Source organism: Humibacter antri, assembly GCF_054777235.1.
Map to the genome: position 1 here is coordinate 57,672 of NZ_BAAHAW010000005.1, position 115,343 is coordinate 173,014.

The 115,343-nt window shown below is 67.4% G+C and carries 103 protein-coding genes and 1 tRNA gene (2 of these 104 cut by a window edge); 38 read left to right on the forward strand and 66 right to left on the reverse strand.

Annotated elements, in window-relative coordinates; genetic code table 11:
- Positions 1–1,105: the 5' portion of a hypothetical protein gene (locus ACYVDK_RS03110; protein WP_460517806.1), read on the reverse strand. The gene continues 86 nt to the left of window position 1, outside the view; the window shows 1,105 of its 1,191 coding nt (coding positions 1–1,105); the start codon lies at positions 1,103–1,105; its stop codon lies off the left edge, out of view.
- 385 nt (positions 1,106–1,490) lie between these two features.
- Here ACYVDK_RS03110 and ACYVDK_RS03115 point away from each other — a divergent pair, with 385 nt between their 5' ends.
- Positions 1,491–2,045 carry an HdeD family acid-resistance protein gene (locus tag ACYVDK_RS03115; protein ID WP_460517808.1) on the forward strand — a complete coding sequence of 185 codons (555 nt, stop codon included), beginning with the start codon at positions 1,491–1,493 and terminating at the stop codon, positions 2,043–2,045.
- Between the two features lie 77 nt (positions 2,046–2,122).
- On the opposite strand, the gene ACYVDK_RS03120 is transcribed toward ACYVDK_RS03115, so the two are convergent.
- Both ACYVDK_RS03120 and ACYVDK_RS03125 read right to left on the reverse strand, forming a co-directional pair.
- Positions 2,123–4,180 (reverse strand): S9 family peptidase, encoded by a 2,058-nt coding sequence (locus tag ACYVDK_RS03120; RefSeq protein ID WP_460517811.1) that lies wholly within the window; start codon positions 4,178–4,180, stop codon positions 2,123–2,125.
- A 4-nt stretch (positions 4,181–4,184) separates the two neighbouring features.
- On the reverse strand, positions 4,185–4,952 hold the full coding sequence (locus ACYVDK_RS03125) for an SDR family oxidoreductase (RefSeq protein WP_460517813.1): 768 nt from the start codon (positions 4,950–4,952) through the stop codon (positions 4,185–4,187).
- A 180-nt stretch (positions 4,953–5,132) separates the two neighbouring features.
- On the opposite strand from ACYVDK_RS03125, the gene ACYVDK_RS03130 reads away from it, so the two are divergent.
- From ACYVDK_RS03130 to ACYVDK_RS03145, 4 genes are all read left to right on the forward strand, one after another.
- The gene (locus ACYVDK_RS03130; RefSeq protein ID WP_460517815.1) at positions 5,133–5,615 is read left to right on the forward strand and encodes an NfeD family protein; all 483 of its coding nucleotides are present in this window, start codon (positions 5,133–5,135) and stop codon (positions 5,613–5,615) included.
- Positions 5,612–6,757: an SPFH domain-containing protein gene (locus tag ACYVDK_RS03135; RefSeq protein ID WP_460517817.1), complete on the forward strand. Its 1,146-nt coding sequence runs from the start codon at positions 5,612–5,614 to the stop codon at positions 6,755–6,757. The genes ACYVDK_RS03130 and ACYVDK_RS03135 overlap by 4 nt, the downstream gene beginning before the upstream one ends.
- 42 nt (positions 6,758–6,799) lie before the next feature.
- Positions 6,800–7,594 carry a PI-PLC domain-containing protein gene (locus ACYVDK_RS03140; protein ID WP_460517820.1) on the forward strand — a complete coding sequence of 265 codons (795 nt, stop codon included), beginning with the start codon at positions 6,800–6,802 and terminating at the stop codon, positions 7,592–7,594.
- Positions 7,595–7,718: 124 nt separating this feature from the next.
- Positions 7,719–8,084, forward strand: coding sequence for an RNA polymerase-binding protein RbpA (locus tag ACYVDK_RS03145; RefSeq protein WP_460517823.1), 366 nt, complete (start codon positions 7,719–7,721; stop codon positions 8,082–8,084).
- 113 nt (positions 8,085–8,197) lie between these two features.
- Here ACYVDK_RS03145 and lnt read toward each other — a convergent pair whose 3' ends face one another.
- The 10 genes from lnt to ACYVDK_RS03195 all read right to left on the reverse strand — a co-directional run bounded on the left by lnt (position 8,198) and on the right by ACYVDK_RS03195 (position 18,584).
- Positions 8,198–9,784: an apolipoprotein N-acyltransferase gene (lnt, locus tag ACYVDK_RS03150; protein ID WP_460518133.1), complete on the reverse strand. Its 1,587-nt coding sequence runs from the start codon at positions 9,782–9,784 to the stop codon at positions 8,198–8,200.
- 55 nt (positions 9,785–9,839) lie between these two features.
- Positions 9,840–12,269: a DEAD/DEAH box helicase gene (locus ACYVDK_RS03155; protein WP_460517826.1), complete on the reverse strand. Its 2,430-nt coding sequence runs from the start codon at positions 12,267–12,269 to the stop codon at positions 9,840–9,842.
- 57 nt (positions 12,270–12,326) lie between these two features.
- The gene (tatC, locus tag ACYVDK_RS03160; protein ID WP_460517828.1) at positions 12,327–13,076 is read right to left on the reverse strand and encodes a twin-arginine translocase subunit TatC; all 750 of its coding nucleotides are present in this window, start codon (positions 13,074–13,076) and stop codon (positions 12,327–12,329) included.
- Positions 13,077–13,129: 53 nt separating this feature from the next.
- On the reverse strand, positions 13,130–13,369 hold the full coding sequence (gene tatA / locus ACYVDK_RS03165; protein WP_460517831.1) for a Sec-independent protein translocase family protein: 240 nt from the start codon (positions 13,367–13,369) through the stop codon (positions 13,130–13,132).
- A 1-nt stretch (position 13,370) separates the two neighbouring features.
- On the reverse strand, positions 13,371–13,727 hold the full coding sequence (locus ACYVDK_RS03170; RefSeq protein ID WP_460517834.1) for a hypothetical protein: 357 nt from the start codon (positions 13,725–13,727) through the stop codon (positions 13,371–13,373).
- A gap of 79 nt (positions 13,728–13,806) precedes the next feature.
- The gene (locus ACYVDK_RS03175) at positions 13,807–14,805 is read right to left on the reverse strand and encodes a helix-turn-helix transcriptional regulator (RefSeq protein ID WP_460517837.1); all 999 of its coding nucleotides are present in this window, start codon (positions 14,803–14,805) and stop codon (positions 13,807–13,809) included.
- Entirely contained in the window at positions 14,798–15,817 is a 1,020-nt protein-coding gene (locus ACYVDK_RS03180; protein ID WP_460517840.1) for a helix-turn-helix transcriptional regulator, read from the reverse strand. Before ACYVDK_RS03180 ends, ACYVDK_RS03175 begins: the two co-directional genes overlap by 8 nt.
- A gap of 58 nt (positions 15,818–15,875) precedes the next feature.
- On the reverse strand, positions 15,876–16,814 hold the full coding sequence (locus ACYVDK_RS03185) for a hypothetical protein (RefSeq protein ID WP_460517843.1): 939 nt from the start codon (positions 16,812–16,814) through the stop codon (positions 15,876–15,878).
- A 70-nt stretch (positions 16,815–16,884) separates the two neighbouring features.
- The gene (locus tag ACYVDK_RS03190; protein ID WP_460517846.1) at positions 16,885–17,919 is read right to left on the reverse strand and encodes a tRNA (adenine-N1)-methyltransferase; all 1,035 of its coding nucleotides are present in this window, start codon (positions 17,917–17,919) and stop codon (positions 16,885–16,887) included.
- Positions 17,916–18,584 carry an HAD family hydrolase gene (locus tag ACYVDK_RS03195; RefSeq protein WP_460517849.1) on the reverse strand — a complete coding sequence of 223 codons (669 nt, stop codon included), beginning with the start codon at positions 18,582–18,584 and terminating at the stop codon, positions 17,916–17,918. The genes ACYVDK_RS03190 and ACYVDK_RS03195 overlap by 4 nt, the downstream gene beginning before the upstream one ends.
- Positions 18,585–18,780: 196 nt before the next feature.
- Here ACYVDK_RS03195 and ACYVDK_RS03200 point away from each other — a divergent pair, with 196 nt between their 5' ends.
- Positions 18,781–19,731 (forward strand): PAC2 family protein, encoded by a 951-nt coding sequence (locus tag ACYVDK_RS03200; protein ID WP_460517852.1) that lies wholly within the window; start codon positions 18,781–18,783, stop codon positions 19,729–19,731.
- Positions 19,732–19,864: 133 nt separating this feature from the next.
- Here the strand turns inward: ACYVDK_RS03200 and mshC are convergent, their stop codons facing one another.
- From mshC to ACYVDK_RS03215, 3 genes are read right to left on the reverse strand one after another with little or no spacing between them, the layout of a single operon-like run.
- Positions 19,865–21,133 (reverse strand): cysteine--1-D-myo-inosityl 2-amino-2-deoxy-alpha-D-glucopyranoside ligase, encoded by a 1,269-nt coding sequence (mshC, locus tag ACYVDK_RS03205; protein ID WP_460517855.1) that lies wholly within the window; start codon positions 21,131–21,133, stop codon positions 19,865–19,867.
- Positions 21,126–21,995, reverse strand: coding sequence for an undecaprenyl-diphosphate phosphatase (locus tag ACYVDK_RS03210; RefSeq protein ID WP_460517858.1), 870 nt, complete (start codon positions 21,993–21,995; stop codon positions 21,126–21,128). Before ACYVDK_RS03210 ends, mshC begins: the two co-directional genes overlap by 8 nt.
- Before the next feature lie 38 nt (positions 21,996–22,033).
- A complete protein-coding gene (locus tag ACYVDK_RS03215) occupies positions 22,034–23,377 on the reverse strand; it encodes a M20/M25/M40 family metallo-hydrolase (protein WP_460517860.1) in 1,344 nt (447 codons plus the stop codon).
- Positions 23,378–23,537: 160 nt separating this feature from the next.
- Here ACYVDK_RS03215 and ACYVDK_RS03220 point away from each other — a divergent pair.
- Positions 23,538–23,623 (forward strand) — tRNA-Leu (locus tag ACYVDK_RS03220).
- A gap of 273 nt (positions 23,624–23,896) precedes the next feature.
- Here the strand turns inward: ACYVDK_RS03220 and ACYVDK_RS03225 are convergent.
- Entirely contained in the window at positions 23,897–24,607 is a 711-nt protein-coding gene (locus ACYVDK_RS03225) for a Rossmann-fold NAD(P)-binding domain-containing protein (protein ID WP_460517863.1), read from the reverse strand.
- Between the two features lie 101 nt (positions 24,608–24,708).
- Between ACYVDK_RS03225 and ACYVDK_RS03230 the strand changes: the two genes are divergently transcribed.
- Positions 24,709–25,578, forward strand: coding sequence for a helix-turn-helix transcriptional regulator (locus ACYVDK_RS03230; protein WP_460517867.1), 870 nt, complete (start codon positions 24,709–24,711; stop codon positions 25,576–25,578).
- Between the two features lie 8 nt (positions 25,579–25,586).
- On the opposite strand, the gene ACYVDK_RS03235 is transcribed toward ACYVDK_RS03230, so the two are convergent.
- The 3 genes from ACYVDK_RS03235 to ACYVDK_RS03245 are packed head-to-tail and all read right to left on the reverse strand — an operon-like array spanning position 25,587 to position 28,964.
- Positions 25,587–26,606, reverse strand: a complete 1,020-nt coding sequence (locus tag ACYVDK_RS03235; RefSeq protein ID WP_460517870.1) for an LLM class F420-dependent oxidoreductase — start codon at positions 26,604–26,606, stop codon at positions 25,587–25,589.
- 58 nt (positions 26,607–26,664) lie between these two features.
- Complete coding sequence (gene hydA / locus ACYVDK_RS03240; RefSeq protein WP_460517873.1) at positions 26,665–28,095, reverse strand: dihydropyrimidinase; 1,431 nt, start codon at positions 28,093–28,095, stop codon at positions 26,665–26,667.
- Positions 28,096–28,115: 20 nt separating this feature from the next.
- Positions 28,116–28,964, reverse strand: a complete 849-nt coding sequence (locus ACYVDK_RS03245) for a nitrilase-related carbon-nitrogen hydrolase (RefSeq protein ID WP_460517876.1) — start codon at positions 28,962–28,964, stop codon at positions 28,116–28,118.
- 202 nt (positions 28,965–29,166) lie between these two features.
- On the opposite strand from ACYVDK_RS03245, the gene ACYVDK_RS03250 reads away from it, so the two are divergent.
- From ACYVDK_RS03250 to ACYVDK_RS03280, 7 genes are all read left to right on the forward strand, one after another.
- Entirely contained in the window at positions 29,167–30,003 is an 837-nt protein-coding gene (locus tag ACYVDK_RS03250; RefSeq protein WP_460517878.1) for a mechanosensitive ion channel family protein, read from the forward strand.
- Positions 30,004–30,037: 34 nt separating this feature from the next.
- Positions 30,038–30,676 (forward strand): SOS response-associated peptidase family protein, encoded by a 639-nt coding sequence (locus ACYVDK_RS03255; protein WP_460517880.1) that lies wholly within the window; start codon positions 30,038–30,040, stop codon positions 30,674–30,676.
- A gap of 65 nt (positions 30,677–30,741) precedes the next feature.
- The gene (gene efeU / locus ACYVDK_RS03260; protein WP_460517883.1) at positions 30,742–32,877 is read left to right on the forward strand and encodes an iron uptake transporter permease EfeU; all 2,136 of its coding nucleotides are present in this window, start codon (positions 30,742–30,744) and stop codon (positions 32,875–32,877) included.
- Between the two features lie 45 nt (positions 32,878–32,922).
- The gene (locus ACYVDK_RS03265; protein ID WP_460517886.1) at positions 32,923–34,185 is read left to right on the forward strand and encodes a Dyp-type peroxidase; all 1,263 of its coding nucleotides are present in this window, start codon (positions 32,923–32,925) and stop codon (positions 34,183–34,185) included.
- Between the two features lie 388 nt (positions 34,186–34,573).
- Positions 34,574–36,013 (forward strand): dihydrolipoyl dehydrogenase family protein, encoded by a 1,440-nt coding sequence (locus ACYVDK_RS03270; protein ID WP_460517890.1) that lies wholly within the window; start codon positions 34,574–34,576, stop codon positions 36,011–36,013.
- A complete protein-coding gene (locus ACYVDK_RS03275) occupies positions 36,010–36,783 on the forward strand; it encodes a class I SAM-dependent methyltransferase (RefSeq protein ID WP_460517893.1) in 774 nt (257 codons plus the stop codon). Before ACYVDK_RS03270 ends, ACYVDK_RS03275 begins: the two co-directional genes overlap by 4 nt.
- Positions 36,780–38,237 carry a class I adenylate-forming enzyme family protein gene (locus tag ACYVDK_RS03280; protein ID WP_460517895.1) on the forward strand — a complete coding sequence of 486 codons (1,458 nt, stop codon included), beginning with the start codon at positions 36,780–36,782 and terminating at the stop codon, positions 38,235–38,237. The genes ACYVDK_RS03275 and ACYVDK_RS03280 overlap by 4 nt, the downstream gene beginning before the upstream one ends.
- Here ACYVDK_RS03280 and ACYVDK_RS03285 read toward each other — a convergent pair.
- Positions 38,225–39,670, reverse strand: coding sequence for an APC family permease (locus ACYVDK_RS03285; protein ID WP_460517898.1), 1,446 nt, complete (start codon positions 39,668–39,670; stop codon positions 38,225–38,227). The two genes, ACYVDK_RS03280 and ACYVDK_RS03285, sit on opposite strands and share 13 nt — an antisense overlap.
- 168 nt (positions 39,671–39,838) lie before the next feature.
- On the opposite strand from ACYVDK_RS03285, the gene ACYVDK_RS03290 reads away from it, so the two are divergent.
- Entirely contained in the window at positions 39,839–40,636 is a 798-nt protein-coding gene (locus ACYVDK_RS03290) for a Crp/Fnr family transcriptional regulator (RefSeq protein ID WP_460517900.1), read from the forward strand.
- 170 nt (positions 40,637–40,806) lie between these two features.
- Here ACYVDK_RS03290 and ACYVDK_RS03295 read toward each other — a convergent pair whose 3' ends face one another.
- A complete protein-coding gene (locus ACYVDK_RS03295) occupies positions 40,807–41,559 on the reverse strand; it encodes a phosphatase PAP2 family protein (protein WP_460517903.1) in 753 nt (250 codons plus the stop codon).
- A gap of 53 nt (positions 41,560–41,612) precedes the next feature.
- Positions 41,613–42,110, reverse strand: coding sequence for a DUF2127 domain-containing protein (locus ACYVDK_RS03300; protein ID WP_460518136.1), 498 nt, complete (start codon positions 42,108–42,110; stop codon positions 41,613–41,615).
- Positions 42,111–42,369: 259 nt separating this feature from the next.
- Between ACYVDK_RS03300 and ACYVDK_RS03305 the strand changes: the two genes are divergently transcribed.
- Genes ACYVDK_RS03305 through ACYVDK_RS03315 form a run of 3 tightly spaced genes read left to right on the forward strand, consistent with a single transcriptional unit; the run spans position 42,370 to position 48,374 of the window.
- Positions 42,370–43,161, forward strand: coding sequence for a hypothetical protein (locus ACYVDK_RS03305; RefSeq protein ID WP_460517906.1), 792 nt, complete (start codon positions 42,370–42,372; stop codon positions 43,159–43,161).
- Positions 43,162–44,826 (forward strand): DNA polymerase Y family protein, encoded by a 1,665-nt coding sequence (locus ACYVDK_RS03310; RefSeq protein ID WP_460517909.1) that lies wholly within the window; start codon positions 43,162–43,164, stop codon positions 44,824–44,826. It begins immediately after the preceding gene.
- Positions 44,827–44,840: 14 nt separating this feature from the next.
- Positions 44,841–48,374, forward strand: coding sequence for an error-prone DNA polymerase (locus ACYVDK_RS03315; protein ID WP_460517912.1), 3,534 nt, complete (start codon positions 44,841–44,843; stop codon positions 48,372–48,374).
- A gap of 31 nt (positions 48,375–48,405) precedes the next feature.
- Here the strand turns inward: ACYVDK_RS03315 and ACYVDK_RS03320 are convergent, their stop codons facing one another.
- A complete protein-coding gene (locus tag ACYVDK_RS03320) occupies positions 48,406–48,762 on the reverse strand; it encodes a DUF7882 family protein (RefSeq protein WP_460517915.1) in 357 nt (118 codons plus the stop codon).
- Between the two features lie 54 nt (positions 48,763–48,816).
- A complete protein-coding gene (locus ACYVDK_RS03325) occupies positions 48,817–49,302 on the reverse strand; it encodes an Lrp/AsnC family transcriptional regulator (RefSeq protein WP_460517918.1) in 486 nt (161 codons plus the stop codon).
- A 103-nt stretch (positions 49,303–49,405) separates the two neighbouring features.
- On the opposite strand from ACYVDK_RS03325, the gene ACYVDK_RS03330 reads away from it, so the two are divergent.
- Positions 49,406–50,650, forward strand: a complete 1,245-nt coding sequence (locus ACYVDK_RS03330) for a trans-sulfuration enzyme family protein (RefSeq protein WP_460517921.1) — start codon at positions 49,406–49,408, stop codon at positions 50,648–50,650.
- Here ACYVDK_RS03330 and ACYVDK_RS03335 read toward each other — a convergent pair.
- Positions 50,624–52,375 (reverse strand): DEAD/DEAH box helicase, encoded by a 1,752-nt coding sequence (locus ACYVDK_RS03335; RefSeq protein WP_460518138.1) that lies wholly within the window; start codon positions 52,373–52,375, stop codon positions 50,624–50,626. The two genes, ACYVDK_RS03330 and ACYVDK_RS03335, sit on opposite strands and share 27 nt — an antisense overlap.
- A 237-nt stretch (positions 52,376–52,612) precedes the next feature.
- Here ACYVDK_RS03335 and ACYVDK_RS03340 point away from each other — a divergent pair, with 237 nt between their 5' ends.
- On the forward strand, positions 52,613–53,416 hold the full coding sequence (locus ACYVDK_RS03340) for an SGNH/GDSL hydrolase family protein (RefSeq protein WP_460517924.1): 804 nt from the start codon (positions 52,613–52,615) through the stop codon (positions 53,414–53,416).
- A gap of 129 nt (positions 53,417–53,545) precedes the next feature.
- Here ACYVDK_RS03340 and ACYVDK_RS03345 read toward each other — a convergent pair whose 3' ends face one another.
- Positions 53,546–54,820: a D-alanyl-D-alanine carboxypeptidase family protein gene (locus tag ACYVDK_RS03345; RefSeq protein WP_460517926.1), complete on the reverse strand. Its 1,275-nt coding sequence runs from the start codon at positions 54,818–54,820 to the stop codon at positions 53,546–53,548.
- Positions 54,821–54,844: 24 nt separating this feature from the next.
- Positions 54,845–55,672, reverse strand: a complete 828-nt coding sequence (locus ACYVDK_RS03350; RefSeq protein ID WP_460517928.1) for a TrmH family RNA methyltransferase — start codon at positions 55,670–55,672, stop codon at positions 54,845–54,847.
- 69 nt (positions 55,673–55,741) lie between these two features.
- Between ACYVDK_RS03350 and ACYVDK_RS03355 the strand changes: the two genes are divergently transcribed.
- Both ACYVDK_RS03355 and ACYVDK_RS03360 read left to right on the forward strand, forming a co-directional pair.
- Positions 55,742–56,575, forward strand: coding sequence for an SIR2 family protein (locus ACYVDK_RS03355; RefSeq protein WP_460517931.1), 834 nt, complete (start codon positions 55,742–55,744; stop codon positions 56,573–56,575).
- Positions 56,576–56,586: 11 nt separating this feature from the next.
- Positions 56,587–57,210 carry a histidine phosphatase family protein gene (locus tag ACYVDK_RS03360; protein WP_460517934.1) on the forward strand — a complete coding sequence of 208 codons (624 nt, stop codon included), beginning with the start codon at positions 56,587–56,589 and terminating at the stop codon, positions 57,208–57,210.
- Between the two features lie 6 nt (positions 57,211–57,216).
- Here the strand turns inward: ACYVDK_RS03360 and ACYVDK_RS03365 are convergent, their stop codons facing one another.
- The gene (locus tag ACYVDK_RS03365; protein WP_460517937.1) at positions 57,217–58,302 is read right to left on the reverse strand and encodes a glycosyltransferase family protein; all 1,086 of its coding nucleotides are present in this window, start codon (positions 58,300–58,302) and stop codon (positions 57,217–57,219) included.
- The gene (locus ACYVDK_RS03370) at positions 58,299–59,306 is read right to left on the reverse strand and encodes an alpha/beta fold hydrolase (protein ID WP_460517940.1); all 1,008 of its coding nucleotides are present in this window, start codon (positions 59,304–59,306) and stop codon (positions 58,299–58,301) included. The genes ACYVDK_RS03365 and ACYVDK_RS03370 overlap by 4 nt, the downstream gene beginning before the upstream one ends.
- A 151-nt stretch (positions 59,307–59,457) precedes the next feature.
- Between ACYVDK_RS03370 and treS the strand changes: the two genes are divergently transcribed.
- Positions 59,458–61,164: a maltose alpha-D-glucosyltransferase gene (treS, locus tag ACYVDK_RS03375; protein ID WP_460517943.1), complete on the forward strand. Its 1,707-nt coding sequence runs from the start codon at positions 59,458–59,460 to the stop codon at positions 61,162–61,164.
- A 12-nt stretch (positions 61,165–61,176) separates the two neighbouring features.
- On the opposite strand, the gene ACYVDK_RS03380 is transcribed toward treS, so the two are convergent.
- Positions 61,177–61,518, reverse strand: coding sequence for a YciI family protein (locus ACYVDK_RS03380; RefSeq protein WP_460517946.1), 342 nt, complete (start codon positions 61,516–61,518; stop codon positions 61,177–61,179).
- Between the two features lie 269 nt (positions 61,519–61,787).
- Here ACYVDK_RS03380 and ACYVDK_RS03385 point away from each other — a divergent pair, with 269 nt between their 5' ends.
- On the forward strand, positions 61,788–62,474 hold the full coding sequence (locus ACYVDK_RS03385; protein ID WP_460517949.1) for an exonuclease domain-containing protein: 687 nt from the start codon (positions 61,788–61,790) through the stop codon (positions 62,472–62,474).
- A gap of 60 nt (positions 62,475–62,534) precedes the next feature.
- Here the strand turns inward: ACYVDK_RS03385 and ACYVDK_RS03390 are convergent, their stop codons facing one another.
- From ACYVDK_RS03390 to glgA, 3 genes are all read right to left on the reverse strand, one after another.
- Positions 62,535–62,786, reverse strand: coding sequence for a 50S ribosomal protein L31 (locus ACYVDK_RS03390; protein ID WP_460517952.1), 252 nt, complete (start codon positions 62,784–62,786; stop codon positions 62,535–62,537).
- Between the two features lie 172 nt (positions 62,787–62,958).
- Positions 62,959–63,759, reverse strand: a complete 801-nt coding sequence (locus tag ACYVDK_RS03395; protein ID WP_460517955.1) for an ABC transporter ATP-binding protein — start codon at positions 63,757–63,759, stop codon at positions 62,959–62,961.
- Positions 63,760–63,812: 53 nt separating this feature from the next.
- Positions 63,813–65,000, reverse strand: a complete 1,188-nt coding sequence (glgA, locus tag ACYVDK_RS03400) for an alpha-maltose-1-phosphate synthase (protein ID WP_460517958.1) — start codon at positions 64,998–65,000, stop codon at positions 63,813–63,815.
- Between the two features lie 109 nt (positions 65,001–65,109).
- Here glgA and glgC point away from each other — a divergent pair, with 109 nt between their 5' ends.
- Together glgC and serB are read left to right on the forward strand one after the other, a co-directional pair.
- Positions 65,110–66,351 (forward strand): glucose-1-phosphate adenylyltransferase, encoded by a 1,242-nt coding sequence (glgC, locus tag ACYVDK_RS03405; RefSeq protein ID WP_460517961.1) that lies wholly within the window; start codon positions 65,110–65,112, stop codon positions 66,349–66,351.
- Positions 66,348–67,007, forward strand: coding sequence for an HAD family hydrolase (gene serB / locus ACYVDK_RS03410; protein WP_460517963.1), 660 nt, complete (start codon positions 66,348–66,350; stop codon positions 67,005–67,007). The genes glgC and serB overlap by 4 nt, the downstream gene beginning before the upstream one ends.
- A gap of 103 nt (positions 67,008–67,110) precedes the next feature.
- Here serB and ACYVDK_RS03415 read toward each other — a convergent pair whose 3' ends face one another.
- The gene (locus tag ACYVDK_RS03415; protein ID WP_460517966.1) at positions 67,111–68,505 is read right to left on the reverse strand and encodes an SURF1 family protein; all 1,395 of its coding nucleotides are present in this window, start codon (positions 68,503–68,505) and stop codon (positions 67,111–67,113) included.
- Positions 68,444–69,154, reverse strand: a complete 711-nt coding sequence (fabG, locus tag ACYVDK_RS03420; RefSeq protein WP_460517969.1) for a beta-ketoacyl-ACP reductase — start codon at positions 69,152–69,154, stop codon at positions 68,444–68,446. The genes ACYVDK_RS03415 and fabG overlap by 62 nt, the downstream gene beginning before the upstream one ends.
- 170 nt (positions 69,155–69,324) lie before the next feature.
- Between fabG and ACYVDK_RS03425 the strand changes: the two genes are divergently transcribed.
- Together ACYVDK_RS03425 and ACYVDK_RS03430 are read left to right on the forward strand one after the other, a co-directional pair.
- On the forward strand, positions 69,325–69,792 hold the full coding sequence (locus ACYVDK_RS03425; protein ID WP_460517971.1) for a DUF3099 domain-containing protein: 468 nt from the start codon (positions 69,325–69,327) through the stop codon (positions 69,790–69,792).
- Positions 69,789–70,034, forward strand: coding sequence for a hypothetical protein (locus ACYVDK_RS03430; protein WP_460517974.1), 246 nt, complete (start codon positions 69,789–69,791; stop codon positions 70,032–70,034). The genes ACYVDK_RS03425 and ACYVDK_RS03430 overlap by 4 nt, the downstream gene beginning before the upstream one ends.
- Positions 70,035–70,081: 47 nt before the next feature.
- Here ACYVDK_RS03430 and abc-f read toward each other — a convergent pair whose 3' ends face one another.
- From abc-f to ACYVDK_RS03475, 9 genes are all read right to left on the reverse strand, one after another.
- The gene (gene abc-f, locus ACYVDK_RS03435; RefSeq protein ID WP_460517977.1) at positions 70,082–71,680 is read right to left on the reverse strand and encodes an ABC-F family ATP-binding cassette domain-containing protein; all 1,599 of its coding nucleotides are present in this window, start codon (positions 71,678–71,680) and stop codon (positions 70,082–70,084) included.
- 200 nt (positions 71,681–71,880) lie between these two features.
- A complete protein-coding gene (locus tag ACYVDK_RS03440) occupies positions 71,881–72,210 on the reverse strand; it encodes a metal-sulfur cluster assembly factor (RefSeq protein WP_460517980.1) in 330 nt (109 codons plus the stop codon).
- A 24-nt stretch (positions 72,211–72,234) separates the two neighbouring features.
- The gene (gene sufC, locus ACYVDK_RS03445; protein WP_460517983.1) at positions 72,235–73,050 is read right to left on the reverse strand and encodes an ABC transporter ATP-binding protein; all 816 of its coding nucleotides are present in this window, start codon (positions 73,048–73,050) and stop codon (positions 72,235–72,237) included.
- Positions 73,051–73,053: 3 nt separating this feature from the next.
- Positions 73,054–73,380 carry a non-heme iron oxygenase ferredoxin subunit gene (locus ACYVDK_RS03450; RefSeq protein ID WP_460517986.1) on the reverse strand — a complete coding sequence of 109 codons (327 nt, stop codon included), beginning with the start codon at positions 73,378–73,380 and terminating at the stop codon, positions 73,054–73,056.
- On the reverse strand, positions 73,377–74,534 hold the full coding sequence (gene sufD, locus ACYVDK_RS03455; RefSeq protein ID WP_460517989.1) for a SufB/SufD family protein: 1,158 nt from the start codon (positions 74,532–74,534) through the stop codon (positions 73,377–73,379). The genes ACYVDK_RS03450 and sufD overlap by 4 nt, the downstream gene beginning before the upstream one ends.
- Positions 74,535–74,536: 2 nt before the next feature.
- A complete protein-coding gene (sufB, locus tag ACYVDK_RS03460) occupies positions 74,537–75,955 on the reverse strand; it encodes a Fe-S cluster assembly protein SufB (RefSeq protein ID WP_460517992.1) in 1,419 nt (472 codons plus the stop codon).
- A 226-nt stretch (positions 75,956–76,181) separates the two neighbouring features.
- On the reverse strand, positions 76,182–76,865 hold the full coding sequence (locus tag ACYVDK_RS03465; RefSeq protein ID WP_460517995.1) for a DUF899 domain-containing protein: 684 nt from the start codon (positions 76,863–76,865) through the stop codon (positions 76,182–76,184).
- Positions 76,866–77,003: 138 nt separating this feature from the next.
- Entirely contained in the window at positions 77,004–77,852 is an 849-nt protein-coding gene (locus ACYVDK_RS03470) for a carbohydrate ABC transporter permease (protein ID WP_460517998.1), read from the reverse strand.
- Positions 77,849–78,232: a DUF4145 domain-containing protein gene (locus tag ACYVDK_RS03475; RefSeq protein ID WP_460518001.1), complete on the reverse strand. Its 384-nt coding sequence runs from the start codon at positions 78,230–78,232 to the stop codon at positions 77,849–77,851. The genes ACYVDK_RS03470 and ACYVDK_RS03475 overlap by 4 nt, the downstream gene beginning before the upstream one ends.
- A gap of 216 nt (positions 78,233–78,448) precedes the next feature.
- Here ACYVDK_RS03475 and ACYVDK_RS03480 point away from each other — a divergent pair, with 216 nt between their 5' ends.
- Positions 78,449–79,876 carry an HNH endonuclease signature motif containing protein gene (locus tag ACYVDK_RS03480; protein ID WP_460518004.1) on the forward strand — a complete coding sequence of 476 codons (1,428 nt, stop codon included), beginning with the start codon at positions 78,449–78,451 and terminating at the stop codon, positions 79,874–79,876.
- A gap of 251 nt (positions 79,877–80,127) precedes the next feature.
- Complete coding sequence (locus tag ACYVDK_RS03485; protein WP_460518007.1) at positions 80,128–80,286, forward strand: hypothetical protein; 159 nt, start codon at positions 80,128–80,130, stop codon at positions 80,284–80,286.
- A gap of 10 nt (positions 80,287–80,296) precedes the next feature.
- Here the strand turns inward: ACYVDK_RS03485 and ACYVDK_RS03490 are convergent, their stop codons facing one another.
- Positions 80,297–81,292 carry a COX15/CtaA family protein gene (locus tag ACYVDK_RS03490; RefSeq protein WP_460518009.1) on the reverse strand — a complete coding sequence of 332 codons (996 nt, stop codon included), beginning with the start codon at positions 81,290–81,292 and terminating at the stop codon, positions 80,297–80,299.
- Between the two features lie 2 nt (positions 81,293–81,294).
- A complete protein-coding gene (locus ACYVDK_RS03495; RefSeq protein ID WP_460518012.1) occupies positions 81,295–82,215 on the reverse strand; it encodes a protoheme IX farnesyltransferase in 921 nt (306 codons plus the stop codon).
- A gap of 321 nt (positions 82,216–82,536) precedes the next feature.
- Here ACYVDK_RS03495 and tkt point away from each other — a divergent pair, with 321 nt between their 5' ends.
- From tkt to pgl, 6 genes are read left to right on the forward strand one after another with little or no spacing between them, the layout of a single operon-like run.
- Positions 82,537–84,630, forward strand: coding sequence for a transketolase family protein (gene tkt / locus ACYVDK_RS03500; RefSeq protein WP_460518015.1), 2,094 nt, complete (start codon positions 82,537–82,539; stop codon positions 84,628–84,630).
- Between the two features lie 47 nt (positions 84,631–84,677).
- Positions 84,678–85,805 carry a transaldolase gene (gene tal / locus ACYVDK_RS03505; RefSeq protein WP_460518018.1) on the forward strand — a complete coding sequence of 376 codons (1,128 nt, stop codon included), beginning with the start codon at positions 84,678–84,680 and terminating at the stop codon, positions 85,803–85,805.
- Positions 85,802–87,415 (forward strand): glucose-6-phosphate isomerase, encoded by a 1,614-nt coding sequence (locus ACYVDK_RS03510; protein WP_460518020.1) that lies wholly within the window; start codon positions 85,802–85,804, stop codon positions 87,413–87,415. Before tal ends, ACYVDK_RS03510 begins: the two co-directional genes overlap by 4 nt.
- A gap of 18 nt (positions 87,416–87,433) precedes the next feature.
- The gene (gene zwf, locus ACYVDK_RS03515; RefSeq protein WP_460518023.1) at positions 87,434–88,972 is read left to right on the forward strand and encodes a glucose-6-phosphate dehydrogenase; all 1,539 of its coding nucleotides are present in this window, start codon (positions 87,434–87,436) and stop codon (positions 88,970–88,972) included.
- Positions 88,969–89,934: a glucose-6-phosphate dehydrogenase assembly protein OpcA gene (locus ACYVDK_RS03520; protein WP_460518026.1), complete on the forward strand. Its 966-nt coding sequence runs from the start codon at positions 88,969–88,971 to the stop codon at positions 89,932–89,934. Before zwf ends, ACYVDK_RS03520 begins: the two co-directional genes overlap by 4 nt.
- Positions 89,931–90,701: a 6-phosphogluconolactonase gene (gene pgl / locus ACYVDK_RS03525; protein ID WP_460518029.1), complete on the forward strand. Its 771-nt coding sequence runs from the start codon at positions 89,931–89,933 to the stop codon at positions 90,699–90,701. The genes ACYVDK_RS03520 and pgl overlap by 4 nt, the downstream gene beginning before the upstream one ends.
- On the opposite strand, the gene ACYVDK_RS03530 is transcribed toward pgl, so the two are convergent.
- From ACYVDK_RS03530 to rapZ, 9 genes are all read right to left on the reverse strand, one after another.
- A complete protein-coding gene (locus tag ACYVDK_RS03530; RefSeq protein ID WP_460518032.1) occupies positions 90,698–92,311 on the reverse strand; it encodes an outer membrane protein assembly factor BamB family protein in 1,614 nt (537 codons plus the stop codon). The two genes, pgl and ACYVDK_RS03530, sit on opposite strands and share 4 nt — an antisense overlap.
- A 116-nt stretch (positions 92,312–92,427) precedes the next feature.
- The gene (locus ACYVDK_RS03535) at positions 92,428–92,796 is read right to left on the reverse strand and encodes an RNA polymerase-binding protein RbpA (protein ID WP_460518035.1); all 369 of its coding nucleotides are present in this window, start codon (positions 92,794–92,796) and stop codon (positions 92,428–92,430) included.
- A gap of 42 nt (positions 92,797–92,838) precedes the next feature.
- The gene (gene secG, locus ACYVDK_RS03540; RefSeq protein WP_460518038.1) at positions 92,839–93,084 is read right to left on the reverse strand and encodes a preprotein translocase subunit SecG; all 246 of its coding nucleotides are present in this window, start codon (positions 93,082–93,084) and stop codon (positions 92,839–92,841) included.
- A gap of 52 nt (positions 93,085–93,136) precedes the next feature.
- Positions 93,137–93,949, reverse strand: coding sequence for a triose-phosphate isomerase (tpiA, locus tag ACYVDK_RS03545; protein ID WP_460518041.1), 813 nt, complete (start codon positions 93,947–93,949; stop codon positions 93,137–93,139).
- Positions 93,946–95,163 carry a phosphoglycerate kinase gene (locus tag ACYVDK_RS03550; protein ID WP_460518044.1) on the reverse strand — a complete coding sequence of 406 codons (1,218 nt, stop codon included), beginning with the start codon at positions 95,161–95,163 and terminating at the stop codon, positions 93,946–93,948. The genes tpiA and ACYVDK_RS03550 overlap by 4 nt, the downstream gene beginning before the upstream one ends.
- Positions 95,164–95,186: 23 nt before the next feature.
- Positions 95,187–96,197 (reverse strand): type I glyceraldehyde-3-phosphate dehydrogenase, encoded by a 1,011-nt coding sequence (gap, locus tag ACYVDK_RS03555; protein WP_460518047.1) that lies wholly within the window; start codon positions 96,195–96,197, stop codon positions 95,187–95,189.
- Positions 96,198–96,297: 100 nt separating this feature from the next.
- On the reverse strand, positions 96,298–96,924 hold the full coding sequence (locus ACYVDK_RS03560; protein WP_460518050.1) for a superoxide dismutase: 627 nt from the start codon (positions 96,922–96,924) through the stop codon (positions 96,298–96,300).
- A gap of 96 nt (positions 96,925–97,020) precedes the next feature.
- Positions 97,021–97,998, reverse strand: coding sequence for a DNA-binding protein WhiA (gene whiA / locus ACYVDK_RS03565; protein WP_460518053.1), 978 nt, complete (start codon positions 97,996–97,998; stop codon positions 97,021–97,023).
- Between the two features lie 85 nt (positions 97,999–98,083).
- A complete protein-coding gene (rapZ, locus tag ACYVDK_RS03570) occupies positions 98,084–98,968 on the reverse strand; it encodes a RapZ family nucleotide-binding protein (RefSeq protein WP_460518056.1) in 885 nt (294 codons plus the stop codon).
- Between the two features lie 286 nt (positions 98,969–99,254).
- On the opposite strand from rapZ, the gene ACYVDK_RS03575 reads away from it, so the two are divergent.
- Complete coding sequence (locus ACYVDK_RS03575; RefSeq protein WP_460518059.1) at positions 99,255–100,103, forward strand: M23 family metallopeptidase; 849 nt, start codon at positions 99,255–99,257, stop codon at positions 100,101–100,103.
- 51 nt (positions 100,104–100,154) lie between these two features.
- Here the strand turns inward: ACYVDK_RS03575 and uvrC are convergent, their stop codons facing one another.
- The 10 genes from uvrC to cydB form a co-directional block, all read right to left on the reverse strand.
- Positions 100,155–102,182, reverse strand: coding sequence for an excinuclease ABC subunit UvrC (gene uvrC, locus ACYVDK_RS03580; protein WP_460518061.1), 2,028 nt, complete (start codon positions 102,180–102,182; stop codon positions 100,155–100,157).
- A 6-nt stretch (positions 102,183–102,188) separates the two neighbouring features.
- On the reverse strand, positions 102,189–105,080 hold the full coding sequence (gene uvrA, locus ACYVDK_RS03585) for an excinuclease ABC subunit UvrA (protein ID WP_460518064.1): 2,892 nt from the start codon (positions 105,078–105,080) through the stop codon (positions 102,189–102,191).
- 48 nt (positions 105,081–105,128) lie between these two features.
- Positions 105,129–105,644: a hypothetical protein gene (locus ACYVDK_RS03590; RefSeq protein ID WP_460518066.1), complete on the reverse strand. Its 516-nt coding sequence runs from the start codon at positions 105,642–105,644 to the stop codon at positions 105,129–105,131.
- The gene (locus ACYVDK_RS03595; protein WP_460518069.1) at positions 105,641–106,975 is read right to left on the reverse strand and encodes a DUF58 domain-containing protein; all 1,335 of its coding nucleotides are present in this window, start codon (positions 106,973–106,975) and stop codon (positions 105,641–105,643) included. Before ACYVDK_RS03595 ends, ACYVDK_RS03590 begins: the two co-directional genes overlap by 4 nt.
- Positions 106,972–108,045, reverse strand: a complete 1,074-nt coding sequence (locus ACYVDK_RS03600) for an AAA family ATPase (protein ID WP_460518072.1) — start codon at positions 108,043–108,045, stop codon at positions 106,972–106,974. The genes ACYVDK_RS03595 and ACYVDK_RS03600 overlap by 4 nt, the downstream gene beginning before the upstream one ends.
- A 6-nt stretch (positions 108,046–108,051) precedes the next feature.
- Positions 108,052–108,642 (reverse strand): hypothetical protein, encoded by a 591-nt coding sequence (locus ACYVDK_RS03605; protein WP_460518075.1) that lies wholly within the window; start codon positions 108,640–108,642, stop codon positions 108,052–108,054.
- Positions 108,639–109,448: a DUF4129 domain-containing protein gene (locus tag ACYVDK_RS03610; protein WP_460518077.1), complete on the reverse strand. Its 810-nt coding sequence runs from the start codon at positions 109,446–109,448 to the stop codon at positions 108,639–108,641. Before ACYVDK_RS03610 ends, ACYVDK_RS03605 begins: the two co-directional genes overlap by 4 nt.
- Before the next feature lie 157 nt (positions 109,449–109,605).
- Positions 109,606–111,675 carry an excinuclease ABC subunit UvrB gene (uvrB, locus tag ACYVDK_RS03615; RefSeq protein WP_460518080.1) on the reverse strand — a complete coding sequence of 690 codons (2,070 nt, stop codon included), beginning with the start codon at positions 111,673–111,675 and terminating at the stop codon, positions 109,606–109,608.
- Positions 111,676–111,705: 30 nt separating this feature from the next.
- A complete protein-coding gene (locus ACYVDK_RS03620; RefSeq protein ID WP_460518082.1) occupies positions 111,706–115,227 on the reverse strand; it encodes an ABC transporter ATP-binding protein/permease in 3,522 nt (1,173 codons plus the stop codon).
- A 50-nt stretch (positions 115,228–115,277) separates the two neighbouring features.
- A protein-coding gene (gene cydB, locus ACYVDK_RS03625; protein ID WP_460518085.1) for a cytochrome d ubiquinol oxidase subunit II crosses the window boundary here: on the reverse strand, positions 115,278–115,343 show its 3' portion. It continues 966 nt past the right edge of the window; only the last 66 of its 1,032 coding nucleotides appear in the window; the start codon falls outside the window, past its right edge; its stop codon occupies positions 115,278–115,280.

Below are 115,343 nucleotides of genomic sequence, written 5' to 3' on the forward strand. Positions count from 1 at the left end.
ACACGGTGTGATAGATGGGCGCAAGCGAGTTGTTCGGAGCGAGGCGCCGTGTCGAGACGATCGTTTCGTGTGCCGCGCTCGAGAAGCCCAGCGCCCACTGCACCCACGCCAGAGCGCACATCGACCACGCCCTGTCAGGAAGGGGCCCGTGTGCGATCGCGCGCCCGAGCAGGACGGCACCGGCGCGCAACCGATCGGGTGATGGAGTGTCCCGCGTCTGTCCCGTCAGGAGGTCTGCCAGTCGCCGGCTCCGCGGACTCCGGGCTCCGCGCTCAGACTGTTCCATCAAAATGTCGTTGGGTTCGCAGCCGGCGTTGGCTGCGGCTTCACGCACCGCAAGTGTGCCGGACCAGGACAGGGCGCCCGTTGCACGGCCGAACGCGATCTGCAGCACCGTCCGGTCGACGGCACCCTCGGAGTCGATCTGAGCGATGAGCCGCGCCAACGTCAGTGCGGATACTGTGCCCGGGTCGTCTTCGAGCGCGCTCTCGAGGAAGTCCACCGGATCATGTTGCGTGGCCGGTCGCAGCCGCCCGAACGCGTCACGCTCAGACTGGTCGATGTGTCGATCGAGCAGGATGGCGCCGACCCGCTGAGCGAGTTCCGCGTCGGTCTCAGGCGTAGTGAGTGCCGCGTCGGCTTGTGCCTCGAACGGGATCTGTTTCGTCTGCGCTTCGATCTCCGACAGTGGGCGGGGAGTTGCGAGGTCGCCTTCGAAGTACGGCAGCCAACCGTCACCGGTGACGATGGCGGCATCGTTGATGGGGTACCCGGACTGGCGCAGTCGTTCGAGGATGATGCCGAAGCAGTCGTACCATAGCGGGCCGACCTCGCGGAATGACTCATCTCGGTAGACCGCGACCGATACGCCATCGCAGTCGTCGAGTTTCGAGAGTGTTCCGAGCGCGGCCGATGCGAGCGTTCGCGCGTCGGTCGGGGAGGGCGACGGCCCGGTGCCGATGCGCAGTGCTCGCGACGTCTGCTTTCCCGCGAACGGTGCAATGACGAGGCTGTTGCGCACAGGCATACCGGCGAGGACTGGTAGTAATGCGAGCAGGTCCGCTGTGGATGAGAGCTTGACGATGGGTGTCGTGCTGGTTGACATGCCTCCCATCGTGTTTGCTTGCGGTCGAGCCTTGGAGCGTGAGAACGCGATCTGGGGATAACTTGGTCGATCCTGGTGCGAGGAATGGTCGGGCAGGGGAGACTGACGACAAGAGTCAAACTGACATAATGTGCATTATCGGTCAACAATTTGATCGAGCGGAGGGGTGGCCAGCGTCGATTGCGCCCAGCCGATCGACGACCCGGCGCTCACTGTGCTTCCTCGTGCTGATCCGGGTCTCACGCGTGACCGTTCCCCGAGGAGTCCGTGCTTGCGCACCGTGACACGATTCGGGTGATTTGCCGCGAATGAACCACGAATCGGCGACACCCGCGGCTAGGCTCGCGGAAAAGCTCACAGCTTTCTCACAGGAGAGGTAGTGTCCATGTCCGCTGAAAGTCCCGCCGCGAAAACCGCGGTGAACGGCATCCGCACGGCGTTCGGAGTCGGCGGCCTCGTCGCGCTCATCGTCGGCATCATCATCCTGGTTTGGCCGGGCCACGCCGCCGTCGCACTGACTGCAGTGATCGCCGCATACGCGATCATCGGCGGGCTGGTCTATGCCGGGCTCGGGATCTTCTCCAAGACGATGGGCGGTTGGGCGCGAGTCGGCCACATCATCCTTGGCATCGTGTTCATCATTGCCGGCATCATCGCGTTCACACAGCTCTCGCACACCGCCGTGTGGCTCGCGATCTTCCTCGGCATCCTGGTCGGCATCATGTGGATCGTCGAGGGGATCGTCGCGCTCACCGCGCTGGGAACCTCCACGTCTCGGGGATGGTCGCTGTTCTTCGCGATCCTGAGCATCATCGCCGGCATCATCCTGCTGTTCTCCCCACTGTGGGGAGCCGTCGTGCTCTGGTGGCTGCTGGGCATCTCGCTCGTCGTGCTGGGCATCATCCAGATCGTGCGGGCGTTCACCTTCAAGACCGCGTGACGTAGTCCGCGAAAGGAAGAAGGCGCCGGCCCCTCGAGGGTCGGCGCCTTCTTCCTGATGTGTGGGTCTAAGGAGGGTCACCCGACGGGCTCAGGCAGATCCGGCGGAACGCTGTTGCGCGCGCTCGGCAGGTGCCGCGCCCACCACCCGAGGATGATCTCGAACCTCTGAACGCGATGCCTCGGCCGACCCGAGCGGCTGAGCTCGTGATCCTCCCCGGGGAACACCACGAGCTCGGTCTCCACCCCGCCGCGCTTCAGCGAGGCGAAATAGCGCTCCGCCTGGCTGAGTGGACAGCGCAGGTCGTTCTCCGAATGCATGACGAGCGTCGGGGTGCGCACGTCGCCGACGTGTGCCTGCGGGCTCTGAGCGGCAACACGCTCGGGGTCGACGCCGTTGTACTCGTCGCCGAAGAACGATCCGATGTCGCTCGTGCCGAAGAAGAACCGTGGGTCGAGGTAACCGCGCTCGACGATGGCGCCGGCGAACCGATGGTCGTGAGCGATCGTCCACGCCGTGAGGTAACCGCCATACGAGCCGCCGAGAATCCCGACCCGATCGCCGTCAAGTTCGGGATGCGCCGCTACCGCGGCGTCCAAGAAGTCGAGCACGTCGTTGAGGTCGACGGTGCCCATGCGGTCCTTGATCGCGCGCCCGTGCTCCTGCCCGTATCCGGCTGAGCCCCGTGGGTTGCAGTATGCGACGGCATATCCGCCGTCGGCGTAGACCTGAGACTCGTCGAACAGGTGAACAGAGTACTGGGCGTAGGGCCCGCCGTGGATGTTGAGGAGCACCGGGTGCGGCCCTTCCCCCTCCGGCAGCACCACCCAACCGTGCACGGGGTAGCCGTCGCGGCCGGTCGTCTCGATCTCGATCGGCGTGCGGATGCCTGTTGCCCGCACCTCGGAAGAGAAATCAGTGAGTACGCGAACGGGGTGGTCAGTCGTGTGCTCGTCTTCGCGTTGCGCGACGTCGATGACTGCAAGGTCTCCGAACGTCGAGTCGGACTGGAACGAGAGTGCGACGGTCTGGCCCGCCGACGCCGCGCCGGTCACCTCCCTGTCGTCCGTCAGCGTGGTGACCGCTCCGTCGCGTCCAACCGCCAGCAGCGTTACGCGGCCCCGTTCCGTGTTGCGCACGAGGGCTCCGTGCGGCGACAACACCACGTCGCTTCCGCTCAGATCGATGGTCTCGTCGTCGGTCAGACGGTGTGGCTGCTCCCCCGCCGATTCCACCAGGTACAGACCGTAGTTCCGGGCGACGAAGTCCCGCCCGGACTCCCCCACGTCTTGTGCGACGAAATACAGTGCTCCATCCGCCCCGACGGCGACTGCTCCGGCGTTCTCGCCGAGGGAGAGATCCGCCTCCGGCCCCACCACGGTGATGGACTCTCCGCCATCGACGGACACCAGAGTGAGGATGGAGCGCAGGTCGTCGTCGGCGCCCGGATGCCCGTCGGAGACCACCGCCACATGGCGGCCGTCGGCGGTGAACACGATAGCGCCGTGTTCCGCGTCGTCGCTCGTCAACGCGCACGGCTCGGCCACCACAGGACGCTCCTGCGCCGGACCGTCGGCGGATGCCACCGGCTGCACGATCGGTGCGGCAGACAGGTCGGGTGCGCGCACGACGAAGGCTTGCGTGCGACGATCGCGCATCCAACCGACACCGTTCGCCGAGTAGCGGTACGTGGTGATGCGACGCGGCGGCTCGGCGCCGGCGTCGACACCCTCGACCGTGCCGTAACGGCCGTACTCCGGCTCGCGCGAGACGAACGCGATGCTGGACCCGTCGGGCGACCAGGTGAACTCCGTGACGCCCAGCTTGCGGTCCGTGACTCGGATCGGCTCGCCCCCCGCCGTGGCCATGACGTGCAGCTGTGCCGGTCTGCCGGGTTCCGCGCGGAGGAACCCGATGGCCGAGCCACCCGGCGAGAACTGCGGTGCCGCATCGCGAAATCCTCGAGTGATGCGCCTGGGCGGGGCGCTCCCCTTCATGTCCACCGACCAGAGCTGCCCGACGTAGGAGTCGGCGTCGAGGCCAGGGCTCGCCGTGGCCACGACGGCCGTGCCGCCGTCAGGGCTCAGCGTCGGGCGTGAGACGGAGACGAGGCGGGCGATGTCGTCGGCCTTCACGCGATCAGGCCTCTTCGCCGAAGTCGCTGACGTCGCCGATCAGGCGGGTGTGGTCGTCGGGGACCGGGTCGATGGCCGCCTGCGCCACCTCCGCTGCGAACTCGCTCACGTTGTACAGGCGGCCCGCCGCCTCCTTGCGCTGCTGGATGGCACCCGGGTTCGCTCGCTCGAGGAGTGTGGCGGTGATGGTGCCCTCGATCATGTCGCCGGAGACGACGACGAAGCCGATGCCCCGCGCATCCAGCTCCGGGAGGAGCTCGCGCAACGCGTCTTCGCCCGCCCTCTTACTCAGGGCGACGGGCTCGTACTCCGGCATGGTCGGCGTGCTGCGGATGAAGTGCGCCTGGTGACTGGTGACGAAGACCACGCGGGCCCCTTCGCCGAGCAGCGGCAGCGCCGCCTTCAGCACGTTCACCTGGGCGTCGCGATTCAGCTTGAGTGCGTAGTCCGCCTCCATGCCGGACTCCATGCCGCCGGAGGCGTTGAGTACGAGGATGTCGAGACCGCCGAGGTCTCGCCGCACCGTCTCGAACATGGCTGCGACGGAGTCCGTGTCGGTGAGATCGGCGCCGACCACGATCGCGGTACCGCCGGATACGTGGATCGAGTCCGCGAGCTTGCGCGCCCGCGCCTCTTTGTTTCGGTAGTTGATCACGACGCTCGCGCCCGCCTCGGCGAAGTAACCGACGGTGTCGGCGCCGATACCGCGTGAGGAACCGGTCACGAGGGCTCGCTTTCCGGACAGTGACGACGGGGCGAGAGGGTTGCTCACGATGAAGATCTCCTTGTGCTGCCAATGGCGCTGTACGGCCCTCACGAAGGGGCACCAGGACAGTATCTCAGGCGACTCGATGCGGAACCGTGCCGTGAACAGCGAGCCCGACCGCGCCTTCGCGAGGCCCCGGCCCCATGCTGGTAGCGTCTGATCGAGCGCGAAGGGAGCGTGTGCGACATGGACGTCGTTTCGTCTTACGCCTGGATCGCCTGGCTCGTGCTGATTCTCGTGTTCGTGATCGTCGAGATGCTCTCGCTGGACTTCGTGTTCCTCATGCTCGCGATCGGCTCCCTCGGTGGCCTGATCAGCGGGCTGTTCGGATTTCCGTGGTGGGCGCAGTTGATCGTCGCCGCGGTGCTCTCGATCCTCCTGCTCTTCTTGCTGCGGCCCCCTTTGCTGCACGCCCTTCGCCGAGGAGGCGACCCGGCGCGCAGCAATGTCGCCGCGCTGCTCGGCCAGGAGGGTCGGGTGGTGCAGTCGTTCGGCAGTGACGGCAAGGGGCTGGTGCGACTCGCCAACGGCGAGGTCTGGACGTCGCGGCTCGCCGGCGGCGAGGCATCCGATGCGGTGCGCCATGTCGAGCCGGGCGAGGTCGTGCTCGTCACCGCCATCGAAGGGGCGACGGCCGTCGTCGTGCCCACAGGGGGAACCGCCTCATGAACTCAGTAGAAGGGCTCGTCGTGCAGATCATCATCGGGATCATCGTTCTGATCATCCTGATCTTCGTGCTTGTCACACTGTTCAGAGCGATCCGGATCGTGCCGCAGGCCAGGGCAGGCGTGGTCGAGCGATTGGGTCGTTATCACAAGACACTCCTGCCCGGCCTCAACCTGCTCGTCCCGTTCGTCGATCGGCTCCGACCCCTGATCGACTTGCGCGAGCAGGTGGTGAGCTTCCCGCCGCAGCCCGTGATCACGGAGGACAACCTTGTCGTGTCCATCGACACGGTCGTCTACTTCCAGGTGACGGATGCCCGTGCCGCCACGTATGAGATAACCAACTATCTCAACGCGGTCGAACAGCTCACCACGACTACCCTGCGTAACGTCGTGGGCGGTCTGAACCTCGAAGAGACGCTCACCAGCCGCGACAACATAAACAGCCAACTGCGCACCGTTCTCGACGAGTCGACCGGCAAATGGGGCATCAGGGTGAGTCGTGTCGAGCTCAAGGCGATCGATCCGCCGGTCTCCATCCAGGACTCGATGGAGAAGCAGATGCGCGCAGAGCGCGACCGTCGCGCACTCATCCTCACCGCGGAGGGCACGAAGCAATCGGCGATCCTCACGGCGGAGGGCACGAAGCAGGCGGCGATCCTCAACGCGGAGGGTTCGGCACGCGCTGCTGTGCTGAACGCCGAAGGCCAGGCGAAGGCGATCGATACGGTTTTCACTGCCATCCACGAGGGCCGGCCGGACAATCTTCTGCTGGCCTACCAGTACTTGCAGACGCTGCCCAAGATCGCCGAGGGGGCGTCCAACAAGCTGTGGTTCATCCCGAGCGAATTCACCGAGGCGCTGCGCAGTATCAGCGACGGCTTCGCGACGCGTGGGTCGGGCAACCCGCTCAGTTCCCTCTTCCCGCAGGCCGCGGGCTCCCCTCCTGCAGCTGCCGAGAAGTCAGATGATGACTCGGTGCTGACCGACGAGTCGACCGCGGCCGCTGTCGCGGCGGCGGAGCAGGAAGTCGCAAAGGCCGAAGACACGGCGGCATCCGCGCTACCGCAGTCCGCAGTCTCACCTGCGTCGGTCGAAGACCAGCCGGACGGTGCCGGTCCTACTGCCGGCGGTCACGCGAAGTAGGGCGAGAGCGCGGCGGCGAGTCGAGAGGTGCAGGCCGGACCGATGCCGGACCCGACACGCTACTTCGATGGCGCCCCGCCGCGCGTGATCGCCCACCGGGGGCTGGCACTGCACGCGCCCGAGAACACGCTCGACGCATTCCGGGCGGCGCTCGAGAAGGGCGCGGACATTCTGGAGACCGACGTGCACGCCAGCGCCGACGGCGTCGCCGTGATCTGCCACGACGACGATCTCTCGCGCATTGCCGGCCTGCGGGTGCCGGTAGAGCAGCTGCCGTGGGAGCGCCTCCGCGAGCTGCCCCTGGTGGGCGGCGGCACCCTCACCACGCTGGAGACCGCGCTCGCCCGCTTTCCCGACGCCCGGTTCAACATCGACGTCAAGACCGATGCCGCACTCACCCCTACGATCAGGGCGATCCGAGATGCCGCAGCCGCGCGCCGCGTGCTCGTCACCTCGTTCCAGCAGCACCGCCGTCGGCGCGCGGTGCGAGGCCTTCCAGGCGCGGCGACGTCAGCCTCGACCCCAGGCGTCGTGCTCTGCCTCATCGGAGCGCGGCTGCATCTCTCCCCCCTCGTACGTCTGGCTCTACGTGCCGTCGATGCGGTACAGGTTCCGCCCCGACGCGGAGCGGTCACCGTGGTCTCCCCCGGGTTCGTGCGCGCCGTGCACAGAGCGGGAAGAGAGGTGCACGTGTGGACGATCGACGATCCGGAGGAGATGCGCGAGCTGCTCGCCCTCGGAGTGGACGGCATCGTGACCGACCGATGCGATCTTCTTCGGGACGTGCTGCGTGCCGGCACGGCGAACGACCTGCGTCGACCTCCCGGTGCGACATAGGACTTCGTGAGACCCTGAACGAAGAAAATCCCTGAAAGGAGGCTGAATCTCCGGATGCGCCGGGCAGAGAATGCCCAGCTTGACGGTTTATAAGTGTGGAGGCACCGCGAGAGGAGACCACACAATGGCAGATCGCAGCTTGCGCGGCATGAGACTCGGTGCTCAGAGCCTGCAGAGCGAAGAGGGCGTGACGTTCTCAGCCCGAACCATGTACAACTACAAGTGCTCGAACTGCGACCGTGAGACGGAGGTCGTGTTCGCCGCGGACGCCGAAGCTCCCGAGACATGGGAGTGCAAGTACTGCGGCCACGAGGCGACCCTGCTCGTGAACGACGCGCCCGTCGAGGTGGACCGTTCCGACGTGAAGGCACCCCGCAGCCACTGGGACATGCTGCTCGAGCGTCGCACCCGTGCAGAACTGGAGGAGCTCCTGGAGGAGCGACTCGCCTACCTGCGCGCACGTCGTGGGGAGCACAAGATCGGCGCCTGAGGCGCCGTGACGGGCCGGGCCGGGCCCGGACGGATGGTGACGCAGCCTGCTCAGGCAGGCTGCGTTTTCGTGTGTGTGCGTTTTCGTGTGTGCCGCGCCAGCCCGGCCGGGTACTACTGGCCGGCCGAGCGGCGACGCCGCGTGCGCGACGTCGTGGCCGCGGCGACCACCAGGCCGCCGAGCCCCAGACCGCACGCCAGCACCTCGAAGGCGCGACTGAGCAGGGTCGCGGGCGTCGTGGTGGTGCCGAGCGGAACATCCGCCAGCATCGCGCCTGGCTTGTACGCGGGGATCTGCGCGATCGTGCGTCCGCTCGGATCGATGATCTGACTCGTACCGACCGTGGAGATGTTCACGAGGCTCCGGCCGGTCTCCACCGCGCGCAGCCGCGCGATCGCGAGTTGCTGCATGTTCTCCTTCGTGCGGCCGAAGTCGGCGTTGTTGGTCTGAGCCAGGATGACCTGGGCACCGCCGTTCATCATGTCGGTCGTGAGCTGATCGTCGACGATGTCGAAGCAGATGGAGATGCCGGCCTTCACCCCGTTCACGTCGAACACGTTGCCGCGCGTTCCAGGCGTGTACTGACGGCCGATGAGGCTGAGAAGGCTCGGTGCGAACGGCATCCAGAACGAGCGATCGGGCACGTACTCGCCGAACGGCACGGGGTGTCTCTTGTCGTAGATGGCGACGGCGCCCTTGCCGGCCTTCCAGAGCAGTGACGAGTTGTAGTACTTGCCGTGCCGATGCGTGATCGTGCCGACGATCATCGGGGCGTTCAACTGCGTGCTGAGGTTGTCGAGCACCGCGGCGGACGACCAGTCCCTGGTCGGATCGATGTCGGCACTGCCCTCGGGCCAGACGACCATGTCGACACGCTTGCCGATCAATGGCCGAGTCGCCGCGATCTGAGCGTTCATCACGTCGCCGGGCTGCGCGCGGTCGAAGTATCCGGCGGGGCCGTTGCCCTGCACTGCCCCGATCCGGGTGCTGCCCGAGGTGGTCGCCGGCCAGAGCGGAACGGCCAGTACGAGCGCGATGGCGGCGACAGCGATGCCGGCCCGGACGCCGGGGCGAGCACCCGCGGCGTCCACCGGTCTCGTGGGCATCCGCGGGAACGGATGCTCACGATAACGCGCGCACTCGATGGCCAGCGCGACGATCCAGACGATGAGAAAGGACACGCCTGAGATGCCGAACCACGCGACGAGGTGCGCGAACGGGCTCTGGGACTGCGAGAGAGCCGCCCGTCCCCAGGCGAAGCCGCCGTATGGCCAGTTGCCTGACAGCCACTCCCTTCCCGTCCACAGGCCTGCCACCACGACCGGGAGAAGCCCGAGCCGCCCGAGTGCGGACGGGAAGGCTCGCGGAACCCAGCGGTAGGCCAGCGTGATCGCCACAGCCCCGAGTGCGAACAACAGCGACTCGAAGACCGACAACGCGATCCACGGCACCGGTCCCAGGTACAGCGCCGTCCACGACACCTGCGTGAGGTAGAAGGCCAGTCCGGACAGGAATCCCACCAGCACGGCACCGCCGACGGAACGCCCGACGAGCGAGGCGAGAACGAGCACCAGCCCGACGAAGGCGAGCGGCCAAACATCGATGGCCGGGAAGGCGCCGTCGTACACCACTCCCCCGCCGGCGCCGAGAATGATCGCCAGCCACAACGGAACAAGCGGACGGGCGGGCGGAGTCACGATGCGAGCATAGGGGACGTGGCCACGGCGCTCGCCGAGAGCCTCAAGTGCTGCCGCGTCAGTTGGGGCCGGCGTATGCCACGATCCCCCGCCGAACGGCGACGAGAGCATCCCTGGCCACGGGCGCGAGCGGGCCGGTGGCGACGCCTGAGAGCTGATCGAGCAGATCGATGACCTGCTTCGCCCAGCGCACGAAGTCGCCGGCGGGCAGGTCCGCCTCGGCCAGCACGGCGGCCAGTGGGCGGCCGGATGCCCACTGGTGCATCGCCACGCAGAGCGCGGTAGCAGGCGGCTCGCTCCCCGACAGCCGGTGCGCCCGCTCCACGTCGTCAAGTCGCGCCCAGAGTTCCTCGGTCTTCTGCAGCGCCTGAAGGAACGCGCCACGCGGCAGGAAACGCTCGGCCGGGTTCGGCTCGTCGCGGCGCGGCTCGAAGACGAGCGCGCAGATCATCGCCGCAAGCCCCGGTGCGTCCAGCTGCGCCCACACGTTCCGTCGCAGGCACTCCGCCACAAGCAGGTCACGTTCTCCGTAGATCCTGCCGAGCACGCGGCCGTGTTGCGTGGGCGAGAGCGAGCCGTCGCGGTCCTCGAGGTAGCCCAGCTCGGCGAGTACCTCGGTCACTCGATCGAAGACGGTGGCGACGGCGCCGGTACGGGTGCGGATCTGGCGGGTGAGGGCATCCATCTCGCGCTTCAGACGCCACCATCGCTCGGCCCAGCGGGCGTGCTGCTCCCGCTCGGCGCATCCGTGGCACGGATGCTTCTTCATCCGTCGTCGCAGATCGGCCAGTTCTCTGCTGCGCGTCTCCCTGGCCGCCGCGCTCTGCGAGCCGGCCTTGGCACCCTTTCGCTCCAGATCGCTGAGTTCGCGCCGCAGTGCGGCGTACTCCGCGAAATCGCCGAGGTGGCACGCCATCGCCCGCTCATAGCCGGCGAGCGATTCCTCCTGTCTGCGTACCGTGCGGGCGAGGTCGACGACCGCTCGGTCGGCCTGGAACTGAGCGAACGACGACTCGAGTATCGCGCGGGTGCGATCCCTGCCGAACTGCGCGATCAGATTGACAGCCATGTTGTACGTCGGGCGGAAGCTCGAGTTCAGCGGGTAGCTGCGCCGTGATGCCAGTGCGGCCACTGCCTGCGGGTCCAGGCCGTCGCGCCACTGGATGACGCAGTGCCCCTCGACGTCGATCCCGCGACGACCCGCCCGCCCGGTCAGCTGCGTGTACTCCCCCGGCGTTATGGGCACCCTGGCCTCACCGTTGAACTTCTCCAGGCGTTCGAGCATGACCGTGCGGGCGGGCATGTTGATGCCGAGCGCAAGCGTCTCGGTGGCGAATACCACCTTGACAAGCTTGCGTCGGAAGAGTTCCTCGACCACCTCTTTGAACGCGGGGAGCAGCCCGGCATGGTGGGCTGCGACGCCGCGCTGCAGGCCTTCCAGCCATTCCCAGTAGCCGAGCACGGCGAGGTCTTCGTCGGCGATCGTGCGGCAGCGCTCCTCGGCCACCTGCCGAATCTGCTCGCGTTCGTGCGCCTCGGTGAGACGGATGCCCGACCGCAGCACCTGCGACACGGCCTGATCGCAGCCGGCCCTGCTGAACACGAACACGATGGCCGGCAGCAGGTTGCGGTCGTCGAGCAGCCGTACGACCTCGGGTCGGTCGAGCCTGTCCATGTCGGGCCTGCCGCGCCCCCGCCGCCTGCCGCGGTCGCTGAACTGGCGGGATCGGGAGGGGCGGCCGCCGAGCCGGGCCATCTGCACCAGTTCCGGATTCACGCGATTCGCCGCGCCTCTGGCGGCCGACTCGAAGAGGTCGAGAAGACGTTGCCGCACGAGCACGTGCTGCTCCAGCGGGACCGGACGGCTCTCGGACACGATCACGTCGGTGTCGCCGCGGACGGCCTGCAACCAGTCGCCGAACTCCTCCGCGTTCGACACCGTCGCCGAGAGCGAGACCAGGCGCACCTCGGGCGGAAGATGAATGATGACCTCTTCCCACACCGCACCGCGGAATCGATCGGCGAGGTAGTGCACCTCGTCCATCACGACGTATGCGAGGTCGGTGAGCAGGCCGGAGTCGGCGTAGAGCATGTTCCGCAGCACCTCGGTGGTCATCACCACCACCCGGGCGCCGGCGTTGACGTTGGTGTCGCCGGTGAGCAGGCCGACGGCATCCGTTCCGTACTCGTCGGCGAACTCCTGGTACTTCTGATTCGACAGCGCCTTCATCGGTGTGGTGTAGAAGACCTTGGCCGTGGGATGCCTCATCGCCAGCGCGACGGCGAACGCCGCCACGATGGTCTTGCCCGCGCCCGTCGGCGCGGCGACCAGCACGCTGTGGCCGTCTTCGAGGCTCGCGCACGCTTCGCGCTGGAAGGGATCGAGGTCGAACCGCTGGTGCTGCCGGAACTCCTCGAGACGTGGATGCCCGACACGGCTCCGCAACGCCGCGAATCGATCGGCGGGCGAGAACTGCTGGTCGATCATCCGACCAGACTATGGGCAGGAACCGGTCGCCGTATCGGGGCGGATGACGCCGCGCCGCTACCCCGCCGCGAGCTCCGCATCGATGTCGAGCGCCCGCTTCGCAATCCGGCGATCGTGCAGCCACGCCACCACCCACGACAGCAGGTAGAGCACGACCAGGGGAAGCGCCAGGAGGAACATCGAGATGACGTCCGCCGACGGGGTCGCGATCGCGGTGAAGACCATGATCGTGAGGATCGCCCATCGCCAGGACTTGATGATCGCCTTGGCGCTGATCACGCGCATGAAGTTGAGAAGCACGACGAACACCGGAAGCACGAACGCGATGCCGACGACGATGATCAGCTTCAGCACGAAGTTGAAGTAGTCGGACGCCACCAGCAGCGTCGTCTCGCCGTTGGGCACGAAACTGGTGAGCACACCCACGATGTGTGGAACCACCCACCAGCCGGCAGCGCAGCCGGCCAGGAACAGAGGGACCGCGGTGAAGAAGAACCCGAACGTGTAACCCTTCTCCCTGCGATTGAGCCCAGGGGTGAGGAACGCGAAGATCTGGTAGAGCCACAACGGCGACGTGATGATGATGCCGATGTAGACGCTCAGTTGCAGCTTGAGGTCGAATGCTGCGGTCACGTTCGGCCAGTTGATGCTGGCATGCTGCGTCTTTGCAATCTCATGCACAGGCAGGCTGATCGCGTCCCACACGAACGGTTCGAGGAACCAACCGGCGATGGCGCCGACGAGGATCCCTCCTGCGATCCAGAAGAAGCGGTTCTTCAGTTCCCGGAGATGTGCCCCCAGGGACATCCGGCCTTCGGGATTCCTGCCGCGCTTGGTACGAGCGGCGGTGCTCACGGTGACTAGATCTTGTCGGCCGGCTTGTCAGCCGTAGAGGGCTCGGCCTTGGCCTCGGTCTTAGCGGACTTGGACGCCTCAGCGGCCTCGTCCTCTTCCTGTCCATCGCGGATCTCCTTCTTGAAGATACGCGTGGACTGCCCGATGCTCCGCGCCAGTGCGGGAAGTCGGGTCGCTCCGAACAGGAGCACGATGATGAGCAGGATGATCCAGATGTGCCATCCGCTGAAGAGATCGCCAAGCATTTCAATGTCGCTTTCGCAGTAGGTGGGAGAACCGACTCGGATCGGCACTCACCAGGAGTTTACCGCGTCGGACTCTCGCTTCCCGCCGAGTATGCCTGATCGTTGCATTGCGTGCGCGACGTTCGTCCCACCTCTGCGCGTATTCACGGGCTGGGCCGAGCACGGCAGGGCGAAAGGCGGCTTCGCCGGCCCCCTCGCCTGCACGGGACGAGAGAACGTCGGTCTTCTCCGCGAGGTCGCCGAGAGCACCCATGGTGGCCATCGCCTTCACGAACAAGCGGTAGCCGAATAGGCCGAACATGCCGAGCAGGGCGAGTACGAGCACGGCCCAGATGACGAGCCAGGACCACCAGGGCATAGTTCACCCTATAGGCCATTGAGGATCGGCGGCCGACCCGATTGAGCCGGCGAGCGGCTTCAGCCGCGATAGTCCGTGGCTAGACATCGTCGCCGTTTGACGCATGCTCATAGCGACTGGTACCGGCCCGTGCCCAGTCAGCGACGGCGATCCGCGCCTCTTCCGGCGCTGTGACGGTGACCTGACCGGCGAACCTGGCGACCATGCGCTTGAGCCCGTGATAGTGCGCCACGCGCACCTTGGTGTGCACGACATCGCCGTCCTGGATGCGCGCAGCATCGTCGGGGATGTAGTCGGCGATCAGCGGCAGCGCCGCCGCTGCGACGTCGACCGAGACGGAGAGATCTTCGGCCGAGCCCTGGAAGAGCCGCTCCGGCAGCACGATGCGGGCGGCGTGCTCGCTGATGGGCTGCCCGGTCGAGACCAGGTGATCGATGCGGTCGAGACGGAAGGTGCGCGCAGCCTCCCGCAGATGGCACCAGCCGCGCAGGTACCAGTCGTCGTTCACAGATTCGATGCGCAGCGGGTCGACCGTGCGTCGCTCCGAGTCGCCGCGCGCGCTGACATAGTCGAGGTCGACCTGCGTGCGGTTCTCGATCGCGGCCCTGATCGTGGCGACGGTGTCGCGAAGCGCAGCGGGGGCGACCGCCACCTGCGCCGCGCCGGCAGCCGTTCCATGTTCGAGCTTGGCCATCAGCGACGACATCGCGTCGCGATCCGCGTGCTCGGGCAGCGAGCTGAGGTACTGAAGACCTGCGATCAGCGCGGCGGCCTCGCGTGCCGACAACCGCGGGGTGTCGTCGATCGCGACGGTGTGCGTGAGTGCGATGCGATCGTGCTGCTCCAGTTCGTCCCAGTCGATGTCGAACAGGTCGCCGGGCAGATACGAACGGGACTCGCCGGGCAGTCCGGAGACCGCGATCAGATAGACGGCGTCGCGGATCTGCTTCGACGAGACGTCGAACGCGGCGGCGACCTCGTCTACCGCGGCGCTCTCGTGATCCATCAGGTATGGGATGAGCGAGAGCAGCAGGGCGAGTTTGTCGCGCGCGTCGCGGGGTCCGGCGGTCTCAGCCACGAGCATCCACCTCGCCTGCGCCGGTGCTCGCAGTGTGCTCCACCAGCGTCGTGTGCAAGCGGTCGCGTACGGCGTCGACGAGGCGTTGCGGCCAGACCACGCGCACCTCCGGCCCATAGCCGGCGAGCTCGTCGGCGAGGAGTGCAGTGTCGGAGTAGTGCACGAGCAGGTTGCCTTCCCCATTGCGGCGGGTGTCTTCGCGCTTGCTCAGCCGCACCCAGGCATCCGTTCCGGGCAGCACGTCGAGTTCGGCCTGGTTGCGGTCCCAGATCTTCTGCAGTTCGTCGATCGCGCGCGAGGCGTAGTCGGTGCCGTGGCGCTCGAACCCGAGCTGGGTCACGCGGGGTCGTCCGATCACGCGCGAGAGCAGGAAGGTGCGCGGGGCATCCGCTCGCCTGTCGTGGGCATGAAGCAGCCAGCGCCCGTGGAACTGGACGAGCGCGAGCGGCTCCACGACGCGCTTCGTCGATTCGGTCTCCCCCGGCTTCAGATAGTCGAAGTTGACGACGACGCTGCGCTCCAGTGCGACCTCGAACGGTTCGAAAGCGGCCTCCCTGGTGCGCACCCGGGGAGCGAATCCGACCAGTGGATCGTCGGCCTCCACGCCGAGGGTGCGCAGTTTCATGATCGCTCTACGGGAGTCGGCCGAGAGGGATCCTTCGCGCCAGACGGTTGCGGCGAGGCCGAGCAGCGCCATCTCTTGCGGGGAGAATGTGATGTCGGCGGGCAGGTCGTATGCCGTTTTGGGAATGCGATAGCGCAGGCCCTGATTGTTGCCCGGGTCTCCCGGGTCTTCGACCGTCTCCAGCGGGATGCCGAGTTCGCGGATGTCGTCTTTGTCGCGTTCGAACTGCCGCTCGAGCGCGCTGTTGTCGCCGCCCTCCCGATACCGGGCGTTGTAGCCCTGCACGCTGGAGAGGATCTCGCTCTTCGTCAGCCCCGATTCGGTGGCGACAAGAGTGAGCACGAGCGAGAACAGGCGCTCCTCGACAGGGACCTTCTGTGGGGACACGCAGGCAATCCTATGAGGTCGGCGCGCCGCGTGGCGTGGGGCGAGGACGCGGTCGCCGCTACTTCCAGATGCCGAGAACGTCGATCACGTACGCCGTGGCGTTGCTGCCGGGAGTGACCACCAGGACCTGGCTTCCGACGTTCTGGCCGATGAGCTGCTTCACCACGTCGGAGGGCGGAGCAGACCCGTTCGAATTCGTCGCCGGCCACACGACGGGAGAGCCGTCCAGCCAGCTGGATCCGGCGACGGAGGTGGGGTCGTTGTACGTGACGGCCGTGTAGTTCACCAGCACGCCACTGGAGGAGTCGACCTTCTTCACGACGGCGCCCGAGCCCTGCCGGAGCACTGCGGTGCGTAGCTTCGTCGGCACCGTGTTCTCGCTGATCTTGATGCCCGGCTGCCCGTCGGGTGCAAGGACGACGGTGGGCATGCCGGGCTGCCCTGGACGCGGAGAGCCGGTCGCACGGGAGGGATACGCCTTCTCGACGTCGACGACGAGAACCACGTCTTGGCTGGCCGATCCTTGACTGCCTGCGATTTCGGCCTCTGTTCCGGTGACCACGATGCGCGATCCGACAGTGCTGCACATCAGCGCCTTCTGCAGGCCAGGCAGCGAACTCGATCCACCCGCCACGACAGCAGCCGGGAACGTCTCGACGGACTTTCCGGTCGCTGCGTCGTAGTGAGCGAGCGTGAACCTGACCATCTGGCCCTTGCCGATGGTCTTGCCCGAGCCGGTCTTGGCGGTGCTCTTCTGCAGCGCGTTCGTAACGACCGGGTGCGGGAACGACGCGTGCGGTGAGCCGAACGCGCCCGACGTGTGGATCAGCTGGGACGCAGCCCCGGGCTGCACGCAGGAGCTCGCCGAAGCTGCCGAGCATCCGGTCAGTCCGACACCCACGAGTGCCGCGGCGGCGATCAGTGTGCCGATGCGACGAACGCGTGCGGTGAGCGGCACCGAGCGTGCCGGTGCTGTGCGTGCCAGGAGTGTGCGCACGATTCCTCTTTCGACGAGGGACGAGGGGATCGGGGCGGCCGGGGCAGGCCGAGCGCTCCGGCATCCCATGCTAGTCGACCGACTGATGGCGTCCTGCTCGGTCGTCGGATGGTGCGGCGTCGCGTTCACGAGCCAGCCGGGCGGCTTCGGATGCCTCGCGCACCCTCTTGCGCAGGCTCTTCGGGCTCACCACTCGTTCGCCCAGTGCGCCTGGCGTCCACGCCTCGACGTCGTCTTCGCTGTACTCGCTCTTGGACGCCCGTCGTTTGAGCTCGGGGAGCGCTGTGCCGGGCGCCAGCCGTCGCGCACTGATCAGGAAGCCGGTGTGCGCGATCATGCGATGGTCCGGTCGCACCGCGAGTCCCTCCACGTGCCAGCTGCGCACCATCGTCTCGTTCGAGATCGGGTGGGTGAACGCGCCGCTGCCGCGGATCGCCTCCGCCACACGGGAGAGCTGTGTGACGGTCGCGACGTAGCACAGCAGTACGCCACCGGGCTTGAGGGCTGCGGCACAGGCATCCACGCACTCCCACGGCGCGAGCATGTCGAGCACGATCCGGTCGACGTCGCCGTCTGTCGCAGACGCCGCAAGCTCCTGTTGGAGGTCGCCGACCGTGAGGGTCCAGTTGGGTGGGAATTCGCCGAAGAACGTCTCGAGGTTGCCGCGGGCGACGTCGGCGAACTCGTCGCGGCGCTCGAACGAGAAGAGTCGTCCGTGCGGGCCGATCGCCCGCAGCAGCCACAGGGAGAGGGCTCCCGAACCGACCCCGGCCTCCACGACAGTTGCACCGGGGAAGATGTCGGCCTGCGCCAGGATCTGCGCGGCATCCTTCGGGTAGACGATCGCGGCGCCGCGCGGCATCGACATCACGAAATCGGTGAGCAGTGGTCGCAGCGCCAGGTGCTCCACCCCGGCCTCGTTCGCCACGACGGAGCCGTCGGGCAGACCGATGATCGCGTCGTGCGGCAGGGGGCCCCTGTGGGTGTGGAAGACCTTGCCGGGAACGAGCGTGATCGTGTGCAGGTGCCCCTTCGGTCCTGTCAACTGCACTCGGTCGCCCGCACGGAAAGGGCCGGAGGAGGCCGGAAGCTCGCCGGGAGTCACGCGGCACGCTCTTCGAACAACCCCGCCAGGTCGGCGAACGTGATGCCTTCGAGCGTCGGCCACAACGTGTGCTCGTCACAGGCCGGAAGCGGGATCATGTGCGGAACGCCGATCGCGACGGTGCCGGCGGCAACGGCCGAGGCGAGTCCGTTCATCGAGTCCTCGATGGCGACGCAGTCCTGTGGGCGTACACCGAGCTTCCTGGCCGCGTCGAGATAAGGATCGGCGTACGGCTTCGGCCTGTCGACCTCGTCTCCGGTGACGAGCACGTCGAAGGCGGAGAAGGGGATCTGGGACACGACCTGCTCCGCCATGTCGCGGATGGACATGGTCACGAGGGCCGTCTTCACGCCTTGTTCCCGGATGTCGAGCAGGAGCTCCTTCGCTCCTGGGCGCCAGGGCACGCCGCGGGATTCCAGCTGTTCCTGCACCCGCCGGGTCAGGGTGGAGACGATGGTGTCCGCGTCCAGTGCGACACCGTGCTCCTGGAAGACCTTGGCCGACTCCCAGAGTCCTGACCCGATCAGTACGAGGGCGTCGTCATGCGTCCAGGTTCCTCCGTGCTCGGTGACGAGCTCGGTTTCCGCCTGCATCCAGTACGGCTCGGTGTCGACAAGGGTGCCGTCCATGTCGAAGAGCACGGCGGCGGGGGCAGCGGAGGTCACGAGCATCCAGTGTATCGATGCCTCGCGCCTCGAAGCCCTGGTCGGCTCGGTCGTGCGACCGAGCTCGCGCCGCGCCCTCGGTCGTCGCTTTCGTGCCCGGTGCGAGCGCTCGGTGCCTCCGCGACCGAAGAGGGCCCGGGCCTATTCTGGGTAGGCGCGCCCAGCCAGGGCGCCGGAGACGAAAGCAGCCGACAGCGTGAGCAACGACAGCGGGATCTTCGACGGACGCATCCTCGTGGTGGCGTTCGAGGGGTGGAACGACGCGGGTGAAGCCGCGAGCGGGGCCGTGCGCACCCTGAAGGATTCCCTCGATGTCGTGCCGATCGCGAGCATCGACCCCGAACAGTACTACGACTTCCAGTTCAACCGTCCGATGCTTGCTGCCGACGAAGAGGGCGGCCGAAGGCTGGAGTGGCCGGGTGCCGTGGTGTACGCGCCGGTCTCGCCGGGCGTCCATATCGATCCGCTCGAGGAGGACGCTGAGGTGCATGCCAGCGGGAGCGGCGTCGGCAACCTCTATCTCCTGCTCGGCACGGAGCCGTCTCGCAGCTGGAAGGCCTTCACCGCCGAACTCATCGATGCCGCCCTGGCCGCGGGCATCGACGGCATCGTGCTGCTCGGATCCATGCTCGCCGACGTTCCACACACTCGACCGATTTCGGTCTTCGCCTCCAGCGACAACCAGCAGGTGCGTGCCGACCTCGGCGTGGAGCGGCCGACGTACGAGGGGCCGGTCGGAATCCTCAGCGTGGTCGCCGACGCGGCGGAGACTATGGGGATCCCGACGCTGGCGCTGTGGGCATCCGTTCCGCACTACGTGCACAACTCGCCGAGCCCGAAGGCGATGCTCGCTCTCATCGAGAGGCTCGAGCAGCTCATCGACGTGACGGTTCCCCGAGGGGAGCTCGTGGCGGATTCGGCCGCTTGGGAGAGCGGCATCGACGCGCTCGCCGCCGACGACGAAGACATGGCGGCGTATATCGAGCAGCTCGAACAGGCCAGAGACACTGTGGACTCCCCGGAGGCGAGCGGCGAGGCGATCGCTCAGGAGTTCGAGCGCTATCTGCGACGCAGGGGCGATGGCCGTGACAAAGGCGATGGCAGAGGCGACGGCAGAGGCACTGACGAGCCCTGGCGTCGGGAGTAGTACCTGCATCGCACTACACGTTTTCGCATCCGCATCCGCGTCGGTGCTTTCGTGTGGTCGGTGCTTTCGTGCTGCGAGTGCCGACAAGTGGGGCGGTATCCGGATCGGCGCGCCGGTGGTGACGGGCGCAGGCTCAGAGCACGACGCCGAGCAGGGCGTCGGCCAGCGTGCGGATGAGTGCCGGATCGTCGACTCCGGTCTCTACAGCGGTGTCGACCGCGGAGAGTGCGCCAGGCGTGTCGAGATCGTCGGCAAGTCGTGAGCGCACCTGCTCGAGCACGTCGAGTGCGTGTGCGCCGTTCGGGGTCGGCCGGATGCCGCGCCAGGCATCCAGCCGCCGAAGTGCCTCATCGAGGCCCTCCCGCGTCCACTCCCATTCGTCGCGGTAGTGATGCGCGAGCAGGGCCAGCCGGATGCCGGTGGCCGGCACCCCCTGCTTCACCAGTTCGGAGACCAGGACGAGGTTGCCCAGCGACTTGCTCATCTTCTCGCCCCGGTAGGCGACCAGCCCGGCATGGCTGAAGACCTTGGCGAGCGGATGCCCGCTGAGCGCGGCCGCGTGTCCCGCGCTGAGATCGTGGTGCGGGAAGATCAGGTCGGCGCCGCCGCCCTGCACGGTGAAGTCATGTCCGAGATGTTTCAGCGCGATGACCGAGCACTCGATGTGCCAGCCGGGTCGGCCTCGGCCTAGCACGGACCGCCACGACGGTTCGCCCCCGCGTGCGGCACGCCAGAGGAGCGGGTCGAGCGGGTCTCGCTTGCCGGCGCGACCCGGGTCTCCGCCGCGCTCGGCAGACAGGGCGAGCATCTCGGCGCGGTCGAGGTTGCTCTCTTTGCCGATGCGCCACGGGCTGGAATGTTCCGCCGACGCGATATCGAAGTAGACGTCGTCGGTCTCGTCGTCGCCGATGTCTGTGCTGTTCCCCGTTTCGGGTGTGGGAACGCGGTAGGCGGTGCCGCGCTCGAGCAGGAGCGCCACGGCATCCGCTATCTCGTCTATCACCTCGGTGACGGCCACGTAGTCCTGAGGCGGCAGAATGCGCAGCGCGGTCATGTCGCCGCGGAACAGCTCGATCTGCTGATCGGCGAGCTCGCGCCACGGCACGCCGGTGGCCTCTGCGCGTTCCAGCAGCGGGTCGTCGATGTCGGTGATGTTCTGCGCGTAGTGCACCTCGAGTCCGGCATCCAACCACACCCGCTGCAGCGTGTCGAACGCGAGGTAGGTGCTGGCATGGCCGATGTGCGTGGCGTCGTACGGGGTGATGCCGCACACGTAGAGCCTGGCGATGACATCGTCAGGCGCCGAGCAGAGGCGTTCGCCAGTGGCCGTATCGTGCAGTCGAGGCGGCCTGCCCGTGCCCGGAAGTCTCGGCACCAGGGGCCGTGCCCACGACTCAGGCATTCAGCACCCCGGAACCGAGCAGGATCATCAGGAGCACTCCGAGCGCTATGCGGTAGACGACGAACGGCAGGAAGCTGCGCCGGGAGATGTAGCGCATGAAGAACGCGATGACGAGCAGCCCGACCGCGAAGGCGACCACCGTGGCGCCGAACGTGTCGACCGAGTTGAACACCTCGGGGGTGCACGCCTTCGCTGTCGCTTCATGGGACCCCGCTATGCACGGATGCCTGACCGATTTGTACAGCTCGTACAGTCCGCTTCCGAAGACGGCCGGCATCGCCAGCAGGAACGAGTACCTGGCCGCTGCGCTGCGCTGGTAGCCCATGAACAGACCCGCGGAGATCGTGCCGCCGGACCGCGACACACCCGGCACGAGGGCGAACGCCTGCGCGACGCCGTAGATCGCCGCGTGCCCCCAGGTGAGCTCGGCGACGCGGCGGGTCTTCGCACCGATGCGGTCGGCGACCCACAATACGATCGCGAACACGATGAGCATGACGGCGACGATCCATAGCGAACGGAACGTGGTCTCGATGGCGTTCTGGAAGAGCAGCCCGAGCACCACGATGGGGATGCTGCCCACGATGATCATCCAGCCCAGACGCGCCGTCGGGTCATTTCGCGGGATGCGGCCGAACAGAGCGAGGAACCACCGCCCGATGATGTGCGTCACGTCGCGCCAGAAGTAGACGAGAACCGCGAGCTCAGTACCGAGCTGGATGATGGCGGTGAATGCCGCTCCCGGGTCTTCACCCGTTCCGATCAGTTCGCCGACGATGCGCACGTGCGCGCTCGAGGAGACGGGCAGGAACTCGGTGAGCCCCTGCACGAGGCCGAGGATCAGCGCGCCTATGAAGTCCATCGCACTCTTTCGGTGGGTCGGAGGCCGTAACGGCTGCGTCAGTAGGTGGAGAGCAGGTGGCGCAGCACTGTGCGGCCGAACACGAGCGCGTCGAGCGGCACCCGTTCGTCGACGCCGTGGAACATGGCGGGGAAGTCGATGTCGGCAGGCAGCATGAGCGGGGCGAAGCCGTAGCCGGTGATGCCGAGCCTGCTGAGTGCTTTGTTGTCTGTGCCGCCGGAGAGCAGATACGGCAGCACGACGGCGTCGGGGTCGTGCGACAGCAGGGCATCCGTCATGGCGTCCACCAGCGGGCCGGTGAACGGTGCCTCCAGCCCGATATCGCGATGCACGATCTCGATGTCGACGTCGTCGTCGACGAGTTCGCGCACCTTCAGGAGCACGTCATCCTCTTCGCCGGCGAGCGTTCGGATGTCGACCAGTGCCTCCGCTCGTTCCGGTACGACGTTGTGTTTGTACCCGGCCTTCAGCAGTGTGGGGTTGCTCGTTGTGCGGAGGGTCGCGCGGATGAAACCGGATGCCGTACCGCTGCGCAGCACCACCTCGTCGGGTCCGAGCGTCACAGGGTCGACATCGAGCAGTCTGGCAAGCTCGCCGACCAGTTGCGTGGTCGTGGCCGTGAGGCGCAGCGGCCACTCCTGAGAGCCGATGGCCACGACCGCCTTCGCCAGTTCGGTGACGGCGTTCTCGGCGACCATGCGGGAACCGTGCGCCGCTTTGCCGCGCGCGACGAGGCGGATCCAGACCAGGGACTTCTCCCCCGTCTGCAGCAGGTAGGCGCGTTTGCCTGCGATGTCGACGGAGTAGCCGCCGACCTCGCTGATGGCCTCCGTCGCGCCTTCGAAGACGCCGGGATGCTCGTCCACCATGAAGTGCGAGCCGAACAGGCCGCCGTCTTCCTCATCGGCGAAGAACGCGATGACGAGGTCGCGCTCCGGTGCTTCACCGGCGCGGAGGATATCGCTCAGCGCGGTGAGGATCATCGCGTCCATGTTCTTCATGTCCACGGCGCCGCGGCCCCAGAGCAGTCCGTCGTGGATCTCCCCCGCGAACGGGTCGAAGGTCCAGCCCGACGGATCGGCAGGCACGACGTCCAGGTGGCCGTGCACGACAAGTGCCGGCTTGCTGCGATCGCGGCCCTCGACTCGGGCGACGACGGTGGCGCGGTCGGGCCGCGACTCGAAGGTGCGGGGTTTCAGGTCGAGGGCTGCCAGGTGTTCACTGACGTAGGCTGCGGCATCCGTCTCGCCTTTCGCCCGTCCTTCGCCCCAGTTGGTGGTGTCGATGCGGATGAGATCCCGTGCGATGCGCGCCGTCTCGTCGAGGCTCTGCTCGGTTCCCGATCCCTCGGCGCGCGCGGTGGCGTCGTCCGGGTTGGTCATGGGGGCAACGCTACCGGGATGGCGTTCTCGGCGACCAATCGGATGCCTCTGATCGAGTGTCGTCAGCGGTCGTCGTGGCCCCTTCGGGATGGGCGGAATGGCATCGGATTCGTGCTAACCTCGTACGTCGGTGGCCGATTCGTCGGTCTCCGGAATGTGCGCGCGGGTGGCGGAATAGGCAGACGCGCTAGCTTGAGGTGCTAGTGCCCTTTATCGGGCGTGGGGGTTCAAGTCCCCCCTCGCGCACGAAATGCAGAAGGCCGGTCCGAAAGGACCGGCCTTCTGCATTTCGTACGCGTGCGGGTCTCCTTGAACCCCTCGGGGGTGGGCCCCCACCGCCGGAGGCTCCGAGCGCCGCGAAGCGGCGGTTGGAGGGGCGGTAGGGACAAGTCCCCCCTCGCGCGGTTTCGAAGCATCGCTTCGAAACCGACTCCAGCACTATTCGATGCGGCGGAGGAAGCCGCCTATGTGCACCCCGGGCCTACGAACCCCTCCCCCGCGCCGCGAGCCCCGCAACCTTCACCAGCCGAGCACGCCTGCATCCTCCTGGAAGGTGCCGGTGGGCCCGTCAGTCCCGATATTCGCCCAGGCCGCGACCACCTCTGCACTCTCGCCGGCGGGGCGTCCGGGATGGCTGCCCGGGTCTCCCCCGCCCAGCTCGGTCGCCGTGATGCCGGGTTCGACCGCGTTGAACTTCACGTCGGGAACGGCCTTCGCGTACTGAACGGTGAGCATGGAAACGGCGGCCTTGCTCGACCCGTAGACGATGGCCGGGAAGTGCGAGGCGGGTCGAGACGACTCGTGCGTTGCCCAGAACGAGCCGAGAGCGCTCGAGACGTTCACGACGACGGGGTTGTGCGATCTCCGGAGCAAGGGCAGGGCTGCCTCCGTGACGCGGATGATGCCGACTGCGTTCGTGTCGTACACCTCCAGGGCGCTGGCTCCGTCAAGCGCTTCGCTCCGGCCATCCGCGATGCGCCTGGCGATCCCCGCGTTGTTGACGAGTACGTCGAGCCCGCCCTCGCTCGCGATCGTGGCGACTGCGGCTGCGACGGATGCGTCGTTCGTCACATCGAGCTGCACGAAGCGGGCGCCGAGTTCGTCGGCGGCTTCCTGTCCGCGCTGCTCGTCGCGTGAGCCTATGTAGACGGTGTGTCCCATCGCGATGAGACGCCGGGCGGTTTCCTTGCCGAGGCCCTTGTTGGCCCCTGTGATGAGTGTTGTGGTCATGCAGCAAGGCTCCGCTGCGGCTGGACGCGCAGGCAGTCGTCTGTTCTTCATAGGACCGGTAGTGCCACGACAACGGATGCTCGGCGAAGCAGACTGGAACGGTGGATCATCAGGAGTTCGGTCGGACCGTTCGGCACTGGCGGGATCGCGTCGCTCCGGACTCGGTCGGCCTTCCGACGGGCACCCGGCGACGAGCTGAGGGTCTCCGTCGTGAGGAACTGGCGGCTCTGGCGGGGATCTCCGTCGACTACCTCACGCGGCTGGAGCAGGGCCGCGCCACCTCGCCGTCGGAGCAGGTGGTCGAGGCGCTTGCCAGAGCACTGCGCCTGTCCGATCCGGAACGCGAGCTGTTGTTCCGGCTCGCAGGCCTTGCGGTTCCCGGTCGCGATCTGGTTCCGGCACGCATCCCGCCGAGCGTGCAGCGGCTGCTCGACCGTCTCTCCGCAAACCCGATCGCCGTGTACGACGCAATGTGGAACCTCCTCGTCACGAACGCCGGGTACGACGCCCTCACGGGTGCGTCCGCGTGGCGCGGCATCCAGCGCAATGGAGTGTGGCGCAACCTGGTCGGGCCGGGACCGGTCGCCGAGCTCGGACCAGTCGAACTAGCTGAGCAGCAGGCCGGACTCGTCGCCGACCTGAGGCTCACGGCGGCGAAGTACCCCGCCGATCCACGGCTGCGCAGCCTCGTCGTCGAACTGCGACGGCAGAGCATCCTGTTCTCCGAACTGTGGGATGCCGGAGAGATGCGACCGCACGAGGACCGCTCCCGCCACAAGTACGTCGAGCATCCGGAAGCCGGCCGGATCGGGCTGGATTGCGACACGTTCATCGTCGCCGGCGACGATCTGCGCATCATGGTCTACTCGGCCCAGCCGGGCACGGAGGATGCCGAGCGCCTGGCGTTGGCGATCGTGCTCGGCACACAGGCCTTCCCCGACGAACCGGCGCGGGGCCGATCGACGCGGTAGTCGGGGCCTTACTCCTTCGCGGCGACGTGCTCGACGACGGCGGGGATGACAGTCTCGCCGTAGACCCGCAACGTCTCCTCCTTGTCGTCGTGCTGGAGGTATCCGGCGAACTGGGTGACGCCCAGCTCTTCCAGCGCCTTCAGCTTGGCAACGTGGTCCTCCGCAGGGCCCAGCACGCACAGCCGGTCGACGATCTCGTCGGAGACGAACGCGGTGTGGGTGTTGCCGACGCGACCGTGCTCGTTGTAGTCGTAGCCCTCGCGCTCCTTGATGTAGTCCGCCAGCACCTGCGGCACAGCGCCTCCGCCCTCCCCGTAGCGGCGGACGATGTCCGCGATGTGGTTGCCGACCATGCCGCCGAACCAGCGGGTCTGCTCCCGCTGATGGTCGACATCCGCTCCCACATACATCGGCGCAGCGACGCAGATCGCCAGGGAGTCAGGGTCGCGACCGGCGGCGCGTGCTGCGTCCTTCACGGCGCGGATCATCCACTCCGCCACGTCGAGGTCTGCAAGCTGCAGGATGTACCCGTCGCCGACCTCGCCGGCGAGCTTGAGCGCTTGCGGCCCGTAGGCGGCGACCCACATCTGAAGCTCGCTCCCCTTCGACCAGGGGAAGCGCAGCGTCGCCCCCTTGTATTCGACGGCCCGGCTGTTGGCGAGCTCCCGGATGACGTGGATCGCCTCGCGCAGTTCCGCCATCGTCACAGGCCGCCCGTTCGTGACTCGCACGGCGGAGTCGCCGCGGCCGATCCCGCAGACCGTGCGGTTGCCGTACAGCTCGTTGAGCGTGGCGAAGACGGATGCCGTCACCGTCCAGTCCCGCGTGGCGGGATTCGTGACGAACGGACCGACCTTGATGCGGTGCGTGCGGGCGAGGATCTGGGAGTGGATGACGTACGGCTCCTCCCAGAGCAGGTGCGAGTCGAAGGTCCACGCGTGGCTGAAGCCGTACTGCTCGGCCAGCTCGGCGAGGTGCACCACACGGCTGCCGGGCGGATCGGTCTGCAGTACGACGCCGAATTCCATGAGCGGATGCCTCTCTCCTACGCCCTCAGGCTCTCCTGGCCGTCAAGCCACATTCCGGTCAGGCCAGGTATTGGCTCAGCCCGCGCTTGAGGTAGACGCCATCGCCCTTGGCACCCACGTACCTGCCGTCGTCGACGATGACCTTGCCCTTCGACAGCACCGTGTGCACTCGGCCGTCGATCTCGAAGCCCTCCCAGGCGGAATAGTCCAGGTTCATGTGGTGTGTCGCGGCGGAGATCGTGGTGTGGCCGCTCGGATCGTAGACGACGATGTCGCCGTCGGCGCCGGGCTGGATGACGCCCTTGCGCCCGTACAGACCGAACATGCGGGCCGGCGTGGTCGAGGTGATCTCCACGAAGCGCTCGAGCGAGAGCTTGCCGGTGGCGACCGCCTGGTACAGGAGGTCGACGCGGTGCTCCACCGTGCCGATGCCGTTGGGGATCTTCGCGAAACTCGTCAGGCCCAGCTCCTTCTGGTCTTTCATGCAGAACGGGCAGTGATCTGTGGAGACGAGCTGGAGCTCGTTCGTGCGCAGGGCCCGCCAGAGCTCCTCGATGTGTCCCTCGTGCTTCGAGCGCAACGGCGGTGAGGCCACCCATTTCGCTCCCTCGAAGTCGCCCCACTGGTCGCTGTGCGCCCCCAGCTGGTCTTCGAGGCTGAGGTAGAGGTACTGCGGGCACGTCTCGCCGAACACGTTCGAGCCGCGATGGCGAGCGGCGGCGATCTGTTCGACGGCCTGCTTCGCGCTCACGTGCACGAAGTACAGCGGCGTGCCCGCCACATCGGCGATCATGATGGCCCGGTGCGTGGCTTCCTCTTCCATCTGCCACGGACGGGTGAGCCCGTGGTACACCGGGCCCGTGTCGCCTGCGGCGATGGCCTGCTGAACGAGCACATCGATGACCGAGCCGTTCTCGGCGTGCATCATCATCAGCGCGCCGTTCTCGGCCCCCTTCTGGAACGCCCGGAAGATCTGCCCGTCGTCCGAGAGGAACACGCCCTTGTACGCCATGAACAGCTTGAAGCTCGTCACACCCTCGTTCACGAGCTCGTCCATCGCCGTCAGTGACGTGTCTTGAACGTCGGAGAGGATCTGATGGAAGCCGTAGTCGATGGCGCAGTTCCCGGCCGCCTTCTCATGCCACAGGTGGTACTGGTCGAGCACGTTCTGGTCGGGGTACTGCGTGACGAAGTCGATGATCGTGGTCGTGCCGCCGATGGCGGCTGCCCGGGTTCCGGTCTCGAACGTGTCGCTGGCGTTCGTGCCCCCGAACGGCATCTCCATATGCGTGTGCGGATCGACGCCACCGGGGATGACGTACTTTCCGGTCGCGTCGATGACCGCGTCGACGGATGCCTTCAGGTCGGAACCGAGCAGCTGCGAGCCGGGCTGGAGTACGGCGGTGATCGTCTCCCCGTCGATGAGCACGTCGGCGGCCACCCGTCCCGTCGAGCTGACCACGGTGCCGCCCGTGATGAGAGTCTTCATCGCTTCTCCACTGCTTTCGGCTACGGCTTCGGGATGCGCGTGTACGACTCGGGCCGACGGTCCCGATAGAACTGCCAGTCGTCGCGTGTCTGCCGCACGAGGTCGAGATCGAGGTCGCGGATGACGAGTTCCTCGTGGTCCCGCGAGCCGTATCCGCCGATGACGTTGCCGCGCGGATCGACGAACTGACTCGAGCCGTAGAAGTCGACCGCGAGGTCGCCGTACTCGTTGTCTTCGCGGCCGACCCGGTTCGGAGCGGCGACGAAGTAGCCGTTCGCCGCCGCGGCCGCCGGCTGCTCGATCTCCCACAGCCGGTTGCTGAGTCCTGGTTTGGTCGCGTTCGGGTTGAAGACGATCTGCGCGCCGCCCAGGCCGAGCTCGCGCCATCCTTCCGGGAAGTGGCGGTCGTAGCAGATGTATACGCCGATCGGTCCGACGGCCGTATCGAACACGGGGTACCCGAGGTTGCCTGGGCGGAAGTAGAACTTCTCCCAGAACTTGTCGAGGTGGGGAATGTGGTGCTTGCGGTACTTGCCGAGAACCGTGCCATCGGCATCCACCACCACCGCCGTGTTGTAGTAGACGCCCGGCTGCTCCTCCTCGTAAATGGGCAGGATCATCACAAGCTTCAACTCTTCGGCGAGTTCCATGAAACGCTGCACGGTGGGTCCGTCCGCCGGCTCGGCGTAGGCGTAGTACTTCTTGTCTTCGGTGATGCCGAAGTACGGGCCGTAGAACAGCTCCTGGAAGCAGAGCACCTGCGCGCCCTGCGCGGCCGCATCGCGGGCGAATCCCTCGTGTTTGACGACCATCGACTCTTTGTCGCCGGTCCACGTGGTCTGGCTGATGGCCGCTCGAATCGTTGTCACGTTGATCCTCTCCATCGGTGTTCCCCGCATTAAACGCTTGAGATCCGCTTCTTCGCTACGGATGAACGCGAATGGGGGTCTTCGGCGCTCGAATGCGCAACTGCCGGCGCGTGCCGATGCTTCCGATCTCGGGCATCTCGAATGGCGATCCCCGAGTTCGACGAGCTGCCGTGCCACGCTCTAGAAGACGAAAGGGTCTCGTGTGAGCATTGCCGCTGCGGATGCCGGTGACGCGGCGGGCTTCCTCGCCGGCCTGGAACCGTGGGATGTCGCGCTCGCCGCGCTCAGTGTGGTGCTCGGCATCGTGTTCGGGGTGCTCGCCAAGCGTGGCACCGCTGCGCTTCTGGCGCGGGTGCCGAACCTCTCCCCCATCGTTGCGAAACGTGTGGCGACCACGGTTCGCCTGACGCTCATCCTGCTCGGTGTGGGGATCGCCCTCACGTTCCTGGGTGCGCCGATTCAGCCGGTGATCGCCCTGGCGATCCTGCTCGCGGTGATCGCAGGGCTCGCGCTGCGCGGCATCGCGGAGAACTACGCCGCCGGGCTGGTCATCCAGACGAGGCGTCCCTTCGTACGCGGCGACGTGGTGCGGATCGGCGACTACGAGGGCGTCGTCACCGAGATCAGCGGTCGTTCCGTGACGGTGCGGCAGTTCGACGGTGCGGTCGCGCACATTCCGAACGCGACAGTGCTGTCCAACCCGTTCCTGAACCAGTCGGAGCGCACGGCGATGCGCAGCGAGGTCGAGGTGCGGCTTCGCTATCGCGACCGTGACGATCTGGATGCCGCCGTGGCGGACATCCGCTCGGCATGCTCGGGGATCGATGCGATCGTCGACGGCAAGCACGCCGAGGTGCTGTTCGTGGCGATCGGGTCGGACCGGGCCACACTGTCGGTGCGGTACCGGCACCATCCGACCCACAAGGGTGCTGTCAGGTCGCAGGTCGTCTCGGCAGTGTACGGGGCGGTCGCGGGGCGCGAGGCTGTGGTCACCTCGGCGAAGGTAGACCCGCCGCTGACTCCGCCGGCCGGGGTGTGAACGAGTTGTCGGTCGCGGCAACTACGGTGAGGGCATGTGCGCCAGTTATGGGCTCGATCCGCGTTTCACCGATCCTGACGGGATCCTGGAGGGCGACGCAGAGCTCCTCTCCGAGCTGCGAACCTGGGCTGCAGACAATGCGGATGAGACGCTGCTGCCCACGGGAAAGAACCTGCGCAACCTGAACCCGATCATCCAGGCATCCGGCGGTCGCCGCGTTCTTCAGCCCGGGTGGTGGGGGTATCTCGTGCGCGGCGAGCCGGCGAGGTTTCCCTCCATCAACACCCGCTCGGAACGACTCGCCGAGCGCACCGGTCCTCTCCCGGAGCGAGTCATCGTCCCGGCGACCTCCTGGTTCGAGATGCAGAAACCCGGCCGCCAATGGTTCCAGTTCGGTCAGGAAGCCCTCGCGCTCTTCGCGATGGCCGCCATCGCCCAGCCCGGCCGCACCTCGGACGGTGCGACCTTCACCTGCTTCTCTATCGTGATGCGGCCGGCACCTGATGCGCTCGCCTCTGTTCACGATCGCTCCCCTCTTCTCGTTCCCGCGGCCTTCGTCGACCAATGGCTGACCGGTTCAGGCACGCCGGCCGAACTGATCGACGCGTCGATCGCAGAGTCCGAAACGGCACTGGCGGCGATCGATGTCATGCCCATCGCGAAGAGGCCGTGAGCGTTGGGAGCCATTGCGGCGTAACTCGAATTGCGTTGAAGGTAAGCCTTACCTAACATTGCACAGTGACCTTGGTTGACGCTCTCCCGAATCTTCTGATCGGACTACGGGATGGGCTCGAGGCCGGACTCGTGGTGAGCATCCTGCTGGTCGCGCTTCGCAAACTCGGTACGGTCGACGGCGAGCGGCGGTCGTCGTTCCCCATTTGGATCGGGGTGATCGCAGCGGTGACCGTCGCCGCGAGCTTCGCCGCGGTGCTGACCTACTCGACCGATGTTCTCGGGGCGGTCGCGCAGTCCGCCATCGGCGGAGTTCTCAGCGTGGTCGCCGTCAGCCTGGTCACCTGGATGGTGTTCTGGATGCGCAATGCCGGCCGCGGCCTCTCCGGCGAGCTCTCCGAGCGGGTACGCACGGCATCGTTCGTCGGAGCGGGCGCACTGGCCGTGACGGCGTTCGTCGCGATCGGTCGCGAAGGCCTTGAGACGACCCTCTTCATCTGGACGGCTGCCCGGGCTTTCGGCGACACCCTGTATCCACTGATCGGCGCGTTCGTCGGCATCGCCATCGCGGTTCTGATCTGTGCGCTCATCTACCGGGGCGCGCTCAAGGTCAACCTGGGCAAGTTCTTCGGCCGCACCGCAATCGCCCTCGCCGTGATCGCCGCAGGAATCCTCGCCTACGGGCTCGGCGAGCTGCAGACCATCGGATGGCTTCCCGGTTCGACCTGGATCGGCTTCGACATCAGCGGCGCCGTTCCCTCCGACACCTGGTGGATGTCGATCATCTCCGGAGTCACTGCCCTGCAGACACGGATGACCGTGCTCCAGGTCGTGGTCTGGGTGGCATACGTGGTCGTCATGGTCGTGCTGCTTGCGCGCCGTCCCGGGTCCAAGTCCGCGAAGACTGCACCGAAACCGGAGCGGCCGACGACGGTGGCGGATGCGTCGCCCTCGCCCGCCGCGGGAACGGCGCTCCCCGCAGCCGGGTCGGCCGAGCCCAGGGCGACCGTGCTCGAACGTTGGCTGCGTTGGGCGGAACGGCGCACGTGGTCGGTCATCGCCGGTCTCATCGTGGTGCCGGCCCTCCTGGCCGCGGCCATCATCGCCGTGCTGCCACCGAAACCGGCCGCCGCCTCTGCGGTCACCGTGTCGGATTCGGCGTGCGGTGCCGGATGGAAGGCGCCGCAGTCCGGAACACAGAGCATCACCGTCACGAACAACTCGAAGCGGGTCGGGGAGATCTACCTGAACAACGGGTCCGGCGGCGTCGTCGCCGAGATCGAGACGCTTGCACCCGCGACGACGGCGGAGATGACGGCGACCCTGAACCCCGGCAGCTACACCTTCACCTGCTACCTTGCCGGGCAGAAGGCAGGCACCTCGCCTGCGCTCCAAGTCGTCGGCCCGGCCGCTGCGGCACCGATCGCCGCAGCCCCGGTCACCGCGGGCGACCTCATCGGCCCGAACGACGCGTATCAGGCGTATGCCGCCGCACAACTGGATGCTCTCAGTGCCCAGCTTCAGAAGATCCAAGCCGATCTCGCTGCCGGCGACCGGGCTGCGGCGCAGGTGGACTGGCTGACGGCACAGGTGGATTGGGAGCGCGTGGGCGCGTCGTACAACAGTTTCGGGGACCTGGGCATGGCAGTCGACGGACTACCGCAGCAGTTCGCTGAAGGCACGAACGATCCACACTTCGCAGGCCTTCACAAGCTCGAATACGAACTCTGGCACGACGCATCCTTTGCCGAACTCCAATCCACGAACACGGCTCTGATCAAAGCGGTGCACGCCGTGAGGAGCGACCTGCGCTCCGACGATCTCGCCGGCGACCCGACGAACCTTCCGCTTCGCGTGCACGAGATCCTCGAAGACGCGCTCCGCGACCATCTCTCCGGCCAAGACGACCTGGGCGGTGGCGCCGGGTACGCCATGACGTCCGCCGACGTGGAGGTCACCGGTGCCCTGCTCGGCTTCGTGACACCTCTGCTGAATACCCGCGATCCGCAGCTGGTGCCCACCGCAACTAAGGAAATCGCCGAACTGCGCGCCGCTCTCGCCCATGCGCACACAAGCTCGGGGTGGGTGAGCCCTCAGACGGCATCGACTCAGACCCGACAGCACATCGACGGCGCGCTAGGGCAGCTTCTGGAGACGCTCTCGAACGTGCCCACCCTGCTCGAAATACCCAAACACGGATAGCCGCGCACCGCCCCGAACCCCCTTCGACCGCACCAGAGAACGACGATGAAATCAGCTGACGAGACCGAGCCCACCCGCGTCGATCGGCGCGCCTTCCTCAAGGGTGCAGCGGCCGGAGCCGCCACCACAGCCCTGGCCGGAGGCCTGATGGTGGCCGGTGGAGCCGTCGACCGCGCGCACGCAGACATCGCAGGCGGCCAATTGCGCGAGTCCTACCCGTTCCACGGTGCGCACCAGGCAGGGGTGCTCACCCCGGGCGCCGACGACAAGCAGCCCTACGCTGCCTTCGCGTCGTTCTCCGTGCTGGCCGACTCGAGGGCGGGCCTCGTGTCTCTGATGCGCACGCTCACCGACCGGGTGCGGTTTCTCACCGCGGGCGGCACCCCGAAGAATCTCGGCGTGAGCAGTCCGCCATCCGACTCCGACGTGCTGGGCCCCATCGTGCCGGCCGACGGGCTTACCGTGACTGCTGCGGTCGGATCCACGTTGTTCGACGACCGCTACGGATTGCAGGCGATGAAGCCGCGCCTGCTGGCGCCGATGCCCACCTTTCCCAACGACGCGCTCGAGGATGCCTGGCTCCACGGAGATCTGCTGCTTCAGTTCTGTGCTAATCACCCGGACACCATTCACCACGCTCTCCGGGACATTGCCAAGCACACCCGCGGCGGCATGCAGTTGAACTGGAAGATCGACGGGTACAGTTCGCCCCCGCGACCCTCGGGAACGGCACGGAACCTGCTGGGGTTCAAGGACGGCACGGCCAACCCCACCGGCAGCACGGCCAGGTCACTGATCTGGGTCGAGAACCCGGCCGAGCCCGCCTGGACGGCCGGAGGCAGCTACATGGTGGTGCGTACCATCCGCATGCTTGTGGAGTTCTGGGACCGCGTGTCGATCAACGAGCAAGAGCTGATGTTCGGCCGACGGCGCGACAGCGGCGCCCCGCTGGACGGCAACGCCGAATTCGACGCGCCGCACTACGCACAAGACCCGAAAGGAAAGGTCATCCCGCTGGATTCGCACATCCGTCTGGCGAATCCGCGCACGAAAGCGACGGCGGACCAGCGGCTTCTCCGCCGCTCGTACAACTACGACCTAGGAGTCGACCTGAATGGCAACATGCAGGCGGGGCACGTGTTCGTGTGTTTCCAGCAAGACCTGCAACGACAGGTCGAAACCGTGCAGACCCGCCTGATCAATGAACCTCTCACGGACTACGTGCAGCCGTTCGGCGGCGGGTACTTCTACGCGCTTCCCGGTGTTCGGGATTCGGCCGACTGGTTCGGCCGCGCTCTGCTCGCTTAGCCGGCGCCGCCTCGTTGCGCGGAGGTGGTGCGCCCCCATCGCACGCTCGCCGCTTCCCCTGGACTTCGCCACGTCTTTGCGGGTTCCGAATACGTGATCTACTGCACAGACGCCCTGCTGGTCTTCGCCGTAGTCTTCCCGCATGCACGATCTGGACTCTGAGTTCACCGAGACACTCGTGCCCAGTCACACGTCGATGCGGTGCGCGCCGGATGCCGGCGGCCCTGGGGCGCTGAGTTCGAAGCGGGAGACGCCCGTGACACGCACGGCACGCCGTTGGCACCGGCAGCGGCCGTTGAAGGCAGGGATGCGGCGCCCAACCGGTTCAAGGACCGCACTACCGTCCGCGGTTGCAGCGGGATCCCTGATGTGAGGTTGGAGCGCATCCGTGAGTGAGATTCAAGGCCGGGAAGAATCGGGAACGGCCGAAGGCGTCGACCCCTGGGAGCTGGTCGTCATCGGGGCGGGCAGCGCCGGGCTGACGGCTGCCCGCACGGCGCGGATGCTCGGGGCCCGGGTGTTGCTGATCGAGCGGGCCCGGTGGGGCGGGGATTGTTTGTGGAGCGGGTGCGTGCCGTCGAAGACGTTGATCGCGCAGGCACGGGAACGCCGGATCGTGCGGATGTCAGGCAGCGAGGCGGGTGCGGAGTCCGTGTTCGCTGCGATCGATCGGGCGCGCCAGCGCATCGCTCCGACGGACTCCCCCGGCGCGCTCGAGGCGATCGGAGTGTGCGTTCTGCATGGGCAGGCCACGTTCACCGCACGCCAGTCTCTTGCCGTCGACGGTCGCCCGGTGCGATTCCGGCGTGCAATCGTCGCCACCGGGTCGCGGCCGTACCTGCCCGGCATACCGGGCCTGGATGAGGTTGCACCGTTGACCAGCGACAGCATCTGGGAGCTGACGGTTCTGCCAGAGCGGATGCTGGTGATCGGTGGCGGCGCGATCGGGTGCGAACTGTCGCAGGCACTGGCCGGGCTCGGCGTTCAGGTGACGATCGTGCAGCGCGGTTCCGACATCCTTCCGGCGGAGTCGTCCCTCGCCCGCTCCATAGTGCGGCGCGCCATGGAGTCCGACGGCATCCGGATCCATGCCGGCCGACTGCCCACGCGGTTCGAGGGCTGCCCGGGTGGCGGTGCGGTCATCCTGGACGACGGAGCCCGGCTGGAATTCGACCGGGTCCTGATCGCGACGGGCAGGAAGGCCACGGTGGACGACCTGGGCCTCGTCGATGCAGGCGTGGACGTGGATTCTCGCGGGTGGATCGTCAGCGACCTGAGTCTGCGCACGGCAAACCGGTCCGTGTGGGCCGCGGGAGATGTCACGTGGTTGCCGAAGCACACACACGTCGCCGGCGTCAGCGGCGCGATCGCCTGCAGGAATGCCGTGTTGGGCACTAGAAAGCCGATGAGGGCGTCCGGCGCTCCGCGGGTGTTGTTCACGTCGCCGGAGATCGCCTCCATCGGTGCGGTGGCCGGAGGAAGGGACCGCGCCGTGACCGTGCAGCACCGGCACCTGGATCGCGCAGTCGCTGAAGACGAAACAACCGGATTCACCCAACTGGTGATCGACCGCCGCGGGAGAATCGTCGGCGGAACCATCGTGGGGCCGCGAGCCGGTGAGAGCCTGGGCGAACTCGCGGTTGCGCTGAACCGGCGCATGACCGTATCAGAGCTGGCCGGAGTGACGCACGCGTACCCCACCTTCAACGACGGTCTGTGGAACGCGGCGATCGTCGAGTCGCAGCGGCGCATCCGCGCCGGCGCCACTGCCCGAGTCGTCGGTCTCCTCCGGCGGGTGAACCTGCGCCGCGGAGGCCGGCAACGATGAAGGAACAAGCAGCCGCCGAGGACTGGGACGTGTACCTGCGCACCTTTCACGGTCAGCGCCCCGGGATCACGGAGCGCATCCTCTGCCACAGTGTCGACCCATCCGGTTCGACGCCTTATGGCTGGCTGGCGGACCGCATACCGCCGGCCGGCCTGGTGGTGGACGTTGCGTGTGGCAGTGCGCCGCTTTGGAGCTCGCGGTTGAACGGCCGATACCTCGGAGTCGATGTCTCCGCCGCCGAACTGGAACTCGCGCGTCGGCGCGGAGCGGAACGGCTTGCGGTGGGGTCCGCAGACGCGCTACCTGTGGGCGACGGTGCCGTCGCTGCTGTGGTGTGCTCGATGGCTTTGATGGTGCTCCCCGACCTTCCCTCAACCCTGACCGAGGTCAGGCGGGTCCTCTCGCCGGACGGCGTGTTCGTGGCCATCTATCCGACCGCCCCGAGCCGGGCCGCTGACCTGCTCTTCGGCGCGGGCCTGACCAAAGCTGCCGGCGGCCGACTCGGGTATCGCAACGACGCCGCGTTGCGGCATCCCCATCAGCTCCTCGCCAGGTACGGACTCACGATCGTCGAAGACCACCGCATGACGTATCGCTTCGGTTTGACCGGAAGCGACCGGGCGGCGGAGGCCGCCGCCTCACTGTATTTGCGGGGACGGCAAGCGGAGCATGAAGACGATGTCCGGCTCTTCCTTCAGGCGGCGGCGCGGCAGGGCCGGACACTGCCCGTCCCGATCCGCGGCATCCTCGCCAAGGCGGTCGAGGAATGACCAGGACGCCGTCTGTCAGGGGCATCCCCGCAACGATCGTGGGGAGCCTCGTACGAGGCCTTGACCGCTTCAGCGACCGCCCCCTCGTGACATCGGACACTCGATCATGGAGTTATCGCGAGTTCGCGGAACGCGTCGAAGGTGTAGTCGACGATCTCAGACAGGCGGGGGTGCGCCCCGGTGACCGCGTGGTGTTGTGCGCGGGCAACACCCTCGAGTCCGCGCTCCTGATCTGGGCGTGCGCACGAGGCGGATTCGTCTTCGCGGGCCTTCCCACCCATGTCGGCCCCGCCGCCTGGGCGGCGCTCATCGGCAGCGCCGCTCCCGCTCTTGTACTCGCCGAAGAGGAGTTCCTGCCGCACCTGCCGGGGGCGATCTCACTCACCGCTGCACTGACCGGGCGGCGCCTGGCGTGGGACACGACGCTCCCGCACCCTGACCCGGCGGATGTGTACGCCCTTGTCTATACCTCCGGCACGACCGGGGTCCCGAAGGGCGTCCGGATCAGTCATCAGGCGACGATGCAGGTCGCCGCGAACTATCGCACATTGCTCGGATTGAACCGGCTGGACGTCACGCTGATCCACCTTCCGTTCTCGTACGTGTCAGGGCACATCTCGCAGCTGAACCCGATCATGCTGAGCGGAGGGACGGCGGTGATCATGAAGGAGTTCCGGGCCAGGACCCTCCTCACTCTCGCCCGCCGACGCCGGGCCACCGTCCTCGACCTGGTGCCGTGGATGTTCACGATGCTGCTACGTGAACCGCACTTCAGTCCGGCGGACCTGCCGGCCCTGCGCGCCGTGATCTTCGGCGGCGCCACGATGCCCGAACCCGTCCTGGCCGCAGTGATCGCACGTTTCCCGGAACTCGCCCTGTTCGACGTGTACGGGATGAGCGAGACGGCGGGGATGATCAGCGTCCGTGACGTGCGTGCGCATCCCGAACCGGGCGGAGCGCCCGCCCCCGGCATCCGGGTGCGCCTCTCCCCGGAGGGTGAACTCCTGGTTCGAGGGAAAGCGACCACCACCGGCTACTGGAACAACCCATCGGCGACTGCGGCGCTCTGGCGCGGCGGCTGGCTGCACACCAGCGATAGGGCCGTGATCGACCGCGACGGAGACATCCACGTGGTCGGACGTGTCGACGACTTGATCAACCGAGCCGGGGTGAAGGTTGCTCCCGAAGACGTCGAACACGTGCTGAGCCTCCACCCGGCGGTCGCTGAGTGCGCTGCTTACGGGATCCCCGACGGAGATGCCGGCGAAATCGTCACCGCCGCGGTCGTGCCCGTCGAGGGATGCTTCGTCAGCCCGGCCGAACTCATCATCTGGGCCCGGACCAGGCTTCCGGTGCATGCCCGGCCGCGCACCATTTCGGTCATTCGCGAGTTGCCCCGCAACCCGACCGGTAAGGTCGACCGGCACGCCCTGCGTAACCGTCACCTCTGCTGATCGCCGGCCGCCATCGGTCCCCTCTCCTTCGCGGACTCCTCTGTCGCGTCGAAGAGCTCTGTCGCGTCGAAGAGCGTCTGCGCGCTTGCCCTCCGCGGCTTCAGAACCACGACGAGCACGGCGCCGGCAACCAAGGAGATCCCCGCCGCCAACAGGTACCACCGTTCGACCCCGGCCGGGAAGGGCACCACGGTCGCGAAGATGACATACCCGATAAGCAGCGTGCCGACGACCAGGACGATGGCCGGGCCGATACGACGCTGCCGTACCGTATGCACCACCGCGGCGACCAACGTCAGCAGATAAGCCACGATGATGAGATCTGCACCGTACGTGGCCAGATCGCCGAATGCCTCCAACGGAGTACGGAAGAACAACGCGAACAACGGCACTATCGTGACGGCGGCAATGACTCCGATAGCGCGCGTGGGAGTGCGGAAACGCGGATGCGTCGTACCCAGGCTTCTCGGAACAAGGCCCGCCCGCGCCCCCGCGAACAGCAGCCGCGACGCCCCGTTGACTGCGGCGAGCTGAGCTCCGAACCCGCTGATGATCGAGGCGACGATCACCGCAGTCCCCATCCCGGGCCCGATGAACCGGTCGGCGATGATCGCCAACGGCACACCCTGGTTCTGAGACGCAGCCAGGGCGCCGGCACTCGGAAACGCCACCGTCATCACGTACGACATCAACGTGTAGATAAGGCCGGACACGATCAGCGCCGCCACCATGGCTGCCGGGATCACCCGACGCGGCGCCCTCGACTCCTCCCCGAGAGTCGCAGCGACCTCGAATCCGGCGAAGCCGGTGAACGCGAAGATCACCGCCGGTGCAAACGTCGAGATCGGTACGCCGGCCGGGTTGAACGGATGCCAACCCAGCTGCTGAATGCGATGCCCCTGCTGGACGAGTACGGCGACGGCGACAACGGCCATGAGCCCCAGGGCAACCGCCTCGAGCACGAAGATCAACACCGTAGAGATACGGATCGAATACCGCACCAGCGCTATCGTCACCACCCACAGGGCGATAGCCATCACGATCCAGAACGGTGTCCCCGTCATGCCCGGTGTCAGGAGTGTCACCAGCGCGTTGGCGTTCGATGCGAACACCGACGATGCGAACGCGGCGTACACCAGCAGGAGCAGCCACGCGGTGAACACCCCGTAACGTGCTCCCATCACCCGACCGGTGAACGAGTACACCGACCCGGCGGAGGCGAACTCCCGAGTGAACACGACGAACGCGAACGCGACGAACAACATGAGGACGATCGCGGTCCCGAACGAGGCCGGCCCGCTGACCCCGACCAACCCGGCCATCAATGCAGGCAAGAAGCTCACACCACCGGCCGGCGCCTGAATGCCGACCGATGATCCCACCGTCCCGGCGAAGGCAATGCTGTCCCGCCGTAGCGACCGGGGCGCATTCATGCTCATCACAGTGCCATGCTCCCGCCCAGCGCTCACACGCTTCTGTGATCCAGCACACTCACCACGCCGCGGTCGGGCGGGAGGACCCGTTCGACATGCCGACGGCGGTGATCGTCCTGTCGATCGGAGACGCATGATGATGGCGGCGAAGGGAAAACTGAGGTGCTCATGAAAGACGTTGACCCGCCATCGAACGGTCTCGGCCGGCCGGCACCCTGGTCTCCGGCAGGCCCTGAAACCGGACCGGCGGATTCGACATCCGCCGAAGCGCCGTCTGATCCGTTCTCATGTCTGCGCGAGGTCGACCTGTTCGCCGACCTGTCCGCAACGGAACTCGAGGCGATGGACAGGATGGCGCCGGCCACTCTGTTCCGGCGCGGGCAGCTCCTCTACAGCCAGGCACAGCCCGTACGCTCCCTGTTCATCCTCAAGACCGGGCGCGTTCGCATCTTCCGGGTCGCCGAGGACGGCAAGGCCCTCACGCTGGCGATCCTCGAACCCGGAGCCGTATTCGGCGAGATGGTCCTCGTCGGGCAGCGAATGTATGAGGGGTATGCCGAAGCCATCGACGACGCTCTGATCTGCCAGCTCAGCACCGCAGACGTGGAGCGCTTCCTGCTCGCCGATCCCCGCATCGCGGTCCGTGTCGCACAGATCCTCGGGCAGCGCGTCGCGGAGCTCGAAGACCGGCTCACCGACCTCGCCCTTCGCCCCCTGCAGTCCCGCATCGCCGCGACGCTGCTCAACCTGACACGCCAACCGTCGATCGGCACCGGCCCCTTCGGACGCGCCCCTCAGGTTCGTCTCACTCACGAGCAACTCGCCAGTGTGATCGGCGCAACCCGTGAAGCAACCAGCCGAGTGCTCAGCGACTTCGCCGAACGTGGACTGATCCGGCAGGGCCGTGGCCGCATCATCATGGCCGACCCCGTCGCACTGCGACGGATCTGCCGAGACTCCGTCTGACCGAGGCGACACTCAGCCGTCGCGAAGCTTGATCTCGCCCACCATCATCTTCGCCGTCATCTCGATGGTCGACTCGTCGTTGTCGACACGATGCCGACAGGAACGGGGTCCTGCACTCGAAGCCCCGTGTTGCCGCGCAATGGATCAAGGATCACATCGCATTCCGGGTCCTAACCCACCCGATTGCGACGCCGGGCGGATTCGGGGTCGGCAGGGTCGCGGAGTGCGGGGACCAAGGGCATCAGCCAGTCGACCCATATCACCCGTACCGCTGGAGCCACGGCCAGCGACCAGAGTATCGAAGCAAGCACATCGGTCGGATAGTGCACGGCGTCTATCGACAACGACAGGGCGACGATGGGGACCACGACGGCACCGACGATGACGGCGAGCGGCAACCATCGGGTGCCCCGGAGCACGAAGATCACGGCAATCGCCAATGCGGTGATGAACACCGTGTGTCCGCTCGGGTAAGAAGGGTCGAGCTGGACCGGGGAGAACGGGTTGGCCATGAAGTGTACGTCCGGTCGTGGCCGGTGCACCAGGAGCTTCACGGCGTCGGACGGGATCCACGTCGCGGCGACCACCCCTGCGAACGCGACCGCAACACGCAGCTGCCTGCTCACCGCCCAGATGATCCCCGTCACCACGACGGTGATGAGGACCGCCGGCACCGGTTCGAACACCGCATAGACGAGATCCGTCACCCGAGCCGCCGAACCCGAGTGCAGAGCGTTCAGCGCTTGGGACAGCGGTAGATCGACGGGATGAGAGCGCAGCACGAGTCCGACGCCGGTGAGAATGACGATCATCGCCGCTGCGATGACCACGACGATCACGGGGTGGCGCGACGGACGCAGGATTCCGTTCACCTGTTTGCGGGCCCGAGCACGGTGGAACGTCACAGGCGAAGAAGTCGACATGGCCGAATCCTGGCCATCGCATCCCAAGAAACGCGGAAGATGTCGAAACCGAATCAACTCTCGGTGTCGCGGCGTCGGTGCAGCCATGGCATCCGGACCCGGATCACGTCGTGCAATGTCCGGCCGTGCCGCCACTCGCGCGCCGTCAACCAGATGATGAAGAGGTCGAGGGCGGACAAGAAGAGAACACCGACGGAGAGCTTGGCGATCAGGTCGACGATCTGAATGATCAGCAGCACGGCCAGAGCACCGATCGCCCACGGGTAGACCCGCCGTGACCCCAGCAGCAGCGCGACCACGATCGCGACCTTCACCGCACCGTGGATCACCAGGTAGATGCCGCCGAGCAGCAAAGCACCTGCACCCAATCTCCCTGCCTCGCGAAGAACCAGGTTCGCGATCAAGTCGTGCGGATCCTCCGTCAGTTCACCTGAGGTGAGGGCATGGGCCAGCGCGACCAGCTGCACCTTGGTGATGAACAGTGCCGGGATGCCCGCCGCCAGCTCCACCAGGCCGTCGAGCGCCTTCAACAGCACCCCGATCAGGAACACCCAGTCCAAGACCAGCTCCCGATGAGCGCTCGATCGCAACCACCGCACAACGCGACCATTGCAGTGCGCCGCTGAGAAGGCTCCACGAATCGGTAGGAGATAACGGCACACCACGAATCCCGCCACGGTCGAGCCCGGCGGAAGGAGACCGAGTGCGGCCTACCGTGTGCCGCCGACATATCGTATCGTCGAAGAAGAAGTCGCCAGCGACACGCTGTAGACGTTTGACAGTATCGAAGATCTATTCGAGACTGGAGGTGTGACCCTTCTCGTTCCCGATCTTCCGGCGGAGTACGCACCACCGCCGGTGAGGTCGGTGCGTCCGGTCATCGATGAGGGCAGCGATGCCGCCGTCGAACGGGCGAGAACAGACCTGGAACGCCTGCTCAGCCTCCGCTCCAGGATGGGTGAGCTGGAAAGCACGCGCGTAGACGACGGGGTGCTTCGCACAGATCCCGCACTGGCTCCGCTGCTCCCAGGCGGCGGCCTGCAGCCCGGCGGTGTCTACTCCGTTCAGGGCACCACCTCCCTGGTCATGGCCTTGCTGGCCGGTCCGAGTGCGGAGGGCGCCTGGAGCGCCGTGGTGGGGATGCCCGGGTTCGGTGCTGAGGCTGCAGCACGACTGGGCGTCGACCTCGACCGGCTCGTATTGGTGCCGCATCCCGGCGACCGCTGGCTCAGTGTGACCGCCGCACTCGCCGACGCGGTGAGCGTCATCGTCGCCGTACCGGGCGCGCGGGTGGGCGAGGCTGAGGCGGCCAGACTGGCTGCCAGACTGCGGCAACGTCGCGCAGTGCTCCTCGTGTGCGGCGCATGGCCGCGGGTGGATGCGCTGGTGGGTGTGGCATCCACGCGATGGGCCGGCATCGGCGAGGGCCACGGCTACCTGGCGGAGCGCGAACTCACGGTCGCAGTGAAGAGCAGATCGTGGGGACGGGAACGCAGGGCGAACCTGCTTCTGACGCCGGATGGCCGACTGCACGAGACGACACCTTCGCGGCAGGCCATCCCTTCGAGTGAAGGCCTCCGCGCGCTGAAGGCGGTGGTCTGAGTGACAGCGGTGAGCGGTGGTGAGCACGCGAGCCGGAGCAGTGCGGACACGAGCCGGAACGGTGAGCACACGAGCCGGCGCAGCATCGTGCTGTGGTGTCCCGACTGGCCGGTGCGCGCGGCGGTGGCGGCGGGGCTGGCGGAGCACGAGCATCCCATCGCGCTCATCGACAAGGGAATGGTGTTCGCCGCCTCGGCCCCTGCACGCCGCGAGGGGGTCCGGCGCGGACTGCGCGTGCGAGAGGCGCAGGCACGCTGCTCGACACTGACCGTGCTGCGCTACGACCAGTCCATCGACCAGCGGGAGTTCGACCCGCTGCTCGCGGCGATCGAACAGGCGGTTCCCGGGGTACAACCCATTCGGCCGGGACTGTGCGCTCTTCGGGCGCGGGGCCCCGCGCGCTACTACGGGAGCGAGAATGCTGCGGCTGTCGAACTGTTGCGCGTTGCTGCGGAGCACGGCTCGCCGGATGCCTGCGTGGGCATCGCCGACGGTCCGTTCGCCGCCGAGCAGGCCGCGAGGGCGTGTCTTTCCACCCTGTGGGCGCGGCCGGGGGACGCGAGTCAGGGAGCGGCCGTCGGAACGGGTCGCACGCTGATCGTAGAGCCGGGGCGGTCGGCGGAGTTCCTCGCCCCGCTGCCGATCGACGTGCTCGGCGACGCCGACTACGTCACGCTGCTGCACCGGCTGGGCATGGACACGCTGGGGTCTGTGGCGAAGCTGGATCCGCTCGAGCTGGAGGACCGATTCGGGGAGCTCGGCGTACGCACCCACGCGCTGGCGAGCGGCTCGGAACGCGCCACGGTCGTGCCACGCGCCCCGCAGGCGGTGCTGGAACGTCAGGCGGAGTTCGAGCCAGGACTGGAACGGGTGGACGAACTCACATTCGCCTTCCGCCGCACAGCCGACGACTTCGTGGCATCCCTGACTGCTGCCAAGCTCGTCGCCACGGCGATCACCGTCGTCGTGCTCGCCGAATCGGGTGCGGTCAGCGAGCGCACGTGGCTGCACCCGAGATGGTTCACGGCATCCGACGTCGTCGACCGGGTGCGGTGGCAGCTCCAGGGCGCCGGAACGGACAGCGGCCTGGACTCCCTCGTCGTGCGGGTGACGGTGTCGCCCGAATCGGTCGACGCGATCGGCAACCACGAAGACGGCCTGTTCGGCACCGGACCTGACGAGCGCGTGCACCACGCGCTCTCCCGGGTGCAGAGCATGCTCGGTCATGACGCGGTCGGCACTGCGGCGATCGGCGGTGGACGCCTGCTCGCCGACCGCTCCATGCTGGTGCCCTGGGGCGACCGGGTTCCTGATGCCGTGACTGCCGCCGCCGCGAAACCGTGGCCGGGCGCTCTTCCTCCGCCGCTGCCCGCTACCGTCTACTCACCGCCTGTGCGGTGCACGGTGACGGCGGCATCCGGGGAGCCGGTCGACGTGGACGAGGCCGGTGGGCTCACCGCATACCCCGTGCGATTCTCTCCGGCACCGGGCGGGGATCCATCGCAGGTGACGGCATGGACGGGGCCGTGGCCGGTCGAGGAACGCTGGTGGGACCCGGATGCCGCCCGCAGCGTTCACCGCCTGCAGCTCGTCGACGAGGCCGGCGACGCCTGGCTCGTGCTGCTCGAGCGGGGCGAATGGATGCTGGAGGCCCGCTATGACTGATATGGCACGCTGATATGGGCTGGAAGAACCCCGCCATCCGGTGGTCCGAGCTGGAGCGCACGCTGTCGGGACGACGCCCTCCCGAAGGCAGCCCGGCCGCACTGGACTCCCCCGCCCGCAGCGTGAAGCGCATGGCCTACCACGGCGAGCCCATCGTTCCGGTCGCGGGTCCGTATGTGCCGTACGCGGAACTGCACGCACACTCCAACTTCAGCTTCCTCGACGGGGCGAGCGACCCGGAACGGTTGATCGAGGAGGCCGCGCGGCTGAGACTGACCGGGCTGGCGCTCACGGACCACGACGGCCTGTACGGTGTGGTGCGCCTGGCGGAAGCGGCCGAGACGCACTCCAGTGTGAAGACGGTGTTCGGGGCCGAGCTGTCGCTCGGTCTGCGCGCGCCACAGAATGGCGAGGCAGACCCGCAGGGATCCCATCTGCTCGTGCTCGCCCGCGGTGAGGAGGGATACCACCGGCTGGCCGGCGCGATCACGGATGCCCAGCTGCATCCGGACGCCGAGAAAGGCCGCCCCGTCTACGACCTGCACCGGCTCGCCGAACAGGCGGAAGGGCACTGGACGGTGCTCACCGGATGCCGCAAGGGCGCCGTGCGGCAGGCGCTGGCAGGCAGCGGCACGGCAGGCAGCGGGCCCGGTAGCGGTAGCAGCGGCTCCGAGCCCGACATCGACGCCGCATCCCGCGCCCTGGACGAGATCGTCGAGCTGTTCGGCACGGAGCACGTGGCCGTCGAGCTTTTCGACACCGGTTCCCCACTGGACACCGTGCACAACGACGCACTCTACGCACTGGCGCGACGTAAGGGCCTGGCATCCGTCGCGACCGGTCTCGTGCACTACGCCACGAAGGCCGAACGTCCGCTCGCCACGGCGATGGCGGCCGTGCGCGCCAGGCGCAGCCTGGACGACCTCGATGGCTGGCTGCCCGCTGCCGCCACTTCGCAGATGCGCTCGGGCGCGGAGATGGACAGGCGGTTCGCACGCTACCCCGGCGTGATCGAGCAGAGCGTCGTCATCGCCGAAAGCCACGAGTTCGCACTGAGCTCCGCGAAGCCGCGGTTGCCGAAGCAGGAGGTCCCCGAGGGGCACACGCCGATGAGCCACCTGCGCGAGCTCGTCGCGCGAGGCGTGGCCGAGAAGTACCCGCCGGACTACCCGCACGCCGGCACCGATGTGGTCGTCGCACGCATGGAGCAGGAACTGAAGGTGATCGAGGAGAAGGACTTTCCCGGCTACTTCCTCATCGTGCATGACATCGTGCGATTCGCCCGCAGCAAGGGCATCCTGTGCCAGGGGCGCGGCTCCGCCGCCAACTCCGCAGTCTGTTTCGCGCTGGGCATCACGGCCGTCGACTCCATCCAGTACAAGTTGCCGTTCGAGCGCTTCCTCTCCAGCCTGCGGCCGGAGGAGCCCGACATCGACGTGGACTTCGACGCCAGGCGACGCGAGGAGGTCATCCAGTACGTGTTCGAGAAGTACGGCAGACGCAACGCAGCACAGGTCGCCAACGTGGTCAGCTATCGGCCGAAGAATGCGGTGCGCGACATGGCCAAAGCGCTCGGGCACTCGACGGGGCAGCAGGATGCCTGGTCCAAGCAGGTGGAACGCTACGGTGCGCTGGAGAACGGCGATCACGACATCCCGGATTCCGTCGTCGCGCTCTCGGGACAGCTGCTGCGCGCCCCGCGGCATCTGGGCATCCATTCCGGCGGAATGGTGCTCACCGACCGCCCGATCGGCGAGGTGTGCGCGATCGAGCACGCCCGCATGGAGAACCGCACGGTGCTGCAGTGGGACAAGAACGACTGCGAGTGGATGGGCCTGGTCAAGTTCGACCTGCTCGGCCTCGGCATGCTCGCCGCCGTGCAGTACATGTTCGACATGGTCGGGGCGCACCTCGGCGAGAGGTGGACGCTGGCCACACTGCCCAAGGAGGAGCCGGCGGTCTACGACATGCTGTGCCGTGCGGATGCTATCGGCGTGTTCCAGGTGGAGAGCCGCGCCCAGCTCGGCACACTGCCGCGTCTTCTTCCCCGCGAGTTCTACGACCTCGTGATCGAGGTGGCGCTGATCCGGCCGGGGCCGATCCAGGGTGGTGCGGTGCACCCGTACATCCGCAGGCGCGCCGGCAAGGAGACGGTGACGTATGCGCACGACGACCTGATACCGGTGCTGGAACGCACGAAGGGCATCCCGCTGTTCCAGGAGCAGGTGATGCAGATGGCGATGGCGGTCGGAGACTGCACGGGCGAGGACGCCGACCTGCTGCGTCGGGCGATGGGGTCGAAGCGTGGAATCGAGAAGATCGGCACGCTGCGCGACAAGGTGTTCGCAGGCATGGCGAGGAGAGGCCTCGACGACACGGCCGCGCAGGGCATCTGGTCGCAGATCGAGGCATTCGCCGACTTCGGGTTCGCCGAGAGCCACGCGCTGAGCTTCGCGCTCATCGTCTACGCCAGCTCCTGGCTCAAGCTGCACTACCCCGCGGCGTTCCTCGCCTCGCTCATCAAGGCGCAGCCGATGGGGTTCTACTCGCCTCAGACACTGACCCAGGACGCCGTGCGGCACGGCGTCGTCGTGCGGCACGTGGACATCCTGCGCTCGGGAGCGCACCCCGACCTGGAACCCGTCGCCCTGGAACCTGGCGATGTGGCGCCTGGCGACGTGGCGCCTATCGACAGAGGGTCGGGCGGTGCGGTGTTCGGGGTCGGTGATCGCCCGGCGCCGACGGGGATGGCCGGATGCCTCGAGACGAAGCAGCCGCCGGTGCCGATTCAGTTCCACCGCGATGCTCCGGATGTCTCGGTCTCCCATCGCAGAGACGCAGCGTTCGCCGTGCGCCTCGGCCTGGCCGGTGTGAACAGCATCGGTGAGAAGCATGCCAAGCGCATCGTCGAGGAACGCGAGACCGGTGGGCCGTTCACGAGCATGCACGACCTTGCCGGGCGGGTCGGACTGACGCCACCGCAACTGGAGGCGCTGTCGGCGGCCGGCGCGTTCTCCTCGCTCGGCCTCACCCGCAGACAGGCGCTGTGGGCGGCGGGGCCGGCATCCAGAGAGCGCAGGGACTATCTGCCCGCCACAGCGGTGTTCGTACAGCCGCCGCTGCTCGAACTGCTGACGCCATCGGAGCAGACCGTGTACGACCTGTGGTCGACCGGAATCTCACCGGGCGACCACCCGATGCGGCACGTGCGGCAGGGTCTGGCGGCCAGGGGCATCCGGTCGATCGGCGAGCTGCAGGAGGTGGGGACGGGAACGCGCGTCGAGGTGGCTGGAGTGGTCACGCACAGGCAGCGCCCGGCGACGGCGAGCGGCATCACCTTTCTCAACATCGAAGACGAGTCGGGTCTGCTCAACGTGATCTGCAGTGTCGGTGTGTGGGGTCGCTACCGAAGGACCGCGCGCGAGGCTGCGGCGATGGTGGTGCGGGGCATCCTGGAGCGAAGCGAGGAGGGCATCGTGAACGTCGTGGCCGATCGCTTCGAAACCCTGCAGCTGAAAGCCCGGACCACCTCCCGCAACTTCCAGTAGCACGAGAGACGTCGCGGGAACCGGTCGGTGATCAGCCCGGTTTGACGCTGTTGTCCTTCGAGTTGCCCGGCGCGCCTGCGCTGTTCTGGCCGGGCGGTTCGTTCATGAGGTGCAGACCCTGCGTGCTGTTGGCCGACAGGGTGAGCAGCTCGATCCAGTCCCGGTTGATCGACGGAGCTTTGCTGCCCGAGTAGCGGAAATACAACGGAACGGCAGGATCGATCCACACCGAACTGCGACCGTCGCCCACTGAGATGTCGTCACGCCAGGTGAAGAAGAAGCCCTCCCGGCGACGCAGCTTCGCCCCGATCACCACCTGGAGATGGGCGAGAACGCGGTCTTCGAACTTCACCTCGATGTCGGATCCGCCGTACAGAAGAGCGCCCACCACAACCTCCAGGGATCACGACCTCGAGCGGCAAGCCTACCGTTGCATCCCCTGTCATCCGCGGAGCAGGTCCTGCCAGCCGTCCGCCGTGGCGTTCTCGAAGATGAGACTCGTCTGCGTGTGCGAGACGGCCGGGTCGCCGGTGAGGTATTCGAGCACGAAGTCGCGCAACTCGCCCGAGTCCCGGGCTGCGACGTGCAGGAGATAATCGTCTCCCCCTGCTGTGTGGAACAGCCGTAGCACGCCGGGCCAGTGTGGTGCCGCCGCACGGAAGGCGTCGATCTGCGCCCGCGAGTGCTTGGCGAGACGCACGGCGATGAGCGCCTGGAGCGGGATGCCGGCCGCGGCAAGGTCGACGTCGAGCCGGTATCCGATAATCACCCCCCTGCGCTGCAGGCTTTTCAGGCGCAGCGACACAGTCGACTCGGCGACACCGAGTTCGGCCGCCAGCGCAGAGCCGGTGATGCGCGAATTGCGGGACAGCGCCAGCACGAGTCGGCGGTCGAGGAAATCCAGTTCGGGAGTCTTCGAATCGGGCACGCTGCATCCTCATTTCTGCAAGAAACTGCGACACACAAGAATTCTCTCGAAGGATATCCGACCTGACTACGCCTAGACGAGGGATTTCGCCGATCATGGAGACATGGCAACGTCGTCCGATCCCCTCTGCCCGCACCTGGAGACCAGGGCGGTTCACGCCGGCATGGAAGGTCTCACCGAGTCCGGGGCTCACGTTCCGCCGATCGACCTCTCGACAACGAATCCGCTGCCGAGCGTCGAGGCCGGCGGGGACTCGTATGAGAACCTCGCCACCGGGGGCGAACTGCTCCCCGGCGACTCCGCGGTGTACCAGCGACTGTGGCAGCCGGGTGTCGCTCGGTTCGAGCGCGCGCTGGCCGACCTGGAAGGAACGGAGGAGTCCGTCGCCTTCGCCAGCGGAATGGCCGCGCTCACCGCATGCCTGATGGCCGCCGTGGCGGCGGGAACACCGCACATCGTCGGTGTTCGCCCGCTCTATGGTGGAACGGACCACGTGCTGGCGACCGGACTCGTGGGCACGAGTGTGACCTGGGCGAGCCCGGACGGCATCGCCGCCGCACTCCGCCCCGACACCGGACTCGTCGTGCTGGAGACACCGGCGAACCCCACCCTGGAACTGGTCGACATCGCGGATGCCGTGCGCCAGGCGGGCGCGGTCCCCGTGCTCGTCGACAACACGTTCGCCTCCCCTGTTCTGCAGCGACCCGCCGAGCACGGTGCACGTCTCGTCCTGCACAGCGCCACGAAGTATCTCGGCGGACACGGCGACGTCATGGGCGGCGTGGTGGCGACGGATGACGAGTGGGCGCGCCGCCTGCGCGGCCTGCGTGCACTGACCGGGGGCCTCCTGCATCCGTTCGCGGCCTACCTGCTGCACCGCGGTCTGCGCACGCTGCCGATCAGGGTGCGCGCCCAGCAGGAGACCGCGGTCGAGCTCGCTCGACGTTTGCAGGAGCATCCGGCCGTGCACCGCGTTCTGTACCCGGGACTGCCCGGGCAGGATCCGCTCGGACTCATCGGTCGCCAGCTGGAGGGCCCAGGCTCGCTGATCTCGATCGACCTCGGCGACTATGACAGTGCGGTGCGGTTCACGCAGGGATGCTCTCTGGTGACCCACGCCGTGTCGCTCGGCGGCGTGGACTCGCTGGTGCAGCATCCGGCATCGCTCACCCACCGCCCGGTGGAGGCGGAGGCCAAACCGCACGCCGGCGTGGTGCGCATCTCGATCGGCCTGGAGCACGTCGACGACCTCGCGGAAGACCTGATGCGTGCGCTCGACGCCGTAGGCGCCGAGCGATCGTCGGCCGGCCGGGCAGGTGCGTCAGTGATGACCCAGTCGTTTGCGTAGCAGGTCGATGCGCTCCTGTAGCTGGGTGACGCTCGCCTGTGCGACGGCGGGCCCGCCGCACAGGCGCCGGAGTTCGGCGTGCACGAGCCCGTGCGGTTCGCCGCTGTTCTTCGCGTACAGCCCGACCAGGCTGTTCAGCAGGCTCCGCTGCTCCTTCAGCGTGCGGTACACCGGCGGCGCCTTCGGCGAATCGGCGGATGGCGGCCGGTTCGCCGCGCGTTTGGCCTGCCGCGCCTGACGCGAGCGCAGCAGGTCGTGCACCTGCTCCGGCTCGAGCAGCCCCGGAATGCCGATGAAGTCCCACTCCTCGTCGCTGCCGGGCTCCGCGTAGCCGCCGAACTCGGTGCCGTCGTACAGCACCCTGTCGAAGGCTGCATGCGAGTCCAGGGCTTCGAACGCGAACTCCTGCTGCAGTGACTCGGACGCCTTGTCCTCGCGCTCGGCGGCCGCCATCAGCGCGTCTTCCGGATTCCACAGGTCGCCATCGCCATCGGTCGCCACTCGATCGAGCGCGTGGTCGCGCTCCAGTTCGAGTGCATGCGCGAGGGCCACGAGGATCGGCACGTCGGGCAGGAACACGGTGGCGGTCTCGCCGCGCCGCCTGGCACGCACGAAACGGCCGATCGCCTGGGCGAAGAACAGTGGGGTCGCAGCGCTCGTGGCGTACACGCCGACCGCGAGTCGCGGCACGTCGACGCCTTCGGAGACCATCCGCACCGCGACCATCCAGCGCGAGGTGCCCTGTGCGAACTCCTCGATGCGGTCGCTGGACTCCTTCTCGTCGGAGAGCACGACCGTGACCTTCTCGCCGCAGATGCTCTCCAGAATGACCGCGTAGGCGCGCGCAGCGACCTGGTCGGTGGCGATGACCAGGCCACCGGCATCCGGAACCTGTTGACGCACCTCGCTCAGCCGGCGGTCGGCCGCATGCAGCACCTGCGGTATCCATTCGCCCTTCGGGTCGAGCGCGGTGCGCCAGGCCTGCGCGGTGATGTCTTTCGTGTTGCCTTCGCCGAGCCGGGCCTCCATCTGATCGCCGGTCTTGGTGCGCCAGCGCATGTGGCCGGCGTAGACCATGAACAGCACGGGGCGCACGACACCGTCGGAGAGGGCGCGGCCGTAGCCGTAGTTGTAATCGGTGCGGGAGGTTCGGATGCCCTCCCGGTTCTGCAGGTAGGTCACGAACGGGATCGGCGAGGTGTCGCTGCGAAACGGCGTTCCGGTCAGCGAGAGCCGGCGTTCCGCGCGTTCGAACGACTCGCGGATGGCGTCGCCCCAGCTGAGTGCATCCCCGCCGTGGTGCACCTCGTCGAGGATGACGAGGGTTCGGCGATCCAGCGTGATGTCGCGGTGCAGCGCGGCGTTCACCGCCACCTGCGCATAGGTGACGGCGATTCCGCGGTAGTGCGACCCGTACCTTCCGTGAGCGTTCCTGAAGTTCGGGTCGATCGGGATGCCCACCCGCGCGGCCGCCTCCGCCCATTGCCGTTTCAGGTGCTCGGTGGGCGCCACGATGGTGACGCGCTCGACGGTACGCCGTTTCAGCAGCTCGACGGCGAGGCGCAGCGCGAACGTGGTCTTGCCGGCGCCCGGCGTCGCGGCGGCGAGGAAGTCGCGCGGCTCGTATCGGAAGTACGCTTCGAGCGCCTCGGCCTGCCAAGCGCGCAACTTGCTCGCGGTGCCCCAGGGCGCACGCGCCGGGAACGACGGCGAGAGGTGCTCGATCGCCCAGGTGCCGACCTCGCGCCCGCCGGTCTCGTCTCTTCCGGTCGTGTCTCTGCCGGTCGTGTCGGCGCCGGCTTCGTGCTCTGTGCGCTCGGCGCCCGTTGGGTACGCCGAATCAGGATCCTCGGTCGAGGCAGGGGCGGGGATCGGGGAACTCACTTCGGTCCACGGTACCGAATGCCGCCGACAACGTCGGGGCTCGGTCCGGAGCTCCGCGTGCAGACCAGAATGGAACGCATGACGGAGCCGCTCCATCGTTTCCACCGGTACGTCGCACTGGGCGACTCGTTCACGGAGGGGATCGGCGACCCCGACCCCCATGCGCCGGACGGGCACCGCGGGTGGGCCGACCGCGTCGCCGAGGTGCTCGCCCGTGGCACAGACGACTTCGCCTACGCGAACCTCGCGGTGCGCGGCAAACTCATCCGTCAGATCTCCGCCGACCAGGTGGACGCGGGCGTGGCGCTCGAGCCGGACCTCATCACAATCGCAGCCGGTGGCAACGACGTCATCCGGCCGGGCACCGATCCGGACGAGATCGGCGAACTGTTCGACGAGATCATCACGCGGCTTTCCGTGACCGGCGCCACGATCGTCGTGTTCACCGGGGTGGACGTCGGCTTCTCACCCGTGTTCAAGGCCATCAGAGGCAAGGTCGCGATCTACAACGAGAACGTCAGGGTGGTCGCCCAACGGCACGGATGCCTCGTGGCAGACCAATGGGCGCTGAAAGACGTGCAGGACCAGCGACTCTGGGCCCCCGACCGTCTGCACATGAACCCGCTCGGGCACCACACCGTCGCACGCATGGTGCTCGACACCCTCGGGGTGCGCCACGACCTGCGGCCGATGGAACCGGCGCCGCTTCCTGCGCGCAGCTGGCGACGGGCTCGTGCGGAAGACCTCTCGTGGGCGAAGGAGTATTTCGTGCCATGGATCATCCGTCGCCTCAAGCACGTCTCGAGCGGCGACAACGTGCTGCCGAAGCGGCCCGACCCTGCTCCGGTCACCATTCCGGGCGACGAAGAGGCCGTGATGTAGCCTGTCACCGCCGGTCGAGCTTGGGCCCCCAACGCCGGTTCCGGCGCGGCGCGAAGCGACGTGACGGCCGTGCGTTAGGGAGCGAAACGAAGCCTGCTGGTTTCGTTAAGCCCGACCGGCGGCATGGCGCTACGGCAGCAACAGCTGCGGGTGGGTCAGCCGCCACGCGAGGCCAGGGTCTTCGACCGCTTTCGACACCGTGAGGGTGCTGCTGAATCTCTGACCGCCGCCGCTGAATGTGACGGTGCCGACGTCATCCCCAGGACTCGCCAGGGTGAAAGGAGCGGAGCGCACGGTCACACTGATGGGTGTGTCGGAGAACACGAAGATGCCTCCCGGCTTCTCGCTCTTCAGCGTCGCCGACTGACCCCAGACGCTTCGATACGTTCCGTAGTCCGAGGTGTTCGCGCCCACCGCCACCTCGTGGAAGCCGGCCTCGACACTCTTCAGCAGAGTGGGAACATCCGTCCACAGGCTCGTGTAGTCGGGCGCTCCAGTCACGACGCCGACGAGCTTCACCGGATGCCCGTGCAGCATGACCGACGCGGCGAACAGCAGGCAGTGACCAGCCTGGTCGGTCCACCCGGTCTTGATCCCGATCACGCCGCCTCGTCCGAGCAGCTGATTGCTGTTGTCGACCGTCCCCGCTCCGGGGAGGTCCGCGGTGGTGGTGTCGACGATGGAGGCGAGCACCGGGTTCGCGATCACAAGCTTGCCGATGCCCACGAGGTCGGGTGGCGTGCTGATGCTGCCAGGGTCCAGGCCGGACGGATCGGTGATGTGGGTGCCTGTGAAACCGTGCGATGCCAGCCACGCGTTCGTGTACGTGAGGTAGGCATCCACCGAACCGAAGCCCCAGTTCGCCAGCGAGATGGCGTAATTGTTGGCGCTGGGCAGCAGCATCGCGGTCAGGGCCTGCTTCTCGGTCAGCTGCTCCCCCGCCTGCACCGGCGCCCAGGAGCCGTCCTCCGACCACACCTGGTGCAGGATGTCGACGTCGGCATCCGTGAAGGTGATGGTGGGTCCTTCGCTCCCCGCCGCGATCGGATGCTTGGCCAGCAGCACGAGCGCCGTGATCGTCTTCGTCATGCTCGCGATCGGCGCTGGGGCCATGCTGCCGTTCTTCACCAGCAGGTCGTTCTGACCCACCATGCCGACCGCGGCGCTGCCCCACGACGGGAACGCCGGCTGCACCGCCGCAGGGCGGATCGTCGTGGAGGCGGATGCCGCCTCGGCGGAGGCGGGCAACGGCGCTATCGCGGTCAGTACCGTGTACGCAGCCGCCGCGACGACCACACCGAGCGTGGTGAACGTGACCAGGCGGCGACGACGGACGCGTCGACGGCGTCGCGCGTCGGGCCGTTCGCGACCGGTGTCTCCCGAATCGCCAGGGGTGTCGTGCACGGCTGTCATGCTACGGCGACCGTCCTATGCATCCGCGTCGCGCGGCGCGGGCACCCGCAACGCGTACAGTGCCACCGCGGCGGCGGAGGCGACGTTCAGTGAATCCACGCCGTGCTCCATCGGGATGGTGACGACGGTGTCCGCGACCGACAGCGCCCGTCGGCTGAGACCGTCGCCCTCCGCACCCATCACGATGGCGACCTTGCGCGGCGGGTCGGCCGCGAACGCTTCGAGACTCACGGCGTCGTCGGCGAGCGCGAGCGCCGCGAGGTGAAAGCCGGCCACGTGCAGCCGGGGTGCGGCATCCTGCCACTCGCCGATGCGTGTCCACGGTACCTGCAGCACGGTGCCCATGCTGACCCGCACGCTCCGGCGGTACAGCGGGTCGGCGCAGCGCGGCGACACGAGCACGGCGTCGGCGCCCAGGCCCGCCACGGCCCGGAAGGCCGCACCCACGTTCGTGTGGTCGACGATGTCTTCGAGCACGACGACTCTGCGGGCACCGGCGAGCACATCCTCCAGCGCAGGGAGTTCGGGACGGTGCATGGCGGCGAGCGCTCCGCGGTGCAGGTGGAACCCGGTCAGTTCCTCCAGCGACTCCTGGGTGCCCACGTACACCGGGACGTCGGGAAAGCCTTCCAGGACCGGCTCCAGATCGGGCAGCCACCGCTGAAGCAGGAGAACGGAGCGCGGGATGTGCCCGGCCGCCAGCGCACGCCTGATCACTTTCGTCGACTCGGCCAGGTAGAGACCGCCGGCGGGTTCGAGCGCTCGCCGCAGGGCGACATCCGTGAGCCGCGTGTAGTCGGTCAGCTCAGGGGCGTCGACCGTGTCGATGGGGATGATGCGCATGACGTCCAGGGCGGGGAAACATATCCGAAAACTGCACTGTTTACACTGACGACGAACGAGGGAGCTTCAGTGAGCACAGCGGTGACGACGGATGCGACGATCGAGTCCGTCATCGACATCCTCGCAGACCGCTCCGTCGCCGTGCTGACCGGTGCTGGGATCTCCACCGACTCCGGCATTCCGGACTACCGCGGTGAGGGCGCACCACGGCGCATGCCGATGTCGTTCTCGCGGTTCCTCGGTGACGCGCGTTCCCGCAAGCGCTACTGGGCGGGCAGCCACCTCGGGTACGCCCGATTCCGCGCCGCCGAGCCGAACGCCGGACACTTCGCCCTGGCCGACCTGGAGTCCGCGGGTGTGATCCCGGGCGTGATCACGCAGAACGTGGACGGGCTGCACACGCGCGCAGGTTCGCGCCGGGTGGTGCCGCTGCACGGCACGATGGACCGTGTTCTCTGCCTGCGCTGCGGCCAGATGTTCGCCAGAGACGATATCGCCGCGCAGATCGACCGACTCAATCCCTGGCTGACGCAGCCGGATGCGGTCACCATCGCACCCGACGGAGACGCCGAGGTGAACGACGTCGACTCGTTCGTCATCCCCGAGTGCAGCGTGTGCGGCGGGGCGTTGAAGCCCGACGTCGTGTTCTTCGGCGAGTTCGTGCCGCCGCTGCGCTTCGAGGCGGCACGTGAGCTCGTCGACGGTGCTGACGCACTGCTCGTCGCCGGGTCGTCGCTGGCGGTGAACTCCGGCATCCGTCTCGTCGAACAGGCTCGTCGCCGTAGGCTGCCGATCGTGGTGGTGAATCGCGGTGAGACGAGGGGCGATGCGCGAGCGACGCTGAAACTGGATGCCGGCACGTCCGAGACCCTGGTCGCCCTGGCCGACGCGCTGATCCGGTGAGCTCCGCGCAGGTGAATAAAGCAGAGGAGAACACGCAGGCGAAGAGCGAGACCCGGCTCACACTCGTCAGGCACGGCGAGACGGACTGGAACCGTCAACGACGCATCCAGGGCTCGACGGATGTGCCGCTCAACGCAGTCGGAATGGCGCAGGCCCGCGCAGCCGGCCTCTCCCTCATCGGAACGGACTATGTGGCGCTGTACTCGAGCCCGCAGGTGCGGGCGGTCGAGACCGCCCGCATCATTGCGGAGACGCTCGGCATGGGCCAGCCCATCGTGCGCGACGACCTGCGCGAACGCTCGTTCGGACCGGCCGAGGGCCTGACCGACGGGGAGATCGCGGAGCGCTTTCCGCACGGCATCCCCGATCAGGAGTCCAGAGAATCCGTCGTCGACCGCGCGCTGCCCGTTCTTGAGGAGATCGCGGATCGACACCCCGGTGAGGCCGTCCTCGTGGTGACGCACGGCGCCGTGATCGGTTCGCTGGTGCGCCGGCTGAGCGGCGACGCGCATCCGCTACGAGGCCAGCCGATCGTGAACCTCTCGCTCAGCCACTTCACGCACTCCGCTGGAGGCCTGCGCGTCGGAGACATCAATGTTCCTTCGCACGATCCGGCCGCGCTCACCGCGGAGTAGTCGCGCTCAGCCCGCCGAGTCCTTGCCGCCGTCGACCTCCGTCAGCACGCGCAGAAGCGTGGCTGCCGACGCCGCCCAGGTGTAACGGGATGCCGCGGCCACGCTGAGCCTGGATCGTTCCTCCCACTCCCCCGGCCGTTCGAGTCGACGCACTGCGGCGGCGATGCCGGCCGCGTCGTCCGCCGCCGCGTACAGGGCCGCGTCTGCCCCGATCTCGCGAAAGATCGGGATGTCGCTCACCACGGCGGGCGTGCCGACCCGCATCGCCTCCACCACCGGGATGCCGAAACCCTCGTCATGCGAGGCGGTGACCAGCGCCGTCGACTGCAGCAGCGTGGCGAAGTACTCCTCGTCGCTGGCGCCGTCGTGGAACACGAGCCGGGCATCCGGCGCCACGGCCACCAGGCGTTCGCGCTGCGCGTCGGTGATGCGGCTCATGAGGTGCAGTTCGTAGTCCGGCAGCAGGGCCGCCGCACGCACGAGGGTCTCGACGTTCTTGTACGGCATGAACGAGCCCATGTACACCAGCGACTTCGTCGCAGGCGAGGTGCGGGCAGCCTCCGGAAGGCCGGCCGGCACCACAGGGGCGTTCGGCACGACGTGCACCGGCCTGCGGGTCAGGCGATGCCGGGCGATGAGGCCGGCCGTGGTGTGCGAGACCGCGACGACCGCGTCAGCACGGTTCAGCAGCATCCGCTGCGGCCACCACGACAGGTGGTAGAGCCGCCACAGCCCGCGCACGAACGCCGGCAGGTCGCGCGGCGGGGTGCGGTGCCGGTAGTAGATGAGGTCGTGCACCGTCTTGATCAGCCGGTACCGGCGGCCGAGCGAACCCATGGTCTGCATAGGTGTGAAGACGATGTCGGGCCGCAGCTTGTTGACCTGCAGAGCCACGAGCGGTTCGCGTGCGCTCGTCGGCGACGTCGCCAGCGACCACGGCAGGCTCGGCAGCATGTCGAGCTGGGCCGTGTCGCTGATCAGCATCGTGACGTCGTGCAGCCTGCCGAGCTCTTCGACGAGGGATGCCGAGTAGCGGCTGATCCCGTCGTGCCTGCCGATGCGGGTGTAGCGGCAGTCGAAGACGATCCTCATGCCGGGTCGCTCGTCGCATCGCGGTCGTGCCCGCCTCCGGTTTGCTGCCCGGGTTTCCCGACGTGCTGCTCGGGCTTCTCGGCTTCGTGGTCGGCGACGAAGCCGCGGATGCTCTCGACCGCAGCCTCCGGCGCCTCGTAGTGCACCAGGTGGCCGACGCCGTGCACCACGCGCAGGCGGGCATCCGGAAAAAGGGTCTGCAGCCGGCGCTGCGCCGACAGCGGTGTGATGTCGTCGCGGTCGGCGGCGACGAGGAGCACCGGCTCGCCGATGTGGCCGGCGTACTCCGACACGTCGTGGCTCACGGATGCCCGGAAAGCCTCGAGCACGACCGCCCGGTTCGCGAACGCGCTGAAGTATCGCGCGTGCTGGTCGTGGATCCAGCTGCGCAACGAGCGGTCCTTCGTCTTCGCCATCGCCTCGCTCATGACGCGCACGATCAGCCGGTTGCGCAGCAGACCGAATCCGATGCGCTCCGGCAGGGTCGCGCCCAGCCAGTAGTAGAAGATGGCCAGCCGTGTGAACACCGCGCGCGGACCCTTCAGCGCGGGCGCGCCGATCGGGTTCACGAGCACGACGAGGTCGGGTCGTCTCGTCTCGTGCGATCGCTGTGCCAGCATGGCCGCCACGACGATCGAGCCGAACGAGTGCCCGAGCAGCACGAACCCGCCTGCGGGGTCGACAGCGGGATCGACAGTGGCGAGGAATGCGCGCAGCCAGGTCGCGTATCCGTCGATGTCGTGCGTGCTCTCGAGGGGTTCGGAATCGCCGAACCCCGGCAGATCGGGCACAATGACACGGAACTCCGGGAGCCGCGCAGCGATCGGCTCGAGACCGTGGTGATCGCCGCGGAAGCCGTGCACGAGCACGATCGTGGTGCCGGCATCCTCGTCGCCGTACTCCCAGAATGCGGTGCGCGAACCGTCGACCTGCGCTGAGAGCTTTCGAGGATGCGGGTGCCCGCTGGGAGGCACGGCGGCCGCCGGCACGGAACGGTTCGACATCAGCACAAGTGTAGGCGGGCGAGGATGCGACTCCTGAGCGTGCGCAGCACGCCCGGAACGCGTGCCCGGCATAGACTTTTGTGGAAAGCGTCAGTCGCGGACGATGCGCCACTCCACCCACCAGAAATCGCCTTCGCAGGAGGACCCGTACGTGACCTTCACCGCACCGATCCAGCTGCCCGGCCTCACGCTGGATCCGCAATGGTATCGACGCGCAGTGTTCTACGAGGTGATGGTGCGCTCGTTCGTCGACAGCAACGGCGACGGTACGGGCGACATCCAGGGCCTCGTCTCCAAGCTGGACTACCTGCAGTGGCTGGGCGTGGACGCGCTGTGGCTGCCGCCGTTCTTCGTCTCGCCGCTGCGTGACGGAGGGTACGACGTTGCCGACTACCGATCGATCATGCCCGAGTTCGGCACGCTCGACGAGTTCCAAGACCTGGTGACCAAGGCCCACGAGCGCAACATGCGGGTGATCATCGACCTGCCGCTGAACCACACGAGCGACCAGCACGAGTGGTTCCAGGCGTCGCGAAGCGACCCCGACGGTCCGTACGGCGACTTCTACGTGTGGAGCGACTCCGACGAGAAGTGGCCGGACATCCGCATCATCTTCACCGACACAGAAGAGTCGAACTGGGCGTTCGACTCCGAACGCCGGCAGTTCTTCTTCCATCGGTTCTTCTCGCACCAGCCCGACCTGAACTTCAACAACCCTGCCGTGCACGAGGCCGTCTTCGAGATCGTGCGGTTCTGGCTCGACATGGGCGTCGACGGCTTTCGGCTGGATGCCGTCCCCTACCTCTACGAGTCCGACGAGGGCAACGGAGAGGGCGAGCCACCCACCCACGAGTTCATCAAGCGGCTTCGCGCCATGCTCGATCGCGACTATCCAGGACGCGTCATGATCGCAGAGGCGAACCAGTGGCCGCGCGAGGTCTCCGCGTTCTTCGGCACTCAGGAGGAGCCGGAGTGCCACATGGCCTTCGACTTTCCGGTGATGCCGCGGATCTTCTACTCATTGCGCTCTCAACGAGCGGACGAACTGGTGCGAGTTCTGTCGGAGACGACCGACATCCCGGACGGCGCCGGCTGGGGCGTGTTCCTGCGCAACCACGACGAGCTGACGCTCGAGATGGTCAGCGAGGAGTACCGCCAGGCGATGTACGGCTGGTATGCGTACGACCCTCGGATGCGCGCCAACATCGGCATCAGGCGCCGCCTGGCTCCCCTCCTGGACAACTCCCGTGCCGAGCTCGAGCTTGCGCACGCCCTGCTGTTCTCGCTTCCCGGTACCCCATTCCTGTACTACGGCGACGAGATCGGCATGGGCGACAACATCTGGCTGCCCGACCGCGACTCATCGCGCACCCCGATGCAGTGGACGCCCGACCGGAACGCCGGCTTCTCCACCGCCGATCCCGGCAAGCTCTACCTGCCGGTGGTGCAGTCGCTCGTCTACCACTTCAACCAGGTGAACGTGGAGGCGCAGCTGGCGCAGTCCCGCTCGCTCCTGCACTGGGTGCGCAACGTGATCTACGTGCGCAAGGCGCATCCGGTGTTCGGGCTCGGCTCCATCACGGTGCTGCCCACCGACCACTCCTCGGTGCTGGCGTTCGTGCGCTCGTACGGCGGAAGCGGAACGGTCTTCGGCGACCAGCCGGAGAACGTGCTCTGCGTGTTCTCGTTCTCGCACAACCCGGTCTCGGTGACTCTGGATGCCCCCGATCACGCCGGCAGTGCGCTCTACGATCTCTTCGGCGGCGGGCAGTTCCCCACGGTCGCCGACGATGGCCGGTTCACCCTCACGCTCGGCACGCAGAGCTTCTACTGGCTGCACATCGAGGCACCGCGCTAGGCACGGAGCGTCTCAGACCAACGGGTCGAACTGGAACTCTCGAAGCTCCTGCCGACACCGGCAGGCTTCGGCGATGCGGGATGCCCACTCCACGGCCTCCTCGCGCGTGGGGACGTCGATCACAGTGAATCCTCCGCTGAACTGCGCGTTCTGTGGGTAGGTGCCGTCGCTCACGCGGCGGTCAGCGGCCACACGTACGGGCGCGACGTCGTCGTTGAGCCCGCCGGTGAAGAGGAGCACTCCTGCCCCCTTCGCGTCCCTGACGACGGCGTGTGCCGCGTCGGCCACGGCGGGAAGCTCCTCCGGAGCGACATCCATCACACCGCTCGGAAACGAGATCAGATATCGGGTCATCGTCGTCCCTCCTGCCGGTCAAGCAAACGATCGGACTCCAAAGAATTCGAAAGGCTACCCGCGATCGTACGCTCAGTCAGTCCCCTGGCGATGCCTAGGGGACGGGCAGGACAGGACCTGACGGACCCGGAGGATCGAGCTCGCCCGATCGCTCGATTCGGGACCAAGTGACCGCGACGGCTCTCGCGCGCGAACGGCTCTACCCGCGCATGACGACGAGCCGTCGTGGCTCCGCACCGATGACAGTGGTGGTCCATAACGTTGCAGCCATGAAGCAATGGCACGACGAGCTGGGCGTATTCGATCTGGAGACCACGGGCGTCGACATCGACACGTCGCGCATCGTCTCGGCGCATGTCGGCGTGCTGGACGCCGCCGGCGATGTCGTCGAGCGGCTCGACTGGCTGGTGAATCCCGGCGTGCCCATCCCCGAGGCCGCTACGGCCGTGCACGGCATCACCACCGAGCGAGCACGCGCAGAGGGGCGCGAGCCTGCCGAGGCCGTTCTCGAGATCGTGACGGCGCTTCGCGCTCTGCTGAGTCGGGGCATCCCGATCGTCGCGTACAACGCGCCTTACGACTTCTCGCTTCTGCGTCGCGAGGCGTTGCGGCACGGCGTGGAGCCGCTTCGGGATCCTTCCCCCATCGTCGATCCGTTCGTGATCGACAAGGCGGTCGACAAGTACCGTCGAGGCAAGCGCACGCTCACCCTGACCGCCGGTCACTATGGTGTGAGCCTCGTCGGTGCGCACGATGCGGGCGCGGACGCCGTTGCAGCGGGACGCGTCGCGCAGGCGATCGCCCGCGCATACCCCACCGAGCTCAGCGTCGACGTGGCCGAACTGCACAGGCTGCAGGTGCGGTGGTGCCAGGAGCAGGCCGAGGACTTCCAGGCCTACATCAGGCGGGTGAAGGATCCCCTGTTCACGACGACGGGCACGTGGCCCTGCCGCTGAAAGTCGCCGGAACGCGCGAAGAGGGCGGCCGATCGATCGGCCGCCCTCTTCGCGTCGGTACTACTTGCCGAAGTTCTTGAAGCGCTGGTTGAACTTCTCAACGCGGCCCGCGCTGTCGAGGATGCGCTGCTTGCCCGTGTAGAAGGGGTGCGACGCGCTGGAGATCTCGACGTCGATCACGGGGTAGGTGTTGCCGTCCTCCCAGTCGATCGTCTTCTCGCTGGTGACGGTCGAACGGGTCAGGAACGTGGCACCGGAAGCGAGGTCACGGAAGACCACCGGCGCGTAATCGGGGTGAATGTCAGACTTCATCAGGACTTCCTCGAATGCTGCGGATCAGAATGCTGGGAAACGGAACTCGATGCGCACCGCGGTAAGGGGCACCAAAACTGTATGGGCCGGAATGAGCATCCACGGCCGAAGAACGAGTTTAGCAGAGACGCGACGCTGCCCCTGACTGAGGGTGGCGTAGAAGGATCTGTGCTCAGGTGACCGCGTCCGTGCGGGCACGAGCCGCATAACGGCCGCGGTCCGACGAGACCTCGATCGGCAGTGCGAACGTCTCGCTGAGCTTCTCCGCGGTCAGAGTCTCTTCCAGCGGCCCCGCCGCGACGACCTTGCCGGAGTTGAGAAGAAGCACGTGGGTGAACCCGGTCGGGATCTCCTCCGCGTGGTGCGTCACCACGATCATCGCCGGCGAGCGCGAGTCGCCGGCGTAGCCGCCGAGCAGCATCACGAGCTCTTCCCGCGAACCGAGGTCGAGGCTGGCCGCAGGTTCGTCCAGGATCAGCAGTTCGGGGTCGGTCATCACTGAGCGGGCGATCTGCACCCGCTTCTGCTCGCCGTCGCTGAGCGTGCCGAAGGCCCTGTCGGTCAGCGACTCGAGCTTCCATTCGGCAAGCACTCGCCTGGCACGGCGGGTGTCGATGTCTTCGTACTCCTCGTTCCAGCGCCCGGTCACCGAGTATGCGGCGGTGAGCACGACGTCGAGCACCGTCTCGCGCTTCGGGATGCGCTTCGCCAGCGCACTGGAGGCATAGCCGATACGCGGCTTCAGCTCGGCGAGGTCGGCCTTGCCGAGCCCTTCGTCGAGCACTGTGACGGTGCCGGATGTGGGATGCGACGCCGCAGCCGCCAACTGCACGAGCGTCGTCTTGCCGGCGCCGTTCGGTCCGAGGATGACCCATCTCTGGTCCGCGGTGACCGTCCAGTCCACCTGGTCCAGGATCGCGTTCCCGTCGCGCACGACAGACACGGAGTTGAACGAGAGGACGGTGTTCGACATGGCATCTAGCCTAGGTGTTGCCGGAAGCGGGATGTGTCGATCGCAGTGCCGCGTCACTGCGCGGTGAGGCGGCGGTACAGGTCGAGTGTCTGCTCTGCGATCGCGGGCCACCCGAACTGCGTCTGGGCACGCAATCGGCCCGCGCTCCCCTGCTCACGGGCGCGATCCGGGTCCGACACCGTCTCGGTGAGGGCGTCCGCGAGATCGGCGACGAAGTGTTCGGGATCCAGCGGGGTGCCGGTGCCGTCCGTGGCCTGGTCGATCGGAACCAGACGCCCCGTGACTCCGTTCTCCACCACCTCGGGGATACCGCCGGTCGCCGTCGCCACGACGGGGAGCCCGCACGCCATGGCCTCGAGGTTCACGATGCCGAGCGGCTCGTAGACCGAGGGGCAGACGAAGGCCGTTGCGGCACTGAGCAGTGCGGCGAGCTCGTTCTGCTTCAGCATCCGGTCGATCCACACCACTGCATCGCGAGATGCCTGGAGTTCGTGCACCAACCCCTCGACCTCGGCCATGATCTCGGCCGTATCGGGCGCGCCCGCGCACAGCACCAGCTGCACCTCGGGCGGAAGCGCGGCGGCAGCCCGCAGGAAGTACGGCAAGCCCTTCTGTCTGGTGATGCGGCCGACGAAGATCACGGTCGGCCGGTCGGGGTCGACGCCGAGCGGGCGCACCAGGTCTGGCTCATCGACCCTGCGCCACTTCTCGATGTCGATACCGTTGTAGATCACGTGCGTGCGTGCGGGGTCCACGTCGGGGTACACCCGCAGGATGTCGCGCCGCATGCCCTCGCTCACGGCGATCACGGCATCCGCCGCCTCGTACGCGTCCCGTTCCATCCAGCTCGAGATGCGGTATCCGCCACCGAGTTGCTCGGCCTTCCACGGGCGCAGCGGCTCCAGACTGTGCGCGGTGACCACGTGCGGGATCCCGTGCAGCATGCTCGCCAACCGCCCGCCGCGATTCGCGTACCAGGTGTGCGAGTGCACGAGGCTCGCGCCGCCGGCATCCTGCGCGAACTGCAGGTCGACGCCCAGCACGCCGAGTGTCGCGTTCGCGCCTGTCAGCTCGGCGGGGACCAGGTATCCCGTGGTGTCGGCCTCATCGCGCGGCCCGCCGAAGCACCGTACCTGCACCTCGATCGATCTGCGCAGCGCCCGCACCAGCTCGGTCACATGCACACCGGCACCGCCGTAGACGTCCGGCGGATATTCCCTGGTCAAGACGTCCACGCGCATGTCGTCGACGGTAGCGCGAGTGGTGACGCACCGCACCAACTCGAAGAGGGAACACCCCCTGGGGCCACACCCTTACGGCGCCCCGCTGAGGTCGGTCTAGTGTTGTGCCATGACGGGCAAGAAGATCTTCGGCATCGTGCTGGCGGGGGGCGAAGGCAAACGCCTGATGCCGTTGACGGCGGACCGGGCCAAGCCCGCCGTGCCGTTCGGCGGCCAGTACCGATTGATCGATTTCGCACTCTCGAACCTCATCAATTCCGGGCTGAGACAGATCGTCGTGCTCACCCAGTACAAGTCGCACAGCCTGGACCGGCACGTGTCGCAGACCTGGCGCATGTCGGGACTTCTCGGCTCCTACATCGCATCGGTGCCCGCCCAGCAACGGCTCGGCAAGCGGTGGTTCTCCGGATCGGCTGACGCCATCCTGCAGAGCCTGAACCTGATCAGAGACGAGAAGCCTGACATCGTGGTGGTGGTGGGCGCTGACCACGTCTACCGCATGGACTTCGCTCAGATGCTGGATGCCCACGTCTCCTCGGGCGCGGCGGCCACCGTCGCCGCCATCCGGCAGCCGATCTCGCTGGCGAATCAGTTCGGGGTGCTCGAGGTCGACCCGCGGCAGTCGGACCGCATCGCAGCGTTCCGTGAGAAGCCGAACGACCCGGTCGGCCTGCCGGACGCGCCCGACGAGGTGCTGGCATCGATGGGCAACTACGTCTTCGACGCGCAGGCGCTCATCGACGGGGTGCAGCGCGACGGCGAGCGGCCGGACTCCAACCACGACATGGGCGGCGACATCATTCCGGACTTCGTCTCACGAGGCGAGGCGGGCGTCTACGACTTCAAGCGCAATGACGTTCCGGGCTCGACCGAACGCGACCGCTACTACTGGCGCGATGTGGGAACGATCGACTCGTTCTTCGAGGCGCATCAGGATCTCGTTTCGGCGCTCCCGATCTTCAACCTCTACAACGACGACTGGCCCATCTTCAGTCAGCAGCTCAACTCGCCACCGGCGAAGCTGGTGCGCGATGTGCGGGGTGCGATCGGAACGACGATCGACTCGATCGTCTCGCTCGGCTCGGTGATCAGCGGTGCGCATCTGGAGCGCAGCGTGCTGGGTCCGTGGGCGAAGGTGGAGTCCGGCGCGCACGTTGTCGACTCGGTCATCTTCGACCGTGCCGTGATCGAGCCGAACGCGTTCGTCGGCCGGGCTATCCTCGACAAGGACGTCATCGTGAGCGAGGGGGCGAAGATCGGCGTCGACCCGGAGCGCGACCGCGCCCGCGGTTTCACGATCACGCCGTCCGGTCTCACGGTCGTCGGCAAGGGAGTGCACGTCGTTCCATGAGCGCAGCCGAGTCCGCCTCCGCACGTCTTCTCGTGGTGCTCGATGTGGATTCCACGCTCATCCACGACGAAGTCATCGAACTGCTCGCCGAGCACGCCGGCGCCGGTGAACGCGTAGCCGACATCACCGAGCGCGCCATGCGGGGCGAACTCGACTTCGAGCAGAGCCTGCGCGAGCGGGTGGCCGCGCTGCGCGGCCTCAGTGAGGACGTCTTCGCGGATGTCGCGCGCCGCATCCGGATCACCGACGGCGTGCCCGAACTGGTCGAAGCGGTGCACTCGGCGGGCGGACTGGTGGGTGTCGTCTCCGGCGGCTTCCACGAGCTCGTCGACGGCCTGGCCGGGCGCCTCGGACTGGACAGGTGGCGGGCCAACCGGCTCGAGGTCGTGGGCGGTGTGCTCACGGGCGCCGTCGACGGACCCGTCGTCGACGCGGCCGCGAAGGAGAGAGCACTCACCGAGTGGGCGCTGGATGCCGGTGTGCCTGGCACCAGGACCGTCGCGATCGGAGACGGCGCGAACGATCTGCGCATGATGGCGGCCGCCGCGCTGTCTGTGGCGTTCTGTGCCAAACCCGCCGTGCGGGCCGCTGCCGACGTGGCGGTGGACAGCCGTGACCTGTCGCAGGTTCTGCCGCTGCTCGGCCTGCGCGGTTGAGGTGCGACCCGGGCCCGACGGGCTCGGAAGTGCCTCTCGGACGGCGATGAGCTGATCGCTTGAGCGCACCGGTTCGCCGAGGCAGCCCCAGGGTTCGGGCGCCTCAGGATCCGGCGCCGCGATCGCCCGGCCCAGGAGCATCCGGCGCCGAGGGACCCGGCTTGTCGCCCTGCTCCGGTTGCGAGTCGGCGGCTCCGAGCACCAGCACGCCCCCGTGCTGCGACGGATGCTCATCGACCGCGTCCCGCTCATCGACTTCGTCAGCCGCATCGAACGGGATCGGCGTTCCGGTCAGGGCGGGCTTCGGCGCGGCGCCCGGCTCGATCGCCGTGCCTGCTCGGCCCATCCATCTGCTCAGCGGCACGAAGCCGTCGAGCGACTCGTCCTCGACCTCCTCGTCGGTGAACGCCTTGCGAGCCCGCTTGCGCACCCGTTCCGCCTCGCGCCGCTGCTCCTCCGGATCGTCCGCGTTGATCCTGCGGAACTCCCGCACCGCACCTCGCCACAGCACGAAGAATCCGATCAGCACGAAGAACAGCCACTGGATCATGTACGAGTAGTGATATCCGACGCCTTCGGCGGGCGGCGTGGCCTGGATGCGCGCGAGCCCTTCGGCGGACGACCGCGGCGACACGATAACGCCCCATGCGCCCGAATACACGCGGCCGCCCGCGACGGGAGCGAGCTCCGACAGATCGACGGACTCGATCTGATTCGCGCTCACTCCGCCCTCGCCGCGTTTCGCCTGGCTGGCCTGCAGCCGGGCGACGAGATCCACGGTTCCCGTCGGAGGCTGCGGCCGCGACACAGGCTCGGCTCCGTTTCCGGATGCCGCGACCCAGCCACGGTCGACGAGGAAGGTCGCGCCCGATTCGAGCCGGAAGGCCGTGATCACGTCGAATCCGCTCTGGCTGCTGCGCACGCTGTTGCGAAGGTAGTACTGGTGGCCGGCATCCCAGTGGCCGCGCATGCTCACCGCGCGCCACACCTGACCCGGCGAATACGACGACAGGGTGGGGAGGGCGTTCGTGAGCGGAACGGTGTCCGCGCCGAAGTTGGCCGAGTACAGGTGGTTGTCGGCGGATGCCTCTCGTCCTCGGTCGTACTGCCACAGCGCGAGGCCGCCGCAGATCAGGGCGAAGACGACGGTCGCGGCGAAATAGGCGATCCAGCGCCCGGTGCGCAGGAACTGCCACCCGGTGAGGCCCTCGGTCACTACGTCGTAGACGGCGGCAGGTTTCGCGACCGCACCCTGTGCGACGGTGCGACGGGTCAGGTCGCTCGCCGTGCGTGCGACGGCGTCACCCGGATGCCTGTCGGTAGACGTGCTCGGTCCTCTCTCGTTCTCGAAGATCGACGCTAGTCGGTGTTGCTGTGGGATGCCCTGGTCGGTGGGATGCCCGGCGCGGGCAACACGGGAAACGGATGTCGGGGTGCTAGTGGCCCATCCCCATGCCGCCGTCGACGGGGATGACCGCGCCTGTGATGAATCCGGCATCATCGGACGCCAGCCAGGCGACCGCCTTGGCGACCTCGGACGGATGACCGAAACGCCCCGCAGGGATCGCCTTCTTGTAGTCGGCCTGCTGCTCATCGGGCAGCGCAGCGGTCATGTCCGTCTCGATGAAGCCGGGAGAGACGACGTTCGTCGTGATGCCGCGGCCACCGAGTTCGCGGGTGAGCGACCGGGCGAAACCGACGAGGCCGGCCTTCGAAGCGGCATAGTTCACCTGACCGGGCGAGCCGTACAGGCCGACCATGCTGGAAATGAGCACGATGCGGCCGAAGCGAGCCTTGAGCATCCCCTTCGACGCGCGCTTCACGACGCGGAACGCGCCGCCGAGGTTCGTGTCGACCACAGCGTCGAAGTCGTCGTCGCTCATGCGCATCAGAAGGGTGTCACGGGTGATGCCGGCGTTCGCAACGACCACCTCGACCGGGCCCAGTTCCGCCTCGACGGCGGTGAACGCCGCGTCGACCTGTTGGCTGTCGGTGACGTCCGCGCGCACCGTGAGTGATCCGGCCGGTCCCTCGCCGCTGCGCGCAGTCACCGCTACCCGGTGTCCCTGCGCAGTGAACTCCTCGGCGATGGCGCGGCCGATGCCGCGGTTCCCTCCGGTGATCAGCACGGTGCGGGGTGTCGTCATGGGGCATTCCTCGTGATGTCGGCGGTGGGTGCGATCGCCGGTCCAGTCTACGAGGACGACGCGCGACATCCGCGTGCAGACGGCCGCCCCGAGCTCGTTCGTGCCGGGGCCAGGCACGTAGGCTGGAAGGGCGGAACGCGCGGGCGATCCGCTCCCCCAGGAGCCATGCGATGAAACATCAGTCGATCACGTCGTTGCCGCCGGCACCGGCGGCCGATCGGGGCCACCGCATGCTCGAGTACACGGTGATGATGTCGATCCGGGTGCTCTGCTTGATCTCTCTGCTCTGGGTGCGTGGCTGGTGGATCCTGATCCCCGCAGCGGGCGCCGTCTTCCTGCCGTACTTCGCGGTCGTGGTCGCCAACGTGGCGAGGTCGAAGCCGTCGGAACCGGAGCGCCCCGGCAGCATCGTGCGCATGGACGGCGTTCCTGGCGCCGCCACCTGGGAGCCGACCGACGAGGAAGCGCAGCAGAGTGCGCCCGAACAGGACAGGGAGCACGATCGGGAGAACGAGTCTCGGCCGCCGCATTCCGAGTCGGAGCATCCTGAGCCGCGGCAGCAACCCGGACGGCCCCGGCCGGACGAAGGTGGACGGCCTGCGCAGCAGGGCAGAACCGACCAGGACCCGCCGGCATGAGCCTGCTCGACGCGCTCGGCGGCGGGCCGGAGACGCCCACCTGCTCGCGTGCCGGTTGCCGCGATCAGGCGATGTGGCGCATCGATTGGCGAAACCCGCGCATCCACGCCGAAGACCGCCGCAAGACCTGGCTCGCTTGCGATGGGCACGTCGAGTACCTGCGCGGATTCCTCGCCTCGCGCGACTTCCCGCTGACGGTGGAATCGCTGAAGGATCGCCCGGCCGACGCCGGTCACGCGTAGCTCACGCCAGCGCGATCAGGTCGCTCACGCCAGCGCGATCAGGTCGCTCACGCCAGCGCGATCAGGTCCGCGTAGTCGGCATTCCAGTGATCTTCGACCCCGTCGGGGAGGATCAGCACCCGCTCCGGATTGAGCGCCTCCACGGCTCCGGGGTCGTGTGAGACCAGCACTACGGCCCCCTCGTAGTGCGCGAGGGCATCCAGAATCTGCTCACGGCTCGCCGGGTCGAGGTTGTTGGTCGGCTCGTCGAGCAGCAGCACGTTCGCTCCCGAGACCACGATCATGGCCAGCGCGAGCCGCGTCTTCTCGCCTCCCGAGAGCACGCCTGCCGGCTTGTGCACGTCGTCGCCGGTGAAGAGGAATGACCCGAGAACCTTGCGCGCCTCGGTCTCGGTGAGATTCGGCGAACTGGAGACCATGTTCTGCAGCACGGAACGACCCACGTCGATGGTCTCGTGCTCCTGCGCGTAGTAACCGATGCGCAGTCCGTGACCGGGCTCGATGGAACCCGTGTCGGGCACGTCGATGCCGCCCAGGATGCGCAGCAGCGTCGTCTTGCCCGCGCCGTTCAGCCCGATCACGACCACCTTCGACCCGCGATCGATCGCAAGGTCTACTGCGGTGAAGATCTCCAGTGAGCCGTAGCTCTTCGAGAGGTCTGACGCCATCAGCGGCGTGCGTCCGCAGGCCGCGGGCGTCGGGAACCGCAGCTTGGCTACACGGTCCGCCTGGCGCACCTCCTCCAGCCCGTTCAGCAGACGCTCCGCGCGCGCCACCATCTGGTGCGCGGCGGCCGCTTTGGTGGCCTTGGCACCGAACTTCGCAGCCTGCGCCTGCAGTGCCGACGCCTTCTTCTCCGCGTTCGCTCGTTCCTTCTTGCGACGCTCCTCGTCGGCCGCTCGCTGGGTGAGGTACGCCTTCCAGCCCATGTTGTAGATGTCGATGACCTGGCGGTTGGCATCCAGATAGAAGACCTTGTTGACGGTCTCGCCGACGATCTCGACGTCGTGGCTGATCACGATCAGCCCGCCCTTGTAGCTCTTCAGAAAGTCGCGAAGCCAGACCACCGAATCCGCGTCGAGGTGGTTGGTCGGCTCGTCGAGGATCATGGTGTCGGCATCCGAGAACAGGATGCGCGCGAGCTCGATGCGGCGCCGCTGGCCGCCGGAAAGGGTGCGCAACTGCTGATCGAGGATGCGATCCGGCAGCGACAGGTTGTGCGCGATCGATGCGGCCTCCGCTTCCGCGGCGTATCCGCCCTGCGCTTCGAATCGCTCGGTGAGGTTCGCATAGCGCCGCATGGCCTTCTCGGCCGTCGCCTGGTCGTCGGACGCCATGCCCATCGACGCCTCGTGCATGCCCAGTGCGAGCGTGCCGAGGCCTCGGGCATCGAGGATGCGTGTGCGCGCCAGCATGTCGGGATCGCCCGTACGCGGATCCTGCGGCAGGTATCCGATGTCATCCGATCGCTCGACGCGACCGTCGCTGGGCAGCAGATCACCGGCGAGCACCTTCGTGAGCGTGGTCTTGCCCGCCCCGTTGCGCCCGACGAGGCCGATCTTGTCGCCCGCCGCCACGCGGAACGTCACGCCCGACATCAGACTGCGTGCGCCGACGCGGATCTCGAGGTCGTGCACGGCGAGCACAGGCGTGGTCCAGTTCTGTCGGTGTGAGTGGATGGCGCGCGAATGCGCGCATCAATGTTACCGGAGCGGTCGAATCCCGCGGGTTGAGCTTGTCGAAACCCGGTGGTGCGGTTTCGACAAGCTCAACCCACGGGAGTCGGATTCAACCCGCGGGAGTCGGATTCAACCCGCGGAGGTCAGGACCGGCCGGTCGCACTCGGCTAAATCGCGAAGCCGAGCGCCCGCATCATGTCGCGGCCGTCTTCGGTGATGCGCTCGGGGCCCCACGGCGGCATCCACACCCAGTTGATGCGGAAGCGCTCTACGACGCCGTCGAGGGATTCGGCGGTCTGCTCCTCGAGCACGTCGGTGAGGGGGCATCCGGCGCTGGTCAGCGTCATGGAGATGACGAGCGCGTCGTTCTCGTCATCCCATGACAGGTCGTAGATGAGCCCGAGGTCGACGATGTTCACGCCGAGCTCCGGGTCCATCACATCCTTCAGCGCCTCTTCGACCTGGTCGTAGAGCGCGGGAGCGAGGGTGGTGGGCATGAGGCTGAGCCTACGCTTCCGGGCCTACGCCCGCGGGCCCACGTTCGCCGCCTGATCATCGGTCAGGACGGCGTCGGTGTCTTCCTCGCCCTCGGAGACGAAGCGCACGTAGCCCTCCTCCTCGAGCTGCTCGGCGAGTTCGGGGCCGCCCTCCTCGGCGACGCGCCCTGCGACGAACACGTGCACGAAGTCCGGCTTGATGTAGCGAAGGATGCGCGTGTAGTGGGTGATCAGCAGCACGCCGAGGTTGGTGTTGTCGTGCGCACGGTTCACACCCTCGGAGACGATTTTCAGCGCGTCGATGTCGAGGCCGGAGTCCGTCTCGTCGAGCACCGCGAACTTGGGCTTCAGCAGCTCCAGCTGGAGGACCTCGTTGCGCTTCTTCTCGCCGCCGGAGAAGCCTTCATTGACATTGCGAGAGGCGAATGACGCATCCATCTTGAGGTTGGACATGGCCGTCTTGACGTCCTTGGTCCAGGTGCGGATGCTGGGGGCCTCGCCGTCGATCGCTGTCTTGGCGGTGCGCAGAAAGTTGGTGTTCGTCACACCAGGGATCTCCACCGGGTACTGCATGGCGAGGAAGAGCCCTGCCCTTGCGCGCTCGTCGGCCGTCATCGAGAGCACGTCGACTCCGTCGAGCTCGATCGTGCCCTGGGTGACCTTGTACTTCGGGTGGCCGGCGACGGTGTAGGCGAGAGTGGACTTGCCGGAGCCGTTGGGCCCCATGATGGCGTGGATCTCACCGGTGGTGATGGAGAGGTCGACGCCGCGGAGGATCTCCTTGGTGCCCTGGTCGGTCTCGACGGTGACGTGCAGGTCGCGGATGGCGAGTGTTGACATGGATCAGCTGGCTTTCGTGATGGTCGGGTCGATGAAGATGTCTCCGTCGATCAGTTCGACGGTGAAAACGGGGACCGGCTCGTACGCCGGCAGATTCAGCGGTTGCCCGGTGAGCAGGGAGAACTGCGAGCCGTGCGCCCAGCACTCGATGGCCTCGCCCTCGACGAAGCCCTCAGAGAGCGAGATGTCGCCGTGCGTGCAGGTGTCGCCGATGGCGTGGATGTCGCCGGCCGAGTCCTTCACGAGCGCGATCGGCACTCCGCCGACCACGACCCGCTTGGCCTGGTTCTCGACGAGTTCGGATGCCGTGCAGACGCGTTCAGCGCTCATCGCGCGTCACCCTGCGCGGGCACACCGCCGGCGAGTTCGGCCTCGATCGCGGCCTGAAGGTGCTCCTCGAGTTCCGGTGAACCGATCTGCTGCACGATCTCAACGAGGAAGCCGCGCACGACGAGTCGGCGCGCCTCGTCTTCGGTGATGCCGCGAGACTGCAGGTAGAACAGCTGCTCGTCGTCGAACCGGCCGGTCGCACTGGCGTGGCCGGCTCCGACGATGTCGCCGATCTCGATCTCGAGGTTCGGTACCGAATCGGCTTGGGCGCCCTCGGTGAGCACGAGGTTGCGGTTCTGCTCGTAGCTGTCGGTGCCGACCGCCTTCTGGCCGATCAGCACGTCGCCGATCCACACCGTGTGGGCGGACTTGCCCTGCAGCGCGCCCTTGTACGTCACGCGGCTGCGCTGATGTCGCTCGTCGTGGAACACGTACACCTGATGCTCGATGTACTGCCCCGCGTCGGCGAAGTAGGCGCCGAACAGCTCGATCTCCGAGCCAGGACCGGTCAGGTGCACGGCGGGATTCAGGCGTACGAACGATCCGCCGAGGGTCACCGTGACATGCTTGAAGCGGGCGTCGCGCCGCAGCGCGGCGAAGTGTGTGGCAGCGTGGCGGGCATCGTCCGCCCACTCCTGCACGCTCACCACGGTGAGAGTGGCGCCGTCGCCGACGATGAACTCGATGTTCTCGCTGAGCGTCGCCTGCCCTTGGTTGCGCAGGATGAGCGTGGCGATGGTGCCCGGTGCGGCGGAGACCACAGTGTGCGCGGCGCGCGGTCCCGCACCAAGAGCGGAGCGAGTCAGGGTGACGGGCTGAGCGAGTTCGCCGTCGAGCGAGACCAACAGGGCCTCTCGTGCACAGGTCCATGCATTCGCCGACGCACGATCCTCCGGAACACCCGCTTGACCGACGTTGCCGTCACTCATCTGAACCCACTGAGCGTTCACTCCCTGCGCAGTGTCGAGCGAGAACGGATAGCGGGACCCGTCGAGATCGCCGGTGAGCAGATCGTTGATCCGCGCGACGGGTGTGTAACGCCACTCCGCCTCGCGACCGTTCACGACGGCGAAGTCGGCGACGTCGGTGGACTTGAAACGCTCAGAACGGGTCTGGACCGGAATGAACTTCGGTTCGGTCTCGGTGATCGTCATTCCTAGCCCACGGATCCTTCCATGCCCATCTCGATGAGTTTGTTGAGTTCGAGTGCATACTCCATCGGGAGCTCCCGCGCGATCGGCTCGATGAAGCCGCGCACGATCATCGCCATCGCCTCGTCTTCCGGCAGGCCGCGGCTCATCAGATAGAACAACTGCTCCTCGCTGACGCGGGAGACAGTGGCCTCGTGCCCCAGCTGCACATCGTCGACCCGGATGTCGATTGCCGGGTACGTGTCGCTGCGCGAGATCGTGTCGACCAGCAGCGCATCGCACCGCACGGTGTTCGCAGCGTGATGGGCATCTTTCTCCACCCGCACTTCGCCGCGGTAACCGGCTCGTCCGCCGCCACGGGCGATCGACTTGGAGACGATCGAGGACTGCGTGTACGGCGCCATGTGGATCATCTTCGCGCCGGCATCCTGGTGCTGGCCGGGGCCGGCGAACGCCACAGAGAGGGTCTCGCCCTTGGCGTGCTCCCCCGCGAGGTAGATCGACGGGTACTTCATGGTGACCTTGGATCCGATGTTGCCGTCGATCCACTCCATGGTGGCGCCCTCGTGCGCGATGGCGCGCTTCGTGACGAGGTTGTAGACGTTGTTGGACCAGTTCTGGATCGTCGTGTAGCGGGCTCGCGCGCCCTTCTTGACGATGATCTCCACGACCGCCGAGTGCAGCGAGTCGGACTTGTAGATCGGGGCGGTGCAACCCTCGATGTAATGCACGTAGCTGTCTTCGTCTGCGATGATCAGCGTGCGCTCGAACTGGCCCATGTTCTCCGTGTTGATGCGGAAGTAGGCCTGCAGCGGAATATCGACGTGCACACCCTTCGGCACGTACACGAACGACCCGCCTGACCACACGGCCGTGTTCAGTGAGGCGAACTTGTTGTCGCCCGCCGGGATCACCGTGCCGAAGTATTCCTCGAAGAACTCCGGATGCTCGCGAAGCGCGGTGTCGGTGTCCATGAAGATGACGCCCTGCGCTTCGAGGTCTGAGCGAATCTGGTGGTAGACCACCTCTGATTCGTACTGCGCCGCGACGCCGCCGACCAGGCGCTGCCGCTCGGCCTCCGGGATGCCCAGCTTCTCGTACGTGTTCCGGATGTCTTCCGGAAGGTCCTCCCAGCTCTGAGCCTGCTTCTCCGTGGAGCGCACGAAGTACTTGATGTTGTCGAAGTCGATCTCGGAGAGGTCGGCTCCCCACGTCGGCATCGGTTTGCGCTGGAAGAGCTGAAGTGCCTTCAGACGGCGCTGGAGCATCCATTCCGGCTCGTTCTTGAGGGCCGAGATGTCGCGGACCACCTGGTCGGAGAGTCCGCGTCGGGCACTGGCCCCCGCTGCGTCTGAATCGGCCCAGCCGAACTCGTACTGGCCGAGGCCGGCGAGTTCTGGACGGTCGATGAGAACGTCTGACATGTGATTACCTCGTTTTCCTGCCGCCCGTGACCGGCTTCAGACCGGCTCCCACCTACGTATTCGTGTCATCGCGGGTCGGTGACACCGAGGCAGGATTGTGCGGATGGCTTGCGAGTGCGAACGGTGCACTCCTGAACCAGACGATTCTACAGGGCGGGCCCTCGCCCGAGCCGAATATGCCGAGGATGCTCAGCGGATGCGACGGGTCAGTCGGTCTCGACGGCGGTCAGCCGTCGTGCGGGCCGTAGGCTGCAGCGATCTCCCGAGAGGTCGTGCCTCGGCTATAGGTCGGAACCTGCGGCCAGCCTTCCGGCGAGTCCTGCCACTCCTCCTGCCGTCCGTACGGCAGCACGTCGATCAGCGGGAACGTGTGACTGACCTGCTCGACGCCGCGGCCGTTCGTGTGCCAGGTGCGGTAGACGGTGTCGCCGTCGCGGAGGAAGACGTTGAGGGCGAAACCACCGCCGGCGGGCGCACCCACATCCGCACCGAACGGGCTGTTCGCCGTCGAGTACCAATCGAACTGGTTGCCGACCTTGCGCTTGTACGCCAGCGCCTCCGCTATCGGCCCCTGAGCGACGACGACGAACCGGGCGTCGTACGGGTCGAGGAACTCGAAGCGCGTGAACTGTGCGGTGAAGCCCGTGCATCCCGGGCACTGCCACTCGGCGCCGTCCGACCACATGTGGTTGTAGACGATGAGCTGGCTTCTGCCGTCGAAGACGTCGGCCAGCCGCACCTGGCCGCTCTCGCCCTCCAGCGTGTAGTCCGGCATACGCACCATGGGCAGGCGCCTGCGCTGCGCCGCGATCGCATCCAATTCTCGCGTCGCAGCTTTCTCACGGATGCGCAACGTGTCCAGCTCGTGCTGCCACGTCTCCTCGTCGACGACGGTCGGCAATGCGGTCATGAGATCTCCCACCTGTTCGATGGCCACGTTAGGCGTGGCCTGCGACAAAGGCCAGGGAGCATGGAGATCGCCGCGACGTCGCAGTGGCCGGGCCGAGCGGGCGGGATCGGTTGCGGGCTCGGCCGTCGGCGGGTCGGTTCAGCGATCGGCGAGTGAGCCGGCTATGCCGCCGACCGAGAAATAGCGGTTCAAGAGTCCGAAGATCAGCAGCGGGGGGATCACGATGACCAGCACCAGTCCAGGTGTACGCGCCGCCTGGAGTCCGATCGGGAGGGTGTAGAGCGCGTTCGACTTGATGAACACGAGAGCGACAAGGTAGTCGTTCCACGTGAGCAGGAAGCAGTAGATCGCTGTGGAGACGATGCCCGGCCAGCAGCTGGGCAGCACGACCCGCACGAACGAGCCGAGCACGCTGCATCCGTCGAGCCACGCCGACTCTTCGAGGCGAACGGGAACGGTGTCGATCGCGGCGGTGAGCATCCAGACCGCCACGGCCACCGCCAGCCCGATGTAGATCATCGTGAGGCCGCCGAGCGAGTCGACCAGGCCGGCTCCGGCGAACAGCACGAAAAGCGGGATCACCAAGACGACGACCGGAAGCGATTGCACGACGAACAGCACAAGTGAGTACGCGGCGATGAGCCGCCCGCGTCCCCGCGACAGAGCGTAGGCCGCGGGCGCCGCGACCGCGATCGCGACCGCGGTAGTCGTGGTCGCCACGAGCAGGCTATTGCCCAGCCAGGTCAGCGCCGGCGTGAAGCGGAACGTCGCGAGGATGCCCGCCAGAGGTCCGCCTGCGTCCTGCCGGCCGCCGGGAGCGCCCGGCAGGAACGTCGCTGCGAGCACGGGCCAGAGCGGCGAGGTGACCAGTGCGCAGATGAGGGCGATCGCGATCATCCGGGCGGCGGCCGCTGCGGTGACGCGGGTCCGGCGGATGCGACGACGTGCGGATGCGTGCGGAAGCAGCGTCGGCCTGGCGACGGTCACGTCGCGATGGCCGACTGCTTGAGCCGCTTGGCTCTGGCCACGATCTCGATGACGTCGACTTCGTCGGGGAACAGGCCGATCACCCCGTCTGGCGAGCGGTCGGTGATCGGCGCATTGCCGTGCCTGCGGGTCGGGTGGAACTTCGCTCGGATGCCGTCGTCCAGTATCCGAACGAAGCTCGCCTCGTGCAGTCGCGTGGAGAGGTCGGACTTGTACGGCCGGGTGAGAACGGGGTCGGCCCCGTACATCAAGTCGACCAGCGCCTCGATCGTGCGTCGGGCGCGGAACAGCGACTCGCACGGCTCGGCGAGGGCCTTCTTCTCGCACGCTGCCTCGAACGCGGGCCATTCGCACATGAGGAATGTGAAGTTGCTACCCATCGGGGTCAACTCTGGCAGCAGCGCGACGGCGGAACCAAGCGCCACGACACCGATGCCCGTGAATGAGGGGGCAGGTCGGCCCGACCGCGTCGATGTCGTTCTGGCTGTGGCTGCACTCGAGTGTGAACGGGGTTCGAAGATAACCACGAGTCATAGTTGTCCACAGATGCAGAGACAATCGTAGATATAGGTGGATTGTTCTGGGAGAATGAGGTCATGAATCAGCCACTTCCGCACCTGTCGAGGGATCTCGACGCGGTGTGTGCTGCGTGGCGCTCGGCGCTCGGCGCAACTGCTGCGGTGAATGGCAACGGGCAATCCGATCAGGCGTCGGCGGTGGAGTCGATGACGGACATCGGGCTGGTTTCGGTGACGGATGCGGTGGCGCAGTTGGTGCGCGACGGGCAGGCGCTCCTGGCGCGTGCGGCGGCGGAGGTCGCGAAACGCTCCCCGGCGGAGTTGGGCCGGGAGGGGCTGGCGAAGAAGCGCGGGTTCCTGAACCCGGCGCATCTCGTGGCTGCCTCTACCGGTGGGCGGGCGGCGGAGGCGGCGAAGCTGATCGCGGTCGGCACGGAAACCGCACCACGACGGGCGTTGACCGGTGAGCAGTTACCGCCGGCGCACCCGCATGTGGCAGCCGCTCTGAGCTCGGGATCGATCAGCGTCGACGCCGTCGATGCGATCACGAGCATGCTGCGCCGAGTCGCCCCGCGAGCGGATGCCGGCGCTGCTGAGGGAATGGAGAAGGTCCTCACCGAGCGGGCCGCTGTTCTCCCGTTCGACCTGCTGTTGCGGGTGATTCGGGAAGCGGAAGCCCGCCTGGATCAGGACGGGGTGGCACCGCGTGAGGAAGAACTACGTGCCGACCGGTCGTTGGTCATCCGGCAGGACAGCAAGGGGATGGTCCGGTTGACCGCCCGGTTGGATCCGGAGACGGCGGCACCGGTGAAGGCGGCGATCGAAGCGATCGTCACGCACGACATCCGGGCGGCACAGCCTGGTGGCAACGGGCCGGACGTCGCGGGTCTTGGTGTTTCTGAGGGGCCGGTGATCGCCGATACCCGCAGTGTGCCCCAGATGCAGGCCGATGCGTTGGCGATGATCGCGCGGCACGTGCTGGGCTGCAACCGGGTACCCGCCACCGCATCCACCACCGTCGTCGTACGTATGAAGCTCGACACGTTGGTCGACGGTGTAGGCCACGGTCGCATCGACGGTCTCGATCACCCGATCTCGGCAAGCGCGATGCGCCGCATGGCAGCATCGGCGGGGATCATCCCTGCCGTTTTGGGCACCGACAGCGTTCCACTCGACCTTGGTCGCGTCGCACGCTGCTTCACCCCTTCGCAGCGGATCGCGTTGGGCGAGCGTGACGGCGGATGCGCCTGTTGCGGCCTCGCCGTCGGCTACACCGAAGCGCACCACATCATGTGGTGGATGCGTGATACCGGTCCGACCGATCTGGACAACGGCGTACTGCTCTGTCCACCCTGCCATGCTCGAATGCACCAAGACGACTGGGACATCCGGGTCGAAGGCGGGCAAGTGTGGTTCATCCCACCGCCCCACATCGATGCGAGTCGAACACCACGCCTCGGCGGCCGCGGCCGGTTCGAGTTGCCCGAGGAGCTGCCCGCTGCGTGACGCAGCTGAAATCACGGTATTGCGGGCAATGTCCAGTACTGCGGTCACTCGGCGAAGAAGTCCTCGTCGACTTCGACCAGTTCGTTGGTGTTAGCGATCTGCACACGGAACCGCCGAGCTTGGTCAGGTCACCATCGCGCCCGTACTCCATCTTGATGAGGTCTGTGCGCACCGCCTCCTCGAAGGAGGCAGGATCGCCTGTCCGAGGGCGGTCGAGAAGTGCGCTCTCCAGGCTTCCCAGGACGTCGTCCATGCCGAACTGGATGCTCCTCTGGTGTGGTCTCGTCGGGCGTCTCGTCGGCAACGGCGGACTCGGCCTCGGCGCCGGCTCTTCGGGCCTTGCCGCGAGGGGGTACGTACTCGACGTAAGCCGTAAGGCGTTGCACGTCGATGAGACGCGGTCGGGCTGATGCCGGCCCGTCAGCCCGCGCGACCGACGAGAGGTTCGGCGTGCGCGGCAGGCTTCTGCCCTGCCGGAGCCATGTGCACGCTCGGGAACAGCCCGGGGTTCACATCGAGCAGAACACGGAGAACGCCCACCCAGACAAGGGCGGCGAAGAGCAGATGCAGCGCCACCAGGATGTCGGGGAGCGCAGTCAGGGACTGCACCAACCCGATGGTCGCCTGGATCACCACGACGGCGATGAACATCGCCGTTCGGCGAAGCGGTGTGATGGCGCGCGAACGCCACAGCACGACACCGAGCACGATGGCGAGCACGAGCGTCGCCGTTCCGAGCACGCCATGAACGATCGTGATGTCGATCCAGTCGATCTTCATCCGCGGCACCGCAACCGTGTCGCCGGAGTGCGGCCCGGAGCCCGAGACCAGTGTCCCGACCACTATCAGCACTGCCGTGAACACCGCAAGCACCCAGCTCAGAACGCGGGCGGGCGGAGTGATGCGTGCGAGGGCATCCCGCGACACGGCGGCCTCGCGCACACGGTGCCAGGTGAGCGTCGTCGTCGTGAGCAGACCCATCGCCATCACGAAGTGGAAGGCGACGACGTACGGGTTCAGGCCCGTCCACACGCTGACGCCTCCGGCCACCGCGTTCACGACGACGAGCCAGAACTGCGACCAGGTCAAGCGGGTGATGCTGCGGACCCTCGGCTTCTGCAGCCTGGCCGCGACGATCACCCAGGCGACCGCGATGCACAGCACGACCGTGAGCATGCGATTGGAGAACTCGATGAACGCGTGGATGCCCATGGCGGGTGTGGGCGTCAGCGACGTCGTGTCGCAGGTGGGCCAGGTCGGGCATCCGAGTCCCGAACCGGTCACCCGCACGATACCGCCGCCAAGCACGATGAGCGCACTGACCACGAGAGTTGCGGTGGACGCCCACTGCAACGATCGGGGCGAGAGCGTGTAGCGGTCGGCGAGCCAGCCGAGCGGAGTCTTCAGAGCTGTCACGGTCAGAAGGGCAGGAGTGGGTCGATCGCGATCGCCAGGAACAGCACCGACAGGTAGGTGATGGAGCCGTGGAACACGCGCATCGGCGACGGGTTCTCGTGGCGGATGGCGAGTGCGTACAGGCGGTGCGTCTCGTAGATGAACCACACGCCCGCGACCAGCGCCGTGACCGTGTAGACGAGACCCATGTGCCCGACCGGAACGAGCAGGAGAGAGCATGCGACGGTGGCCCACGCGTACAGGATGACCTGCAGCCCGACGACTGCGCGGCCGCGGGTGACGCCGAGCATCGGGACTCCGACCGACTTGTAGTCGTCGCGGTAGCGCATCGACAGCGGCCAGTAGTGCGGCGGCGTCCACAGGAAGACGACTCCGAACAGGATGAACGGCGCCCAGTCGAGCGAGCCCGTCACGGCGGCCCACCCGATGAGTACGGGGAAGCATCCGGCGATGCCGCCCCAGATGATGTTCTGCTGCGTGCGCCGCTTCAACCAGAGCGTGTAGATGAAGACATAGAAGAGGATGGCTGCGACCGAGAGCACCGCGGCGAGCCAGTTCGTCGTGAAGTAGAGCCACACGGTCGAGGCGACGGCGAGCATCCATGAGAAGACGTACGCCTCGCGCGGAGTGAGCTCCCCCGTCACCAGCGGACGGTTCTTGGTGCGCCGCATGACCTTGTCGATGTCTCGGTCTATGTAGCAGTTGAACGCGGCGGCCGAGCCGGCACTCATCGCGCCACCGATCACTGTCGCGGCGACCAGCCAGAGATTGGGCACCCCGCCTGCGGCGAGGAACATCACCGGAATCGTGGTGACGAGCAGAAGCTCCATCACTCGAGGCTTCGTGAGAGAGACATAGGCGGCGAACTTGCGCCGGAACCCGATCCTGGTCGGTACTGCCCGACTCGTGGCGGCTACGTCCATCGCTCCTCAATCGTGTCCATTTACGTCTATGAAGTTTAGGCCACGTCCGAGTCCCTCGCTTCACGGCGGATGCCCGCACGCAGTTCGTCGGGGCGTTCGGCTCACCGGTCCGATGGGGTGCGAGTGAGGTGTGTGACGTTTTGTGGAGTGCGCACAGCACAAGGCCCCTCCAGCCCGCTGATATCTGGCAATCTCCCTATACTTGGGTGTGCTCGCTCAGGCGCGCGCACTACCTCCTCACCGGTGCGGGTCCACTAGACGGGCCCTCGTCGCATCGACGAACACAGGTCGCACCGACGCACAAAGAAGGGTCAGTCTCAAGTGGCAGCACTGCAATGGGATCCCATTGACAACAAGGCCGTCGACACCGCGCGCGTGCTCGCCGCGGATGCCGTCGAGAAGGTGGGCAACGGACATCCCGGCACCGCCATGAGCCTGGCACCGGCCGCGTACCTGCTGTTCCAGCGAGTGATGCGCCGTGATCCCCGAGACCAGCACTGGCTGGGACGTGACCGCTTCGTGCTCTCCGCCGGTCACACCTCGCTCACCCAGTACGTGCAGCTCTACCTCGGCGGGTACGGACTCGAGCTCGACGACCTGAAGGCGCTACGCACCTGGGGTTCACTGACACCCGGCCACCCGGAGTACCGCCACACCGACGGGATCGAGATCACCACGGGCCCGCTCGGCCAGGGACTGTCTTCCGCCGTCGGTTTCGCGTACGCGTCCCGGTTCGAGCGGGGTCTCCTCGACCCGGATGCCGCGGCAGGCACGAGCCCGTTCGACCACTTCGTGTACGTGATCGCCAGCGACGGCGACCTCGAGGAGGGCATCACCAGCGAGGCGTCGTCACTCGCCGGACACCAGGAGCTGGGCAACCTCGTCGTCATCTACGACAGCAACCAGATCTCCATCGAGGACGACACGAACATCGCGTTCACCGAAGACGTGAAGGCGCGCTACGAGGCGTACCACTGGCACGTGCAGGTCGTGGACTGGAAGAAGACCGGACAGTACGTCGAAGACGTCCAGGCGCTCTTCGACGCGATCGAGGAAGCGAAGGCGGTCAGCGACAAGCCGTCGATGATCATCCTGAAGACCATCATCGGGTGGCCGAGCCCGAAGAAGCAGAACACCGGCAAGATCCACGGTTCGGCACTCGGTGCGGACGAGCTGCGCGCCGTGAAAGAGGTGCTCGGTTTCGACCCTGAATTCACCTTCCAGGTCTCCGACGAGGTCCTCGGGCACACCCGCAAGGCGATCGAGCGCGGTGCTGCGGAGCGTACCCGGTGGCAGGTCGGCTTCGACGCATGGGCGCAGGCGAACCCGGAGCGAAAGGCGCTGCTCGACCGGTTGCTCACCGGCGAGCTTCCCGACGGCGTCGAGGCGGCTCTCCCCGTGTTCGAGCCGGGGAAGGACGTCTCCACCCGCGCCGCCAGCGGCAAGGTGCTGAACGCGATAGCGCCGATCGCGCCCGAGCTGTGGGGCGGCTCTGCCGACCTCGCCGAGTCGAACAACACGACGATCACCTCGGCGGCGTCGTTCGTGCCCACGGAGCGCTCGACGCACGAATGGACGGGCAACCCGTACGGCCGCGTGCTGCACTTCGGCATCCGCGAGCACGCGATGGCGGCCATCCTGAACGGCATCGTGCTGCACGGCCCCACGCGTCCGTTCGGCGGCACGTTCCTGATCTTCAGCGACTACCAGCGCCCCGCGCTCCGCCTGGCCGCCTTGATGAGCATCCCGTCGATCTTCGTCTGGACGCACGACTCGGTCGCGCTCGGCGAGGACGGCCCGACGCATCAGCCGATCGAGCAGCTGGAGACGCTGCGGGCCATCCCGAACTTCACGGTGGTGCGCCCGGGCGACGCCAACGAGGTCGCGTATGCGTGGCTAGAGCTGTTGAAACGCCGCGGTGGTCCGATGGGCATCGCGCTGACCAGGCAGAACATCCCGGTATTCGAACGTGGCGACGGCGAAGCGTCCGGCGACACGTTCGCCTCGGCGGCGAACGTCGCCAACGGCGGGTATGTGCTGGCCGAGGCACCCGAGGGCACACCCGACGTGATCATCATCGCTACGGGTTCCGAGGTGCAGCTGGCCGTCGACGCCCGAGAGGCCCTGAAGGCCGACGGCGTGAACGCTCGCGTCGTCTCGATGCCCAGCCAAGAGTGGTTCGAGGAGCAGAGCGCGGAGTACAAGGAGTCGGTGCTGCCGGCATCCATCACCGCCCGTGTCTCCGTCGAGGCCGGTCGTGCGCTCACCTGGCTGCCGTACGTCGGCGACAAGGGTCGCAGCGTGTCGATCGAGCACTTCGGGGCATCCGCCGACTACAAGACGCTGTTCCAGAAGTTCGGCATCACCACCGACGCCGTCGTGAGCGCAGCCAGGGAGACGATCGCGGCCCAGTAGGCGCGGTCGGGCGAGCGTAGAACCAAAGAGAAGAAGAGGCGAGAAGAATGACCGAATCCAGCACCGCACGGCTTGCCGAAGAAGGCGTGAGCATCTGGCTCGACGACCTGTCCCGCGACCTGATCGGCTCTGGCGGATTGCAGAAGCTGATCGACACCCGCAATGTGGTCGGCGTGACCTCCAACCCGACGATCTTCGCCACGGCGCTCTCCAAGGGTGACGCCTACGACGAGCAGGTGAGGCAGCTCGCCGCAGAGGGCAAAGACGTTCACGAGGCCGTCTTCGAGATCACCACGACGGATGTTCGCAACGCCGCCGACGTGTTCGCTCCCGTCTTTCAGGCATCCGGCGGGCAGGACGGCCGGGTCTCGATCGAGGTGGAGCCGGGCCTGGCGCACGACGCGGAAGGCACGACGGCTCAGGCCAAGCAGCTCTGGGAGAAGGTCGGCAAGCCGAACGCGATGATCAAGATCCCGGCCACGGTCGAGGGTCTCGAGGCGATCGCCGCGGCCACGGCCGTCGGCATCAGCGTGAACGTCACACTCATCTTCAGCCTCGAGCGCTACCGGCAGGTGATCAACGCGTACCTGAGCGGCCTCGAGCAGGCGAAGTCCGCGGGGATCGACCTGTCGACGATCCGCTCCGTCGCCTCGTTCTTCGTCTCCCGAGTCGATACCGAGATCGACAAGCGGCTCGGTGCGATCGGCACGGCCGAGGCGGACTCGCTGAAGGGCAAGGCCGCCGTCGCCAACGCTCGGCTGGCCTACCAGGTCTTCGAGCAGGCGTTCGACTCGGAGCGCGCGAAGGTGCTGTTGGCCGCAGGAGCCAACAAGCAGCGGCCGCTCTGGGCATCCACCGGCGTCAAGGACCCGTCGTACCCCGACACGCTTTACGTGACCACGCTGGTCGCCCCTGACGAGGTCAACACCATGCCGGAGAAGACGCTGGAGGCCACGTTCGACCACGGCGAGGTCACCGGCAACACCGTCGCAGGCACGTACGACGAGTCGAATGAGGTGCTGAACAAGATCGCCGCGCTCGGCATCTCGTACGCCGACGTCACGCAGACGCTCGAAGACGAGGGCGTCCAGAAGTTCGACGTCTCGTGGGCTCAGCTTCTCGACACGGTCACCGCGGCGCTCGAACAGGCGGGCGCAGCGGAGACCGTGCGGTGAGCTTCAAGATCCACGTCTCCGGCGGCGCGGAGGCGGCGGTCAGAGCGACCGTGCCCCGCTTGGTGAGCGACCTGGTGGCCTCCGGCATCACCGCACAGGATGCGGCGCTCTGGGGGCCTGACGCCGAGGCGGAGGCGGGCATCCGCCTCGGCTGGACGGAGGCCGTCGCGATCTCGCGTCCGCTCGTGCCGCAGATCATCGCGCTGCGCGAAAGGTTCCTCGCGGAGGGCATCGACCACTTCGTGCTGAGCGGCATGGGCGGGTCCTCACTCGCTCCCGAGGTGATCACGCGCACAGGCAACCTCGAGCTCACCATCCTCGACACGACCGATCCCGGACAGGTGCTCGAAGCCGTGAGCGACCGGCTGCGCACCAGCGTGCTGATCGTGTCGTCGAAGTCGGGCTCCACCGTGGAGACGGACAGTCATCGGCGCACATATGAGAAGGCGTTCCGGGATGCCGGCATCGACCCGGCGGATCGCATCGTGGTCGTCACCGACCCGGGTTCTCCGCTGGATGCCTCCGCGCGAGAGGCCGGTTACACGGTGTTCAACGCGGACCCGAATGTCGGAGGCCGCTACTCTGCGCTGACCGCCTTCGGGTTGGTGCCCTCGGGTCTCGCCGGCTTCGACATCGAGGAGCTGCTGGAAGAGGCGGAGACGATCTCCCTCGAGCTCGCGATCGACGATGAGACCAACCCCGGACTGATCCTGGGTGCCGCCATCGCCGGATCGACGCCGTTGCGAGACAAACTGGGCATCGTGTCGGACGGAACGCACATCAGGGACTTCGCAGACTGGGCCGAGCAGCTCATCGCCGAGTCGACCGGCAAAGAGGGCAAGGGTCTTCTGCCCGTCGTTCTCGACGTGGTCTCCCCTGAGCTGTCGGAGAATCTTCCCGACCTGCAGGTCGTGCGGCTGGTCGACAACGCTGCCGCTCACCATCTCTTCCCCGCCGATCGCCACCGCGGCGAGATCCTGGTCTCCGGATCGCTCGGTGCCATGTTCCTGGTGTGGGAGTACGCCGTGGCCGTGGCAGGGCGCGTGCTCGGCATCGACCCGTTCGACCAGCCCGACGTCGAGTCGGCCAAGAAGGCCGCACGCGGCGTGCTGGATGCCCGCCCCGAGCCGACCGAACCGGCTTTCGTCGACGCAGGCATCGAGGTACGCGGCGTTGCTGCGGTGCTCCGTGGCGCGACAACGGTGGATGCCGCGATCAGCGCGCTGCTCGAGCAGTTGCCGGCGAACGGGTACGTTGCCGTCCAGGCGTACGTGAACCGGGTGGCGCTGCCTCAACTGGCAGGCATCCGCGATCTGCTCGCGGCCAGGGCGAAGCGCCCCGTCACGTTCGGCTGGGGCCCGCGCTTCCTGCACTCGACCGGGCAGTTCCACAAGGGCGGACCCGCCGTCGGCGTGTTTCTGCAGATCCTCGCCGGCGAGTCGGATGATCTCCAGGTACCCGACCGCCCGTTCACGTTCGGGCAGTTGATCCGGGCTCAGGCCGACGGGGACGCCGCCGTGCTCGCGCAGCACGGCCGTCCTGTTCTCACCCTCACGCTTTCCGACCCCGCCACGAACGTCGAGACGCTCTTCGGCGACGTGGACGACTGAACCGACACGAGGAGATCCATGTCACCGGTGGAGATCACCGCGGATCACAATCCGCTCAGGGCGCCGGAAGACCGCCGGCTCAACCGCATCGCGGGCCCGTCGAGCCTCATCATCTTCGGCGTGACGGGCGACCTGTCTCGCAAGAAGTTGATGCCGGCGGTCTACGACCTCGCCAACCGAGGCCTTCTTCCGCCAGGGTTCGCCCTCGTCGGCTTCGCCCGGCGCGACTGGGAGGACCAGGACTTCGAGAAGGTCGTCTACGACGCGGTCAAGCAGTACGCGCGCACGGAGTTCCGCGACGAGGTGTGGCGGCAACTGGCTCAGGGCATCCGTTTCGTTCCCGGCGAATTTGACGACGATGCCGCGTTCCAGCGACTCAAGAACACGGTCGATGCGCTGGACCGCGAGCGCGGCACCATGGGCAACCACGCGTTCTACCTGTCGATCCCGCCGAAGGCGTTCCCGCTCGTCACAGAGCAGCTGCGTCGTTCCGGCCTGGCCGAGCAGTCGAAGGGATGGCGACGGGTCGTCATCGAGAAGCCGTTCGGCTCCGACCTGAAGACGGCGCGCGAGCTCAACAAGGTGGTCGAGACGGTGTTCCCGCCGGACGCCGTGTTCCGCATCGACCACTACCTCGGCAAGGAGACGGTGCAGAACATCCTGGCGCTGCGCTTCGCCAACGAGCTGTACGAGCCGATCTGGAACGCGAACTACGTGGACCACGTGCAGATCACGATGGCTGAGGACATCGGCGTCGGTGGCCGTGCCGGCTACTACGACGGCATCGGTGCCGCGCGCGACGTCATCCAGAACCACCTCCTGCAGCTGCTCGCCCTGACGGCCATGGAGGAGCCGGTGTCGTTCGACGCTGCCGACCTGCGCGCCGAGAAGGAGAAGGTGCTCAAGGCCGTGCGGCTGCCGCGAGACCTGGCGACCGCTACGGCGCGCGGGCAGTACTCGGGCGGTTGGCAGGGCGGTGAGAAGGTCGTCGGGTTTCTCGACGAAGACGGGATGAACCCGAACTCCACCACAGAGACCTACGCCGCCATCAAACTCGAGATCGGCACCCGCCGCTGGGCCGGCGTTCCGTTCTACCTACGGGCGGGCAAACGGCTCGGCCGCCGCGTGACCGAGATCGCCGTGGTGTTCAAGCGCGCGCCTCAGCAACTCTTCGCCGAGTCGCAGACCAGCGCTCTCGGACAGAACGCTCTGGTCATCCGGGTGCAGCCCGACGAGGGTGTGACGATCAGGTTCGGCTCCAAGGTTCCGGGTGCGGGCATGCAGGTGCGCGACGTGAGCATGGACTTCGGTTACGGCCACGCGTTCACCGAGGCCAGCCCAGAGGCGTACGAGCGCCTCATCCTCGACGTGCTGCTCGGCGACCCGCCGCTGTTCCCGCGTCACGAGGAGGTCGAGCTGTCGTGGAAGATCCTCGACCCGATCGAGGAGTTCTGGGCATCGCACGGCGCCCCCGAGCAGTACCGACCGGGTACCTGGGGCCCGGCATCCGCTGACGAACTACTCGCCCGCGACGGGCGGACCTGGAGGCGCCCATGATCGTCGATCTGCCCGACACCACCACGAGCAACGTGTCGAAGACCCTGATCAAGATCCGCGAAGAAGGCGGAGCGGTTGCGCTCGGCCGGGTTCTCACGCTGATCATCGCCACGCGACTCGGTCAGGAGGAAGAGGTCATCGAGGCGGCGAACGAGGCGTCGCGCGAGCATCCGATGCGCGTCATCGTGGTCTCGACCGCCGCCCCCGATCATCCGCACGCGGATGCCGCCAGCCGGCTCGACGCGCAGATCCGCGTCGGCGGCGACGCCGGCGCGAGCGAGGTCATCGTTCTGCGCGCCTACGGCGAGACCGCGAGCGACGAAGAAGGCCTGGTGACGGCACTGCTTCTGCCGGATGCGCCCGTCGTCGTATGGTGGCCAGGGACGGCGCCCGATGTGGTGTCAACATCCGCGCTCGGGCGCATCGCGACCTGCCGCATCACGGACTCGTCTTCCGCGGGCGATCCGCACGAGGTGCTGTTGCACCTCGCCGAGACCTACGCTCCCGGCGATACCGATTTCGCGTGGACCAGGCTCACGCTGTGGCGGGCCCAGCTCGCGGCCGCCCTCGACCAGCCGCCCTACGAGGCGGTCGAGTCGGTCGAGGTGTCGGGCGCTCCGGACTCGCCGTCGACGGTGCTGCTGGCCGCGTGGTTGCGCCTGCAACTGGATGCTCCGGTGCAGCACGACCTGACAGCACGGCAGCGCGGTCTGAGCGGCATCCACGGCGTGCAGCTGCGCCGGGCGTCCGGCACGATCGAACTGGTGCGCGACATCCCGGATGTGGCGACGCTGAGCCAGCCCGGAGAGCCGACGCACGATCTCGCGCTCCCCCGTCGCAACCTGCGCGACTGTCTTGCTGAGGAGTTGCGCCGTCTCGACCCGGACGAATTGTATGGCAGGGTCCTGACCAAGGGGCTTCCGCTGCTGGAGGCGGAGGAGCGGGAAGCGGCGGCACGATGACCGGGGAGCGTCGCGTGCTCGTCCACCCGGACCGGGACGCCCTCATCTCCGCCGTGGCCGCGCGTTTCCTCTCGAAAGCCGCTGACATCGTCGCGGATCGTGGGAAGGCTCATGTGTGCCTCACCGGTGGCACCGTGGGCATCGGCGTGCTTGCCGCCGCCGGAAGTTCCGAGATGCGCGGTCTGGTCGACTGGTCGAAGGTGCACTTCTGGTGGGGAGACGAACGTTGGGTGCCCGTCGACTCGGACGATCGCAACGACAAGCAGGCCAGGGACGCGTTCCTCGACCTGCTCGAGATCCCGGAGACGAACATCCACGCGTTCCCCGCGACCGATTCGGGTCTCGACCTCGACGCCGCGGCGGACTTCTACTCCCGCGAGCTCGCGCGGTTCTCGAAGAAGGGCGTGCCGTACCCGCGCTTCGACATCACGTTCCTCGGCGTCGGGCCCGACGGGCACATCGCGTCGTTGTTCCCCGACCGGTCGGGCATCCGTGAGACCGAGCGCACCGTCGTCGCGGTGCGTGACTCCCCCAAGCCGCCACCTGAACGGCTCAGCCTGACACGGCCGGTGCTGAACGCCTCTGCGCGCATCTGGCTCGTGCTCGCCGGCGCAGACAAGGCATCCGCCCTGGGTCTTGCCCTGGCCGGTGCCAGTTACACGGAGGTGCCTGCTGCCGGGGCGAAGGGTCGCAAGCGCACGGTCTTCTTCGTCGATCAGGATGCCTCGGCGGAGGTGCCGGAGAGCCTCATCGCGCAAGAGTATTAGCCCGCGGGTGTGCTGGGTATGCCGTTCACCGTCGAGGGAACGGTGTAGGCGACCAACTGCGGCGTTCCCGCCGAGGCCTTGGACGTCTTCGGTGCGCCGGCGGGCACGAGTACGGTGTTGCCGAACACCGCGATCGGTGCATTCGTGGACACCGGCAGCTTGAGGCTGTCCACGACCTTGCCGGTTGTGCGGTCCAGCGCGATCAGCTCGCCGGTGTACAGGGTCGTGAACACGAGGTCGCCGGACACGGTCGTCGCACCGAGGGGCATCGTCGACACCTTGGTGTCCCATTCGACCTTGCCAGTGTTCAGGTTCAGCGCCTCGATCTGCCCGCTCTCCTTGGCGCCGGTGGGCGGCACGCCGTTCACGCCGGTCGACTTGGCCAGCGAGAAGGGGAGGTCGATGGTCGCGACGAATACACTGCCGTCTCCGACTGCGATGTTCGACAGCACGCCGCCGAGCGCGCCTGGCTCGTAGGTGTACGGGTAAGACGGCTTGAACTCGTTCGACAGCGCCCTGGCGGAGTCTGAGTCCGTGCCGTTGTGCACGCCGACCGGTGTCTTCCACAGCACGGCGCCGGTCGACGCGTTCGTCGCCACGACGAAGCCGAGCTTGCCCGACCCGATTACCGCGGGCTCTCCCCCGACCACTGACTGCACCGGGGATGCCTGGATGTCGTGGTCCATGAAGTCGTTCGGCACGGCCTGGTAGTACCAGCGCAGCTTGCCGGTGGCGGCATCCAGGTTCACCAGGCTGTCGGTGTAGAGCTGGCGCGACGCATGCGACACCGCCGAGCCGATCGACTGGTACGGGTTGCCGATGCCGAACGAGACGGACCCGTCGCTTCCCACCAGCGGCGTCTCCCAGGAGCCGCCCGAGCCGAGGCCCAGCGACTTCACCCCTTCTGCGATGCCGCCCGTGACGGTATCGAACTTCCACAGCAGGTGCCCGGACGACGCGCTCAGGGCCATCAGGACGCCCCCTCCGGCGCCTGAGCCGTATGCACTGGCCAGATAGACCCGGCCGTCGGCGACCTGCGGCTGGATCTCGAACGTGCCCTCGTCGCTGCTCAGCAGCCTGGAGTTCTGCCACTCCGGTTTGCCAGTGGCGGCGTTCAGCGCGAACACGCTGTCCGGCGTGTCCCCGTACACGACGCCACCGGAGACGGCGACGCCGTTCGGTCCCGGCCCTGTCGCCTCCGGCGTGTTCACCTGATGCTCCCACTTGAGCTTGCCGGTCGTCAGCGAGACGGCGTACACGTTGCAGTCCAGGTCTTGGAGGTACGCGAGCCCGCCGACGACCACCGGTGCGGCCGCGAACGCCCCGACATCCTTCACCCCCGCCGCCGGAGTGCCGGTCAGGCTGAGCGACCAGGCCTCGCGCAGGCCCGACACGTTGACGGAGGAGATCGTCGAGGTCGTCGCATCCCTGGTGTTGGCGAGGTCGCCGTTCGGGTACGGCCACGAGCCGTGCGGCGGCGCTGCGTCGGGGAACGAGGTGCTCTTCGCCGTCGGAGCGGTGGAGCCGGTGCTGCTGCAGGCCGCCGTGAGCAGGGTCAACGCCGCCGCCGCCGCGCACCAGGCGATCCGACGTGTCGACCCAGCCCTCATCGCGTCACCGCCTATCGAGAAAAGTGATATCTCAATAGTACGAGCGCTGGACTGTGAGAATCAATGCTCGGGGCGCGGCGGCATCCGATCGTGGCAGCGACCCGGGCTGAGCCCCGCTACTTGGTGGGCGTGAGCCGGCCTCGACGCTCGCGGAGCTGCTTCAGGGCCTCATCGAGGAGCTGCTCAGCCTCCTCCTCGGTGCGGCGCTCCTTGACGTACGCGAGATGCGTCTTGTACGGCTCGAGCTTGGACATCGCCGGCGGGTTCTCCTTGTCCCGGCCGGCGGGAAGACCCGACGTCGGGCAGTCGATGGTGTCCGGGATCTCCTCGTCGGGAAGGTTCGCCGCGAAGTAGCGGACGGTCTCGTTGCCGAGGGCGTCCCAATACTGCACGGCGATTCGCTCCGCGTGGAAACCGTGGTCCTGCTCGCCCATCGGGCCCGATCCGACCCGGGACCCCCTGATCGCGCTGCCGCCAGCTGACATGAATCCTCCTTGATAGCGCGAAAGGTAACGACGGATGCGTCGCTACGCGCTGAACTTCGTGATGAGTCCCAGCACGACGATGCAGGCGATCCAGACCAGGCCGAGGATGACCGTGATGCGGTTGAGGTTGCGCTCAGCCACACCGGAGGCTCCGAGGTTGGAGGTCATACCGCCGCCGAACATGTCGGACAGACCGCCCCCGCGCCCCTTGTGCAGCAGGATGAGGAGCGTCAGCAGGAGGCTCGTGATGCCGAGCAGCACCTGGAGGACGACCGTGAGAATCTGCAAGAGTGAAGGGCCTTTCGGGTTGCGGGAGGCGAGGATCAGTATATCGATTTCCTCAAACCCCGACGTGCTTCTGGTAACGCACGATCGCTGAGAAGCCGTCGACGTCCAGGCTCGCGCCGCCGACGAGTGCGCCGTCGACGTCCGGCTGGCGCATGAATGCGGCTATGTTGTCCGCTTTCACAGATCCGCCGTAGAGGATGCGTGTGGCCGTCGCGGTCTCGTCGCCGAGGCGCTCGGCGATTGCGGCGCGCAGCGCCGATGCGACCTGCTGCGCCTGGTCCGGCGTCGCCGCCTGGCCTGAGCCGATCGCCCACACAGGCTCGTATGCCACGACGAAGTCGGCACCCTTCGGAATCGACTCCAGAACCGCATTCAGTTGCGCGACGGGCACAGCGCTCGCACCGTGCGTCTCCAGGTCCTCGGCGGTCTCGCCCACGCAGAGCAGCGGAACGAGTCCGGCACCGAGCGCGGCAGCGGTCTTCGCCGCGACGACCTCGTCGGTCTCGCCGTGCAGCGTACGCCGCTCCGAGTGGCCGATTACGACGTAGCTGCAGTCGAGCTTGGCCAGGAACTGGGCAGCGATCTCTCCGGTGAACGCCCCGGGGGCGTGCTCACTGACATCCTGAGCGCCATACACGATCGGCAGCTTGTCGGCTGCCACCAGGGTCTGCACGCTGCGTAGATCGGTGAACGGGGGAAAGACCGCGACCTCGACCGTGCCGAAGTCGTGGCGGGCGTCCTTCAGACTCCATGCCAGCTTCTGCACGAACGCGATCGACTGCAGGTGGTCGAGGTTCATCTTCCAGTTGCCGGCGATGAGCGGAATGCGCCCACCCTGCGGTACCTCGTTGCGAGCCTTGGTCATGCCTGCCATCCCAGTACCTCCAGTCCTGGCAGCGACTTGCCCTCGAGGAACTCGAGGCTCGCTCCCCCGCCGGTCGAGATGTGACCGAACTGATCGTCATCGAAGCCGAGCACGCGAACGGCGGCGGCGGAGTCCCCTCCGCCGACGACGCTGAGGCCGCGCGTCTCGGTGAGCGCCTGGGCGACGGCGCGGGTGCCGTCCGCGAACGGCGCCAGCTCGAACACGCCCATCGGGCCGTTCCAGAACACCGTGACCGACTCGCGGACGATCTCGGCGAACTTCGCCGCGCTTTCCGGGCCGATGTCGAGGCCGAGGCCGGATGCGCCCCACGGCGTGTTCTCGATGCCGGCGATGGGCCGGACCTCGTGCTCCGCGTCGGCGCCGAACCTCGACGCCACGACGATGTCGGTGGGCAGGATGAGTTCGACGCCGAGCTCCTGCGCCTTCTTCAGATAGCCACGCACCGTCTCCAACTGGTCCTCCTCGAGGAGGCTGGAGCCGACCTTGTGGCCCTGCGCGGCGAGGAAGGTGAACAGCATGCCGCCGCCGATCAGCAGTGTGTTCACGCGCGGGAGCAGATGCCCGATCACACCGAGCTTGTCGGAGACCTTCGAGCCGCCGAGCGCGACAGTGTATGGGCGCCCGGGGCTGTCGGTGAGGCGCTCGAGAACGTCGAGCTCGGCCGCGATGAGCAGGCCGGCAGCGTTCGGCAGCGCCTTGGCGAGCTCGTAGACGCTCGCCTGCTTGCGGTGCACCACGCCGAAGCCGTCGGAGACGAAAGCGTCGCCGAACTCCGCGAGCTTCGCGGCGAACGCGGCACGGTCATCCTCGGACTTGCTCGTCTCCTCCGGGTTGAAGCGGAGGTTCTCGAGCACGGCCACGTCGCCGTCAGCGAGCGAGGAGACGACATCTGTCGCCGATTCCCCCACGGTGTCCGTGGCGAAGCGAACCCGCTTGCCGAGCAGCTCGCCGAGCCGCGCAGCGACCGGCGCCAGGCTGTATTTCGGGTCGGGAGCACCGTCGGGGCGACCGAGATGCGAGATCACGACGATGCGGGCGCCCTGCTCGATGAGGGCGTTCAGGGTGGGCAGCGACGCACGGACGCGGCCGTCGTCGGTGATCTCCCCGTCCTTCAGCGGGACGTTGAGATCACAGCGGACGACGACCGTTTCACCGGCGAGCGCACCCAGCGAGTCGAGAGTGCGGAGCGTCAATCGAGTTCCTCGGTGTCGCGGGTCTAGAGACGCTCGGCGACGAACTCGGTCAGATCCACGAGCCGGTTCGAGTAGCCCCACTCGTTGTCGTACCAGCTGGAGACCTTCACGAGGTTTCCGCTGGCGTTCGTCAGCCCGGCGTCGAAGACCGACGAGTGCGGGTTGTGCTGGATGTCGGTGGAGACGATCGGGTCGTCGTTGTACTGCAGGATGCCCTTCAGTCGTCCGTCTGCCGCGGCGGCCTTGTACGCCGCGTTGATCTCATCGACCGTGAGGTTCTCGCGCCCGGTGACGAGGGTCAGGTCGACGATCGAGCCGACCGGGACCGGCACGCGGTACGAGGAGCCGCTGAGTTTGCCATTGAGCTCAGGGAGGACGAGGCCGATGGCCTTGGCGGCACCGGTGGAGGCCGGAACGATGTTGATCGCGGCGGCGCGGGCGCGGTGCAGGTCCTTGTGCGGGCCGTCCTGGAGGTTCTGGTCGGCCGTGTAGGCGTGCGCGGTCATCATGAAGCCGCGCTCGATGCCGAACGTGTCGTTGAAGACCTTGGCCAGCGGCGCGAGGCAGTTGGTGGTGCATGACGCGTTCGAGATGATGTGCATCGTCGCCGGGTCGTACTTCTCCTCATTCACACCCATGACGAACGTGCCGTCCTCACCGCTCGCGGGTGCGGAGATGATGACCTTCTTGGCACCGGCGTCGATGTGCTTGCGCGCCGCGGCGGCGTTGGTGAAGAAGCCGGTCGACTCGATGACGATGTCGACGCCCAGGTCTCCCCACGGCAGGTTCGCCGGGTCGCGGTCGGCGAGCACCTTGATCGGCTTGCCGTTCACGACGATGCTCTCGCCGTCTACCTCGACCGTCGCATCCAGGCGGCCGCCAACCGAGTCGTACTTCAGCAGGTGCGCGAGCGTCTTCGTGTCGGTCAGGTCGTTGACGGCGACGATCTCGAGGTCGCTGCCCTTCGCAAGCGCTGCGCGGAAGTAGTTGCGACCGATGCGGCCGAACCCGTTGATGCCGATCTTCACGGACACGAATGTCTCCTGTTACTGGGGCGCCGTTCGGCGCTGGATTCATTGGGGGGCGAACGGACGACGGTGTCCCGGGCGGATCCCGTCCGGGACACCGACCCGATTACGACAGTACCAGGAGGCCTGAGGTCTTCTCGCGTGCCCGCGTGAAGCGTCCCTGCACATCGGCCCAGTTGGTGATGTTCCAGAACGCCTTGACGTAGTCCGCCTTCACGTTCTGGTAGTCGAGGTAGAACGCGTGCTCCCACATGTCGAGCATGAGGAGCGGAACGGTCGCCGTGGCGAGGTTGCCCTGGTGGTCGTAGAGCTGCTCGATGATGAGTTTCTGGCCGAGGGAGTCCCAGGCGAGGATGGACCATCCGGAGCCCTGGATGCCGAGCGCCGACGCCGTGAAGTGCGCGCGGAACTTGTCGAACGAGCCGAAGAAGTCGTCGATCGCAGCACCCAGCTCACCCGCCGGCTTGTCGCCGCCGTCCGGGGAGAGGTTCGTCCAGAACACGGTGTGGTTGACGTTGCCGGCCAGGTTGAAGGCGAGATCCTTCTCCAGCTTGTTGATGTTCGTCAGGTCGTCGGTGTCGCGTGCCTCGGCGAGCTTGGCGAGAGCGGTGTTCGCTCCGTCGACATAGGCCTTGTGGTGCTTGTCGTGGTGCAGTTCCATGATCCGACCGCTGATGTTCGGCTCGAGTGCCGAGTAGTCGTACGGAAGGTCAGGAAGCGTGTAGTCAGCCATTCACTCTCTCCTCGTGATCGACCCGCGTGCGATGTGCGCAGCGCGGTCTGAGCAACCGTTCCAGCTTAGTGAACGGCGCGCCGACCGGTCGGGCGGCTACAGGTCGAGGTCGGCAGGCAGGCTGGCCTCGGTGCCGGGGATCCCCAGCTCGGCCGCGCGCTTGTCCGCCATAGCGAGCAAGCGGCGGATGCGTCCGGCGACGGCATCCTTCGTCATCGGCGGGTCGGCGTGGTGTCCGAGCTCGTCCAGGCTTGCGTCGCGGTGCGAGAGTCTGAGTTCGCCCGCGTAGTGCAGATGATCAGGGATGGTCGGTCCGAGTATCTCCATGGCGCGCTCCACCCGCGCGCACGCGGCCACCGCCGCCTGGGCGGAGCGTCGCAGGTTCGCGTCGTCGAAGTTCACCAAGCGGTTGGCGGTGGCGCGCACTTCACGGCGCTGCCGCAGCTCCTCCCAGGTTCGCACGGTGCCTGTCGCGCCCATGCGGGCGAGCATGGCGCTGATCGCCTCCCCGTCGCGGATGACCACACGGTGCACGCCCCGCACCTCACGCGCCTTCGCGGGGATGTCGAGGCGGCCGGCCGCGCCGACGAGCGCCATCGCGGACTCGTTGCCGGGGCACGTGACCTCCAGCGCGGCGGAGCGGCCGGGATCCGTGAGCGAGCCATGTGCCAGGAACGCGCCGCGCCACACGGCGGCCAGGTCGTGCTTGGAGCCGGTGGTCAGCCGATTCGGCAACCCTCTGATCGGCCGGCGGTGCTGGTCGAGGAGGCCGGTCTGACGGGCGAGCGTCTCGCCCCCCTCGAGCACCCGCACGGTGTAGACCGTGTTCTTGCGGATGCCGCCGGCCGAGGTGACGGAGACCTCGCTACGCACCCCGTAGAGTTCGGCGAGCGCCTTGCGCACATGGCGGGCCAGTGCGGGCGAGTCGAGTTCCGCCTCGACGGCGATGCGGCCTGAGATGAGATGGAGCCCGCCTGCGAGGCGCAGGATGGTGGCCAGTTCCGCCGCGCGCACCGTGTTCTTGCCCGCCTCGACGCCGAGGAGTTCTTCTTTGACGTCAGCGGTCAGTGCCAATCGGGTGTTTCCGTTCTGTATTGAAAGGTCTCGTGTCGGTGGTGACTGCCATTCCGGCAGGGAGGCGACGCGATACGCGATCAAGTCATTCCCGGCCGAGATCACGGTGCTTGATCGCCACCGCAACGCCGGGAGCATCGCGCAGACGAGCGGCCAGTGCTTCCGCTATGGCCACCGAGCGATGCTTGCCCCCAGTGCAGCCTACCGCGATGGTGGCGTGCCGCTTGTTCTCCCTGCGATAGCCCTCCAGCACCGGTCGCAACGCCTTCGAGTAGTCATCCACGAACTCCAAGGCGCCGGTCTGCTCCAAGACGAACTCGCGCACGTCGGGGTCGAGACCGGTCAGCGCCCGCAGTTCGGGCTGCCAGAACGGATTGGGCAGGAAGCGGGCATCGGCGACCAGGTCGGCATCCGGCGGCAGCCCGTATTTGAAGCCGAAGCTCAGGAGAGTGAGTTGGATGTCGGCAGAATCCTGCGCGGCGAAGATCTGGTTGATCTCCACCGCCAGCTGATGGATGTTGAGGTCCGACGTGTCGATGATGATGTCGGCCGATTCGCGTAGTTCGCGCACGCGGGCACGCTCGGCCATGATGCCGTCGAGGATCGTGCCGGTGCCCTGCAGCGGGTGCGGACGCCGCACGGATTCGAAGCGCCGCACGAGCGCCGCATCCGTAGCGTCGAGGAAGAGCACGCGCACCTGCACGCCGCCGCGCAGAGACTGGATCATCTCCTGCAGGTCGGAGAAGAGGCCGCGGCCTCGCACATCGACGACTGCCGCGACCCGCGGCAGACGTGACCCCGCGCGACCGGCAAGGTCGATCAGCGGGCGCAGCATCTGCGGCGGGAGGTTGTCGACGACGTACCAGTCGAGGTCTTCCAGCGCGTTGGCCACCGTCGAGCGACCCGCCCCGGACATGCCGGTGACGATCAACAGCTCCTGCTGCTCCGAGGTCTCCGGTTCTTCCCCCATGCGTCCTCCGCCACGCCAGTCGCAGGTGCTCGATCTTCGAAGCGATCGGGCTCGTATCAGCCTATCCGCAACGCTGGTCCGGCCTGTGCGAGGCGAGTTCTAGCCGAAGCGCAGGGCGCAGTGGGCTCCTCGCAGCACTTCCGGTGATGGGGAAGAGTGTCGGCTGCGCGGTGGGATGTGACAGAACCGTAATCTTCGAGTATTTTCAGACAGTCGATCTCGACGCTCACACGTTCCCGCACGGGTTCGTCAGCGCACTCAGGATCGGCGACGACACGAAACGCCTATGAACGAATCCCGCATCAGGAACCGCCGCATCAGACACCGGGCCGATCCGGCCGAACGGCGCCGCGCCCGCATCGCACGCGCAACCACGGACAACGGGCGGCGGCCGTACCGTCGCGGTCCACGCGACGCCGGTGGAGCCATCCGGCGGGTGCTGCGGCCGTTCCTGATCTTCAGCGTCGTCGCCGGCCTGTTCGCGACGGTCTCGCTTCCGGCATTCGCCTCGTCGCCACAGGGCGACCCGGTGGCGACGATGTCTTACCATCACGGCGCCGCTCAGCGACTCGCCATCGGCGCCGTCATGGCGCCGGATCCGCAGCACGACGACTACACCGCGACGACTCAGGACGAACTGGACCGGGCCAAGGCGGCAGCCGCCGCGGTCGCCAAGACCAAGCAGGCGGCGTCGGCGCTGAGCAACGTCGACCTCAGCATGGTCGCTCCGGGCAGCGGCGCGGTGCGCTGGCCGCTGCCCTACTACGACTCGATCGGTGACGGATTCATGTCCAGAGGCGGCGAGCACCAGGGGGTCGATCTGCTCGTGGGCGCCGGCACGCCGATCTTCGCCGCGGCGGCCGGCACCGTGAAGGTCTCCAGCGAGAGCTACTACGGTTACGGCGTCGGAATCGTCATCCAGCACGAGATCGGCGGCCAGCGCGTCGAGACCACCTACGGGCACATGACCTACGGCAGCCGTGCAGTCCAGGCCGGAGACACGGTCGCCGCGGGCCAGTTGATCGGTCTCGTCGGGAGCACAGGGCAGTCGAGTGCGAACCACCTGCACTTCGAGGTGCGGGTGAATGGCGGCCTGGTCGACCCGATCGCATGGCTGCGAGCGAACGCCGGCTGACGGCATCTGCGCTGTCGTTCCGGGCGGCTGCGGCTGATGCGCGCTCGCGACTCAGCCGCGCAGCGCCTCTTCGACAGTCGCGGCGAGCCTCGGGCCGATGCCACGCACCTCGGCGATCTGCTCCACGCCGGCCTTCCTCAACTCGGAGACCGAGCCGAAATGTCGCAGCAGCTCCTTCACCCGTGCCGGGCCGAGCCCCGGCACCTCGGTGAGCACGGAGGCGATGTCTCGCTTGCGACGAGCGCGCTGGTACGTGATCGCGAAGCGGTGTGCCTCGTCACGGATGCGCTGCACCAGGAACAGGGCGTCGCTGTTGCGGGGCAGGATGACCGGGAAGTCCGAGTCTGGCAGCCAAAGTTCCTCCAGCCGCTTAGCGATTCCGGCGAGTTGGATGCCCGTCACACCGGATTCCTGCAGTGCTCGCTGTGCCGCGGCGACCTGTGGCTGCCCGCCGTCGACGAGCAGCAGCTGCGGCGGATACGAGAACTTGCGCGGGCGTCGGCCGACCTCGGGCTCCCCAGCATCTTCCGCCGTGCTTGCGGCATCCGCAGTCTCGTCGTCAGTATTTGAGGCAGCGGTGCTCGTTGCATCCGCGCTCGCGGGTGCAGCGGCATCCGCACTCGCCGCCGGTGCGGTATCCGCGCCGGCATCGTACGCGTCGGACTTCAGGTAGGCGAGTCGCCGGGTGAGCACCTGGTAGATCGATTCCGTGTCGTCGGTGGAGGCGGGAATGCTGAACCTGCGGTACTGGTCTTTTCGCGGGAGGCCGTCTTCGAACACGACCATCGACGCGACGATGTTTGTGCCGGAGAGGTGCGACACGTCGTAGCACTCCATGCGTAGCGGCGCGTCGTGCATGTCCAGCGCATCACGGATGTCTTCGAGCGCCTGCGACCGGGCGACGAAGTCAGCACTGCGTCGCGTCTTGTACAGCATGAGCGCGTTCTTCGCATTCGTCTCAGCGGTCTGTGCCAGCGCGGCCTTCTCCCCGCGATGGGCGATGCGCAGCCGCACCTTGGATGGTGCGACCCCCCTGCTCCGCGTGCCCTCAGCGCCCTGCGTTCGGCGCGTGCCGAGCCACCGCTCGAGCTCCGCGGCGTCGTCCGGCAGAACCGGTACGAGGATCTCGCGCGGAGGGGTGAACCCGCCGTCGTACGCGTTCTCCAGCACGGTCTCGACAAGCTGGGCGACCTCGACGTCGAGCTCCTTGTCGACCACCCAGCTGCGGGTTCCGCGGATGCGGCCGCCGCGGACGATGAATTGATGCACGGCCGCCGCCAGCTCGTCGTCGGCTATTCCGAAGACATCCGTGTCGACATCGTCGGAGAACACGACCGCCGTCTTCTCCATCACGGCGCGCATCGCCTGGATGCTGTCGCGGTGTCGGGCGGCGGCCTCGTACTGCTGATGTTCGGCGGCCTCGCGCATGCGCTGCTCGAGGGCACGTACATAGCTGGTGTCGTTGCCCGCCATGAATGACACGAAGTCGTCGGCCACTTCACGGTGCTCCTCGAGCGTGACCCGGCCGACGCAGGGAGCGACGCACTTGCCGATGTCGCCGAGCAGGCAGGGACGGCCGGTCAGTTCGGCCCTGTGATACACACCGTCGGAGCAGCTGCGCATCGGGAACGCCTTGAGCATGAGGTCGAGAGTCTCGCGGATCGCCCACACCTTCGTGTACGGGCCGAAGTAGCGAGCCCCCTTGATGCCCCGGTTGCGGGTGACCATGGTGCGCGGCACGTCGTCGGCGAGCGTGACGGCGAGGTACGGGTAGGTCTTGTCGTCACGGAACTGCACGTTGAACGGAGGACTGAACTCCTTGATCCACGTGTACTCGAGCTGCAGCGCCTCGAACTCGTTGGCAACCACCGTCCATTCGACGCTCGCGGCCGTTGTCACCATGCGTCTGGTGCGCTCGTGCAGGTTGCGCAGCGGCTGGAAGTAGTTGCTCAGCCGTGCGCGCAAGTTCTTCGCCTTGCCCACGTAGAGCACGCGCTTCTTGGCGTCCCGGAACCGGTAGACGCCCGGTCCGGTGGGGATCTCGCCGGACTTGGGGCGATACGGGACGGTGTCTGCCATCGCTGATCAGGCGGTCTTCTGCTCGACGCGGGTGTCGGCGTCCAACATCTCGCGCAGGAAGACACCGGTATGGCTGGCTTTGACCGTCGCAATCTTCTCCGGCGTGCCCGTCGCGATGATGCGACCGCCGCCTGAGCCCCCCTCCGGACCGAGGTCGATGATCCAGTCGGCGGACTTGACCACGTCGAGGTTGTGCTCGATGACGATCACCGTGTTGCCCTTGTCGACCAGGCCGTTCAGCACCTCGAGCAGCTTGCGCACGTCTTCGAAGTGCAGCCCGGTCGTCGGCTCGTCGAGCACGTAGACGCTGCGCCCGTTGCTCCGCCGCTGCAGCTCCGTGGCGAGCTTCACACGTTGAGCTTCGCCACCGGAGAGCGTGGTGGCGCTCTGCCCGAGCCGCACATAGCCGAGTCCCACGTCGACGAGCGTCTGCAGGTAGCGGTGGATGGCGGAGATCGGCTTGAAGAACTCCGCAGCCTCCTCGATGGGCATGTCGAGCACCTCGGCGATGTTCCTGCCCTTGTAGTGCACCTGGAGCGTGTCGCGGTTGTAGCGGGCTCCCCCGCAGACCTCGCATGCGACGTACACGTCGGGCAGGAAGTTCATTTCGATCTTGATCGTGCCGTCGCCGGAGCACGCTTCACAGCGACCGCCTTTGACGTTGAAACTGAACCGTCCCGGCAGGTAGCCGCGCGCCTTCGCCTCGGCGGTCTCAGCGAACAGCGTGCGGATGCGGTCGAACACGCCGGTGTACGTGGCCGGGTTGGATCGCGGTGTTCGGCCGATCGGCGCCTGATCGACGTGCACGACCTTGTCGAGGTGTTCCGTGCCGGTGACGCGGGTGTGCTTGCCGGCCACTTTGCGTGCTCCATTGAGACGGTTCGCCAGCACCCGGTACAGGATGTCGTTCACCAGGGATGACTTGCCCGAGCCGCTCACGCCGGTGACCGCGACGAAGACGCCCAGCGGGAAGTCGACGGTCAGGTTGCGCAGATTGTTGGCGTTGGCGCCGACGACCCGGAGCATCCGCCCCGGATCGATCGACCTACGCTTGGCAGGCGTCTCGATCGTACGGCGACCGGCCAGATAGTCGCCGGTGAGAGACTCCGCGTTGTCCAGCAGCTCGTCGTACGTTCCCGAGTGCACGACACGGCCGCCACCCTCGCCGGCGCCGGGTCCGATGTCGACGATCCAGTCCGCTGTGCGGATGGTGTCTTCATCATGCTCGACCACGATGAGCGTGTTGCCGAGATTGCGGAGCGCGACGAGGGTGTCGATCAGCCGGCGGTTGTCACGCTGGTGAAGCCCGATGCTGGGCTCGTCGAGCACGTAGAGCACGCCGGTGAGGCCGGAGCCGATCTGGGTGGCGAGCCGGATGCGCTGCGCCTCGCCGCCGGAGAGCGTCGCCGCTGCGCGGCCCATGCTGAGGTAGTTCAAACCGACCTGGATGAGAAAGTCGAGGCGCACCTTGATCTCGCGGAGCACCTGCGCCGCGATGATCTGCTCCCGCTCCGTCAGCTCGAGCTTGTTCATGAACGCCCTGGCATCGGCGAGGCTCAGATCGGCGACGTCGGCGATGCTGTGACCGTGGATGAGCACGGCGAGCACCTCGGGCTTCAGCCGCTTGCCCTGGCACACCGGGCACGGCACCTCCCTCAGATACTCGGCCCAGCGCTGCCGCTGCGTGTCGGAGTCCGCCTGCAGGTACTGGCGCTCGATGTAGGGCACAACACCCTCGAAACCGGACGTGTAGCTGAGCTCGCGGCCGTAGCGGTTGCGCCACTTGACCTTGACCTTGAAGTCCTTGCCACGCAGGATCGCGTCGCGCACCGTGCGCGGCAGTTCGTCCCACGGTGCGCCGAGGTCGAAGCCGAGATCGCGGGCGAGACCGTCGAGCAGTTTGTCGTAGTACTGATAGAGGCCCTTTCCCTGCGTGCTCCACGGCAGGATCACGCCCTCCGAGATGCTCAGCGAAGGGTCGCCGAGCAGCAGCTCGTCGTCCACCGACATGCGCGTGCCCAGGCCGGAGCATTCGGGGCAGGCTCCGAACGGGGCGTTGAACGAGAATGTGCGCGGCTCGATCTCGGTGAGCTGGATCGGGTGGCCGTTCGGGCACGCGAGCTTCTCGCTGAAGTTGCGCGTGGCATCCGGTCCCGACTCGTCGACGTAGCTGACGGAGGCGAGCCCGTCGGTCAGCCGTAGCGCTGTCTCGAGCGAGTCGGTGAGGCGGGTGAGGATGTCGGGCCCCGCGACCAGGCGGTCGACGACGACCGAGATGTCGTGCTTGTACTGCTTCTTCAGGGTCGGGGGGGATGCGAGCTGCACCTGCTCGCCGTCGACCAGGGCGCGTGAATAGCCCGACGCAGACAGCTCGGCGAACAGGTCGACGAACTCGCCCTTCTTCTGTTTGACCATCGGGCTGAGCACGAGGTAGCGGGTTCCCGGCTCCAACTCCATGAGCTGGTCGGCGATCTGCTGCACCGTCTGGCGCTGGATCACCTCGCCGCAGACCGGGCAATGCGGAACGCCGATGCGCGCCCAGAGAAGCCGCATGTAGTCGAAGATCTCGGTGATCGTGCCCACCGTCGACCGTGGGTTGCGGTTCGTGGACTTCTGGTCGATGGACACCGCGGGACTGAGGCCCTCGATGAAGTCGACGTCGGGACGGTCCACCTGACCGAGGAACTGCCTGGCATACGCCGACAGCGACTCGACGTATCGGCGCTGTCCTTCGGCGAAGATCGTGTCGAACGCGAGCGAAGACTTTCCCGACCCGGAGAGTCCTGTGAAGACGACCAGCGAATCACGCGGAATCTCGACGTCGACGTTGCGGAGGTTGTGCACGCGGGCACCGCGAACGCTGAGTTTCGAGTGAGCTTGCACTTTCGAGATCGACACGCGAAAAGTCTAGAGAGGGCCACTGACAAACGTGTGAGCCGATAGCGATCATCGCCTGCGGATGATGAGCACGACGAGCGCTCCGATGCAGACGGCGCCCACGGCTGCGAACACTCCGGGCAAGGGCAGCGGAATCGGCTGCGCCGAAGCGAGGAGGAGCACGGCAACGAGCACGCCCTGAGCGGGCACCTGCAGGGCGAGCCATCCGAGCAGCGGTCCGCGGAGCACGCGCCCCTGCAGCACACCGCCGGGTTCGACGACGATCGAGAGAGACCCGATGACGTGCAACAGGTGAATGACGGCGAGGGTGGCGTAAGGATGCCAGTCCCCCGGTTCGGGAGTTCGCGCGAGCTGGGTCAGCGCGATGACGAGTGCGCATCCCCACGCGGCGAGCGTGGCAGGGAACAGGGCGCCGAGGATGGCGAACGCCAACCCGAGGTATCCGAACGGTGCAGGCACAAGAAGAAGCGCGGCGACGCCGCCCACCAACGCGATGGCGAGCCGTGGAGCGAACCCGGGGAGGGGCGCGCCGACGGATATCTTGGCGTGAAGGCGTTCGCTCATGGTCGCCTCGGCCGGCTCACGGAGCGAAGATCGGCGGAGCGTTCGGCCGGCGACCGGTGCCAGGCGACGATGTCGGCACCGACCGCCAGCAGGTCGCGCAGCCTCTCGTCGCGACGACCGAGCACCACGCGCAGAGCGAGCAGTTGACGACGGTTCAGCGCGCCGGCATCGGGCCGCGGCAGCGTGTCGATGGCCAGCACGCGGTGTCCGGCCGCGCGCCACAGGGCGGCGAGCCGCACGGCGTCGCCGTCGAGGAACGTGGACAGCAGAACGATCATCGCCCCCGGCGCCACAAGCGGCGTGCGAGCGCGGGTGAGGAAGCGCGGATGCGGCGCCGTGCGGGCGATCGCCGCCTTCAGCCGTTCCCGCTGGCGGCCGCCCGATCCGCGGGGCACCGCTCCCCCGGCACGCGACAGCACCTGGAACGCCACGGCGTCGCCGGCGTCGAGGTAGGCGGAGGCGAGACTCCAGGCGGCGTTGCGGGCGACATCCATCGAGGTCGTCCCGGTGAGTGTGGGGTCGCCGAGCGTCCACTCGGCCACGGCCTCGCCCACCTCGTCGGCGTCGTCGAACACGATCGCGACGTCGACGTCGGATGTGGCGTTCGTGCGTCGCACGTACAGGTCTCCTGGGCGCCGAGCCAGGCGTGCCGTGGCCTTCCAGTCCACCCGCCGAAGCCGATCGCCACTCACGAACGGGTGGATGTCGCGGAACTCGCCTCCGTCGCCAGGTCGGCCGGACTGGTGCGCGCCGGTGAGTCCGCGCAGCCGGCGAGGCACCGGCAGGAAGCGGATCGGTGTGAGTTCCGGTTCGACGACCACGTGGTGCGAAGTGCGTGATGCGGCATCGGCGACGAACCCCGCTCCGCGGGTGACTCCGCGCTGCTCCACCGCGAGCAGCTCCTGCTCGCCGGAGTGCGCAAGAGGGACCCGCGCGTGCAGCGCGGCGGGCGGAACGACGGCGAACTGCTGCACCTCGAAGCCCAGCGTGGTGATGCGCAGCAGCACGAGCCCCACGTCGCCCGGCGCCGTCACCTCGATGCGCACCGGTGCGGTCGGCCGGAGCGCATCACCGCCCTCGGCGGTCTCGAGGTCTCGGGACGGTTCACGCCCCGACGATCGCGCGTGGAGCTCGTCCTCCGACGTCTGCACGAGCGTCACGGCGACCGGATCGGCCGTCGCGGGGTGCCTTGTCGCGGCCGCCACGGCGACGAAGAGCACCACACCGATGAGGGCGACGTCTGCGCGGCCGAACACGATCGCAGCAGCGCACACGATCAGCGCGCAGAGCGTTCCGGCCGCGGGGACGGCGGTGCGTCGCCAGATCGTCACGACCCGATTCCGTCGTGCACCGCTCCGTTGTGCACATCGCCGTTGTGCACATCTCGGTCGCGCACGTTCCCACCCCGAGCCACCACCGGTGGGCCGGACACCATGTCGACGATTCCTGCGACGATGCGCGTGGCATCCGTTCCCGCGGCCCACGCCGCCGGAGTCAGCGTGAGACGATGCGCCAACGCAGGAACCGCCACCCGTTTGACGTCGTCGGGTGTGACGTAGTCCCTGCCGTCCATCACGGCAAGTGATCGCGCGACCAGCATGAGCGCCTGGGAACCCCGTGGCGACGCGCCCACCTCGACGGTGCGGTCGGCCCGTGTCGCCGCCGCGAGGTCGACGCAGTAGCGAAGGATGTCCGCATCCACATGCACTCGCTCGACACCCGCCTGCATGGACAGCAGCCCGCCGGCATCCGTCACCGCGGGAACCGTCGCCACCTCCCGGCGGCGTGCCAGCCGGTTCGCGAGCACCTGCTCCTCCTCGGCGCGGTCCGGATACCCGACGCTCAACCGCACCAGGAAACGGTCGAGCTGGGCCTCAGGGAGGGCGTAAGTGCCCTCGTACTCGATGGGGTTCGCGGTGGCGATCACGTGGAACGGGGCGGGTAGCGCGAAGCTCGTCCCCTCCACCGTCACCTGAGACTCCGCCATGGCCTCCAGCAGTGCGGACTGCGTCTTCGGCGCGGTGCGGTTGAGCTCGTCCGCCAGCAGCAGCCCCGTGAAGACCGGTCCTGGCCGGAAAACGAAGTCGCCGCTGGTGGGCGCGTACACGTACGAGCCGGTGATGTCGGCCGGCAGCAGATCGGGTGTGCACTGGAGGCGCCTGAACGGCAGGCCCATGGCCGAGGCGAGGCTGCGTGCCGCGAGCGTCTTGCCGAGACCCGGTACGTCCTCGAACAGCACGTGTCCGCCCGCCAGGATGCTCGCCATGGCGATGCGCAAGGGCTCGCTCTGCCCGATGACGACGCTCTCCACGGCGGACAGCACCGCGGCGGCCGTCTCGGCGATGGACGTGATGGCCGCCGGAGCGGCTTGCGGGTGCTCTGCGATGTTGTCGTCGGTCACGAAAGTTCAGTGTCCTCTTCTGGCGGATGCCTGTGGGTCTTCGGCGGTCGCGTCGCGATCTCGGCGGGCGGCGGGACGAGGTTCGGCCGTACCTCGAGCGCCGCCGTGGCCGGAAAGTGCGTCCAAAGCATCGAGACAGCCCACCAGTCGCCCGGTCGAAGGAAGGATGCCGTGCACCGGGTTCAGGGCGGCGTACGACGGCTCCCCGATGAGTGCAACGATCGCCTCTCGGTCGCCCGGCGTCGACAGGTCGAGGCCGAACCGTTCGAGCCGCACGGCCGCGAGTTCGCGGACAGCTTTGAATCCCGGCTCGCGCACCGAACCCCTGCGCATCTGGAATCCCCAGGCCAGTCGAGAGACGTCTGACCGGGTGCCCGGGCGAGGCGCGGGGCGTTCGAACGGCCACCGCACGGCGCTCGGCCCGCTGTAGGCGGCCCACGCGAGGCCGATCGCTACCGCCAGGAATCCGATGGCGCAGGCGAAACCGAGATCGACGCCGAAATACCAGAGCACTACGCTCGCGATCACGCCGGCCACCACTGCAACGACGGCTCTGCCCCTCGTGAGGCCCGCTGATCGGCGGTGCAGATCGGTCACGAGAGGCCTCCCCGATCGGCCGGCGTCGAGGATCCCGTGTGCGGCGCATCCCGTGCCGAGCCATGCGCCGTCCTGTTCGCGCCTGTCGCGTCGTGCCACGAATCCCGTAGCCGGGTCAGGCAGGCCCGCGCCGACTCGACGGTGGTCGTGTCGACCGGGTGCCCGCCGAACCGCACCCCCTGGTAGAGATCGAGCAACGTGAGCGCGGCGTCTCGATCGGTGCCGAACCGGGCGATGATGCGGGTCGTGTACTCGCCGGGCGTCTCCGACGGGCGGCGTCCGGCACCGGACGCCTCCGCCGCGTCCTGCAGTCCGAGCCACGCTCGCACGATCGCGTCGTTCGGCTCCCTGGCATCGTCGAGCAACGCGATGGCGCGATCGATGCCGCGCACCACCACCGGCGCGATCGGGTCGTCGGTGCGTGCGTCGGCGGTGGGTGCGGAGACCGCCGACATGCGGCCATCCGCCGGCTCGGTGAGAATCCGGGAACGGCGCAGGGCTCGCCGCACCAGATAGACGACGATGCCCGCGACCACTATCGCCGCAAGCGTTGCCCACACCAACCAGAGCTGCAACTCGGCCGGCGAGAAGTGCCGCGTCGGGGTCGGGGCGGGACCGCGGGTCTGGAACGGAGCGGGAGCGACGGGATGCGGCGCACCGTTCCCGGCTGTAGGGAGCCAGAGCGGGCGCCCGGCGCGAAGAGGGCCGGACATCAGGGTTCCCGCGACGAGCACGAGCCCGAGCACCGCGACGACGACGATCAGACCGACTGCCGATCGCCGACGAGCATCACCGCCCTTGCCCACTCGCTCACGTTAGGGCACTGCGCCCGGTCCGCGCTGCTCGGGCGCAGTGCCGTCGAAGTCCCACGGCGCCGCAGCACCACAGTGTCGAAAGCACCACAGTGTCGAAAGCACCACAGTGTCGAAAGCACCACAGTGTCGAACAGGTCGTGGAAGGCCGTCATGCGTGCCCGGCCTTCTCCATCTGGCGCAGATCCCGTTTCAGGTCGGCGAGTTCGTCGCGCAGCCGGGCCGCCAGCTCGAACTTCAACTCGCCGGCGGCAGCGAGCATCTGGTCATTCAGGTCCGCGATGATCGACTCGAGTTCCTCAGCGCCCTCCGCAGCAATGCCCTCGCGACGAAGGTTGGGCGTCGGCGCCTTCTTCTTCGACGAACCGCTTCGCGCTGCGAGCATCTTCTGGGTGTCGGCACCCTCGCGCGCGAGCACATCGGTGATGTCGGCGATCCGCTTGCGCAACGGCTGCGGGTCGATGCCGTTCACCCTGTTGTACTCGACCTGCTTCTCACGCCGCCGGTTCGTCTCGTCGATCGCCTGCTTCATCGAATCGGTGAGCACGTCTGCGTACATGTGCACCTCGCCGGAGACATTGCGCGCGGCACGGCCGATCGTCTGGATGAGTGACGTCGACGATCGCAGGAAACCCTCCTTGTCGGCGTCGAGGATGGCCACCAACGACACCTCGGGAAGATCGAGTCCTTCGCGCAGCAGATTGATGCCGACGAGCACGTCGTAGACGCCCTGTCGCAGTTCGGTGAGCAGTTCGACCCTGCGCAGAGTGTCGACGTCGGAGTGCAGATATCGCACCCGCACCCCCGCTTCGGCCAGGTAGTCGGTGAGCTCCTCCGCCATCTTCTTCGTCAGTGTCGTGACGAGCACGCGCTCGTCACGCTCCACCCGCACCCGGATCTCCTCGAGCAGGTCGTCGATCTGGCCCTTCGTGGGCTTCACGACGACCTCGGGGTCGATGAGCCCGGTCGGGCGGATGATCTGCTCCACCACACCGTCGGCGATGCCCATCTCATATCGTCCAGGGGTGGCCGACATGTATACCGTCTGCCCGATGCGCTCGGTGAACTCCTCCCACTTCAGAGGACGGTTGTCGAGCGCACTCGGCAGCCGGAAGCCGTGCTCGACGAGGGTGCGCTTACGGGAGGCGTCGCCCTCGTACATGGCGCCGATCTGTGGGACCGTCACGTGCGACTCGTCGATGACGAGCAGGAAATCGTCGGGGAAGTAGTCGAGCAGGCAGTGCGGCGCCTCGCCGGGTGCACGGCCGTCGATGTGGCGGGAGTAGTTCTCGATACCGGAGCAGAAACCGATCTGCTCCATCATCTCGATGTCGAACGAGGTGCGCATGCGCAGCCGCTGAGCCTCGAGCAGCTTGCCCTCGCGCTCCAACTCCTCCAGTCGCTGCGCCAGCTCGATCTTGATCGTGCCGATGGCGCGCTGCATCGTCTCCGGGCTCGCGGCGTAGTGCGTCGCCGGGAAGACGGAGACGGCATCCAACTGCTTGATGATCTCTCCGGTGAGCGGATGCAGCGAGTACAGCGCCTCGACCTCGTCGCCGAACAACTCGATGCGGATCGCGTGCTCCTCGTACATCGGGATGATCTCGATGGTGTCGCCCCGCACACGGAACTTGCCCCTGGAGAAGTCGATGTCGTTGCGCTGGTACTGCATGTTGACGAACATGCGGATGAGATTGTCCCGACCGATCTGCTGGCCCACCTGAACCGCGGCCATGGCATCCAGGTATTCCTCGGCCGCGCCCAGCCCGTAGATGCAGGAGACGGTAGAGACGACCACGACGTCGCGGCGACTCAGCAGCGAGTTCGTCGTCGAGTGCCGAAGCCTTTCCACCTCCGAATTGATGGAGGAGTCTTTCTCGATGAAGGTGTCCGTCTGCGGAACGTACGCCTCCGGCTGGTAGTAGTCGTAGTACGAGACGAAGTACTCGACCGCGTTGTTCGGCATCAGGTCGCGGAACTCGTTCGCCAGCTGCGCAGCGAGGGTCTTGTTGTGCGAGAGCACGAGCGTCGGACGCTGCACCTGCTCGACGAGCCACGCGGCCGTCGCCGACTTTCCGGTTCCGGTCGCACCGAGCAGAACGACATCCGTCTCCCCCGCGTTGATGCGGGCGGCGAGTTCTTTGATCGCCTGAGGCTGGTCGCCGCTCGGCGCGTACTCGCTGACGACCTCGAACGGGCGGACGGCGCGAGTCGGTTGCATGAGTCCAAGTCTAGGAAAGGCGTACGACACTCAGGCCGGAGCGAGCGCCGGTCGTCGCATTCCGGAGACCGTGCTTCCGGTCAGCTCGATCACGTGCTCGGAACGCCTGGCCTGCTCGGCGGCGTGCGTCACCAGCACGGTGACGCGGTCATGCAGTGCCACCCGCAGGTCTGTGATCAGCGCCGCGGATGCCTGTTCGTCCAGGTGCGCGGTCGGCTCATCGATCAGCACGACATCGCCGTTCGCGAGCAGTGTGCGTGCCACAGCGACCCGCTGGCGCTGCCCGCCGGAGAAGTGCTCCCCTGCCGGCCCGATCCTGGTGTCGAGACCGTGCGGCAGCGAGGCGATGAGAGGTGCCAGACCGACGCGGGTGAGGGCATCCATCAGCTCGGCATCGGTCGGAGAATCAGCGTCGGCAGGAGAATCGGAGCGGGGACGCGCGATCAGCAGGTTGGCACGCAAGGTCGAGTCGAAGAGGTGGCCCTCCTGCGGACACCATGCCACTCTGGCCCGCAACTCGTGCGGCGGAACGGTGCGAGCGTCAACGGTGCGGGCATCCACGGTGCGGGCATCCACGGTGCGGGCATCCACCGTCCTGTCCGCGAAGTTCGGCGCCTGCTCGTGGAGCAGGTAGCGTCCGGCGAGCGGATCGGCGAAGCGAAGCAACAGCGAGAGCAGGGTGGACTTGCCTGACCCGCTCGGGCCGATGACCGCGAGCCACTCTCCGCGTGCGACGGCACCGTGGATGCCGGTGAAGACGGGCCGCGACGCATCGGGGTACCGGAACGACACACCGTCGAGCCGGATGCCCCGAACGACCCCGAGCGCCGCTCTCGTCGTCGGGTCCGGCTGCTGCGGCACCCCCGCCGGAACGCTCGTCGCGACACGCACGCGCGCGAACACCGTTGCCAGTGCAGGTGCACGGGACGCCGCAGCGACTGTGTCGAGGAGCGGCTCGATCAGTGCCAGCGGCACCAGCACGAGCACGGCGACGAGCTCTGGCCGGAGAGTGCCCGAGGCCATCGGTGCCGTCGCGAGCGGAAGCATGACGACCGCTGCGACGCAGCACGCCAGAACGACGAGGGCGGATGCTGCGCCCTCGGCATAGGCGGTGCGTCGCTCGGTCCGCGCGGCCGCGGCGCCGGCATCGTCGATGCGGCGGATGACGCGGTCCTTCGCGGTCGGCGTCAGGTCGTCGCGGGCCACGAGCAGGTCTGTGAAGGCGGTCAGGATCGCAGAACGCGCCAGCTCCGTCCGCCTCGCGGCCGACCGGCCGGTCGCGAACGCGAGCGCCGGTGCCACCAGCAGGGCGATGACGGCGAGCGCGGCCACCGCACCGAGCGCGGGCGGGTACAGCATGCCCAGCGCGACAGCGGATCCGGTAAGCACGACGACTGCCGCTGCGGGCGGCTGCACGACCCGTGGTACGAGGTCGCGTGCCCGGTCGGCCGCCCCGATCAGTGTGGCCAGCGCGTTCCCGGGCGAAAGCGCCCGGCGACCGGCAGGTCCCGCCTCGGCGAGCGCGCACCAGAGGCGCAGTCGCAGCGCCGTCGTCGCGCGGAAGACGGCGTCGTGGGTGAGCAGCCTTTCCGCGTAACGCAGCGCGGATCGGCCGATGCCGAAGAAGCGAACGCCGACGATCGCCACGAGCAGGTACATGATCGCCGGTTCCTGGCTCGCCCGAACGATGAGCCAGCCGGAGAGCGCGGTGAGGGCGATGGCGAAGCAGCTGGAGAGCACGCCGACGAGAAGGGCGCAGCACATCCGCCACGACACCGGGCGGAGGAATGCGCAGAGCTCGCTGACAGCCCCGCGACTCCGGCTCGACGTACGAGTGCCCGTGGGCTGAGCGCCGGATTCCCCGGTTGCGGCTTCCGATGCAGGTACCTCGCCGTCGAGCGCAGTCGCATCGCCGGGTGTTGTGTACCTCGCCTCGACGGTCGCGGGTCGGCTACATGCGTCGCCGATGTGCACGACCTGGTCGGCCAGCAGCCGGACGGCCGGATCGTGGGAGGCCACCAGCACTGTGGCGCGCCCACGCATCCGTGCGATCTCGCGCCGGATGCCGGCGGCCGAGTCGGCGTCGAGGTGCGCCGTCGGCTCATCGAGCAGCACCAGCCGTGCCCCGCAGGCGACCGCGGCGAGCATCCGTGCGAACGCGAGCCTGCGTGCCTCGCCAGGGCTCAACTCGGCTGGATCGTCGTCAGCGAGTCGGGCCAGGCCGACTCGGTCGAGCAGGGTGCGGGCATCCGTCGGCCCTGCGTCGTCGGCCGGGCCGTACAGTCGAACCTCGTCGAGAACCGTGCGCGAGGCGAAGTGCGGGTGTTGCGGCATCCACACCGTCTGTTCGGTGCGGGGTGCGACCACGCCGCCCGTGCAGTCCGCGTCGTCGTCCAGTGCGGCGCCGCGACCCGCCAGCAGAGCGAGCACCGTGGACTTGCCTGCGCCGCTCTCGCCGGCGATCAGAGTGACGCCGCCTTCCGGTGCGCGGAACGACAACCCATGGACGGCGGGTTCCGTGCGGCCGGAGTGTCGGATCGTGAGGTCGTGCACGACGACACTTGCGCCGGTTCGTCGGGTGAGGCGGTTCCGCGCGAGCGGTCGAGAAAAGGCGTTCCGCGCCCGGCGCAGGGCCTCCCGACCGGTATCCGACGCGTGGAACGCGGCGCCGACGTCCCGAAGCGGTGCGTAGCACTCGGGCGCCAGGATGAGCGCCACGAGGCCTGCCTCGAGCGGCAGGTCTCCGCTGAGCAGCCGCACGCCGATGACCACCGCGACGACGGCGACGGAGATGGTGGCCAGAAGGTCGAGGGCGAGCGATGACAGGAACGCCGTGCGCAGCGTCGCCATGCTCCTCGCCCGATGACTCTCCGAGATCTCCGCCAGCGCAGCGGACTGCTCCCGGTCACGTCCGAGCCCGACCAGCACCGGCAGTCCCCGCGCGAGCTCCACAAGGTGATCGGAGAGTCGGCCGAGGGCATTCAACGACGAGGCCACGCGGTCTCGCGTGTGCAGGCCGATGAGCACCATGAAGAGCGGGACGAGCGGCACAGTCACGACGATCACGAGCGCGCTCACCCAGTCGGCGCCCAGGATGCGTGCACCCACCAGCAGCGGAACCGTCGCGGCGCCCACCAGAGAGGGAAGGTACGACGTGTAGTACGCGTCGAGATCGTCGAGGCCGGACGACGCCAATGCGGCGTCTGCACCGACCCCTCCGTCTCGTCGGCGGAGATAGGCACGGGCGAGACGGATGCGCAACTCCTGCTTGGCTCCCGCCGCTGCAGACTGCGACACGACGCGTAGCCCCCACACGGTGAAGGCGCGCACGAGCGCGCCCACGAGTCCCTCCGCCACGGCGGGGCCGACGTCGCCGTGTGCGATCACCGTGACGATGCCGGTGGCTAGGGCATCGGCCATCAGCACGAGGCCCGTTGCCTTGAGCGCACCGAGCAGGCCGAGCAGCAGAAGGCGCTTGGCACCAACCTCGGCGAGGCCGTCGAAGGGCGATGGTCTCGCGGAGGTTTCCGCCGAGGGCGCTGTGCCGGGCACAGCGCCCTGCACAGCGGGTCGGCCACCTCTCGTCGCAGTGTCTTCCCGTGTCACCGTGGCTTCACCGCCGGTTCGACGCGGCGCGCGGGCGGGATGCTCGCGCCGGCGATCCGTTT

What these genes read in the sequence shown, in the direction of transcription:
- ACYVDK_RS03115 (WP_460517808.1), top strand. Translation starts at nt 1,491, where the DNA reads ATGTCCGCTGAAAGTCCCGCCGCGAAAACCGCGGTGAACGGCATCCGC.
- ACYVDK_RS03130 (WP_460517815.1), top strand. Translation starts at nt 5,133, where the DNA reads ATGGACGTCGTTTCGTCTTACGCCTGGATCGCCTGGCTCGTGCTGATT.
- ACYVDK_RS03135 (WP_460517817.1), top strand. Translation starts at nt 5,612, where the DNA reads ATGAACTCAGTAGAAGGGCTCGTCGTGCAGATCATCATCGGGATCATC.
- ACYVDK_RS03140 (WP_460517820.1), top strand. Translation starts at nt 6,800, where the DNA reads ATGCCGGACCCGACACGCTACTTCGATGGCGCCCCGCCGCGCGTGATC.
- ACYVDK_RS03145 (WP_460517823.1), top strand. Translation starts at nt 7,719, where the DNA reads ATGGCAGATCGCAGCTTGCGCGGCATGAGACTCGGTGCTCAGAGCCTG.
- ACYVDK_RS03155 (WP_460517826.1), bottom strand. Translation starts at nt 12,269, where the DNA reads ATGATCGACCAGCAGTTCTCGCCCGCCGATCGATTCGCGGCGTTGCGG.
- tatC (WP_460517828.1), bottom strand. Translation starts at nt 13,076, where the DNA reads ATGTCCCTGGGGGCACATCTCCGGGAACTGAAGAACCGCTTCTTCTGG.
- tatA (WP_460517831.1), bottom strand. Translation starts at nt 13,369, where the DNA reads ATGCTTGGCGATCTCTTCAGCGGATGGCACATCTGGATCATCCTGCTC.
- ACYVDK_RS03170 (WP_460517834.1), bottom strand. Translation starts at nt 13,727, where the DNA reads ATGCCCTGGTGGTCCTGGCTCGTCATCTGGGCCGTGCTCGTACTCGCC.
- mshC (WP_460517855.1), bottom strand. Translation starts at nt 21,133, where the DNA reads ATGCCTGAGTCGTGGGCACGGCCCCTGGTGCCGAGACTTCCGGGCACG.
- ACYVDK_RS03210 (WP_460517858.1), bottom strand. Translation starts at nt 21,995, where the DNA reads ATGGACTTCATAGGCGCGCTGATCCTCGGCCTCGTGCAGGGGCTCACC.
- ACYVDK_RS03215 (WP_460517860.1), bottom strand. Translation starts at nt 23,377, where the DNA reads ATGACCAACCCGGACGACGCCACCGCGCGCGCCGAGGGATCGGGAACC.
- ACYVDK_RS03225 (WP_460517863.1), bottom strand. Translation starts at nt 24,607, where the DNA reads ATGACCACAACACTCATCACAGGGGCCAACAAGGGCCTCGGCAAGGAA.
- ACYVDK_RS03235 (WP_460517870.1), bottom strand. Translation starts at nt 26,606, where the DNA reads ATGGAATTCGGCGTCGTACTGCAGACCGATCCGCCCGGCAGCCGTGTG.
- hydA (WP_460517873.1), bottom strand. Translation starts at nt 28,095, where the DNA reads ATGAAGACTCTCATCACGGGCGGCACCGTGGTCAGCTCGACGGGACGG.
- ACYVDK_RS03255 (WP_460517880.1), top strand. Translation starts at nt 30,038, where the DNA reads ATGTGCGCCAGTTATGGGCTCGATCCGCGTTTCACCGATCCTGACGGG.
- ACYVDK_RS03265 (WP_460517886.1), top strand. Translation starts at nt 32,923, where the DNA reads ATGAAATCAGCTGACGAGACCGAGCCCACCCGCGTCGATCGGCGCGCC.
- ACYVDK_RS03275 (WP_460517893.1), top strand. Translation starts at nt 36,010, where the DNA reads ATGAAGGAACAAGCAGCCGCCGAGGACTGGGACGTGTACCTGCGCACC.
- ACYVDK_RS03280 (WP_460517895.1), top strand. Translation starts at nt 36,780, where the DNA reads ATGACCAGGACGCCGTCTGTCAGGGGCATCCCCGCAACGATCGTGGGG.
- ACYVDK_RS03285 (WP_460517898.1), bottom strand. Translation starts at nt 39,670, where the DNA reads ATGAATGCGCCCCGGTCGCTACGGCGGGACAGCATTGCCTTCGCCGGG.
- ACYVDK_RS03290 (WP_460517900.1), top strand. Translation starts at nt 39,839, where the DNA reads ATGAAAGACGTTGACCCGCCATCGAACGGTCTCGGCCGGCCGGCACCC.
- ACYVDK_RS03295 (WP_460517903.1), bottom strand. Translation starts at nt 41,559, where the DNA reads ATGTCGACTTCTTCGCCTGTGACGTTCCACCGTGCTCGGGCCCGCAAA.
- ACYVDK_RS03315 (WP_460517912.1), top strand. Translation starts at nt 44,841, where the DNA reads ATGGGCTGGAAGAACCCCGCCATCCGGTGGTCCGAGCTGGAGCGCACG.
- ACYVDK_RS03330 (WP_460517921.1), top strand. Translation starts at nt 49,406, where the DNA reads ATGGCAACGTCGTCCGATCCCCTCTGCCCGCACCTGGAGACCAGGGCG.
- ACYVDK_RS03340 (WP_460517924.1), top strand. Translation starts at nt 52,613, where the DNA reads ATGACGGAGCCGCTCCATCGTTTCCACCGGTACGTCGCACTGGGCGAC.
- ACYVDK_RS03350 (WP_460517928.1), bottom strand. Translation starts at nt 55,672, where the DNA reads ATGCGCATCATCCCCATCGACACGGTCGACGCCCCTGAGCTGACCGAC.
- ACYVDK_RS03365 (WP_460517937.1), bottom strand. Translation starts at nt 58,302, where the DNA reads ATGAGGATCGTCTTCGACTGCCGCTACACCCGCATCGGCAGGCACGAC.
- ACYVDK_RS03370 (WP_460517940.1), bottom strand. Translation starts at nt 59,306, where the DNA reads ATGTCGAACCGTTCCGTGCCGGCGGCCGCCGTGCCTCCCAGCGGGCAC.
- ACYVDK_RS03380 (WP_460517946.1), bottom strand. Translation starts at nt 61,518, where the DNA reads ATGACCCGATATCTGATCTCGTTTCCGAGCGGTGTGATGGATGTCGCT.
- ACYVDK_RS03385 (WP_460517949.1), top strand. Translation starts at nt 61,788, where the DNA reads ATGAAGCAATGGCACGACGAGCTGGGCGTATTCGATCTGGAGACCACG.
- ACYVDK_RS03390 (WP_460517952.1), bottom strand. Translation starts at nt 62,786, where the DNA reads ATGAAGTCTGACATTCACCCCGATTACGCGCCGGTGGTCTTCCGTGAC.
- ACYVDK_RS03395 (WP_460517955.1), bottom strand. Translation starts at nt 63,759, where the DNA reads ATGTCGAACACCGTCCTCTCGTTCAACTCCGTGTCTGTCGTGCGCGAC.
- glgA (WP_460517958.1), bottom strand. Translation starts at nt 65,000, where the DNA reads ATGCGCGTGGACGTCTTGACCAGGGAATATCCGCCGGACGTCTACGGC.
- glgC (WP_460517961.1), top strand. Translation starts at nt 65,110, where the DNA reads ATGACGGGCAAGAAGATCTTCGGCATCGTGCTGGCGGGGGGCGAAGGC.
- serB (WP_460517963.1), top strand. Translation starts at nt 66,348, where the DNA reads ATGAGCGCAGCCGAGTCCGCCTCCGCACGTCTTCTCGTGGTGCTCGAT.
- ACYVDK_RS03415 (WP_460517966.1), bottom strand. Translation starts at nt 68,505, where the DNA reads ATGCCGGATTCATCACAGGCGCGGTCATCCCCGTCGACGGCGGCATGG.
- fabG (WP_460517969.1), bottom strand. Translation starts at nt 69,154, where the DNA reads ATGACGACACCCCGCACCGTGCTGATCACCGGAGGGAACCGCGGCATC.
- ACYVDK_RS03425 (WP_460517971.1), top strand. Translation starts at nt 69,325, where the DNA reads ATGAAACATCAGTCGATCACGTCGTTGCCGCCGGCACCGGCGGCCGAT.
- ACYVDK_RS03430 (WP_460517974.1), top strand. Translation starts at nt 69,789, where the DNA reads ATGAGCCTGCTCGACGCGCTCGGCGGCGGGCCGGAGACGCCCACCTGC.
- ACYVDK_RS03440 (WP_460517980.1), bottom strand. Translation starts at nt 72,210, where the DNA reads ATGCCCACCACCCTCGCTCCCGCGCTCTACGACCAGGTCGAAGAGGCG.
- sufC (WP_460517983.1), bottom strand. Translation starts at nt 73,050, where the DNA reads ATGTCAACACTCGCCATCCGCGACCTGCACGTCACCGTCGAGACCGAC.
- ACYVDK_RS03450 (WP_460517986.1), bottom strand. Translation starts at nt 73,380, where the DNA reads ATGAGCGCTGAACGCGTCTGCACGGCATCCGAACTCGTCGAGAACCAG.
- sufD (WP_460517989.1), bottom strand. Translation starts at nt 74,534, where the DNA reads ATGACGATCACCGAGACCGAACCGAAGTTCATTCCGGTCCAGACCCGT.
- sufB (WP_460517992.1), bottom strand. Translation starts at nt 75,955, where the DNA reads ATGTCAGACGTTCTCATCGACCGTCCAGAACTCGCCGGCCTCGGCCAG.
- ACYVDK_RS03465 (WP_460517995.1), bottom strand. Translation starts at nt 76,865, where the DNA reads ATGACCGCATTGCCGACCGTCGTCGACGAGGAGACGTGGCAGCACGAG.
- ACYVDK_RS03475 (WP_460518001.1), bottom strand. Translation starts at nt 78,232, where the DNA reads ATGGGTAGCAACTTCACATTCCTCATGTGCGAATGGCCCGCGTTCGAG.
- ACYVDK_RS03480 (WP_460518004.1), top strand. Translation starts at nt 78,449, where the DNA reads ATGAATCAGCCACTTCCGCACCTGTCGAGGGATCTCGACGCGGTGTGT.
- ACYVDK_RS03485 (WP_460518007.1), top strand. Translation starts at nt 80,128, where the DNA reads ATGCCGAACTGGATGCTCCTCTGGTGTGGTCTCGTCGGGCGTCTCGTC.
- ACYVDK_RS03495 (WP_460518012.1), bottom strand. Translation starts at nt 82,215, where the DNA reads ATGGACGTAGCCGCCACGAGTCGGGCAGTACCGACCAGGATCGGGTTC.
- tal (WP_460518018.1), top strand. Translation starts at nt 84,678, where the DNA reads ATGACCGAATCCAGCACCGCACGGCTTGCCGAAGAAGGCGTGAGCATC.
- zwf (WP_460518023.1), top strand. Translation starts at nt 87,434, where the DNA reads ATGTCACCGGTGGAGATCACCGCGGATCACAATCCGCTCAGGGCGCCG.
- ACYVDK_RS03520 (WP_460518026.1), top strand. Translation starts at nt 88,969, where the DNA reads ATGATCGTCGATCTGCCCGACACCACCACGAGCAACGTGTCGAAGACC.
- pgl (WP_460518029.1), top strand. Translation starts at nt 89,931, where the DNA reads ATGACCGGGGAGCGTCGCGTGCTCGTCCACCCGGACCGGGACGCCCTC.
- ACYVDK_RS03530 (WP_460518032.1), bottom strand. Translation starts at nt 92,311, where the DNA reads ATGAGGGCTGGGTCGACACGTCGGATCGCCTGGTGCGCGGCGGCGGCG.
- ACYVDK_RS03535 (WP_460518035.1), bottom strand. Translation starts at nt 92,796, where the DNA reads ATGTCAGCTGGCGGCAGCGCGATCAGGGGGTCCCGGGTCGGATCGGGC.
- tpiA (WP_460518041.1), bottom strand. Translation starts at nt 93,949, where the DNA reads ATGACCAAGGCTCGCAACGAGGTACCGCAGGGTGGGCGCATTCCGCTC.
- ACYVDK_RS03560 (WP_460518050.1), bottom strand. Translation starts at nt 96,924, where the DNA reads ATGGCTGACTACACGCTTCCTGACCTTCCGTACGACTACTCGGCACTC.
- rapZ (WP_460518056.1), bottom strand. Translation starts at nt 98,968, where the DNA reads ATGGGGGAAGAACCGGAGACCTCGGAGCAGCAGGAGCTGTTGATCGTC.
- ACYVDK_RS03575 (WP_460518059.1), top strand. Translation starts at nt 99,255, where the DNA reads ATGAACGAATCCCGCATCAGGAACCGCCGCATCAGACACCGGGCCGAT.
- uvrC (WP_460518061.1), bottom strand. Translation starts at nt 102,182, where the DNA reads ATGGCAGACACCGTCCCGTATCGCCCCAAGTCCGGCGAGATCCCCACC.
- ACYVDK_RS03590 (WP_460518066.1), bottom strand. Translation starts at nt 105,644, where the DNA reads ATGAGCGAACGCCTTCACGCCAAGATATCCGTCGGCGCGCCCCTCCCC.
- uvrB (WP_460518080.1), bottom strand. Translation starts at nt 111,675, where the DNA reads ATGCAACCGACTCGCGCCGTCCGCCCGTTCGAGGTCGTCAGCGAGTAC.